The 115,343-nt window shown below is 65.3% G+C and carries 94 protein-coding genes, 1 tRNA gene and 2 pseudogenes (1 of these 97 running past the window's edge); 40 read left to right on the forward strand and 57 right to left on the reverse strand.

Annotated features, from left to right (window positions below; genetic code table 11):
• Positions 1-124, forward strand: a 124-nt coding sequence (locus HAV18_RS13995; RefSeq protein WP_143329487.1) for a transposase, incomplete at its 5' end; no start/stop codon positions are given.
• Between the two features lie 60 nt (positions 125-184).
• On the opposite strand, the gene secF is transcribed toward HAV18_RS13995, so the two are convergent.
• The 5 genes from secF to queA form a co-directional block, all read right to left on the reverse strand.
• Positions 185-1,135, reverse strand: coding sequence for a protein translocase subunit SecF (gene secF / locus HAV18_RS14000; protein ID WP_069247171.1), 951 nt, complete (start codon positions 1,133-1,135; stop codon positions 185-187).
• A gap of 16 nt (positions 1,136-1,151) precedes the next feature.
• Positions 1,152-3,173 carry a protein translocase subunit SecD gene (gene secD, locus HAV18_RS14005; RefSeq protein ID WP_166956808.1) on the reverse strand — a complete coding sequence of 674 codons (2,022 nt, stop codon included), beginning with the start codon at positions 3,171-3,173 and terminating at the stop codon, positions 1,152-1,154.
• A 106-nt stretch (positions 3,174-3,279) separates the two neighbouring features.
• Positions 3,280-3,603, reverse strand: a complete 324-nt coding sequence (yajC, locus tag HAV18_RS14010) for a preprotein translocase subunit YajC (protein ID WP_048250795.1) — start codon at positions 3,601-3,603, stop codon at positions 3,280-3,282.
• A gap of 233 nt (positions 3,604-3,836) precedes the next feature.
• Positions 3,837-5,033, reverse strand: a complete 1,197-nt coding sequence (gene tgt / locus HAV18_RS14015; RefSeq protein WP_166956810.1) for a tRNA guanosine(34) transglycosylase Tgt — start codon at positions 5,031-5,033, stop codon at positions 3,837-3,839.
• 151 nt (positions 5,034-5,184) lie between these two features.
• Complete coding sequence (gene queA, locus HAV18_RS14020) at positions 5,185-6,252, reverse strand: tRNA preQ1(34) S-adenosylmethionine ribosyltransferase-isomerase QueA (protein WP_166956812.1); 1,068 nt, start codon at positions 6,250-6,252, stop codon at positions 5,185-5,187.
• A 167-nt stretch (positions 6,253-6,419) separates the two neighbouring features.
• On the opposite strand from queA, the gene recG reads away from it, so the two are divergent.
• From recG to ubiA, 7 genes and pseudogenes are all read left to right on the forward strand, one after another.
• Entirely contained in the window at positions 6,420-8,756 is a 2,337-nt protein-coding gene (gene recG, locus HAV18_RS14025) for an ATP-dependent DNA helicase RecG (RefSeq protein WP_166956814.1), read from the forward strand.
• A 125-nt stretch (positions 8,757-8,881) separates the two neighbouring features.
• On the forward strand, positions 8,882-9,841 hold the full coding sequence (locus HAV18_RS14030) for a hydrogen peroxide-inducible genes activator (protein ID WP_166956816.1): 960 nt from the start codon (positions 8,882-8,884) through the stop codon (positions 9,839-9,841).
• Between the two features lie 394 nt (positions 9,842-10,235).
• On the forward strand, positions 10,236-10,364 hold the full coding sequence (locus HAV18_RS40170) for a hypothetical protein (RefSeq protein ID WP_279573914.1): 129 nt from the start codon (positions 10,236-10,238) through the stop codon (positions 10,362-10,364).
• A 120-nt stretch (positions 10,365-10,484) separates the two neighbouring features.
• Entirely contained in the window at positions 10,485-12,671 is a 2,187-nt protein-coding gene (gene katG, locus HAV18_RS14035) for a catalase/peroxidase HPI (protein WP_166956818.1), read from the forward strand.
• Between the two features lie 102 nt (positions 12,672-12,773).
• A complete protein-coding gene (locus HAV18_RS14040; RefSeq protein WP_164462530.1) occupies positions 12,774-12,926 on the forward strand; it encodes a hypothetical protein in 153 nt (50 codons plus the stop codon).
• A gap of 135 nt (positions 12,927-13,061) precedes the next feature.
• Positions 13,062-13,549 (forward strand): annotated as a pseudogene (locus HAV18_RS14045) (Dps family protein).
• 253 nt (positions 13,550-13,802) lie between these two features.
• A complete protein-coding gene (gene ubiA, locus HAV18_RS14050; protein ID WP_166956820.1) occupies positions 13,803-14,675 on the forward strand; it encodes a 4-hydroxybenzoate octaprenyltransferase in 873 nt (290 codons plus the stop codon).
• A 96-nt stretch (positions 14,676-14,771) separates the two neighbouring features.
• On the opposite strand, the gene proC is transcribed toward ubiA, so the two are convergent.
• From proC to HAV18_RS14080, 6 genes are all read right to left on the reverse strand, one after another.
• Positions 14,772-15,584, reverse strand: a complete 813-nt coding sequence (proC, locus tag HAV18_RS14055; RefSeq protein ID WP_166956822.1) for a pyrroline-5-carboxylate reductase — start codon at positions 15,582-15,584, stop codon at positions 14,772-14,774.
• 62 nt (positions 15,585-15,646) lie between these two features.
• The gene (locus HAV18_RS14060) at positions 15,647-16,345 is read right to left on the reverse strand and encodes a YggS family pyridoxal phosphate-dependent enzyme (RefSeq protein WP_166956824.1); all 699 of its coding nucleotides are present in this window, start codon (positions 16,343-16,345) and stop codon (positions 15,647-15,649) included.
• 131 nt (positions 16,346-16,476) lie between these two features.
• Positions 16,477-17,703 carry a glycolate oxidase subunit GlcF gene (glcF, locus tag HAV18_RS14065; protein ID WP_166956826.1) on the reverse strand — a complete coding sequence of 409 codons (1,227 nt, stop codon included), beginning with the start codon at positions 17,701-17,703 and terminating at the stop codon, positions 16,477-16,479.
• A 7-nt stretch (positions 17,704-17,710) separates the two neighbouring features.
• On the reverse strand, positions 17,711-18,799 hold the full coding sequence (glcE, locus tag HAV18_RS14070) for a glycolate oxidase subunit GlcE (protein WP_166956828.1): 1,089 nt from the start codon (positions 18,797-18,799) through the stop codon (positions 17,711-17,713).
• A gap of 185 nt (positions 18,800-18,984) precedes the next feature.
• The gene (locus HAV18_RS14075) at positions 18,985-20,478 is read right to left on the reverse strand and encodes an FAD-linked oxidase C-terminal domain-containing protein (protein WP_021163857.1); all 1,494 of its coding nucleotides are present in this window, start codon (positions 20,476-20,478) and stop codon (positions 18,985-18,987) included.
• Between the two features lie 41 nt (positions 20,479-20,519).
• On the reverse strand, positions 20,520-21,929 hold the full coding sequence (locus tag HAV18_RS14080; RefSeq protein ID WP_166956830.1) for an FAD-binding oxidoreductase: 1,410 nt from the start codon (positions 21,927-21,929) through the stop codon (positions 20,520-20,522).
• Between the two features lie 173 nt (positions 21,930-22,102).
• Between HAV18_RS14080 and HAV18_RS14085 the strand changes: the two genes are divergently transcribed.
• A complete protein-coding gene (locus HAV18_RS14085; protein WP_166956832.1) occupies positions 22,103-22,654 on the forward strand; it encodes a cob(I)yrinic acid a,c-diamide adenosyltransferase in 552 nt (183 codons plus the stop codon).
• Between the two features lie 94 nt (positions 22,655-22,748).
• Positions 22,749-23,957 (forward strand): NO-inducible flavohemoprotein, encoded by a 1,209-nt coding sequence (gene hmpA / locus HAV18_RS14090; protein WP_166956834.1) that lies wholly within the window; start codon positions 22,749-22,751, stop codon positions 23,955-23,957.
• A gap of 75 nt (positions 23,958-24,032) precedes the next feature.
• Here hmpA and HAV18_RS14095 read toward each other — a convergent pair.
• The 6 genes and pseudogenes from HAV18_RS14095 to HAV18_RS14120 form a co-directional block, all read right to left on the reverse strand.
• Positions 24,033-24,422 (reverse strand): annotated as a pseudogene (locus HAV18_RS14095) (type II toxin-antitoxin system VapC family toxin).
• A complete protein-coding gene (locus HAV18_RS14100) occupies positions 24,419-24,688 on the reverse strand; it encodes a type II toxin-antitoxin system Phd/YefM family antitoxin (RefSeq protein ID WP_166956836.1) in 270 nt (89 codons plus the stop codon). The pseudogene HAV18_RS14095 and the gene HAV18_RS14100 overlap by 4 nt, the downstream one beginning before the upstream one ends.
• Before the next feature lie 123 nt (positions 24,689-24,811).
• The gene (aroG, locus tag HAV18_RS14105) at positions 24,812-25,885 is read right to left on the reverse strand and encodes a 3-deoxy-7-phosphoheptulonate synthase AroG (protein ID WP_166956838.1); all 1,074 of its coding nucleotides are present in this window, start codon (positions 25,883-25,885) and stop codon (positions 24,812-24,814) included.
• Between the two features lie 397 nt (positions 25,886-26,282).
• Entirely contained in the window at positions 26,283-27,749 is a 1,467-nt protein-coding gene (gene tldD, locus HAV18_RS14110; protein ID WP_166956840.1) for a metalloprotease TldD, read from the reverse strand.
• Positions 27,750-27,834: 85 nt separating this feature from the next.
• A complete protein-coding gene (locus HAV18_RS14115; protein WP_166956842.1) occupies positions 27,835-28,662 on the reverse strand; it encodes a carbon-nitrogen hydrolase family protein in 828 nt (275 codons plus the stop codon).
• Between the two features lie 51 nt (positions 28,663-28,713).
• Positions 28,714-32,931: a YhdP family protein gene (locus tag HAV18_RS14120; protein ID WP_166956844.1), complete on the reverse strand. Its 4,218-nt coding sequence runs from the start codon at positions 32,929-32,931 to the stop codon at positions 28,714-28,716.
• 230 nt (positions 32,932-33,161) lie between these two features.
• On the opposite strand from HAV18_RS14120, the gene glnE reads away from it, so the two are divergent.
• A complete protein-coding gene (gene glnE, locus HAV18_RS14125; protein WP_166956846.1) occupies positions 33,162-35,963 on the forward strand; it encodes a bifunctional [glutamate--ammonia ligase]-adenylyl-L-tyrosine phosphorylase/[glutamate--ammonia-ligase] adenylyltransferase in 2,802 nt (933 codons plus the stop codon).
• Between the two features lie 158 nt (positions 35,964-36,121).
• Here glnE and recN read toward each other — a convergent pair whose 3' ends face one another.
• Positions 36,122-37,771: a DNA repair protein RecN gene (gene recN / locus HAV18_RS14130; protein ID WP_166956848.1), complete on the reverse strand. Its 1,650-nt coding sequence runs from the start codon at positions 37,769-37,771 to the stop codon at positions 36,122-36,124.
• A 19-nt stretch (positions 37,772-37,790) separates the two neighbouring features.
• On the reverse strand, positions 37,791-38,693 hold the full coding sequence (locus HAV18_RS14135) for an NAD kinase (RefSeq protein ID WP_166956850.1): 903 nt from the start codon (positions 38,691-38,693) through the stop codon (positions 37,791-37,793).
• A 131-nt stretch (positions 38,694-38,824) separates the two neighbouring features.
• On the opposite strand from HAV18_RS14135, the gene hrcA reads away from it, so the two are divergent.
• The 3 genes from hrcA (at position 38,825) to HAV18_RS14150 (ending at position 41,472) form a co-directional block, all read left to right on the forward strand.
• Positions 38,825-39,847: a heat-inducible transcriptional repressor HrcA gene (gene hrcA, locus HAV18_RS14140; protein WP_048242933.1), complete on the forward strand. Its 1,023-nt coding sequence runs from the start codon at positions 38,825-38,827 to the stop codon at positions 39,845-39,847.
• 147 nt (positions 39,848-39,994) lie between these two features.
• Positions 39,995-41,059: a ferrochelatase gene (hemH, locus tag HAV18_RS14145; protein ID WP_166956852.1), complete on the forward strand. Its 1,065-nt coding sequence runs from the start codon at positions 39,995-39,997 to the stop codon at positions 41,057-41,059.
• A gap of 5 nt (positions 41,060-41,064) precedes the next feature.
• Positions 41,065-41,472, forward strand: a complete 408-nt coding sequence (locus tag HAV18_RS14150) for an RNA-binding S4 domain-containing protein (RefSeq protein ID WP_021162216.1) — start codon at positions 41,065-41,067, stop codon at positions 41,470-41,472.
• On the opposite strand, the gene HAV18_RS14155 is transcribed toward HAV18_RS14150, so the two are convergent.
• Positions 41,444-41,605, reverse strand: coding sequence for a hypothetical protein (locus HAV18_RS14155; protein ID WP_006476841.1), 162 nt, complete (start codon positions 41,603-41,605; stop codon positions 41,444-41,446). The two genes, HAV18_RS14150 and HAV18_RS14155, sit on opposite strands and share 29 nt — an antisense overlap.
• Positions 41,606-41,963: 358 nt before the next feature.
• On the opposite strand from HAV18_RS14155, the gene grpE reads away from it, so the two are divergent.
• The 5 genes from grpE (at position 41,964) to HAV18_RS14180 (ending at position 48,399) form a co-directional block, all read left to right on the forward strand.
• Positions 41,964-42,509 carry a nucleotide exchange factor GrpE gene (grpE, locus tag HAV18_RS14160; protein ID WP_166956854.1) on the forward strand — a complete coding sequence of 182 codons (546 nt, stop codon included), beginning with the start codon at positions 41,964-41,966 and terminating at the stop codon, positions 42,507-42,509.
• A 10-nt stretch (positions 42,510-42,519) separates the two neighbouring features.
• Positions 42,520-42,948: a thioredoxin family protein gene (locus HAV18_RS14165; protein WP_166956856.1), complete on the forward strand. Its 429-nt coding sequence runs from the start codon at positions 42,520-42,522 to the stop codon at positions 42,946-42,948.
• A gap of 148 nt (positions 42,949-43,096) precedes the next feature.
• Entirely contained in the window at positions 43,097-45,049 is a 1,953-nt protein-coding gene (gene dnaK / locus HAV18_RS14170) for a molecular chaperone DnaK (protein ID WP_166956858.1), read from the forward strand.
• A 265-nt stretch (positions 45,050-45,314) separates the two neighbouring features.
• Positions 45,315-46,451 (forward strand): molecular chaperone DnaJ, encoded by a 1,137-nt coding sequence (dnaJ, locus tag HAV18_RS14175; RefSeq protein WP_166956860.1) that lies wholly within the window; start codon positions 45,315-45,317, stop codon positions 46,449-46,451.
• Positions 46,452-46,464: 13 nt separating this feature from the next.
• Positions 46,465-48,399, forward strand: coding sequence for a chorismate-binding protein (locus tag HAV18_RS14180; RefSeq protein WP_166956862.1), 1,935 nt, complete (start codon positions 46,465-46,467; stop codon positions 48,397-48,399).
• Positions 48,400-48,519: 120 nt separating this feature from the next.
• Here HAV18_RS14180 and panB read toward each other — a convergent pair whose 3' ends face one another.
• From panB to hda, 6 genes are read right to left on the reverse strand one after another with little or no spacing between them, the layout of a single operon-like run.
• Positions 48,520-49,335 carry a 3-methyl-2-oxobutanoate hydroxymethyltransferase gene (panB, locus tag HAV18_RS14185; RefSeq protein ID WP_166956864.1) on the reverse strand — a complete coding sequence of 272 codons (816 nt, stop codon included), beginning with the start codon at positions 49,333-49,335 and terminating at the stop codon, positions 48,520-48,522.
• Between the two features lie 45 nt (positions 49,336-49,380).
• On the reverse strand, positions 49,381-50,067 hold the full coding sequence (locus HAV18_RS14190; RefSeq protein ID WP_166956866.1) for a deoxynucleoside kinase: 687 nt from the start codon (positions 50,065-50,067) through the stop codon (positions 49,381-49,383).
• The gene (folK, locus tag HAV18_RS14195) at positions 50,064-50,606 is read right to left on the reverse strand and encodes a 2-amino-4-hydroxy-6-hydroxymethyldihydropteridine diphosphokinase (protein ID WP_166956868.1); all 543 of its coding nucleotides are present in this window, start codon (positions 50,604-50,606) and stop codon (positions 50,064-50,066) included. The genes HAV18_RS14190 and folK overlap by 4 nt, the downstream gene beginning before the upstream one ends.
• A gap of 35 nt (positions 50,607-50,641) precedes the next feature.
• Positions 50,642-52,177 (reverse strand): polynucleotide adenylyltransferase PcnB, encoded by a 1,536-nt coding sequence (gene pcnB / locus HAV18_RS14200; protein ID WP_166956870.1) that lies wholly within the window; start codon positions 52,175-52,177, stop codon positions 50,642-50,644.
• A 5-nt stretch (positions 52,178-52,182) separates the two neighbouring features.
• Complete coding sequence (locus HAV18_RS14205) at positions 52,183-52,860, reverse strand: HAD family phosphatase (protein ID WP_166956872.1); 678 nt, start codon at positions 52,858-52,860, stop codon at positions 52,183-52,185.
• An 11-nt stretch (positions 52,861-52,871) separates the two neighbouring features.
• Positions 52,872-53,606, reverse strand: coding sequence for a DnaA regulatory inactivator Hda (gene hda, locus HAV18_RS14210; protein ID WP_347814756.1), 735 nt, complete (start codon positions 53,604-53,606; stop codon positions 52,872-52,874).
• Positions 53,607-53,856: 250 nt separating this feature from the next.
• On the opposite strand from hda, the gene purM reads away from it, so the two are divergent.
• Together purM and HAV18_RS14220 are read left to right on the forward strand one after the other, a co-directional pair.
• The gene (gene purM, locus HAV18_RS14215; RefSeq protein WP_059235991.1) at positions 53,857-54,912 is read left to right on the forward strand and encodes a phosphoribosylformylglycinamidine cyclo-ligase; all 1,056 of its coding nucleotides are present in this window, start codon (positions 53,857-53,859) and stop codon (positions 54,910-54,912) included.
• A 110-nt stretch (positions 54,913-55,022) separates the two neighbouring features.
• Positions 55,023-55,418, forward strand: a complete 396-nt coding sequence (locus HAV18_RS14220; protein WP_166956882.1) for an SgcJ/EcaC family oxidoreductase — start codon at positions 55,023-55,025, stop codon at positions 55,416-55,418.
• 40 nt (positions 55,419-55,458) lie between these two features.
• On the opposite strand, the gene tet is transcribed toward HAV18_RS14220, so the two are convergent.
• Positions 55,459-56,652, reverse strand: coding sequence for a Tet(A)/Tet(B)/Tet(C) family tetracycline efflux MFS transporter (gene tet, locus HAV18_RS14225; protein WP_166956884.1), 1,194 nt, complete (start codon positions 56,650-56,652; stop codon positions 55,459-55,461).
• A 63-nt stretch (positions 56,653-56,715) separates the two neighbouring features.
• Between tet and tetR the strand changes: the two genes are divergently transcribed.
• Positions 56,716-57,348 (forward strand): tetracycline resistance transcriptional repressor TetR, encoded by a 633-nt coding sequence (gene tetR, locus HAV18_RS14230; RefSeq protein ID WP_166956886.1) that lies wholly within the window; start codon positions 56,716-56,718, stop codon positions 57,346-57,348.
• Positions 57,349-57,353: 5 nt separating this feature from the next.
• Here the strand turns inward: tetR and miaA are convergent, their stop codons facing one another.
• Positions 57,354-58,328: a tRNA (adenosine(37)-N6)-dimethylallyltransferase MiaA gene (miaA, locus tag HAV18_RS14235; RefSeq protein ID WP_166956888.1), complete on the reverse strand. Its 975-nt coding sequence runs from the start codon at positions 58,326-58,328 to the stop codon at positions 57,354-57,356.
• Positions 58,325-60,322, reverse strand: coding sequence for a DNA mismatch repair endonuclease MutL (gene mutL / locus HAV18_RS14240; RefSeq protein ID WP_166956890.1), 1,998 nt, complete (start codon positions 60,320-60,322; stop codon positions 58,325-58,327). The genes miaA and mutL overlap by 4 nt, the downstream gene beginning before the upstream one ends.
• Positions 60,323-60,505: 183 nt before the next feature.
• Here mutL and HAV18_RS14245 point away from each other — a divergent pair, with 183 nt between their 5' ends.
• The gene (locus tag HAV18_RS14245; protein WP_166956892.1) at positions 60,506-61,189 is read left to right on the forward strand and encodes a DedA family protein; all 684 of its coding nucleotides are present in this window, start codon (positions 60,506-60,508) and stop codon (positions 61,187-61,189) included.
• A 72-nt stretch (positions 61,190-61,261) separates the two neighbouring features.
• Here HAV18_RS14245 and HAV18_RS14250 read toward each other — a convergent pair whose 3' ends face one another.
• The 3 genes from HAV18_RS14250 to HAV18_RS14260 form a co-directional block, all read right to left on the reverse strand.
• Positions 61,262-62,074 carry a mechanosensitive ion channel family protein gene (locus HAV18_RS14250; RefSeq protein ID WP_166956894.1) on the reverse strand — a complete coding sequence of 271 codons (813 nt, stop codon included), beginning with the start codon at positions 62,072-62,074 and terminating at the stop codon, positions 61,262-61,264.
• Between the two features lie 458 nt (positions 62,075-62,532).
• Positions 62,533-64,560 (reverse strand): capsular biosynthesis protein, encoded by a 2,028-nt coding sequence (locus tag HAV18_RS14255; RefSeq protein WP_166956896.1) that lies wholly within the window; start codon positions 64,558-64,560, stop codon positions 62,533-62,535.
• A gap of 14 nt (positions 64,561-64,574) precedes the next feature.
• Entirely contained in the window at positions 64,575-65,678 is a 1,104-nt protein-coding gene (locus tag HAV18_RS14260; protein ID WP_208101976.1) for a glycosyltransferase family 1 protein, read from the reverse strand.
• Between the two features lie 454 nt (positions 65,679-66,132).
• Here HAV18_RS14260 and rfbC point away from each other — a divergent pair, with 454 nt between their 5' ends.
• On the forward strand, positions 66,133-66,675 hold the full coding sequence (gene rfbC / locus HAV18_RS14265; protein WP_166956900.1) for a dTDP-4-dehydrorhamnose 3,5-epimerase: 543 nt from the start codon (positions 66,133-66,135) through the stop codon (positions 66,673-66,675).
• 90 nt (positions 66,676-66,765) lie between these two features.
• On the opposite strand, the gene HAV18_RS14270 is transcribed toward rfbC, so the two are convergent.
• From HAV18_RS14270 to HAV18_RS14350, 17 genes are all read right to left on the reverse strand, one after another.
• On the reverse strand, positions 66,766-67,944 hold the full coding sequence (locus HAV18_RS14270; RefSeq protein ID WP_166956903.1) for an SGNH/GDSL hydrolase family protein: 1,179 nt from the start codon (positions 67,942-67,944) through the stop codon (positions 66,766-66,768).
• 137 nt (positions 67,945-68,081) lie between these two features.
• Positions 68,082-68,963, reverse strand: coding sequence for a glucose-1-phosphate thymidylyltransferase RfbA (gene rfbA, locus HAV18_RS14275; RefSeq protein WP_166956905.1), 882 nt, complete (start codon positions 68,961-68,963; stop codon positions 68,082-68,084).
• 21 nt (positions 68,964-68,984) lie between these two features.
• Entirely contained in the window at positions 68,985-69,872 is an 888-nt protein-coding gene (rfbD, locus tag HAV18_RS14280) for a dTDP-4-dehydrorhamnose reductase (protein WP_166956907.1), read from the reverse strand.
• Positions 69,857-70,933 carry a dTDP-glucose 4,6-dehydratase gene (rfbB, locus tag HAV18_RS14285; RefSeq protein ID WP_166956909.1) on the reverse strand — a complete coding sequence of 359 codons (1,077 nt, stop codon included), beginning with the start codon at positions 70,931-70,933 and terminating at the stop codon, positions 69,857-69,859. Before rfbB ends, rfbD begins: the two co-directional genes overlap by 16 nt.
• Before the next feature lie 192 nt (positions 70,934-71,125).
• On the reverse strand, positions 71,126-72,292 hold the full coding sequence (locus tag HAV18_RS14290; protein ID WP_166956911.1) for a polysaccharide biosynthesis/export family protein: 1,167 nt from the start codon (positions 72,290-72,292) through the stop codon (positions 71,126-71,128).
• Between the two features lie 372 nt (positions 72,293-72,664).
• Positions 72,665-74,290: a glycosyltransferase family 1 protein gene (locus HAV18_RS40270; protein WP_166956913.1), complete on the reverse strand. Its 1,626-nt coding sequence runs from the start codon at positions 74,288-74,290 to the stop codon at positions 72,665-72,667.
• Positions 74,226-76,520, reverse strand: a complete 2,295-nt coding sequence (locus HAV18_RS14300; protein WP_166956915.1) for a glycosyltransferase family 2 protein — start codon at positions 76,518-76,520, stop codon at positions 74,226-74,228. The genes HAV18_RS40270 and HAV18_RS14300 overlap by 65 nt, the downstream gene beginning before the upstream one ends.
• Before the next feature lie 221 nt (positions 76,521-76,741).
• Positions 76,742-77,848, reverse strand: coding sequence for a DegT/DnrJ/EryC1/StrS family aminotransferase (locus tag HAV18_RS14305; protein ID WP_166956917.1), 1,107 nt, complete (start codon positions 77,846-77,848; stop codon positions 76,742-76,744).
• Positions 77,845-78,285: an FdtA/QdtA family cupin domain-containing protein gene (locus HAV18_RS14310; RefSeq protein WP_059590831.1), complete on the reverse strand. Its 441-nt coding sequence runs from the start codon at positions 78,283-78,285 to the stop codon at positions 77,845-77,847. Before HAV18_RS14310 ends, HAV18_RS14305 begins: the two co-directional genes overlap by 4 nt.
• The gene (locus HAV18_RS14315) at positions 78,269-78,937 is read right to left on the reverse strand and encodes an HAD family hydrolase (RefSeq protein WP_166956919.1); all 669 of its coding nucleotides are present in this window, start codon (positions 78,935-78,937) and stop codon (positions 78,269-78,271) included. Before HAV18_RS14315 ends, HAV18_RS14310 begins: the two co-directional genes overlap by 17 nt.
• On the reverse strand, positions 78,934-79,953 hold the full coding sequence (locus HAV18_RS14320) for an ATP-grasp domain-containing protein (RefSeq protein ID WP_166956921.1): 1,020 nt from the start codon (positions 79,951-79,953) through the stop codon (positions 78,934-78,936). Before HAV18_RS14320 ends, HAV18_RS14315 begins: the two co-directional genes overlap by 4 nt.
• Positions 79,954-79,959: 6 nt before the next feature.
• Entirely contained in the window at positions 79,960-81,327 is a 1,368-nt protein-coding gene (locus HAV18_RS14325; protein WP_166956923.1) for a glycosyltransferase, read from the reverse strand.
• Positions 81,328-81,343: 16 nt separating this feature from the next.
• A complete protein-coding gene (locus HAV18_RS14330; protein WP_166956925.1) occupies positions 81,344-82,996 on the reverse strand; it encodes a glycosyltransferase in 1,653 nt (550 codons plus the stop codon).
• A gap of 108 nt (positions 82,997-83,104) precedes the next feature.
• Positions 83,105-84,823, reverse strand: coding sequence for a hypothetical protein (locus HAV18_RS14335; protein WP_166956927.1), 1,719 nt, complete (start codon positions 84,821-84,823; stop codon positions 83,105-83,107).
• A 142-nt stretch (positions 84,824-84,965) separates the two neighbouring features.
• Positions 84,966-85,619 (reverse strand): ABC transporter ATP-binding protein, encoded by a 654-nt coding sequence (locus HAV18_RS14340; protein WP_166956929.1) that lies wholly within the window; start codon positions 85,617-85,619, stop codon positions 84,966-84,968.
• A complete protein-coding gene (locus HAV18_RS14345; protein WP_208101958.1) occupies positions 85,616-86,425 on the reverse strand; it encodes an ABC transporter permease in 810 nt (269 codons plus the stop codon). Before HAV18_RS14345 ends, HAV18_RS14340 begins: the two co-directional genes overlap by 4 nt.
• Positions 86,418-87,512, reverse strand: coding sequence for a hypothetical protein (locus tag HAV18_RS14350; protein WP_243771648.1), 1,095 nt, complete (start codon positions 87,510-87,512; stop codon positions 86,418-86,420). The genes HAV18_RS14345 and HAV18_RS14350 overlap by 8 nt, the downstream gene beginning before the upstream one ends.
• A 487-nt stretch (positions 87,513-87,999) precedes the next feature.
• Here HAV18_RS14350 and HAV18_RS14355 point away from each other — a divergent pair, with 487 nt between their 5' ends.
• From HAV18_RS14355 to HAV18_RS14385, 7 genes are all read left to right on the forward strand, one after another.
• On the forward strand, positions 88,000-89,205 hold the full coding sequence (locus tag HAV18_RS14355; protein WP_166956933.1) for a capsule biosynthesis protein: 1,206 nt from the start codon (positions 88,000-88,002) through the stop codon (positions 89,203-89,205).
• A complete protein-coding gene (locus HAV18_RS14360; RefSeq protein WP_166956935.1) occupies positions 89,198-89,989 on the forward strand; it encodes an SDR family oxidoreductase in 792 nt (263 codons plus the stop codon). The genes HAV18_RS14355 and HAV18_RS14360 overlap by 8 nt, the downstream gene beginning before the upstream one ends.
• 17 nt (positions 89,990-90,006) lie before the next feature.
• Positions 90,007-91,518 (forward strand): LTA synthase family protein, encoded by a 1,512-nt coding sequence (locus tag HAV18_RS14365; RefSeq protein WP_166956937.1) that lies wholly within the window; start codon positions 90,007-90,009, stop codon positions 91,516-91,518.
• Positions 91,519-91,521: 3 nt separating this feature from the next.
• On the forward strand, positions 91,522-99,153 hold the full coding sequence (locus HAV18_RS14370) for a type I polyketide synthase (RefSeq protein WP_166956939.1): 7,632 nt from the start codon (positions 91,522-91,524) through the stop codon (positions 99,151-99,153).
• A complete protein-coding gene (locus HAV18_RS14375; RefSeq protein WP_166956941.1) occupies positions 99,150-100,067 on the forward strand; it encodes a UDP-3-O-acyl N-acetylglycosamine deacetylase in 918 nt (305 codons plus the stop codon). Before HAV18_RS14370 ends, HAV18_RS14375 begins: the two co-directional genes overlap by 4 nt.
• 64 nt (positions 100,068-100,131) lie before the next feature.
• The gene (locus HAV18_RS14380) at positions 100,132-101,460 is read left to right on the forward strand and encodes an aminotransferase class I/II-fold pyridoxal phosphate-dependent enzyme (RefSeq protein ID WP_166956943.1); all 1,329 of its coding nucleotides are present in this window, start codon (positions 100,132-100,134) and stop codon (positions 101,458-101,460) included.
• A complete protein-coding gene (locus HAV18_RS14385; RefSeq protein WP_166956945.1) occupies positions 101,457-102,131 on the forward strand; it encodes an N-acetyltransferase in 675 nt (224 codons plus the stop codon). The genes HAV18_RS14380 and HAV18_RS14385 overlap by 4 nt, the downstream gene beginning before the upstream one ends.
• 142 nt (positions 102,132-102,273) lie before the next feature.
• On the opposite strand, the gene cysC is transcribed toward HAV18_RS14385, so the two are convergent.
• The 3 genes from cysC to HAV18_RS14400 form a co-directional block, all read right to left on the reverse strand.
• On the reverse strand, positions 102,274-102,870 hold the full coding sequence (cysC, locus tag HAV18_RS14390; protein ID WP_166956948.1) for an adenylyl-sulfate kinase: 597 nt from the start codon (positions 102,868-102,870) through the stop codon (positions 102,274-102,276).
• A gap of 169 nt (positions 102,871-103,039) precedes the next feature.
• Complete coding sequence (locus tag HAV18_RS14395; protein ID WP_166957863.1) at positions 103,040-103,873, reverse strand: class II glutamine amidotransferase; 834 nt, start codon at positions 103,871-103,873, stop codon at positions 103,040-103,042.
• A gap of 239 nt (positions 103,874-104,112) precedes the next feature.
• Entirely contained in the window at positions 104,113-104,442 is a 330-nt protein-coding gene (locus HAV18_RS14400; protein ID WP_014897972.1) for a carboxymuconolactone decarboxylase family protein, read from the reverse strand.
• Positions 104,443-104,571: 129 nt separating this feature from the next.
• Here HAV18_RS14400 and HAV18_RS14405 point away from each other — a divergent pair, with 129 nt between their 5' ends.
• From HAV18_RS14405 to HAV18_RS14445, 9 genes are all read left to right on the forward strand, one after another.
• On the forward strand, positions 104,572-105,519 hold the full coding sequence (locus tag HAV18_RS14405) for an AraC family transcriptional regulator (RefSeq protein WP_166956950.1): 948 nt from the start codon (positions 104,572-104,574) through the stop codon (positions 105,517-105,519).
• A gap of 102 nt (positions 105,520-105,621) precedes the next feature.
• Positions 105,622-106,065 carry an inner membrane protein YiaA gene (yiaA, locus tag HAV18_RS14410; protein WP_011351064.1) on the forward strand — a complete coding sequence of 148 codons (444 nt, stop codon included), beginning with the start codon at positions 105,622-105,624 and terminating at the stop codon, positions 106,063-106,065.
• A 149-nt stretch (positions 106,066-106,214) separates the two neighbouring features.
• Positions 106,215-107,279 (forward strand): glycosyltransferase family 2 protein, encoded by a 1,065-nt coding sequence (locus tag HAV18_RS14415; protein ID WP_166956952.1) that lies wholly within the window; start codon positions 106,215-106,217, stop codon positions 107,277-107,279.
• 65 nt (positions 107,280-107,344) lie between these two features.
• Entirely contained in the window at positions 107,345-108,361 is a 1,017-nt protein-coding gene (locus HAV18_RS14420) for a hypothetical protein (protein WP_166956954.1), read from the forward strand.
• Entirely contained in the window at positions 108,358-109,107 is a 750-nt protein-coding gene (locus HAV18_RS14425; protein WP_166956956.1) for a hypothetical protein, read from the forward strand. The genes HAV18_RS14420 and HAV18_RS14425 overlap by 4 nt, the downstream gene beginning before the upstream one ends.
• Positions 109,104-110,261: a glycosyltransferase family 1 protein gene (locus tag HAV18_RS14430; protein WP_166956958.1), complete on the forward strand. Its 1,158-nt coding sequence runs from the start codon at positions 109,104-109,106 to the stop codon at positions 110,259-110,261. Before HAV18_RS14425 ends, HAV18_RS14430 begins: the two co-directional genes overlap by 4 nt.
• Positions 110,258-110,875, forward strand: coding sequence for a phosphatase PAP2 family protein (locus HAV18_RS14435; protein ID WP_166956960.1), 618 nt, complete (start codon positions 110,258-110,260; stop codon positions 110,873-110,875). The genes HAV18_RS14430 and HAV18_RS14435 overlap by 4 nt, the downstream gene beginning before the upstream one ends.
• Positions 110,872-111,819: a fatty acid desaturase family protein gene (locus HAV18_RS14440; RefSeq protein WP_166956962.1), complete on the forward strand. Its 948-nt coding sequence runs from the start codon at positions 110,872-110,874 to the stop codon at positions 111,817-111,819. Before HAV18_RS14435 ends, HAV18_RS14440 begins: the two co-directional genes overlap by 4 nt.
• A gap of 69 nt (positions 111,820-111,888) precedes the next feature.
• Positions 111,889-112,296, forward strand: coding sequence for a DUF3592 domain-containing protein (locus tag HAV18_RS14445; RefSeq protein WP_166956964.1), 408 nt, complete (start codon positions 111,889-111,891; stop codon positions 112,294-112,296).
• 101 nt (positions 112,297-112,397) lie between these two features.
• On the opposite strand, the gene HAV18_RS14450 is transcribed toward HAV18_RS14445, so the two are convergent.
• The 5 genes from HAV18_RS14450 to tolA form a co-directional block, all read right to left on the reverse strand.
• Positions 112,398-112,474, reverse strand: a tRNA-Lys gene (locus HAV18_RS14450).
• 108 nt (positions 112,475-112,582) lie between these two features.
• Positions 112,583-113,332 (reverse strand): tol-pal system protein YbgF, encoded by a 750-nt coding sequence (ybgF, locus tag HAV18_RS14455; protein WP_011351071.1) that lies wholly within the window; start codon positions 113,330-113,332, stop codon positions 112,583-112,585.
• A gap of 19 nt (positions 113,333-113,351) precedes the next feature.
• Positions 113,352-113,864, reverse strand: coding sequence for a peptidoglycan-associated lipoprotein Pal (gene pal, locus HAV18_RS14460; RefSeq protein ID WP_021157174.1), 513 nt, complete (start codon positions 113,862-113,864; stop codon positions 113,352-113,354).
• 17 nt (positions 113,865-113,881) lie between these two features.
• Complete coding sequence (gene tolB / locus HAV18_RS14465; protein ID WP_059685118.1) at positions 113,882-115,177, reverse strand: Tol-Pal system beta propeller repeat protein TolB; 1,296 nt, start codon at positions 115,175-115,177, stop codon at positions 113,882-113,884.
• A 111-nt stretch (positions 115,178-115,288) separates the two neighbouring features.
• A protein-coding gene (gene tolA, locus HAV18_RS14470) for a cell envelope integrity protein TolA (RefSeq protein WP_166956966.1) crosses the window boundary here: on the reverse strand, positions 115,289-115,343 show its 3' end. 1,001 nt of this gene lie beyond the right edge of the window; 55 of the gene's 1,056 nt are visible here — the last part of the coding sequence; its start codon lies beyond the right edge, outside the window — the gene reads right to left on this strand; its stop codon occupies positions 115,289-115,291.

The following is a 115,343-nucleotide window of genomic DNA, read 5'->3' on the forward strand; positions in this document are numbered from 1 at the left end:
TACCAGCGTCGTCGAAGGTATCAACAACACCATCAAGGTCATCAAGCGTCGAGCTTACGGGTACCGCGACGAGGAATACTTCTTCCTCAAGATCCGCGCCGCGTTCCCCGGTAATCCTCGATGAACCAAAAAAAAGCCGGCCCAACCGGGCCGGCTTTTCGTCTGTGCCGAAGCAGCGTGACGCTTAAACCTGCGCGCCTGCGTTGGGATCATCCGGATCGTGCGCGGACTTCTTTTCCTTGATCAGGTCTTCGCGCTTGATGCCGAGCCACATCGCGAGCGAACCCGCGACGAACACCGACGAGTAGATGCCGAACATGATGCCGACCGTCAGCGCGAGTGCGAAGTAGTGCAGCGTCGGGCCGCCGAAGAAGAACATCGACAGCACCATCATTTCGGTCGACGTGTGCGTGATGATCGTACGCGACATCGTGGTCGTGATCGCGTGGTTGATCACTTCCTGCACGCTCATCTTGCGTTCGCGGCGGAACGTTTCGCGGATCCGGTCGAAGATGACGACCGACTCGTTGACCGAGTAGCCGAGCACCGCGAGGATCGCCGCGAGCACCGCCAGCGAGAACTCCCACTGGAAGAACGCGAAGAAGCCGAGAATGATCACGACGTCGTGCAGGTTGGCGATGATGCCCGCCACTGCGTACTTCCACTCGAAGCGGAACGACAGGTAGATCACGATGCCGATCACGACGCACGCGAGCGCGAGCAGGCCGTCGGTCGCGAGCTCGCGGCCGACCTGCGGGCCGACGAATTCGACGCGTTGCAGCGTGACGTCCGGGCTCTGTGCCTTCAGCGCGCCCATCACCTGGTCGCTCTGCTGCGCGGACGTGAGGCCTTCCTTCAGCTGCAGGCGGATCAGCACGTTGCGCGACGTGCCGAAGTTCTGCACCTGCGCGTCGGCGTAACCGAGCTTGCCGAGCGTCGCGCGCACGGGTTCGAGTTCGGCGGCCTGCTGGTACTGCACCTCGATCACCGTACCACCGGTGAATTCGACGGACAGGTGCAGCCCGCGGTGGAACAGGAAGAACACGGCGGCGAGGAACGTGACCAGCGAGATCACGTTGAACACCAGCGCGTGCCGCATGAACGGAATGTCTTTACGGATGCGGAAAAATTCCATGGTCTTCTCCGGGGCCTTATTGGGTCGAGCCCGGTTTCTTCGGCGACACGCCTTGCTGCGCGCGGTTGCGCAGCTGCGGCTTGCCGGTGCGCGGCGCGTTGCCCTTCGCGGGCGCGGCGAGCTTCGCGGCACGCGCGGTGTCGGTGGAATCGTCCGCATCGGTGAACGATGCGGCGGCAGCGGCGCCTTCCGGCTTCCACACCTGGCCGATCGCGAGCGACTTCAGCTTCTTGCGACCGCCGTACCAGAGGTTGACGATCCCGCGCGAGAAGAACACCGCGGAGAACATCGACGTCAGGATACCGAGGCAGTGCACGATCGCGAACGCGCGAACCGGGCCCGAGCCGAACGCGAGCAGCGCGAGGCCGGCGATCAGCGTCGTGACGTTCGAGTCGAGAATCGTCGCCCATGCATGCGCGTAGCCGGCCTGGATCGCGGTCTGCGGCGGCTGGCCGGCGCGCAGTTCTTCACGCACGCGCTCGTTGATCAGCACGTTCGAGTCGATCGCCATACCGAGCGCGAGCGCGATAGCGGCGATACCGGGCAGCGTCAGCGTCGCCTGCATCAGCGACAGCACGGCGACGAGCAGCAGCAGGTTCACCGACAGGCCGATCACCGACACCACGCCGAACAGCATGTAGTACGCGATCATGAACACGGCGATCGCGCAGAAGCCCCAGATCACCGAGTGGACGCCCATCTTGATGTTGTCGGCGCCGAGGCTCGGGCCGATCGTGCGTTCCTCGATGATGTCCATCGGCGCGGCGAGCGAACCGGCGCGCAGCAGCAGCGCGAGGTCGGCTGCGGCCTGCGGCGTCGGCTGGCCCGTGATCTGGAAGCGGTCGCCGAGTTCCGACTGGATCGTCGCGACCGTCAGCACTTCGCCCTTGCCCTTCTCGAACAGCACCATCGCCATCGGCTTGCCGATGTTCTCGCGCGATACCGCGCGCACCGAGCGGCCGCCCGCCGAATCGAGGCGGATGTTGACCGACGGACGCTGGTGTTCGTCGAAGCCGGCCGATGCATCGATGATGCGGTCGCCGGTGAAGATCACGTCCTTCTTCAGCAGCACGGGCGCCTGGATGCCCTGCGTGAACAGCTCCTCGCCCGGCGGAACGGGGTCGTTCGGGTTCGGGTGCGTGTTGATCGGGTCGGCGAGGCGCGCCTCGAGCGTCGCGGTGCGGCCGATGATGTCCTTCGCCTTCGCGGTGTCCTGCACGCCCGGCAGCTCGACGACGATGCGGTCGCTGCCTTGCTGCTGGAGGATCGGCTCGGACACGCCGAGTTCGTTCACGCGGTTGTGGAGCGTCGTCAGGTTCTGCTTGAGCGCGGCGTCCTCGACGGACTTCTGCACGGCCGGCGTAAACGTGCCGACGACCTGGGTGCCGCCGCCGCCGGGCTGGGTCGCCCATTGCAGTTCGGTGATCGACAGCGCGAGCACCTTGCGGGCGTCTTCCGCCGTCTGCGCATCGCTGAAATTGACGACCACGGACTGGTCGACGCGGCTCACGCCGCCGTCGCGGATGTTCTTGTCGCGCAGCAGCGTGCGCGCGTCGGACGCGTCGGAATCGAGCTTCTTCGTGAGCGCGCCCGTCATGTCGACCTGGAGCAGGAAGTGGACGCCGCCACGCAGGTCGAGGCCGAGATACATCGGCAGCGCGTGCAGCGAGGTCAGCCAGCGCGGCGACGCGCTCTGCAGGTTCAGCGCGACGACGTACTGCGGATCGTTCGGGTCGGCATTCAGCGACTTCTGCAGCAGGTCCTTGACGCGCAGCTGCGTATCGGTGTCCTTCAGGCGCACGCGGATGTTCGCGTTGGTCGCCGTGTTCTCGAAGGTGACGTCGTCCGGCGTGATCTGCGCGGACGCGAGCGCCGATTCGACCTGGGTCAGCGTGGTCGAGTCGAGCTTGACCGTGGCCTTGCCGCTCGACACCTGCACCGCCGGCGCTTCGCCGAAGAAGTTGGGCAATGTGTACAGAAGGCCGATGGCGAGCGCCACGACCATCACGACATATTTCCAGAGTGGATAACGATTCATGAGGGAGCCGAACGGGTGGTTGGCGTGAAAGCGTCGCGTCCGGCGCCGCGGCGGCCCGCTCTCTCAGGCGGGCACGGCGCGGGGAGCCGGACGCTCGGTGAAGGGCTTACAGCGACTTGATCGTGCCCTTCGGCAGAATGGTCGTGACCGCAGCCTTCTGCACGGTGATTTCGGTGCCTTCGGCGATCTCGACGCCGATGTAGCCTTCGGTGACCTTCGTCACCTTGCCGACGAGGCCGCCGCTCGTGACGACTTCGTCGCCCTTGGCCATGGCCGAAAGCATGTTGCGGTGCTCCTTCTGACGCTTCATCTGCGGACGGATCATGATGAAGTAGAGCACGGCGAACATCAGAATGAGCGGCAGGAAGCTCATCAGGCTCGATTCGGCGCCACCGGCACCTTGCGCGAAGGCATTGGAAATGAACGGCACGTTGGTCTCTCCGTAGGGGAAGATCGAAAAATAAGCCGGTTATTCTACCACCGGCCCCATGTGCAAACGGCTTGGCAAATGCGCTTTCGGATCAAGCTGTTAAAGCGCGAACCGGTACCGTTGTGACTCGTTTGGAAAGGCAATTGTAATATTTGGCGGTCGGATTCGACAGTTGGGACGCGTTATTTAGTACACGTCCCATGTGACGGGCCGCGGCGCGGGCGGCCGGCCCGTCAGTCGACACCTCTCGCGCGATCCTCCGCGAAGCGCTGGCGGAACGCGTCGAACGTGTGCGTCTCGATCGCCTCGCGGATCTCGCTCATCAGCTGCAGGTAGTAGTGCAGGTTGTGGATCGTGTTGAGCTGCGCGCCGAGGATTTCGCCGACGCGGTGCAGGTGATGCAGGTAGCCGCGCGAGAAGTTCTGGCACGTGTAGCACGTGCAGCTCGCGTCGAGCGGCTTCAGCGAGTTCTTGTGCGTCGCGTTGCGGATCTTCACGTCGCCGAAGCGCGTGAACAGCCAGCCGTTGCGCGCATTGCGGGTCGGCATCACGCAGTCGAACATGTCGACGCCGTTCGCGACGCCCTCGACCAGGTCCTCCGGCGTGCCGACGCCCATCAGGTAGTGCGGCTTGTTGGCCGGCAGCTTCGGGCCCACGTGGCGCAGCACGCGCATCATGTCTTCCTTCGGCTCGCCGACCGACAGCCCGCCGATCGCGAGGCCGTGGAAGCCGAGTTCCGCGAGGCCGGCGAGCGATTCGTCGCGCAGGTCCTCGAACATCCCGCCCTGGACGATCCCGAACAGCGCGTTCGGGTTGCCGAGCCGGTTGAACTCGTCGAGCGAGCGCTTCGCCCAGCGCAGCGACATGCGCATCGAGTCGGCCGCTTCCTTGTGCGTGGTCGGCACGCCGTCGGTTGCGTACGGCGTGCATTCGTCGAACTGCATCACGACGTCGGAATTCAGCACCTTCTGGATCTGCATCGACACTTCCGGCGACAGGAACAGCTTGTCGCCGTTGATCGGCGACGCGAACGTGACGCCGTCCTCGGTGATCTTGCGCAGGTCGCCGAGCGAGAACACCTGGAAGCCGCCCGAGTCGGTCAGGATCGGCTTGTTCCAGCCCATGAAGGCGTGCAGCCCGCCGTGCGCGTCGATCGTGTCGAGGCCCGGGCGCAGCCACAGGTGGAACGTGTTGCCGAGGATGATCTGGGCCTTGATCTCGTGCAGCTCGCGCGGCTGGATCGCCTTCACGGTGCCGTACGTGCCGACCGGCATGAAGATCGGCGTTTCGACCACGCCGTGGTTGAGCTTCACGCGGCCGCGGCGCGCATGGCCGTCGGTCGTCAGCAGTTCGAATTCGAGCCCGTTGGCCGGGCGGTCCTGCACGGGGGCGTGCGTATCGTGCGTATCGTGGGATGAACCTTCGGTCATCGCGTTATTCTCCTCGCTACCGGAAAACAGTCCGGCGCATGTTGGAAACGCCGCCGGCAGTCCGGCGACGGGGAAAAAGGGGACGCGCCATCGTAGCGCGCGACGGACGAACGGCGGCCCCGTTGCATGCGGGCCGTCGCGCCTGCCGCGCTTACGCGCGCGGCGCCTCCGGCGTGTCGCGCCGCGTGAGCAGCATCGCGTCGCCGTAGCTGAAGAAGCGGTAGCGTTGCTCGATCGCGTGCCGGTACGCGGCGCGGATCGTCTCGACGCCCGCGAACGCGGACACGAGCATCAGCAGCGTGGACTTCGGCAGGTGGAAATTCGTGACGAGCCGGTCGACCACGCGGAAACGATAGCCGGGCGTGATGAAGATGTCGGTCTCGGCCTGCGTGGCCGCGAGCGGGCGGCCCGCTTCGTCGGCCGCGCGCGCGGCGGCTTCGAGCGCGCGCATCGACGTCGTGCCGACCGCGATCACGTTGCCGCCGCGCGCGCGGGTCGCGGCGATCTTGTCGACGAGCGACTGCGGCAGGTCGTACCACTCGCTGTGCATCTTGTGCTCGGCGATGTTGTCGACGCGCACCGGCTGGAACGTGCCGGCGCCGACGTGCAGCGTCAGCGTCGCGCGTTCGACACCCATCGCGTCGAGCCGGTCGAGCATCGGCTGGTCGAAGTGCAGCCCGGCCGTGGGCGCGGCGACCGCACCCGGATTGCTCGCGTAGACGGTCTGGTAGCGCGTCTCGTCGGTCGAATCGGGATCGTGCTCGATATAGGGCGGCAGCGGCAGGCGGCCGAACTGCTCGATCAGCTCGAGGCACGGCGCGGAGAAGTTCAGCGTGAAGAACGGCTCGACGCGCTCGCCGACGGTCACGTCGAACGCATCGGCGAGGCGCAGCTTCGTGCCGGCACCCGGCGACTTGCTCGCGCGGATCTGCGCGAGCGCCGTGTGCGTACCGGTCACGCGCTCGATCAGCACCTCGATCTTGCCGCCACTGGCCTTCTGGCCGAAGAACCGCGCCTTCAGCACCTTGGTATCGTTGAAGACGAGCAGGTCGCCGGCCGCGATGCACGACGGCAGCTCGGCGAAATGGCGGTCGACGAGGCGCGCGGGCTCGACGGTGCCGTCGACCTCGAGCAGGCGGCTCGCGGTGCGATCGGGCAGCGCGGTTTGTGCAATCAGCTCGGGCGGCAGATTGAAATCGAAATCGGAAAGCGTGAACATGCGGGCTGGTTCGAAGCGGCCGGCGGGCGTCGCCGGCAGGGCGGAAACGCGTAAATGGGGCGCGCGAGCCGCTATGATGACGGGATGCGCGGCCTGGCCGGCGTCGTTCGTTCGGACGACGTGAAAGCCGCTATTGTACTTGCCTTGCGAAGCACCCAGACGATCCGATGCCTGTGTCACCACGCCGTTCCCCCGCCGCCGTTGCCGATTCCGCCGATCCGTTCGACGCGGAGGATGCCGCGCCGCCCGTGCAAGACGCGGCGCCGCGCGCCGTGCCGCGCCGTGCCGGCCCGAAGCGCGGCGCCGACGGCAGGCTCGCGCAGCCGGCGGCCGCCGCGCCCGATGCCGATGGCGCCGCGGTGAGCGATGAAGCGGGCGATGAAGCGGGCGCGGCCGGTGCAGCCAGCGCGAAGCGCAAGAAGAAGCCTGCCGCCGACAAGCCGGTGAAGACCGTCGACAAGCTCGCGAAACTCGGCCTCACGCGCTCGATCGATCTCGTGCTGCATTTGCCGATGCGCTACGAGGACGAAACCACGCTCACGCCGATCGGCGAGCTGCTGCCGGGCGGCATCGCGCAGGCCGAAGGCGTCGTGTTCGACAACGAGGTCGCATTCCGGCCGCGCCGCCAGCTGGTCGTGAAGATCCAGGACGACGACGGCGAGCATCTCGTGCTGCGTTTCCTGAATTTCTACGGGTCGCAGGTCAAGCAGATGGCCGTCGGCCAGCGGCTGCGCGTGCGCGGCGACGTGCGCGGCGGCTTCTTCGGGATGGAGATGGTGCATCCGGCGGTGCGCGTCGTCGAAGCGGATGCGCCGCTGCCGCAGGTGCTCACGCCCGTCTATCCGAGCACGGCCGGCGTGTCGCAGGCGTACTTGCGCAAGGCGATCGAGAATGCGGTCGAGCGCACGCCGCTGCCCGAGCTGCTGCCGCCCGAGATCCAGCGTGATTACCTGAAGCCGCTCGACGTGCCGACGCTCGAGCAGGCGGTGCGCATCCTGCACCACCCGCGCGTCGATTCCGACGAAGCCGCGCTGATGGACGGCTCGCATCCGGCGTGGACACGCATCAAGTTCGAGGAACTGCTCGCGCAGCAGCTGTCACTCAAGCGCGCACACGAGGAGCGCCGCACGCGCGCGGCGCCCGCGATGCCGCGCCGCACCGCGAGCGATGCCGATGCGCTGACGACCCGGCTCTATGCCGCGCTGCCGTTCACGCTGACGGGCGCGCAGGCGCGCGTCGTCGACGAGATCGCGCGCGACCTCACGCTCGCGCACCCGATGCAGCGGCTGCTGCAGGGCGATGTCGGCAGCGGCAAGACGGTCGTCGCGGCGCTGGCCGCCACGCAGGCGATCGACGCCGGCTACCAGGCCGCGCTGATGGCGCCGACCGAAATCCTCGCGGAACAGCACGCGCGCAAGCTGCGCGCGTGGCTCGAGCCGCTCGGCGTCACGGTGGCGTGGCTCGCGGGCAGCCTGAAGGCGAAGGACAAGCGCGCGGCGATCGAGGCGGCCGCGCTCGGCACCGCGCAGCTCGTGATCGGCACGCACGCGATCATCCAGGACACGGTCGAATTCGCGCGGCTCGGCCTCGTGATCGTCGACGAGCAGCACCGCTTCGGCGTCGAGCAGCGTCTCGCGCTGCGCGCGAAGGCTGCGAACGCGGCCAACGGCGCGCGCGACTTCCAGCCGCACCAGTTGATGATGTCGGCCACGCCGATTCCGCGCACGCTCGCGATGACGTATTACGCGGATCTCGAGGTTTCGACGATCGACGAGCTGCCGCCGGGCCGCACGCCCGTGCTGACGCGCCTCGTCGGCGATGCTCGGCGCGAGGAGGTGATCGCTCGCGTGCGCGAGGCCGCGCTGACCGGGCGCCAGGTGTATTGGGTATGCCCGCTGATCGAGGAGAGCGAGACGCTGCAACTGCAGACGGCCGTCGAGACCTACGAGACGCTGGCCACCGCGCTGCCCGAGCTGAAGGTCGGGCTCGTGCACGGCCGGCTGTCGCCGGCCGACAAGGCCGCCGTGATGGAGGCGTTCACGCGCAACGACGTGCAGCTGCTCGTCGCGACGACCGTGATCGAAGTCGGCGTCGACGTGCCGAACGCGTCGCTGATGGTGATCGAGCACGCGGAGCGTTTCGGCCTCGCGCAGCTGCACCAGCTGCGCGGCCGCGTCGGGCGCGGCACCGCCGCGTCGGTGTGCGTGCTGCTGTACACGGGGCCACTGTCGCTGACCGGCCGCGAGCGGCTGAAGACGATGCGCGAGACGACCGACGGCTTCGAGATCGCGCGGCGCGACCTCGAGATCCGCGGCCCCGGCGAATTCCTCGGTGCACGCCAGTCGGGCGCGGCGATGCTGCGCTTTGCGAACCTCGAGACCGACGGCTGGCTGATCGACCCGGCCCGCGAAGCCGCGACGCGGCTGATTGCCGCGTATCCCGAGATCGTCACGCAGCATCTCGCGCGCTGGCTCGGTGCGCGGGAGCAGTACCTGAAGGCCTGATCCGCGGGTTGGGGCCGGATTTAAAACCGCCGTTCGACGCATTCCGATGCAGAGAAACTTGGCGAACCGGTGCCACAGGGTGTATAAATTAAACCTATCGCCTGTATATCTCTGATTGACCCACAATGACGCTGACTGAATTGAAATACATCGTCGCGGTCGCGCGCGAACGGCATTTCGGCCGCGCGGCCGAAGCATGCTTCGTGAGCCAGCCGACGCTGTCGGTGGCGATCAAGAAGCTCGAAGACGAGCTCAACGTGCAGATTTTCGAGCGCGGCGCGAGCGAAGTGAGCGTAACGCCGATTGGTGACCAGATCGTCACGCAGGCACAGCGCGTGCTCGAGCAGACCTTCGCGATCAAGGAGATCGCGAAGCAGGGCAAGGATCCGCTGGTCGGTCCGTTCCGCCTTGGCGTGATCTACACGATCGGGCCGTACTTGCTGCCGACGCTCGTCAAGCAGATGATCCAGCGTGTCCCGCAGATGCCGCTGATGCTGCAGGAAAATTACACGCTCAAGCTGCTCGAACTGCTGAAGCAGGGTGAGATCGACGCCGCGATCATGGCGCTGCCGTTTCCGGAAACCGGCCTGATGGTGCGCCCGCTGTACGACGAACCGTTCGTCGTCGCGCTGCCGGCCGGCCATCCGTGGGAGAAGCGCGAGGAAATCGACGCCGAGGACCTGAAGCAGGAAACCATGCTGTTACTCGGCAACGGCCACTGCTTCCGCGATCACGTGCTCGGCGTGTGCCCGGAGCTGATGCGCTTCTCGCAGACGGCCGACGGCATCCAGAAGACTTTCGAGGGCTCGTCGCTCGAAACCATTCGCCACATGGTCGCGAGCGGTGTCGGCATCACGGTGCTGCCACGGATGTCGGTCGCCGAAGTCGGCCCGCGCGCGAACGGCCCCGATGCCGAGCTGCTGTCGTACGTGCCGTTCAACGAGCCGGTGCCCGACCGCCGCGTGGTGCTCGTGTGGCGCAAGAGCTTCACGCGGATGCCCGCGATCGACGCGATCAGCGACGCGATTTCCGCGTGCATGCTGCCGGGCGTCGCGAAGCTCGACATGCCGGCGACGATGAACTGACAAGCATGCCGCATGCGCGTGTGACAGCACGATGAACGGGGTCTTGCGACCCCGTTTATTTTTCTCTATCGCATAGATTAAATTAATCAAATTCAAGTAATTGATAGGTGTATATAGAATCCTCTACATGGATCGGCGTCATGTCGACGGGCGATCCGCACGTTGAGTGCAAGCGCCAAGGGAGGATGTCATGATGCGATCGGTATTGCAGCACGCGCAGCGGAACATCCCGTCGCGCGACGCGGTCGTACATCGCGCCAGGGCGGCGGTTCGCAGCCTGCGCCCGATTGCGTTCGCGTACCTGGCGGATCGTGTGTATGGTGGCTGAATGCCGCCGCGCGCCGGTTCAGTGTTCCCGCGATTCACCCGCCGTCAAGCCATGAGGGAGCATCGCATGTCCGAAAGCTGGAATACCGCCCGCAGCGCCGGCACGACGCCTGCCGGCAGCCGGTTCCCCGAGCGTCCCGCCTGCGGCGCACCGCAGCGGGAGCGCGCGTTACAGGCCACGCACGACATCCCGTAGTACGACAGGAGGACCAACCTGTTCCGTTTCCCATCCCCGCAATGACACTCCACCCGCCGCGCCCGGCATGCCGCCGGAGCGAACCGGTGGAGTCATACGAGCAAGCCAAGGAGAAATCGCATGTCGAACGAAACGAAGTGCCCGTTCAACCATACCGCTGGTGGCGGCACGACGAACAAGGACTGGTGGCCGAATCAGCTCAACCTGAACATCCTCCACCGGCATTCGGCGCTGTCCGATCCGATGGACAAGGATTTCGACTACGCGGAAGCGTTCGGGAAGCTGGACCTCGCGGCGGTGAAGAAGGACCTGCACGCGCTGATGACGACGTCGCAGGACTGGTGGCCGGCCGACTTCGGCCATTACGGCGGCCTGTTCATCCGCATGGCCTGGCACAGCGCCGGCACGTACCGCACGGCCGACGGCCGCGGCGGCGCGGGCGGCGGGCAGCAGCGCTTCGCGCCGCTCAACAGCTGGCCGGACAACGTCAGCCTCGACAAGGCACGCCGGCTGCTGTGGCCGATCAAGCAGAAGTACGGCCGCAACATTTCGTGGGCCGACCTGCTGATCCTGACCGGCAACGTCGCGCTCGAATCGATGGGCTTCAAGACCTTCGGTTATGGCGGCGGCCGCGTCGATACGTGGGAACCGGACGACGTCTACTGGGGTTCGGAAAAGATCTGGCTGGAACTGAGCGGCGGCCCGAACAGCCGCTACTCGGGCAAGCGTGACCTCGAAAGCCCGCTCGCCGCGGTGCAGATGGGCCTCATCTACGTGAACCCGGAAGGCCCGGACGGCAACCCCGACCCGGTCGCCGCCGCGCATGACATCCGCGAGACGTTCGCGCGCATGGCGATGAACGACGAAGAGACGGTCGCGCTGATCGCGGGCGGCCACACGTTCGGCAAGACGCACGGCGCCGGTCCGGCCTCGAACGTCGGCGCCGAGCCGGAAGCCGCGGGCCTCGAAGAGCAGGGTCTCGGCTGGAAGAGCACGTTCGGCACGGGCAAGGGCAAGGATGCGATCACGAGCGGCCTCGAAGTCACGTGGACGTCGACGCCGACGCAGTGGAGCAACGACTTCTTCAAGCACCTGTTCAGCTACGAGTGGGAGCTCACGAAGAGCCCGGCCGGCGCGCACCAGTGGGTCGCGAAGGATGCCGGCGACGTGATCCCGGATGCGTTCGACGCGTCGAAGAAGCATCGCCCGACGATGCTGACGACCGACCTGTCGCTGCGCTTCGATCCGGCCTACGAGAAGATTTCGCGCCGCTTCTACGAGAACCCGGCCGAGTTCGCAGACGCGTTCGCGCGTGCATGGTTCAAGCTCACGCACCGCGACATGGGTCCGCGTGCCCGCTATCTGGGCCCGGACGTGCCGGCCGAGCATCTGCTGTGGCAGGACCCGATCCCGGCCGTCGACCACAAGCTGATCGACGACGCCGACGTCGCCGCGCTGAAGGCGAAGGTGCTCGCATCGGGCCTGTCGGTGTCGCAGCTCGTGTCGACCGCATGGGCGTCGGCTGCAACGTTCCGCGGCTCGGACAAGCGCGGTGGCGCGAACGGTGCGCGTATCCGCCTGGCGCCGCAGAAGGACTGGGAAGTGAACCGTCCGGCTGAACTCGCGAAGGTGCTCGCGACGCTCGAAGGCGTGCAGAAGGCGTTCAACGATGCGCAGACGGGCGGCAAGAAGGTGTCGCTCGCCGACCTGATCGTGCTGGCCGGTGCGGCCGGCGTCGAGCAGGCTGCGAAGAACGCGGGCGTCGCGGTGACGGTGCCGTTCGCACCGGGCCGTGCGGATGCATCGCAGGAAGAGACCGATATCGAAGCGATGGCCGTGCTCGAACCGGTCGCGGATGGCTTCCGCAACTTCCTGAAGCACGCGTACAAGACGCCGGCCGAGGCGCTGCTGGTCGACAAGGCGCAACTGCTGACGCTGAGCGCGCCCGAGATGACGGTGCTGGTCGGTGGCCTGCGCGTGCTCGGTGCGAATGCGGGCGACGCGAAGCACGGCGTGTTCACCGATCGTCCGGAAGCGCTGACGAACGACTTCTTCGTGAACCTGCTCGACATGGGCACGGAATGGAAGCCGGTGTCGGCCGCGAACGACGTGTTCGAAGGGCGCGATCGCGCGACGGGCAAGGTCAAGTGGACGGGCACGCGTGTCGACCTGATCTTCGGCTCGCATGCGCAACTGCGTGCGCTGGCCGAGGTGTACGGCAGCGGGGACGCGAAGGAGAAGTTCGCACGCGACTTCGTCGCGGCCTGGAACAAGGTGATGAACCTCGACCGCTTCGACCTCGCGTGAGCATCGCCGTGCAGTAGTGCGGCGACGCAGTAACGGGAAACGGCCGGTCGTCCGACCGGCCGTTTTTTTCAGATTCTGAGTTTTGTTGAAGGAGTGGTGATCATGACGCAAATGATGCAGAACATGCGCGCTGCACTGGCGCCGAAGGTGCGGGCGCCGGCCGAGATCGCGCGATACGTCGTCGGATCCGCGATCGTCATCGGCGGTGCGGCCGAACTGGTGTCGCAGGCGCTGCACGCGATCGCGGCCGCCTGAGCGCGGCGTTTCACGCGCCACGTTGCAGTGGCGAGCCATGCGTGCGGGTGGTGCGGTGTCGGTAGTACGGTATCAATAGGCAGGTAACCCGATTCGCTTTCGTTGCTCTGATTCATTGAATAAGGAGTCCGGAACATGGCCAGGAAGAATCACGCTACCCGGATCAACATCGGCATCAGCGACAAGGACCGCAAGAAGATCGCTGAAGGCCTGTCGCACCTGCTCGCCGACACGTTCACGCTGTACCTGAAGACCCACAATTTCCACTGGAACGTCACGGGCCCGATGTTCAACACGCTGCACCTGATGTTCGAGGTGCAGTACAACGAACTGTGGCTCGCGGTCGATTCGGTTGCCGAACGCATTCGTACGCTCGGCGTCGTCGCGCCGGGTACCTTCGGCGATTTCGCGAAACTGTCGTCGGTGCCGGAGCGAATGGCGTGCCGGCGGCCGAAGACATGATCCGCCAGCTCGTCGAAGGGCACGAGGCCGTCGTGCGTACCGCACGTGCGATCTTTCCGCTTGCCGATGCGGCGAGCGACGAGCCGACCGCTGATCTGCTGACGCAGCGCCTGCAAATTCATGAAAAAACCGCGTGGATGTTGCGGTCGCTGCTCGCGTAGGCATGCAACGCGCGACTGGCTGGCGGAAGCCCGCGCACACCGCTCCGGCCCTGATTGATCCGCACGCATCGGGCCGTGACGAGGCCGGTGCGCTGGCTCTGTCCCTTGATTGATGTGTGGTGCGGCTCGGCCAGGTGTGGCGGGCGCTGGCGGCACGCTGGCGTCAGGCAGCCGCCGGCCATGGGCCGCCCCGACATGACGCGAAGCACCGCTCGGCTCTAAAATGCCGGGGTTATCTTCCCGGTGCTTCGCCATGCTTGCCCGCTTTCCCCTGTATCTGCGGCTCGTCCGGATGGACAAGCCGATCGGCAGCCTGCTGCTGCTGTGGCCGACGCTCAACGCGCTGTGGATCGCGTCCGACGGCCATCCGCGCTGGCCGCTGCTCGTGATCTTCTCGCTCGGCACGCTGCTGATGCGCTCGGCCGGCTGCGCGATGAACGACTACGCCGACCGCGATTTCGACCGCCACGTGAAGCGCACGGCCGACCGGCCGCTGACGTCGGGCAAGATCCGTGCGTGGGAGGCCGTTGCGATCGCGGTCGGGCTCGCATTCATCTCGTTCCTGCTGATCCTGCCGCTCAACACGCTGACGAAGGAGCTGTCCGTCGTCGCGCTGTTCGTCGCGGGCTCGTATCCGTTCATGAAGCGGTTCTTCGCGATTCCGCAGGCGTATCTCGGCATCGCGTTCGGCTTCGGCATCCCGATGGCGTTCGCGGCCGTGCAGGACACGGTACCGACGATCGCGTGGGTGATGCTGGTCGCGAACATTTTCTGGTCGGTCGCGTACGACACCGAATACGCGATGGTCGATCGCGACGACGACATCAAGATCGGGATCCGCACGTCCGCGCTGACGTTCGGCCGCTTCGACGTCACGGCCGTGATGGCGTGCTATGCGGCGACGCTCGGCATCTACGTGTGGATCGGCGTGACGCTCGGCTTCGGCCTCGCGTACTGGGCCGGCTGGGCGGCGGCGGTCGGCTGCGCGCTGTATCACTACACGCTGATCAAGGGCCGCGAGCGGATGCCGTGCTTCGCCGCGTTCCGGCACAACAACTGGCTCGGCGGCGTGCTGTTCGCGGGGATCGCCGCGCATTACCTGCTGGCGGGGCTGGCGGGCAACTGAAGCGCCCGCGCGCCGGCGCGCGATGCCCAAAAAAAAGCGGCCTCGGCCGCTTTTTTGTTGCCGGTGCCGGAAGGGAAACCCGGGCGGTCGCGGCGCTTACGCGCGTCCGAGCTCGTCGCCCATTTCCTTCGCACGCGCTTCGGCTGCGAGCGCGCCGCGCACGATCGCATCCTTCACGCCTTGCGCGTCGAACGATGCGAGCGCGGCGGCCGTCGTGCCGCCTTTCGACGTCACGCGCTCGCGCAGCACGCTCGCCGGCTCGCCCGATTGCGCGGCGAGTTGCGCGGCGCCCGTGAACGTCGCGACCGCGAGCGCGCGGCCCTGTTCGTCGTTCATGCCGAGCTGGCGCGCGGCTTCCTGCAGTGCTTCGATGAAATAGAACACGTACGCGGGGCCGCTGCCCGAAATGGCCGTGACGGCATCGAGCTTCGACTCGTCGTCGAACCACACGATCTCGCCGACCGCGCCGAGCACGTTCGACGCGAGTTCGCGGCCCGCCGCATCGACACCCGGCAGCGCGGCGAGGCCCGTCACGCCCATGCCGACCAGCGCGGGCGTGTTCGGCATCGTGCGCACGATGCGTGCGTAATCGCCGAGCCAGCGCGCGAGATCGCTGCCGCGGATGCCGGCCGCGATGCTGATCACGAGCTGCGACTTCAGGTGCGGCGCGAGCGCCTGTGCGACGTCCTTCAGCACTTGCGGCTTCACCGCGAGCACGACCGCGTCGTAGTCGGCGAGCGTCGCGTCGACGGCCGCGCCGGTGCGGATGCCGAACTGCTGCGCGGCGCGCGCGCGCACCTCTTCGTTGACGTCGATGGCATACAGGCCGTCAGCGGCGACGCCGCGCTTGATCAGGCCGCCGATCAGGGCCGCGGCCATGTTGCCGCCGCCGATGAATGCGATTTTCATGGTGTCCGAATGAGCAAGTGAGTGAACGGGAAGTCGGAAAAGGGCGGAAAAGGGCGCGGCGTTCAGTGCGAGTAATCGCGCGCGCCGAAGATCGCGGTGCCGACGCGCACGATCGTCGCGCCTTCGAGCACGGCGGCGTCGAGATCGGCGGACATGCCCATCGACAGCGTGTCGAGCGGCAGGCCGTCGGCGCGCAACGCGTCGAACAGCGCACGCAGCGCGCGATGCGGCGTGCGTTGCGCTTCGGTGTCGCCGGCCGGTTCGGGAATCGCCATCAGGCCGCGTAGCCGCAGCGACGGCAGCGCGGCGACCGCGCGCGCGACCTCGGCCACATCGGCCGGCGCGACGCCGCTCTTCGACGCCTCGCCGCTGATGTTCACCTGCACGCACACGTTGAGCGGCGGCAGGTGCGCTGGGCGCTGTTCCGACAGGCGCTGCGCGATCTTCAGCCGGTCGACCGAATGGACCCAGTCGAAGCGTTCGGCGACGGGGCGTGTCTTGTTCGATTGCAGCGGCCCGATGAAATGCCATTCGAGGTCCGCGCGCAGGTCGGCGAGCGCGTCGATCTTGTCGACCGATTCCTGCACGTAGTTTTCGCCGAATGCACGCTGTCCGGCAGCATGCGCGGCGCGCACGTCGGCGGCGGGAAACGTCTTCGAGACGGCGAGCAGCGATACGGTGGCGGGATCGCGGCCGGCCGCGCGGGCGGCGTCGGCGATGCGGCGATGAACGGATTCGAGGCGGGCGGCGAGATCGGACATGACGGGCACGAAAGCAGGCACGGAAGCAGGCATGTAGAGGATGCGCCGCGGCACGCGACGCATCGATCCGCCCATTATACGGACGCCGGGCGCGAGGCCCGTGGCCCGCCCGTCATTCGCGCGAACAGGCCCTAGCCATACAGCAGATGCTCGACGAGCTGGATCCAGTGGGCCACCGGAATCTGCGTGCCGCTCTGCAGGTGCGCGATGCAGCCGACGTTGCCGGAGACGATCATCTGCGGTTCGAGCGCCTGCAGCTTCAGCAGCTTCTGCTTGCGCAACCGGTACGACAGCGACGGCTGCGTCAGCGAATAGGTGCCGGCCGAGCCGCAGCACAGATGGCTGTCGGCCGGCAGCCGCACGTCGATGCCGAGCGTCTCGAGCAGGCGTTCGACCTTGCCGCGCGACTGCTGGCCGTGCTGCAGCGTGCATGGCGGGTGGTACGCGACCGTATGGATCGCACGGCGCCGCGCAAGCGTCGCGAGCTCGGCCTCGAACGCAAGCAGCACGTCGGAGATGTCGCGCGTCAGCGACACGATGCGCTGCGCCTTTTCCGCGTAGGCCGGGTCGTCGCGCAGCAGGTGCGCGTATTCGAGCACCGTCGCGCCGCAGCCCGATGCGTTCATCACGATCGCCTCGACGCCCTGTTCGACATGGGGCCACCACGCGTCGATGTTGCGGCGCGCGTCGTCGAGCGCTTCGTCGTGATAGTTCAGGTGCAGGCGGATCGCGCCGCAGCAGCCCGCATCGGGTGCGACGACGGTCTCGATGCCGAGCGCGTCGAGCACGCGCGCGGTCGCGATGTTGATGTTCGGCAGCATCGACGGCTGCACGCAGCCGCCGAGCATCAGCATCTTGCGCGTATGCGTGAGGTGCGGCCATTCGAGCAGCCGCGTGCGCGGCGGCACCTTGTCGCGCAGCCGCTTCGGCAGCAGCGGACGCACGTGCTGGCCGAGCCGCATCACGGGCGAGAACAGCGCGGCGTTCGGCACGAGGCTCGCGAGCACGCGGCGCACGAGACGCTGCTGCACGGGGCGCTTCACCTGCGCCTCGACGTGCTTGCGGCCGATCTCGACGAGCCGGCCGTACTGGACGCCGGACGGGCAGGTCGTCTCGCAGCTGCGGCACGTGAGGCAGCGGTCGAGGTGCTGCTGCGTGCTGCGCGTGACGGGCGCGCCTTCGACCATTTGCTTGATCAGGTAGATGCGGCCGCGCGGGCCGTCGAGTTCGTCGCCGAGCAACTGGTAGGTCGGGCAGGTCGCGGTGCAGAACCCGCAATGCACGCACTTGCGCAAGATCGCGTCGGCCTCGTCGCCGTCGGGCGTATTGCGGATGAAATCGGCGAGGTTCGTTTGCATCGAGCCCTCAGAGATCAGGGTAGAGCCGGCCGCGGTTGAAGATGCGCGCGGGATCGAACGCGGCTTTCAACCCGCGGTGGATTTTCATCATCGGGGCGGGGAGCGGCGTGAACACGCCCGCGCTGCGGTCGTACGCGTCGCCCGCACGGAACAGCGTCGCGTGGCCGCCGGCCTGCTTGGCGCTCATCCGCACGGTCTGCGCATCGGCGTCGGTGATCCACCAGCGCTGCGCGCCGCCCCATTCCATCAACTGGGTGCCGGGCAGGTGCATCGGTTCGGTGATCGACGGCAGCGCGAGGCGCCACAGCGCATAGCCGGGCGGGATACCGTGGAAGAACGGGTCGGTATGCTCGCGCAGGCCGGCCCAGAAGCGCTCGGCCTCGACCGCGTCGACGACTTCGCCGCCGAGCAGCGTCTTCGCGGATTTCACGGCCGCTTCGGCGCCCGACAGGCGCAGCACGAGCGTGCCGTTGCGCCACGCGCTCGCGCTGACCGGCAGCGGATGGCCGCCCCATTCGTTGAGCTTGCGTACCGCGTCGGTCGCGGTCATCTCGAACTTCAGCGTGACTTCGGCCACCGGCATCGGCAGCACCTTGATCGACAGGTCGAGCATCAGCCCGAGCGTGCCGAGCGCGCCGGCCATCAGCCGCGACACGTCGTAGCCGGCGACGTTCTTCACGACCTGGCCGCCAAAGCGCAGCATTTCGCCGCGGCCGTTCATCAGCGTGACGCCGAGCATGAAATCGCGCGGTGCACCGCAGGTGGCGCGCCGCGGGCCCGCGAGGCCGGCGGCGACACAGCCGCCGACGGTGGCCGCGCGGCCGAAGTGCGGCGGCTCGAACGGCAGCATCTGGCCGCACTCGGCGAGGACGGTTTCAAGCTGCGCGAGCGGCGTGCCCGCGCGGACCGTGACGACGAGTTCGGCCGGGTCGTACGACACGACGCCCTGAAATGCGCGTGTGTCGAGAATTTCGCCCTCGAGCGCCTGGCCGTACCAGTCCTTGGTGCCGCCGCCGCGAATCCGCAGCGGGTGGCCGTCGGCACTGGCGGCGCGGATGCGCTCGGCCCATCCGGCGACGATGTCGTCCTCTTCCATGTTGTGTTGCTGCCTCGACTTGTTGTTCGGTCGATTGTACCGGGGTGGTGCGATTCCACATCGCGACTATCCCTAAGCCCAGTATTGCAGGCCGCATGCCTGCGCCGCCGCACGAACGGGCGCGCGGGCGCGTTCGTCCGCCGCGTGCCCGCTGCCGGCACGGGCCGCGGTACCGCGCGCAGCGCTCAGAAGCGCGGCAGGTCGGGGTGCGGCAGCAGCCCGCCGCGCACGTGCTGACGACCGTACTCGGCGCAGCGCGCGCGGGTCGGGATGCCCTTGTCCGGGTTCAGCAGCCCTGCCGGATCGAATGCGCGCTTGACCGCGAAGAATGCATCGCGCTCCTGCGGCGAGAACTGTACGCACATTGAATTGAGCTTCTCGATGCCGACGCCGTGCTCGCCCGTCACGCTGCCGCCGAATTCCACGCAGCATTCGAGGATTTCCGCGCCGAACTGCTCGGCGCGGTGCAGTTCGTCCGGATCGTTCGCGTTGTAGAGGATCAGCGGATGCATGTTGCCGTCGCCCGCGTGGAACACGTTGATGCAGCGCAGCCCGTAGCGTGTCTCGAGCTGCTCGATGCGCGCGAGCAGCGGGCCGATCGCGCGGCGCGGCACGGTGCCGTCCATGCAGTAGTAGTCGGCCGAAATGCGGCCGGCGGCCGGGAACGCATTCTTGCGGCCCGACCAGAAGCGCAGCCGCTCGTGTTCGTTGCGCGATACCTGGATGCGCGTCGCGCCATGCTCGCGCAGCACGGCCGTCATCCGCACGATCTCTTCCGCGACTTCTTCCGGCGTGCCGTCCGATTCGCACAGCAGGATCGCTTTCGCATCGAGGTCGTAGCCCGCGTGCGTGAACGCCTCGACGGCCTGCGTGGCCGGCTTGTCCATCATTTCGAGTCCGGCCGGGATGATGCCCGACGCGATGATCGCCGCGACGGCCTCGCCGCCCTTGACGACGTCGTCGAAGCTCGCCATCACGAGCTGGGCCGTTTGCGGCTTCGGGATCAGCTTCACCGTGACCTCGGTGACGATCGCGAACATCCCTTCGCTGCCGATCATCACGGCGAGCAGGTCGAGGCCCGGCATGTCGAGTGCGAGCGAGCCGAACTCGACGATTTCGCCGTCGATCGTCACCGCGCGCACGCGCATCACGTTGTGGACGGTCAGCCCGTATTTCAGGCAGTGGACGCCGCCGGAATTCTCCGCGACGTTGCCGCCGATCGTGCACGCGATCTGCGACGACGGATCGGGCGCGTAATACAGGCCGTACGGCGCGGCGGCCTCCGAGATCGCGAGGTTGCGCACGCCGGGCTGCACGGTCGCCGTGCGCGCGTACGGATCGACTTCCACGATGCGCGTGAAGCGGGCGAGCGACAGCACGACACCGAGCGCGATCGGCAACGCGCCGCCCGACAGGCTCGTGCCCGCGCCGCGCGGCACGATCGGCACCTCCATGCGGCGGCAGATCTGCACGATCCGCTGCACCTGCGATTCCGTTTCGGGCAGCGCGACCGCGAGCGGCAGGCGGCGGTACGCGGACAGGCCGTCGCATTCGTACGGCGCCGTGTCTTCGTCGCGGTACAGCAGGCAGTGCGTCGGCAGCACGGCCATCAGCGCCTGCACGACTTCACGCTGGCGCTGCGCGCGTGCCGCGCTCGACAGTTCGACGGGAGCGTTCATTGGGTCTCCTGCAGCAGGCGGCGCGGCATCGCGCCGCCGTCTCAGCACGTGAAAATCTTGCCCGGATTCATCAGGTTGCGCGGATCGAGCGCGAGCTTGATCGCCCGCATCGTGTCGATCGCGTTGTCGCCGTGCTCCTTCGGCAGGAAGCGCATCTTGTGCAGTCCGACGCCGTGCTCGCCCGTGCAGGTGCCGCCGAGGCGCAGCGCGCGCTCGACGATCCGGTCGTTGATGTGTTCGGCTTCGGCGATTTCCTCGGGCTTGTCGGGATCGATCAGGATCGCGACGTGGAAATTGCCGTCGCCGACGTGGCCGACGATCGGGCAGGGCAGCGACGATGCGCGCAGGTCGACTTCGGTTTCCTCGACGCACGCGGCGAGTTGCGAGATCGGCACGCAGACGTCGGTCGTCACCGCGCGGCAGCCGGGTTTGAGCTGCAGCATCGCGAAATACGCGTTGTGGCGTGCGGCCCAGAGGCGCGTGCGGTCTTCGGGGCGGGTCGCCCATTCGAAGCCCTGGCCGTTGTTCTGGCCGGCGAGCGCCTGCACGAGTTCGGCCTGTTCCTTCACGCCGGCCTCGGTGCCGTGGAATTCGAAGAACAGCGTCGGCGCTTCGGTGAGCGTCAGGTTCGAATGGCGGTTGATCGAGCGCACGGCGAGCGCATCGACGAATTCGACGCGCGCGATCGGCACGCCGATCTGGATCGTCTCGATCACGGTGCGCACCGCGTCGCCCATCGACGGGAACGTGCAGATCGCGGCCGATACGGCTTCGGGTAGCGGATGCAGGCGCAGCGTGATCTCGGTGATCACGCCGAGCGTGCCTTCGGAGCCGACGAACAGGCGCGTGAGGTCGTAGCCGGCCGACGACTTGCGGGCGCGCGAGCCGGTTTTCACCACGCGGCCGTCGGCGAGCACGGCGGTCAGGCCGAGCACGTTCTCGCGCATCGTGCCGTAGCGCACGGCGTTGGTGCCCGACGCGCGCGTGGCGGTCATCCCGCCGATGCTCGCGTCGGCGCCCGGGTCGATCGGGAAGAACAGGCCGGTGTCGCGCAGCGCTTCGTTGAGCGCCTTGCGCGTGATGCCCGGCTCGACCGTCACGGTCAGGTCCTCGGCGTTGATCGACAGCACGCGGTTCATTTCCGACAGGTCGAGCGATACACCGCCGCGCACCGCGAGCAGGTGGCCTTCGAGCGACGAGCCGGCGCCGTACGGGATCAGCGGGACGCTGTACAGCGAGCACAGCGACACGACCTCGCGCACGTCGTCCGCGCTGTGCGCGAACACGACGGCGTCGGGCAGTTGCGGGTCGAACGGCGATTCGTCGCGGCCGTGGTGCGCGCGGACGGCGTCGGCGGTCGACACGCGCTCGCCGAAGGCGGCGCGCAGCGCATCGAGCATGGCGGGTGGAAGCGGGCGGCGCGTGGCGGCCGGCGGGGCTGGGTGATTCACGAACGTCTCCTAGTCGATCCGGGTGAGCGCGTCCGCGCCGACCCGGCTCCCGTGCTGCAGGGTTTCGGCCCATTCTACGCTGTAACGCCCGCTGCGCCCGCCGCCGCGGGCTGCGATAATCGCGTTCGAACGCAACCGGGCCGCGTCGCGGCCGCGCACGAGAGGACATCCGCATGGGCAACCGCTTGAGCAAGATCGCCACGCGCACCGGCGACGACGGCACCACTGGCCTCGGCGACGGCCGGCGCATCGGCAAGGACGATACGCGGATTGCCGCGATCGGCGACGTCGACGAACTGAACTCGAACCTTGGCGTGCTGCTCGCCGAAACGCTGCCGGACGATATCCGCACGGCGCTCGTGACGATCCAGCATGACCTGTTCGATCTCGGCGGCGAATTGTGCATTCCCGGCCATACCGTGCTCGACGACACGCATCTCGCGCGTCTCGACCGCTGGCTCGCCGACTACAACGCGACGCTGCCGCCGCTGAAGGAATTCATCCTGCCGGCCGGCTCGCGCGCGGCGTCGCTCGCGCACGTGTGTCGAACCGTGTGCCGCCGTGCCGAGCGTTCGATCGTCGCGCTCGGGCGCACCGAAACGCTCAATGATGCGCCGCGACGCTACGTGAACCGGCTGTCGGACCTGCTGTTCGTGCTGGCGCGCGTGCTGAACCGCACCGACGGCGGATCGGACGTGCTTTGGGAACGCGGCCGTATCCGCTGACGCTTCGCCCCCTTTATCGCACTGCGACAATTTGCCCGAGGGCCATCGATTTTTTAAAGATGTATCGTATGTGCATGTTTAACGGAGAACGAACATGACCCACATCACCGCTGACCAGATGGCTCGCGTGAAGGCCACTGCCCCTGTCCTCGCCGTGCACGGCGCGACGATCACGAAGCACTTCTACCAGCGCATGTTCGCGCGCCATCCGGAACTGAAGAACCTGTTCAACCAGACGCACCAGAAGACCGGCAGCCAGCCGGAAACGCTCGCGAAGGCCGTTTATGCGTATGCGGCGAACATCGACAATCTCGGTGCGCTGGGCGGGGCGGTGTCGCACATCGCGCACAAGCACGCGAGTCTGAACATCCGCCCCGAGCATTACCCGATCGTCGGCGAGAACCTGCTCGCGTCGATCGTCGAAGTGCTCGGCGACGCGGTCGACGCCGACACGCTCGAGGCATGGCGCGTGGCGTACGGCCAGCTCGCGCAGATCCTGATCGGCGCCGAGGCCGACCTGTACGCGGGCGCCGCCTGGAGCGGGTTCCGTCCGTTCAAGGTCGCGCGCAAGGTGCGCGAGAGCGACGAGATCACGTCGTTTTACCTGACGCCCGCCGACGGCGGTGCTGCGCCGACCTTCGAGCCGGGCCAGTACGTCACGGTGAAGCGTTTCGTCGGCGATCTCGGTGTTGACCAGCCGCGCCAGTACAGCCTGTCCGATGCGCCGCACGGCAAGTGGCTGCGCATCTCGGTGAAGCGCGAAGCCGGCAAGCCGGAAGCCATTCCGGCCGGCAAGGTGTCGACGCTGATGCACGACGGCGTGGAAGAGGGCGCGATCGTCGAGGTGACTGCGCCGATGGGCGAATTCTCGCTGAAGCGTGGCGTCGGGACGCCGGTCGTGCTGATCTCCGGCGGCGTTGGCCTGACGCCGATGGTGTCGATGGCGTCGACGCTGGTCGAGGAAGGCAGCCCGCGTGAAGTGCGGTTCGTCCATGCATGCCGTTCGGGCGCGGTGCATGCGTTCCGCGACTGGCTGAACGACACGGTGCGCACGCATGCGAACGTCAAGCGGACGGTGCTGTACGAGCTGGTCGGCCCGAACGATCGCGTCGGCATCGACCACGACATGGAAGGGCGCCTCACGTCGGAACGCGTGCAGCACTACGCGCTGGTGCCGGACGCCGACTACTACGTTTGCGGTCCGATCGCGTTCATGAAGGCACAGCGCGATGCGCTGGTCGCGCTCGGCGTCGCGCCGGAACGCATCAACACCGAGATCTTCGGTTCGGGCGCGCTCGAGTGATGCCCGCACGCAAGACGTGCGATTCATGAAAGAGCCCGGCGCGAGCCGGGCTTTGGTTTTGTTTCGCACAGAGCGTCATGCGCGCAGCATCAGCGTGGCGTGGTAGCGCCATATTTTTGCATCGGCGCTGATGAGCGGCATGCCTTCATGGAGTGCCTGAGCGACCATCACGCGGTCGAACGGATCGGCATGATCCGGAAAATCCGGCAGTGCGGCGACGCCTTCGACGTGATCGCTGCTGATCGGCAACTCCGCAAAGCCTGCGAGTCGGAATGCCGAACGTGCATCGCGCGGATGGACCGGCAGATTGCCTTTGCGGTATTTGATCGTAATTTCCCAGATGGACGCGGCGCTGACGTACAGCGTGTTTTCGGGATGTTCGATCAACGCGGCCGCAGTCGCAGAAAGTTGAGGCGCGCCTTCGGCCGCTCATAGCGCGATGTGCGTGTCGAGCAGCAGCTTCACGGGGCGAGTCCCCGTTTCGAGCTGGCATCGAAGTCGGCGGCGATCGATTCATCGCCGGCATTGAATGCCTCGACGGTCGTCGGGATGTTCAACCCGGCAAGCAACTGACGGGCTGCACCGATCCGCTTCGGCGCGGCATAAGGAACGATCCGGGCGACCGGATGACCGTTACGGGCGATGACGACTTCGGATTCGCGCCCCAATTCAAGCGCTTCGACGAGGCTTGAGAGCCGCGACTTGGCATCATGCATGTTGACGGTCGGCATGGGCGTTCCCTTGGTTAGCTAGGTAACGTTAGCTAGTCCAGCAGAGCGGCGCGACGACCGCAGGCTGGCCGCATGGCCAACCCGTCGCCGGGCGGGGCCATGTGGCCAGCCGGTTCGCGTTCGTCAGTTGCCGCTGCCGCGCGTGACGCGGCGCGCCTTCACCGATTCCGCGAGGCCTTCGAGCACCTTCACGCTGTCGTCCCACGCGATGCACGCGTCGGTGATGCTCTGGCCGTAGGTCAGTTCGCAGCCTTCCTTCAGGTCCTGGCGCCCCTCGACGAGATGCGACTCGATCATCACGCCGACGATGCGCGCGTCGCCGGCCGCGATCTGGCGGCCGATGTCGGCGCAGACGGGGATCTGGTTCTCGTGCTTCTTCGAGCTGTTCGCGTGGCTCGCGTCGATCATCAGGCGTGCGGCGAGGCCGGCCTTGCCGATGTCCGCGCAGGCGGCGTTCACGCTGTCTGCGTCGTAGTTCGGCGCCTTGCCGCCGCGCAGGATCACGTGGCAGTCCTCGTTGCCGGCCGTCGACACGATCGCCGAATGGCCGCCCTTCGTCACCGACAGGAAATGGTGCGGCTGCGATGCGGCCTTGATCGCGTCGACCGCGATCTTCACGTTGCCGTCGGTGCCGTTCTTGAAGCCGACCGGGCACGACAGCCCCGACGCGAGCTCGCGGTGCACCTGCGATTCCGTCGTGCGCGCGCCGATCGCGCCCCACGAGATCAGGTCGGCGATGTATTGCGGGCTGATCATGTCGAGGTATTCGGTCGCGGCCGGCAGCCCCATCTCGTTGATCTGCAGCAGCAGCTCGCGCGCGGTGCGCAGCCCTTCGTTGATCTTGAAGCTGTTGTCGAGGTGCGGATCGTTGATGAGGCCCTTCCAGCCGACCGTCGTGCGCGGCTTCTCGAAGTACACGCGCATCACGATTTCCAGTTCGCCCTTGAAGCGCTCGCGCTCCTTCGCGAGCCGGCCCGCGTACTCGATCGCCGCCTTCGTGTCATGGATCGAGCACGGCCCGACGACGACGATCAGCCGGTCGTCCATCCCGTGCAGGATGCGGTGCATCGACTCGCGCGAGTTGTAGATCAGCTCGGACGCGGCTTCGGAGCACGCGAATTCACGGATCAGGTGGGCGGGCGGCGTCAGTTCCTTGAGTTCGCGAATGCGGACGTCGTCGGTGTTGTGCGGGGGCATGCTGTTTCTCCTAGAGTTCCGGGCGCCGTTCGATCAGTGGGCGTGCGGCAGATTCATCAATTCAAGCGATTCAGTGGTTTCGGTCGGGGCCGCGGGACCGCTGCGGCGGCAACCGGGTGGCGAAGGGCGAAAAAAAACCGCCGGGTTCGCCGGCGGTTTTTTCGGGAATTTCGGTTGCGCTTTACGCGCCATCAACCCTCTCGATCCGCCAGCGGTCTGAGATACCAAAAAAAGTAAAAATAAAACTTGGCGGACATGACGGAGATTCGGTTCGTCAAAAAAGTTGATTCGGAATTTATACCCCGTCGCCGGGCGGCTGGCAACCGGGAAACGTCGAAAATGCGGACATTCCGCGCGTTTTCTTCAAAATGCGCGAAATGTCTGCGTTGCGATGCGGTTATGCCGTACCGCCGACCGTCATCTTGTCGATCCGAAGGGTCGGCTGGCCGACGCCGACCGGCACGCTCTGGCCTTCCTTGCCGCACACGCCCACACCCGTGTCGAGCGACATGTCGTTGCCGATCATGCTCACGTATTTCAGCGATTCGGGACCGCTGCCGATCAGCGTTGCGCCCTTGACCGGGTAGGTGATCTTGCCGTTCTCGATCATGTACGCCTCGGATGCCGAGAACACGAACTTGCCGTTCGTGATGTCGACCTGGCCGCCGCCGAAGTTCACCGCGTACAGGCCGTTCTTCACCGACGCGATGATTTCCTGCGGATCCTTGTCGCCGTTCAGCATGTACGTGTTCGTCATGCGCGGCATCGGCAGCGCCGCATACGACTCGCGCCGCGCGTTGCCGGTGACCGGCATCTTCATCAGGCGTGCGTTCAGCGTGTCCTGGATGTAGCCCTTCAGGATGCCGTCCTCGATCAGCGTCGTGCACTGCGTCGGGTTGCCTTCGTCGTCGATGTTCAGCGAGCCGCGGCGGTTCGGCAGCGTGCCGTCGTCGACCACCGTCACGCCCTTCGCGGCGACCCGCTCACCGATCCGGCCCGCGAATGCCGACGAGCCCTTGCGGTTGAAATCGCCCTCGAGGCCGTGGCCGATCGCCTCGTGCAGCAGCACGCCCGGCCAGCCCGGCCCGAGCACGACCGTCATCGCGCCGGCCGGCGCGGGGCGTGCGTCGAGGTTCACGAGCGCCGCATGCACGGCGTCGTCGACGTAGCGCGACAGCACTTCGTCGGTGAAGTAGCCGTAGTCGAAGCGGCCGCCACCGCCGCCGGAGCCGATCTCGCGGCGGCCGTTCTGCTCGGCGATCACCGTGACCGATACGCGCACGAGCGGGCGGATGTCGGCCGCGAGCGCACCGTCGCTGCGCGCGACCAGCACGACGTCGTATTCGCCGGCGAGGCCCGCCATCACTTGCGTGACGCGCGGGTCGCGGCCGCGCGCCATCTGTTCGATGCGCTCGAGCAGCTTGACCTTGGCCGTCGCGTCGAGCGACGCGAGCGGATCGGACGGCAGGTACAGGTCGCGGCCCGAGATGCCCTTCAGCGTCGTAGCCGCCTTGATCTTCTGGCGGCCGCCGCCGGCCGCCGCGATCGCCTTGGTGGCCGCGGCCGCCTGCGCGATCGCTTCCGGGGACAGGTCGTCCGAGTACGCGAACGCGGTGCGGTCGCCCGCGACCGCACGCACGCCGACGCCCTGGTCGATGCTGAAGCTGCCCGATTTGACGATGCCTTCCTCGAGGCTCCACGCTTCGCTGCGGGTCGCCTGGAAGTACAGGTCCGCGTAGTCGACGCGATGCGTGAAGATGTCGGCGATCGTGCGCGTGAGCAGGCTTTCGTCGAGGCCGTACGGCGTGAGCAGGATGTCCTTCGCCAGCGCGAGGTTGCGGATGCCGGGTTCGATGATGTTCATGCGGATATCGGGGTTTCTCAAAAAGTTGTCGGGTGCTTCTGGGCAGATGGGTTGGCCGCGCGGCGTTTCAAGCGGCGCGGCGAATTCAGGTCAGCACGCGGTGCCGCCACGCGGGCAGGCTCTGGCGAACGTCGGCGATGCGCTGCGGATCGATCGCGCCGAGCACGACGCTTGCGCCCACGTCGCGAACCGCGACGATCTCGCCCCACGGGTCGATCAGCATGCTGTGGCCCCAGGTGCGCCGGCCGTTCTCGTGCTTGCCGCCTTGCGCGGCCGCGAGCACGTAGCACTGGTTTTCGACGGCCCGCGCGCGCAGCAGCATTTCCCAATGCGCGCGGCCCGTCGTATACGTAAACGCTGACGGTACGACGATCAGCGCGCAGTCGCCCATCCTGCGATACAGCTCCGGAAAGCGGAGATCGTAACAGACCGACAGGCCGACCCGCCCGAACGGCGCGTCGAACGCGACGACCGACTCGCCCGCGCGGATCGTGCGCGCCTCGTCGAACGACTCGTCGCCTTTCTCGAAGTTGAACAGGTGGATCTTGTCGTAGCGCGCGGCTTCGTTGCCGGACGGATCGAACACGAGCGTCGTGTTCAGCACGCGATCGGGCTCGGGCGCCTTCAGCGGCAGCGTGCCGCCGATCACCCAGATGCCGTGGCGGCGCGCGGCGTCCGCGAGGAAGCGCTGGATCGGGCCGTCCTGATACGGCTCGGCGAGCGCGAGCTTGTCGGTGTCGCGATGGCCCATGAAGCAGAAATACTCGGGCAGCAGCACGAGCTGTGCGCCTTCGCCGGCGGCTTCCGCGATCAGGCGGCGCGCTTCGGCGAGATTGCGTGTGACGTCCGGCGTGCTCACCATCTGCAGCGCGGCGACCCGGAAGGGTGTGGCGGAACGGGTGTGGTCGGTCATCGCGGGATCGGTTGCATCATAAATGGGGTGCGGCCCGGCGCCATGCGCGGCTCAATGATTCGGGTTCGCCGCATCGGCCGGACCGTGATTCATCTTACCCTGATCGCCCCGCACCCGCTCGATGTGCGGGTGCGCCCACGAGCCGGTGATCGTGTAGTCGAGCGCGAACGCGCGCGACAGCGTCTCCGATAGCGCGTAGTTCGCGGCCAGCACGCCGACGCCGAGCAGCGGGTTGATGATGGCCGCCCCGATCGCGGCTGCGCCGGCGCTGATTTTCGGCGCGACGTGCGCATGCAGGTCCTGCGTCTCGGTGCCGAGATCGACCGCGCCGCGCACGGTGACGTTCGCCGGCCCCGTCATCATCGAGAAGTCGTCGGTGCGGGCGATCCCGTTCGAGATCTGGCCGGTGCCCGTGATCTTGTCGAACGGCAGCCCCTTGCCGATCACGTCGCGGAAATTCAGCGTCAGGAAGCGCGCGAGGCTCTGCAGGCTCAGCACGCCGAGGAGCTTCGCCGCGCCCGGATCGACCTTCAGGATCTGGCCGTGTTCGAGGTCGAGCGCGATCTGGCCGCCGAGCGACGGGAAGTCGAGCGCGGTCGGGCCGCCGCGCCAGCCGACCTTGCCGGTGACCGTGCCGTGGCCGTCCGCGAGCGTGCGCGGCAGGCCGACACGGTCGAGCAGTGCGCCCGCGTTATCGATGTCGAGCTTGAAGTCGAACACGGTGCGGCGCGGCGCATCGTTTTCATCGGTGCCGCGGGCGAGCGCACGGCGCGACGTGCGCCAGTTGCCGGTCGCCGTCAGCTTCGCGGCCGGGTTCGACAGCTCCAGCTTGTCGAGCTGCCAGACCGGCGTGCCGGCTTCGTCGATATTGCGCGCGTTGACGACGAGGCGGCCGATGTCGTGGTTGCGTGCGACGACCTGGTCGACGATCAGGTCGATCGACGGCATCGGGCGGTCGGTCGGCGTCGGCAGGTTCATCGCGCGGCCGACGAGGTCGTGCTGCGCGCTGTCCGGAATCACGAGCTTCGCGAGGCGCGCGTTCAGCACGCCCGCACCATTGTGGCCGCCACCCGGCGCCCACGACAGGTAGCCCGACACCTGGTTCGACGCGATGTTCGCCTGCCAGAGCTCGTCGACGTGCGACGCGCCGACGATCACGTTTTCCCAGTTGCGCTTGAGCAGCTTCAGCGTGCCGAAATGGAACGCGAAGCGCTTCGGCGCGAAGCTCGCGACATCGACGCGCGGCGCGGCCTGCGGCTCCTGCGCGCGCGGCGTGTCGGGTTTCAGCGTATGGGCAAGCGCGAGCCACGCATCGGCGTCCAGTTCGTTGACGTCGACGGCTGCGCTCACGCCGTCCTGCGGCATGTCGGGCATCCGGTGGACGCCGATCGCGCCGCGCACCGCGCGCAGCGGCTGGCCGCGCGTGGCGTCGAGCAGGTAGGTCGCGGATACGGGGCCGAGCGTCAGGTCGGCGTGCTCGAGGCGCTTGCCGTCCGCCTGCGGCGCAGGCTGCAGCGTGAAGCTGAACGGCATCGGCGTGCCGGCCGCCTTCGCGAACGGTGCGGGGAAGTGCAGCGCGACACCGGTCAGGTCGGAATGCGCGCTGATATCGGGCAGGCGGCCCGGCGCGCCGCGCACGTCGACCTTGTACGGGGCGTCGCCGACCACGTGCTCGAGCAGCGCGGCCGCCGGGCCGTGCAGATTCAGGCCGCGCGCGGCGTCGAGCGCGAGCCGGCCGTCGACGTTCACCGTGTACGGGCCGTGCGACTGGAAGTTGCCGTTCGCGCGCACCGGGCCGCCGAGGAAGCGTCCCGACAGATCGTGCAGCGACGCGCCGGCCTCGGTGAACCGGACACTGCCGCGCAGCGCGGACAGCGGCGGCACGCCGCTGGTCGTCAGCGTGTTGCCGCCGAACGCGAGCGCGCCTTCGATGTGCGTGTGCGGATGCGCGACGTGCTGCGGAATCGTGATCTTGAGCGCGAGCGACGCCGGCCCCTGCGCATCGATCCGCTGGCCGATATGCCCGCTCATCGTGCCGAGCGAGCTGTTGTCCGCGTAGTCGATCAGGTCGGCCAGCGGGCCCTGCGCATGGCCGTCGATGATGAGCGGCGAGTGGGTCGGGTTGCCGAGATCGTCGATGCGGCCCGCGACCTTCGTCAGCGCGACGCGCTTGTAGTGTGCGCGATCGATGTCGAAGCGCAGCTTGTTCTGCGTGAGCTCGAACACGCCGTCGATTCCGTCGAGCGCCGGCCAGACGCTCGGCGTGCCGTTCGCGAGCTTGCGCGGCGGATACGGCGTCGGTTCGAAGCGGCCGCCGGTGAACGGCGCGACGATGTGGAACACGCCGGCGTCCGGCTCGTGTTCGAACGGGAATTTCTCGAGCGGGCCGTGGGCGACGATCGATGCGCCCTTGGTCACCTGGCCGTCCTGCAGCGCGTGGCCGAGATAGTCGCGCAGGTGTTCGGACATCCCGGTCGGCAGGTAGCGCGGAATGCGTGCCACCGACGCGCGGGCGAAATCGGCGCGCAGGTCGAGCGTGCCGCGGCCGTGGCCGGGGTTCGTGTACGAGCCGGACACCGCGATTTCGGCATCGGGGTTCGAGACGAGCAGGTCGGGCAGCGTCACGTCGACGCGCGCGTGCTTGTCGCCGGGCGCGGGCGTGATCGCCCATTTGACGTTGCCGCGCAGCCGGTCGAACGTCAGGCGCGGCTCGTCGAACTCGCCGGGCACCGTGACGGCCGCGTTGACCGTGTCGAAATGCGCGCTGCCGCCCGTCTCGCTCGCGTCGACGCGGCCCCACAGGTTCTCGACACCCGGCCATCCGGCCCGCGGGTGGCCGCGCGGCGAGAGCCCGGGCGGCGGCTCCTGCGCGGCGAAGCTGATGCCCTGCAGATCGGCGAGGAAACGGTAGCGGACGATCGGCGCGGCGCCCGTGCGCCGCTCCTCGTCGGCGAGTTCGGCCCGCGCAGGCTTCGCGCGTTCGACCTCGATGTGATAGTTCGACACCATCCCGCGCGGGTCGATCCTGATCAGCTCGTTGCGCAGGCGCGCCGGCAGCGGCAGCCCGCGAATGAACTCGCTGAGGATGCCGAGGTCGACGCGGTCGCCGACGATGCTCAACAGCTGCCCCTGGCTGGCGGTCGGTACACGGTAGCGGGCCGTCAGCGTCGACAGCGCGAGCGAGCGGGCGAGCGGTGTGCCGTCGGGTAGCGGCGGCTGGCCGAGCTCCGCGTTGAAGCGCGTCAGGTGCAGCGTGTAGTCGTGGCCGGCATCGAGCTGCATGTCCCAGCCGAAGCCGACCGTCGGCACGTCGAGCCGCGGCTGCGTCGGGCGCACGCGCAGCGCGACGTCCGCGCCCTGCAGGTCACCGCCCGCCGAATGCAGGTGGCCGTCGCTGAAGGTTGCCCAGATCGCGTTGTCGATCCGTCCCGCGTGGATCGTGAGCGGCATGTCGAGGTAGCGCCCCAGCGTCTGCAGGTCGACCGGGCCCGTCGACAGGTATGCGTCGCCCGTCCAGTTCGACGGCTTGCCGACCGGTGCGAGCGGCTTGTGCGTGAAGCGCGCGCGGAAATCGAGCGGGCCGAGCAGCAGCGTGCCGTTCGCGGGCGCCTGCAGAGCGGCCTTGTGCACGCGGCCGTCGTTGAGCACCGCGAGCCGGATGCCCGACAGCACGAGCTCCGGTGCGTCGTGCTGCGCGTCGTGCTGCGCGTCGCGCCAGCGCAGCGTGCCGCCGCGCAGCACGATCGCTTCCTGCTTCAGCAGCCACGTGCCGAACGTATCGTTGCCGCCGTGGGTGGTTGCCACGCCGACGCCCGCGATGCTCAGCGAGCCGTCGGCCGCGCGCGCGACGACGAGGTCGGGCTGGTCGACGACCAGGCTCGACAGCGCGGGCGACAGCCGCAGCAGCGACATCCACGACAGCGCGGCGGTCGCATGCGGCACCGACAGCGCGACCTTGCCGTCGCGGCCGCGGATCGTCAGGTTCGTGAGTTCGACGCCCGGCTGCATGCCGGACCAGTTCGGGGAAAGCTTGCCGATCGAAAGCTGCGCGTGGAGCTTGTCGGACACCGCGCGCTCGATGCGCGGGCGGAATTCGTCGATGCGGGGCAGCAGTACGTAGCGCAGCCCGAGGAACGCGCCGGACGCGACAAAGTAGGTGCCGATCCCGACTGCCAGCGTCACCCTGAACACGCGACGCAGGACCGGATGATCGTGCTTCGGAGGTCCCGCTTCGGGCGCAGCTACGGCGGATTCCTGACGGTCGGACATGCGGCGGACGGGCGGCGATATGGTAGTTTTGCAGACTGACGTTGAAATGTATCACACGGGTTCGTGCCGGCGGCCGTTGCGGCAGCGCGGCACGGGCTTTCCGGCGCGCGGTTTCGCGACGGACGCACGTGCGTCCCGCGATGCCGCGCCGAGTTCATGAGGCCGGTCGGCAGCGGGGCGCGCACGCGCCGGCCCGCGCCGGCCGGCCTTTCCGCCAGGCCCGCTTCTCGATGACCGACGCTTCCGCCCTGATCTGCACGTCCTATTCCCGTTACCTGGCCCGAGCGGCCGCCGCGCGACCCGCGCTCGCCGACCAGGTGGCCGCGTGGGCTGCCGCGCCGCTCGGTCGCGCGCAGCTCGACGCGCGCCTCACTGAACTGCTCGCGACGCCGGCCGGCACGGCCGCGCCGACCGAGGAGCAACTGAAGCGCGCGCTGCGGCAATTGCGGGCCGAGGCGTTCGGCGCGGTCGCGGAGCGCGACCTGCGCGGGCTGGCCGACGTCGCCGAGGTGACAGGCGCGATGACCGATCTTGCCGAAGTGGCCGTGCAGCGCTCGCTCGCGCTGCTGTCGGCCGAGCTCGAGGCACTGTACGGCGAGCCGCGCGGTGCCGACGGCCAGCGCGTCGTGCTCGGCGTGGTCGGGATGGGCAAGCTCGGCGGCCGCGAGTTGAACGTGTCGTCGGACATCGACCTGATCTTCGTCTACGAGGACGACGGCGAGACGACCGGCGGCACGCGCGCGCCGCTGTCCACGCAGGAATACTTCACGCGGCTCGGCCGGCGCCTGATCGGCGTGCTGTCCGAGGTCACGGCCGACGGCTACGTGTTTCGCGTCGACATGCGGCTGCGCCCGAACGGCGATTCGGGGCCGCTCGTCTGCAGCCTCGGGATGCTCGAGGAGTATTTCTACGTGCAGGGGCGCGAGTGGGAGCGCTATGCGTGGATCAAGGGGCGGCTCGTGTCGGAAGGCGACAGCGATGCGGCGCGACGGCTGGAGTCGCAGCTCGAGTCGATCGTCAAGCCGTTCGTGTATCGCCGCTATCTCGACTTCGGCGTGATCGGTGCGATCCGCTCGCTGCACCAGCAGATCCGGCAGGAAGCCGCGCGCCGCGCGTCGATGCGCCCCGACAAGGCCGACGACATCAAGCTCGGGCGCGGCGGGATTCGCGAGATCGAGTTCAGCGCGCAGGTATTCCAGCTGATCCGCGGCGGCCAGGATGCGGAATTCCGCGTGCGGCCGACGCTCGCGGTGCTGCGCCATGCGCAGGCGCGCGGGCTGATCGGCGAGGACGTGCGTGCACGCCTGTCCGATGCTTACAACTTCCTGCGCACGCTCGAGCACCGGCTGCAGTACCGCAACGACGCGCAGACGCACGCGATGCCGGTCGAACCGGATGAACGCGCGGCGCTGGCTGCGTCGCTCGGTTTTGCCGACTATGCGGTGCTGATGACGGTGCTGGACGGCCACCGGACCTTCGTCGAGGCGCAGTTCCACCAGATTTTCGCCGACAAGGTGAGCGGTGCCCCGTGTGCGGCCGGCGACGACACGGCAGCCGCGTGGATCTGGAGCGGCGCGCTGGCCGACGACGGCGAGGACGACGCGCTGGTCGCGCGTCTCGACGGCCTGGGCTTTGCCGATCCGGCCACCGTGCTCGCGCGGCTGCGCGCGATCTGGCAATCGTCGCGCTACACGGGGCTGCCGGAAAAGAGCCGGCAGCGCTTCGACAGCGTCGCGCAGCGGGCGCTCGACGCCGCGCCGAAGATCGATGCCGCGCGCCGCGACGACACGATCGTGCGCCTGTTCGACCTGCTCGAGACGGTCAGCCGGCGCGGCGTCTATCTCGCGCTGCTGACCGAATATCCGGCCGCGCTCGACCGCGTGCTGTCGGTGCTCGGCGCGACGCGCTGGGGCGGCGGCTACCTGATCCGTCACCCGCAGCTGCTCGACGAACTGCTCGACGACGAGGCGATCGCGAGCCCGTTCGACTGGCCCGCGTTCAAGGACGCGCTGCGCGCGCGCCTCGCGGCGGCCGACGGCCCCGAGCAGCAGATGGACCTGCTGCGCCATGCACAGCACGCGGAGGTGTTCCGGATCCTGCTGATCGACCTCGCCGGGCAACTGTCGGTCGAGCATGTGAGCGACCGGCTGTCCGAGCTGGCCGACGCGGTGCTCGACGTGACGATCGAGGTCGTCTGGTCGCAGCTTGCGAAGCGCCATCGCGACGTGCCGAAGTTCGCGGTGATCGCATACGGCAAGCTGGGCGGCAAGGAGCTCGGCTACGCGTCGGATCTCGACCTGATCTTCCTGTACGACGACCCCGACGAGCGCTCGGCGGACGTCTACACGACCTTCACGCGGCGGCTCATCACGTGGCTCACCACGGCGACCGGTGCCGGCGCGCTGTTCGACATCGATCTGCGACTGCGGCCGAACGGCGAGGCCGGGCTGCTCGTCACCGATCTCGATGCGTTCCGTCGCTACCAGCTGCGTGAGGGCGATGCCGCGAACACGGCGTGGGTGTGGGAGCACCAGGCGCTGACGCGTGCCCGCTACAGCGCGGGTGATGCGCAGATCGGCGAGGATTTCGAGGCGATCCGCCAGCAGGTGCTGACGACGCCGCGCGACGGCGGCGTGCTCGCGAAGGAGATCGTCGACATGCGTGGCAAGGTGTTTGCCGGCCATCCGAACCAGACCGAGCTGTTCGACCTGAAGCACGATCGCGGCGGGATGGTCGACATCGAGTTCATCGTCCAGTACTGGGTGCTGCTGCACGCGTCGAGCGACGCCGAGCTGATCCGCAACACGGGCAACATCGCGCTGCTGCGCGAGGTCGCGCGCTTCGGGCTAATGGGCGAGGACGAGGCCGAGCGCGTCGGCGCGGCATACCGGAAGTACCGGAAGCTGCAGCACAAGCTGCGGCTCGACGGGATGGAGAAGGCGCGGGTCGATCCGGCCGTGGTGGCCGACGAGCGGGCAGCCGTGACGGCGCTGTGGACGCGCGTGTTCGGGGCGGTTGAAGCGGACGTTTGAATCTGTCGTTTGAATCCGCTGTTCGGATCCGGCGTTCGAATCGGACATCCGATTCGACGGGGCAGGGCCGGCGGGCGCAAGCGACCGCTTCCTGCGAAAAAAGACCGGCGCACGCGCCGGTCTTTTTGCATTCGATAAACGGGTAACGGGCAGCCGCGTCAGGCCGCCAGCATTTCCTTCGCGTGCTTGCGCGTCGTGGCCGTGATCTCGAGCCCGCCGAGCATGCGCGCGACTTCCTCGATCCGGTTGGCGCGGTCGAGCGCGACGACCGTCGACACCGTGCCGCCGCGCTCGTCGGCGCCCTTCGCAACCTGGAAGTGGTGGTCGCCACGCGCGGCAACCTGCGGCAGGTGCGTCACGCACAGCACCTGGCGATCGCGCCCGAGCTGGTGCAGCAGGCGGCCGACCACTTCGGCGACGCCGCCGCCGATCCCCGTATCGACTTCGTCGAAGATCAGCGTTGGCGTCGGGCTGGCCGCGCTGGCGATCACCGCGAGCGCGAGGCTGATTCGCGCGAGCTCGCCGCCCGACGCAACCTTCGCGAGCGGCCGCAACGGCACGCCGGTGTGCCCGGCGACCCGGAATTCGACCTGCTCGAGCCCGTGCGGGCCGCCGTCGGCGAGCGGGACGAGCGCGACTTCGAAGCTTCCGCCCGCCATCGACAGTTCCTGCATGCCGGTCGTGACGGCCGTGCCGAGCGCCTTGGCGGCCTGCGTGCGCGCCTTGGACAGATGCCTGGCGTCGGCGAGATAGGTTTCCCGCGCCTTGGCCTGCGTCGCCTCGAGCGCGCCGAGATCGGCGGCCGCATCGAGCTCGGCGAGCTGCGCGCGGCGTGCCGCGTGTTCTTCGTGCAGCGTGTCGGGCGGCAAGCGGAACTTGCGGGCGGTCGAGTGCAGCGCATCGAGGCGCGTTTCGACCTGTGCGAGCCGTTCGGGGTCGAGATCGACGCGCTGCGCATAGTGCGACAGCGAGTAGACGGCTTCCTGCAGCTGGATCTCGGCCGGTTCGAGCGACGCGAGTGCGTCGCCGAGCGTGGTGTCGTAGTCGGCGAGGCTGCGCAGCTTCGACACGATCGCGCCGAGCTGCGCGAGCATCGCGTCATCGGCCTCGGACAACGCGTTGAGTGCGCCACGCACGCCTTCGATCAGGTTCGCCGAATGCGACAGGCGCTTGTGCTCGTTGCTGACTTCGTCCCATTCGCCGGGCTGCGGCGCGAGCTTGTCGAGCTCGGCGAGCTGCCAGGCGAGCTTTTCGCGTTCGAGCTGCAGCTCGCGCTCGTGCGCCTTCGCGGCCTCGATCGCCTGCGTCGCGTCGCGCCACACGCGCCACGCGCGCGCGACGTTCGCCGCATCGGCGACGAGCCCCGCGTGCGTGTCGAACAGCTCGCGCTGCGCGTCGGGCCGCATCAGCAGCTGGTGCGCGTGCTGGCCGTGGATGTCGACGAGCATTTCGCCGAGCTCACGCAGCTGCGCGAGTGTCGCGCTGGTGCCGTTGATGAACGCGCGCGACCGGCCGTTCGCATCGATCACGCGGCGCAGCATCACGGTGTCCTCGGTGTCGAACGCGTGTTCGTCGAGCCAGCGCGCGACACGGTCGTGCGGCGTGAATTCGGCGGTGATGTCGGCGCGGCCGCAGCCGGTGCGCACGACGCTCGCGTCGGAACGTTCGCCGAGGGCGAGGGCGAGGGCGTCGATCAGGATCGATTTCCCGGCGCCGGTTTCACCGGAAAAGACGGAAAAGCCGCTGTCGAATTCGAGATCGAGCGCGGCGACGATGACGAAGTCGCGGATCGAGAGGTGGCGGAGCATGGTGTCGGGCGGAGTGGCGTCAGGACGCCTTGTCGTCTTCGTTCGAGGCGTGTTCGTTCCAGTGCAGCTTCTTGCGCAGCGTCGAGAAATAGCTGTAGCCGACCGGGTGCAGGAACGGCACCGTGTGCTTCGAGCGGCGCACCTCGATCGTGTCGTTCAGCTCGAGAGCGGTGAACGACTGCATGTCGAAATTCACGTTGACGTCGCGCCCGCCGACGATCTGGATCGCGATTTTCGAATCGTCGGGCAGCACGATCGGCCGGTTCGACAGCGCGTGCGGCGCGATCGGCACGAGCACGATACCCTGCAGCTGCGGATGGAGGATCGGGCCGGCCGACGACAGCGCGTAGGCGGTCGAGCCGGTCGGCGTGGCGACGATCAGGCCGTCCGAACGCTGGTTGTACATGTACCGGCCGTCGACCGATGCGCGCAGCTCGACCATCCCGGAGAAGCCGCTGCGGTTCACGACGACGTCGTTGAACGCGAGCGCGTGGTAGATCGGTTCGCCGTCGCGCATGATCCGGGCCTCGAGCAGCGAGCGCTCCTCGCGCTCGAACTTGCCCGACAGGATCACCGGGACGAGCGCCTGCATGTCGGCCGCCGCGATATCGGTGATGAAGCCGAGCCGCCCGTGGTTGATCCCGATCAGCGGTGTCTTGTACGGCGCGAGCTGACGGCCGATGCCGAGCATCGTCCCGTCGCCGCCCAGCACGACCGCCACGTCGGCGCGTGCCCCGATTTCGGCCGGTGTCAGCGCCGGGTAGCCGGTGATGCCGATCTCGCGCGCGGTCTCGCCTTCGAAGACGACCTCGAAGCCCCGCTTGGCGATGCAGGCGGCCAGCGTGGCGAGCGGCTCGACGATGTTGGGCGTGTTGCTCCGGCCGACGAGCGCGACAGTGTTGAACTGATTACCGGTTTTCATGCCGGCATTACACCATAGCTCGTTGACGAAAAGAACCGGCTGTGCGCTGGCGGGGCCGGATCGGGCCGGCCCGCGCATCGGTGGCCGACGCCACTCGCCGCGGTCGCGCGGTTGCGCTAAAATTTTCCACCATGCTAGATCCTCGCGCACGAACCCTCCTGAAAACCCTGATCGAACGGTATATCGCCGACGGTCAGCCAGTCGGATCGCGCACGTTGTCCCGTTACTCCGGGCTCGAGCTGAGCCCGGCGACGATCCGCAACGTGATGTCCGACCTGGAGGAGCTCGGCCTCGTGTCGAGCCCGCACACGTCGGCCGGCCGCGTGCCGACGCCGCGCGGCTACCGGCTGTTCGTCGACACGATGCTGACGGTCGAGACGCCGATCGACGCCGAGGCCGTCGCGCGGCAGGTGCAGAACACGCTGCAGGCCGGCGAGCCGCAGCAGCGGGTCGTGGCGGCCGCGGCGAGCGTGCTGTCGAACCTGTCGCAGTTCGCGGGCGTCGTGCTGACGCCGCGCCGCAGCCACGTGTTCAAGCAGATCGAGTTCATGCGCCTGTCGGACAAGCGCATCCTGCTGATCATCGTCACGCCCGAGGGCGACGTGCAGAACCGGATGCTCGCGACGCCGCGCGATTACTCGCCGTCGCAACTGACCGAGGCGTCCAACTACATCAACGCGCATTTCGCCGGCCTGTCGTTCGACGAGGTGCGCCGCCGCCTGCGCGACGAGATCGACCAGTTGCGCGGCGACATGACCGCGCTGATGCATCTGGCGGTGACGGCCAGCACCGAGGTGCCCGACACCGAGGACACCGTGCTGATTTCCGGCGAGCGCAACCTGCTCGAGGTGGCGGATCTCTCGTCCGACATGGCCCGGCTGCGCAAGCTGTTCGACGTATTCGACCAAAAGACGGGCCTCCTGCAACTGCTCGACGTGTCGAGCCACGCCCAGGGCGTGCAGATCTTCATCGGCGGAGAATCGACGCTCGTGCCGATCGAGGAAATGAGCGTGGTTACCGCGCCTTACGAGGTGAACGGGCAGATTGTCGGCACGCTCGGCGTGATCGGCCCGACCCGCATGGCGTACAACCGCGTGATACCGATTGTCGACATCACCGCGCGCCTGCTGTCGCTCACGCTGAGCCAGCAGTAGCCCGCAATCGCCAGCCCGATCCCGCCCCGTCATCGTGCCGCGGCACCGCGTGAGCCGACAGTCGGCCGAACGGCTAGCCGACCGGCGCGAGGCGGCCCGCTATAATTGAGAGCCGTCCGGTCCCGTGCCCCGAGCACGTTCTTGCCCATGCGTTTCGATCTTGAGCCGCCTTCGGCCACCGCGGCCGCCCATCGCATCGGCGTGCTGCTGATCAATCTCGGCACGCCCGACGCGCCCACGCCGCGCGCCGTGCGGCGCTATTTGGCCGAATTCCTGTCGGATCCGCGGGTCGTCGAGATTCCACAGGCCGTCTGGCAGGTGCTGCTGCGCACGCTGATCCTGCCGCTGCGCGGCCGTGCGTCCGCGAAGAAATATGCGGCCGTCTGGATGCCCGAGGGCTCGCCGCTGCGCGTGCACACCGAGCGCCAGACCGACAGCGTGCGGTACCTGCTCGCGTCGAACGGTTATCAGGTGCAGGTCGACTATGCGATGCGCTACGGCAGTCCGAACATTGCGCACGCGCTCGCGCAGTTCAAGCGCGCCGGCGTCGAGCGCGTGCTGCTGATGCCGATGTATCCGCAATACTCGGCGTCGACCACGGCCACCGCATTCGACGCTGCATTCGACGCGCTCGCGCGCATGCGCAACCAGCCGGAAGTGCGCACGGTGCGGCACTACGCCGACCATCCGGCCTATATCCACGCGCTGGCCGAGCAGGTGCGCCAGTATTGGGCGCAGCACGGCCGGCCGGACTTCGCGGCCGGCGACAAGCTGGTGCTGAGCTTTCACGGCGTGCCGAAGCGCACGCTCGACCTCGGCGATCCCTATCACGACCAGTGCCAGCAGACGGGCGCGCTGCTGATGGCCGCGCTCGGGCTGTCGACGACCGAGTGTCGCGTCACGTTCCAGTCGCGTTTCGGCAAGGCCGAATGGCTGCAGCCTTATACCGCGCCGACGCTGCGCGAGTTCGGCGAGGCCGGCGTGCGGCGGGCCGACGTGTTCTGTCCCGGTTTCACGGCCGACTGCCTGGAGACGATCGAGGAGATCGGCATGGAAGTGCGCGACGAGTTCCTCGCCGGTGGCGGCAAGGCATTCCACCGCATTCCGTGCCTGAACGGCGCACCGGCGTGGATCGGCGCGCTCGGCGAGATCGTGGCCGAGAATCTGCAGGGCTGGCCGGTCAGGGCCGCGCAGCCCGAAACGGTGAGTTAAGTGCGATGAATTACAAGATTTCGACCGAACCGGGCGCGAAGCTGCGCATCGACAAATGGCTGTGGGCGGCCCGGTTCTTCAAGACGCGCTCGCTCGCGACCGATGCGGTCGACAAAGGGCACGTGAAGATCGGCGGCGCGGCGGTCAAGCCGGCGAAGGAAGTGCGCGTTGGCGACGAGGTCGAGATTGCGATCGACGGCATCGTCTGGCACATTGCCGTGCTCGGCGTGTGCGACGTGCGCGGGCCAGCGAGCGTTGCGCAGACGCTTTACGAGGAAACGGAAGCGGGGCGGGCCGCACGGCTCGCCGAACTGGAGCGGCGCCGCACGTATCGCGAGCCGGCGGCCGAATTGCACGGCCGGCCGACGAAACGCGACCGGCGCATCATCGACAGATTTTCTGGTGGGAGCTGAACATCTGGTCGAACGTCGCCCGCGCGCTTCCGTATTCGGTCGTGCGGTCGGTGACGGCTCCCGACAGGCAGATGGTGGTGGTGCCGGCGATGAGTACCAGCGCGACCACCGAAATCGCAAAGGTCAGTTTCACGGTACTCCCCTCGAGAAGACGGGTGAAGACGGCGACAGGTGGTGGTTGTAAGGCGTCGGTCAGCTAAGGGTAAACACGCTTTTCCGACGCTTGAGTGGAGTGTAGTGCAGCGGGACTGTGCCAAGCTAGTACTTGCCAGGTAAGCGTTGTTACAGCCCGTTTCGCCCGCTCTGGCCGACTATGCGTGCGATGCACCGGGGCGACGCGCGGTTGTTTCGCCGCATTGGAGAATGCCGGCGAATAACCCTCTTGAAATCGTAGTTTTCACCCTTATTTGCACCAGCAATGTGCGGTACCGCCGGGTATACGGTCCGGCGGTTGCCGATTTGGCTTCAACCTCTAATCGACTTTCAGCGACATGGAAAACACGCAAGAGAACCCGGCTACCCAATCGGCCGAAGATATCGGCAGCGAGAAGCAGGCGGCGCAAGGCGCTGCTCCCGCCGCCGAAGCAGCCGACGCGGCGCTCGCGGAGGCTCAAGCCAAGGTCGCCGAGCTGCAGGAAAGCTACCTGCGAGCGAAGGCCGAGACCGAGAACGTCCGCCGTCGCGCGCAGGACGACGTCTCGAAGGCGCACAAGTTCGCGATCGAAGGCTTCGCGGAACACCTGCTGCCTGTGCTGGACAGCCTGGAAGCCGCTGTCAGCGACACGTCCGGCGACATCGCGAAGGTGCGCGAAGGCGTCGAACTGACGCTGCGCCAGCTGACGAGCGCACTCGAAAAGGGCCGCGTCGTCGCGCTGAACCCGGTTGGCGAGAAGTTCGATCCGCACCAGCACCAGGCGATTTCGATGGTGCCGGCCGAGCAGGAGCCGAACACCGTCGTCACCGTGCTGCAGAAGGGCTATACGATCGCCGACCGCGTGCTGCGTCCGGCGCTCGTCACCGTCGCGCAGCCGAAGTAAGGCGATCAGGATGGTGCCCGTCGGCATCGATCCGGCCGCGTTTGACGCGTTCGACATGCAGGCGCTGGACGCCGGCACGTTCGACGCGGCGATCGACGGCGCGGGGGATGCGCTCGCGGTGGTGTTCTTCTGGGGCGTCGACTGCTTCAACTGCGAGATCGCGAAGAAGGCGATGCTCGCCCAGCCGGACGCGATTCGCGCGCTGGATCTGAAGTGGTTCCATTGCAACGTTTACGAACACGCCGAGCTGGGGCGCCGCTTCGGCCTTCATGGCGTGCCGACGTGGCTCTTTTTCCACCGCGGCAAGCGTCTCGGCCGGGCGACCGGCTGGCATGGCCTCGTGCAGTTCGGGGCGGCCGTGTCGGCGGCGCGCGCGAAGATCGCGGCGGCGGCCGGTCGTGCGCCGGCGGTGGGCGATCCGCTAGCCGGCGGCGATTGAAAAAATTTAATATCCGCATCGCTCGTCGGGTCTTGAAAACGGACCGGACGGACGCATTTCGGGAACAGAGTTGAATTCTGGCGCGCGAAACTGCCCCAAAACGTGGGGTTTTGCGCAGCAAACAAGCATTTCTGGAGATTAGGAAAAAATGGGAAAGATCATCGGTATTGACCTCGGCACCACGAACTCGTGCGTCGCCATCATGGAAGGCAACCAGGTCAAGGTCATCGAGAACTCGGAAGGCACGCGCACCACGCCGTCGATCATCGCCTACATGGACGATAACGAAGTGCTGGTCGGCGCGCCGGCCAAGCGTCAGTCGGTGACCAACCCGAAGAACACGCTGTTCGCAGTGAAGCGCCTGATCGGCCGCCGCTTCGAAGAGAAGGAAGTCCAGAAGGACATCGGCCTGATGCCGTACAGCATCGTCAAGGCCGACAACGGCGACGCATGGGTCGAAGCGCATGGCGAAAAGCTCGCACCGCCGCAGGTTTCGGCGGAAGTGCTGCGCAAGATGAAGAAGACGGCCGAAGACTACCTCGGCGAGCCGGTCACGGAAGCCGTGATCACGGTGCCGGCGTACTTCAACGACAGCCAGCGTCAGGCGACCAAGGACGCCGGCCGCATCGCGGGCCTCGAAGTCAAGCGGATCATCAACGAGCCGACCGCAGCCGCGCTCGCGTTCGGCCTCGACAAGGTCGAGAAGGGCGACCGCAAGATCGCCGTGTATGACCTCGGCGGCGGCACGTTCGACGTGTCGATCATCGAAATCGCGGACGTCGACGGCGAAATGCAGTTCGAAGTGCTGTCGACCAACGGCGACACGTTCCTCGGCGGCGAGGACTTCGACCAGCGCATCATCGATTACATCATCGGCGAGTTCAAGAAGGAGCAGGGCGTCGACCTGTCGAAGGACGTGCTCGCGCTGCAGCGCCTGAAGGAAGCCGCTGAAAAGGCGAAGATCGAGCTGTCGTCGAGCCAGCAGACCGAAATCAACCTGCCGTACATCACGGCGGACGCGTCGGGCCCGAAGCACTTGAACCTGAAGATCACCCGCGCGAAGCTGGAAGCGCTGGTGGAAGACCTCGTTGAGCGCACGATCGAACCGTGCCGCATCGCGATCAAGGATGCAGGCGTCAAGGTGTCGGACATCGACGACGTGATCCTGGTCGGCGGCCAGACGCGCATGCCGAAGGTGCTGGAGAAGGTGAAGGAGTTCTTCGGCAAGGATCCGCGTCGTGACGTGAACCCGGACGAAGCCGTCGCAGTCGGCGCGGCGATCCAGGGCCAGGTCCTGTCGGGCGACCGCAAGGACGTGCTGCTGCTCGACGTGACCCCGCTGTCGCTCGGTATCGAGACGCTCGGCGGCGTGATGACGAAGATGATCAGCAAGAACACGACGATCCCGACGAAGCACGCGCAGGTGTACTCGACGGCCGACGACAACCAGGGCGCCGTGACGATCAAGGTGTTCCAGGGCGAACGCGAAATGGCAGCCGGCAACAAGCTGCTCGGCGAGTTCAACCTGGAAGGCATCCCGCCCGCACCGCGTGGCGTGCCGCAGATCGAAGTGAGCTTCGACATCGACGCGAACGGCATCCTGCACGTCGGCGCGAAGGACAAGGCGACCGGCAAGGAAAACAGGATCACGATCAAGGCCAACTCGGGTCTGTCCGAGGCTGAAATCGACCAGATGATCAAGGACGCGGAAGCGAACGCAGCGGAAGACCACAAGCTGCGCGAGCTGGCCGATTCGCGCAACCAGGGCGACGCGCTGGTCCACAGCACGAAGAAGGCGCTCACCGAGTACGGCGACAAGCTGGACGCGGGCGAGAAGGAAGCGATCGAAGCGTCGCTGAAGTCGCTCGAGGAAGTGTTGAAGGACACGTCGGCCGACAAGGCTGCGATCGACGCGAAGGTCGAGGAACTCGGCAAGGTGTCGCAGAAGCTCGGCGAAAAGATGTACGCCGACATGCAGGCCCAGCAGGCAGGTGCAGCCGGCGCGGCCGGTGCAGCTGAAGGCGCGGCCCACGCAGGCGGCGCACAGCAGGCTGCCGACGACGTCGTCGACGCCGAGTTCAAGGAAGTGAAGAAGGACTAAGTCGGGTTGCAATGGCACCGCACGCCGCGCGTGGAAACGCGCGCGGCGCGACTGACCAGCGGCTGAAAAGCGGTCTGTCTTTCCTTCCGGATGGCCGGATCGACTCCACGCCTGGCGGGCTTCGCGGCCCTCCGGGCACATTTGTTTTTTGGCGGGTGCTGCGCGAGCCGTCCGCGGACGGCGCAGCGCCAGACGAGTCGAGAGACTTTACTGCAGGCGAAAGGAGCCGCCGCGTGCGCGATGCGTGGCGGCACAGTGAATCGATATGGCGAAACGGGATTACTACGAGGTTCTGGGCGTCGCGAAGAATGCGGGCGACGACGAAATCAAGAAGGCATATCGCAAGCTTGCGATGAAGTATCACCCTGACCGCAATCCGGACAGCAAGGATGCGGAAGAGCATTTCAAGGAGGTGAAGGAAGCCTATGAAATGCTGTCGGATGGCCAGAAGCGGGCAGCGTACGACCAGTACGGCCACGCGGGCGTCGATCCGAACATGGGCGGTGCGGGTGCACAGGGCTTCGGCGGCTTTGCGGATGCGTTCGGCGACATCTTCGGCGACATCTTCGGCCAGGCCGCGGGCGGCGCCGCGCGCGGTGGCCGCGGCGGCCCGCAGGTGTATCGCGGTGCCGACCTGCGCTACAGCATGGAAATCACGCTCGAGCAGGCCGCGCACGGCTACGACACGCAGATCCGCGTGCCGAGCTGGGTGTCGTGCGAGGTCTGCCACGGGTCGGGTGCGAAGCCCGGCACGAAGCCGGAAACCTGTCCGACCTGTCATGGCCAGGGCACGGTGCGCATGTCGCAGGGCTTCTTCAGCATCCAGCAGACCTGCCCGAAGTGCCACGGCACGGGCACCTACATCCCGGAGCCGTGCGTGCATTGCCACGGGTCGGGCAAGGTGAAGGAAACCAAGACGCTCGAAGTGAAGATCCCGGCCGGGATCGACGACGGGATGCGGATCCGCTCGGCCGGCAACGGCGAGCCGGGCATCAACGGCGGGCCGCCGGGCGACCTGTACGTCGAGATCCACATCAAGCCGCACTCGGTGTTCGAGCGCGACGGCGACGATCTCCACTGCCAGATGCCGATCCCGTTCACGACCGCCGCGCTCGGCGGCGAGATCGAGGTGCCGACGCTGGCCGGCCGTGCATCGTTCCCGGTGCCGGAAGGCACGCAGTCGGGCAAGACGTTCCGCCTGCGCGGCAAGGGCATCAAGGGGCTGCGTTCGAGCATTGCGGGCGATCTGTACGTCCACGTGCAGGTCGAGACGCCCGTGAAGCTGACCGACAACCAGCGCGACCTGCTCAAGCAGTTCGAGAAATCGCTGGCCGAGGGCGGCGCGCGTCACAGCCCGCAGAGCAAGAGCTGGTTCGATCGTGTGAAGAGCTTCTTCGAGTAACTCGAGTAACAGCATGACTGAAGGCAACGAGAGCGCGTCGTTCGCGCTCTTGGACGATTGCGACTCGACCGCGTCCGCGCGGTCGAGTCGTTTGTATTCGGGATTCGTGCGCGAACGCGTGTGCACGGATCCGGCGCGGCTCGACGAAATCGATGCAGCGGTCGTACAGGATCTGCGCGACGGGCTGCATGCGGTCGTCGTCGGCGATTACGAATTCGGACGCAACCTGCAACGAGCGCAGCCCGGCCATGCCCCGCTGCGCTTTTTGCTGTATGCGCGCTGCGAGCGCCTGTCGCGCGACGAAGTCGACGCGTGGCTCGCGCAGCAGGACGGCGGCGGCACGCCGTCGATCGCGGGCGTCGCGCATGTCGAGAAGAGCGTGTCGCGCGACGCGTTCGACGCGGCGATCGCCGCGGTGCACGACGCGCTGTGTGCGGGCGATTCATACCAGGTCAACTACACATACCGCCTGAACTTCGACGTGTTCGGTACGCCGCTCGCGCTGTACCGGCGGCTGCGTGCGCGCCAGCCCGTGCGTTACGGCGCGCTGGTCGCGTTGCCCGACGATACGTGGGTCGCGTCGTGTTCGCCCGAGCTGTTCGTCGAGAAGCACGGCGACGTGCTGCGCGCGCGGCCGATGAAGGGCACGGCGCCACGTTCGGCCGATCCTCGCGACGATGCGGCGGCGGCTGCGTTCCTCGCGAACGATCCGAAGAACCGTGCGGAAAACGTGATGATCGTCGACCTGCTGCGCAACGACGTATCGCGGATCGCGCGCACCGGGACGGTCCGCGTGCCGGCGCTGTTCTCCGTCGAGCCATATGCGTCGGTGTGGCAGATGACGTCGACGGTCGAGGCCGGCTGGCGCCAAGGGACGACGTTCGCGCAGATGCTGCGTGCGCTGTTTCCGTGCGGATCGATCACGGGCGCGCCCAAGCACAAGACGATGCAGTTGATCGATGCGATCGAGTCGACGTCGCGCGGACTCTATACGGGCGCGATCGGCTGGCTTGACGCTGCGAAGCAAGGTGCCGATTCCGACGCGCCGGGTGATCGCCTGGCCGGTTGCGGCGACTTCTGCCTGTCGGTCGCGATCCGCACGTTGACGCTCGATGCTACGGGCGAAGGTGCTGACCGCGAAGGTGCGACCGGTGCCGGCGCCGAGGCACGCGATCCGGCGACGCCAATCGCCGGCCGGCGCCGCGGCACGATGGGTGTCGGCGCGGGCATCGTGCTCGACAGCGTCGCGGCCGACGAATATGCGGAGTGCGAATTGAAAGCGCGATTCCTGACGGACGCCGATCCCGGCTTCCAGCTGTTCGAAACGACCGCCGCCACACGTGCGGACGGCATCCGGCATCTCGATCGGCATCTCGTGCGGCTGCAGCGTAGCGCGGACGCGCTCGGCTTCCGCGTCGACGTCGATGCATTACGTCGCGAGATCGACGCGCGCTGCGCGGCGCTCGACGGCGACGGTGCTTACCGGATGAAGCTCGCGCTCGCGAAGGACGGCACGATCGAGATCGTCGCAGCGCCGCTCAAGCCGCTGCCGGCGGGGCCGGTAGGCGTGCTGCTGGCGTCCGCGCACGGCTTTGCGCCGACCCGTGCGAGCGATGCGCTGCTGCTGCACAAGACGACACGTCGCGCGGAATATGATCGCGCGTGGCAGGCGGCGGAGGCGCTTGGGAGTTTCGACATGCTGTTCATCAACGAGCGCGGCGAGGTGACGGAGGGCGGGCGCTCGAACCTGTTCGTGAAGCTCGACGGCCAGTGGGTGACGCCGCCGCTCGCGTCTGGCGTGCTGCCGGGCGTGATGCGCGGCGTGATGCTCGATGATCGCGCGTTCGGCGCGACGGAGCGGGTCGTGACACGCGACGATCTCGCGCGCGCGGAGGCGCTGCTGCTGACCAACGCGCTGCGCGGTGCGCTCGACGCGGTATTGAAGTAACCGGCAGATCATCAACCACTGCCGGCAACGTATGAAAGAAAAAGCGCGACGCCCTGCAAAGGGCGCCGCGCTTTTTTCATCGAGGCACCGGCGAACGCATCGCCGGCCCCGTCACTGGCGTCAGAACGAATGCTCGGGGCCGGGGAACGAACCGTCCTTTACCGCGCCCACATACGCTTCGACGGCCGTCTGGATGTTCGGCTGCCCCTGCATGAAATCCTTGACGAAGCGCGGCCGTTTGCCGGGGAACACGCCGAGCATGTCGTGCAGCACGAGCACCTGTCCCGAGCAGTCGACGCCCGCGCCGATGCCGATCGTCGGGATCTTCAGCATGTGCGTGACTTCGGAGGCAACGAGCGTCGGCACCGCTTCGAGCACGACGAGCTGCGCGCCCGCATCCTCGACCGCGCGCGCGTCGCGCAGCAACTGCGCGGCCCCGGCCTCGGTCTTGCCTTGCACCTTGAAACCACCGAACGCGTGCACCGATTGCGGCGTGAGGCCCACATGCGCGCACACGGGCACCGCGCGCTCGACGAGGAACCGGATCGTCTCGGCGAGCCATTCGCCGCCTTCGAGCTTGACCATCTGCGCACCGGCGCGCATCAGCTTGACGGCACTCGCGAATGCTTCGGCCGGCGTACCGTACGTGCCGAACGGCAGATCGGCGACGACCAGCGCGCGCGGCTGCGCGCGGGCGACACAGGCGGTGTGATACGCGATGTCGTCGAGCGATACGGGCAGCGTGGTCGTGTGGCCCTGCAGCACGTTGCCGAGCGAATCGCCGATCAGCAGCACGTCGACGCCCGAACGGTCGAGCAGCGCGGCAAAGCTCGCGTCGTAGCAGGTGAGCATCGCGATCTTCTCGCCGGCGTCGCGCATTGCCTGCAGCTTGGGCACCGTGACGGCAGGCCGGCTCGATTCCTGGAGATAGGTCATGGGAAATCCGGTTCGAATGGGTGAGGAACGACAGGCGAGGACGCTTTAGCGCGTCGTCTCGCCCTTGACGAAGAATTCCTTGCGGCCGCGCATCGTCTCGATGCGCTCGATCAGCAGGGCGAGATCTTCGGGGGAATCCTGCGGATTCAGGTGTTCCGCGGCGACCGTCAGCACCGGCGTGCGGTCGTAGTGGTAGAAGAATTCGTTGTACGCGTCGACGAGCGAGCGCAGGTACGCATCGCTGATCTGCAGCTCCATCGGCAGTCCGCGCTTCTGGATGCGCGAGAACAGCACTTCGGGGCTCGCCTGCAGGTAGACGACGAGATCGGGTGACGGCGCCTGCGGCACGTCCACGTGTGTCGCGACCGAGCGGTAGAGCTGCCATTCGTCTTCCGGCAGGTTCAGCCGCGCGAAGATGTCGTTCTTCTGCGGCATGAAATCGGCGATGACCGGGCGGCCCGTTTCGAGCGCACCGATCAGCTCGCGTGCCTGCTGCGCGCGCTGCAGCGCGAACGACAGCTGCACGGGCAGCGCGTAGCGCGCCGTATCGCGATAGAAGCGTTCGAGGAACGGGTTGTCCTGCGGGCGCTCGAGCAGCGTCTGCATCGACCAGCGCTCGGCGAGCAGGCGCGCGAGCGTCGTCTTGCCGACGCCGATCGGGCCTTCGATCACGAGATAGCGGTGCGGGGCGCGCAGGTCGGGCGCAGTGACGGTGAGGGGAGTCGGGGTCATCGGCAGCGGTTCTTGTCGGCGTCTTCGCTGGCAGCGAGCGCCTTCTGCATCAGGCACTGGCAGGTCTGCACCTTCTCGACACGCTGGTTGGCGACGGCGGCGAGGAAGGCATCGGCACGGCCGCGTGCGGGAATGTCGAGTGCCGGGTCGATCTCGACGAGCGGCACGAGTGCGAACGCACGGTCGGTGAGGCGCGGGTGCGGGACGATCAGGTCGGGTTCGTCGATCGAGTCGGCGCCGAACAGCAGGATGTCGAGATCGAGCGTGCGCGGCGCGTTGCGATACGGGCGCTCACGGCCGAAGTGATGTTCGATCTTCTGGCAGAGGGCGAGCAGCTCACGGGCCGACAGCGTCGTGTCGAGCTTGACGACGCAGTTGTAGTAGTCGTCGCCGCCCGCTTCGAAGGGCGCCGTGCGATACAGGCTCGATTTGCCGAGGATCGAGATGGTGCGCTGCTGCGCGAGGCACACCACCGCGTCCTTCAGGGTCTGGCGCGCATCGCCGAGATTCGCCCCCAGTCCGATATATGCAACCGTCATGGCATCACTTCCTACGTCGTTCGCCGGCGAGCGCGTCAGTCGTCGGACCCGCCCGAGGTATCCGGTGCCTGCTCGGCGGCACCTTCACCCGGATTGCGGTTTCGCGCACCGCCGCGGCGGCGCCGCTTGCGGGGCGATTTTTCCTTCGAGCCGCCCTGCGTGAGCAATGCCTCGCGAGCGGCCGCGTCGCCTTCGATGAAATCCGTCCACCACTGTCCGACTTCCGTATCGAGCTCGCCGGATTCGCAGCGTAACAGGAGGAAATCATACCCCGCTCTAAACCTTTGGTGTTCCAGCAGCCGCATCGCGCTGCGGCCCGAGCGTTTCTCGAGGCGCAGCTGCAGGCCCCAGATCTCGCGCATGTCGGCCGAATAGCGCTTGTGGATCGCGAGTTTCTCGGTCTGCATGTCGAGCACGTCGTCCATCGCGCGATGGAGCGCCGGCACCGGGATTTCGCCCTCGGCCGTGTATTGCTCGAAGCGCTGGCGCATGTCGTGCCACAGCAGCGTCGCGAACAGGAAGCCCGGCGACACCGGCTTGCCGGCGCGCACGCGCGCGTCGGTGTTGTTCAGCGCCAGCGTGATGAACTTCTCGCCCTGCGGCTGTTCGAGCACGACGTCGAGCAGCGGCAGCAGCCCGTGGTGCAGGCCTTCCTTGCGCAACCGCGTCAGACACGCGAGTGCATGGCCCGACAGCAGCAGCTTCAGCATTTCGTCGAACAGGCGCGCGGCCGGCACGTTGTTGATCAGGTCGGCGAGCGCGTTGATCGGTTCGCGCGTGTGCGGCTCGATCTCGAAGCCGAGCTTCGCCGCGAAGCGCACGACGCGCAGCATCCGCACCGGATCCTCGCGGAAGCGCGTGGCCGGATCGCCGATCATCCGCAACAGGCGGGCGCGCATGTCGGCCATCCCGTCGTGGTAGTCGAGCACCGTCTGCGTCGACGGGTCGTAGTACATCGCGTTGATCGTGAAGTCGCGGCGTGCGGCGTCTTCGTGCTGCTCGCCCCACACGTTGTCGCGCAGCACACGGCCGCTCGCGTCGACCGCGTGGGTGCGGCGATCGAGTTCGTCGCGCTTCAGGCGCTTCGGCGGCTCGGCAGCGGCCGCCTCGGGCGGCGCATCGACCAGCGCGCGGAACGTCGACACTTCGATCAGTTCCTGGCCGAACTGCACGTGGACGATCTGGAAGCGACGGCCGATCAGGCGCGCGCGGCGGAACAGGCGCTGCACCTCGGTCGGTGTCGCATCGGTCGCGACGTCGAAGTCCTTCGGCGCGATGCCGAGCAGCAGGTCGCGTACCGCACCGCCGACGATGAAGGCACGGAAGCCCGCCTGCTGCAGCGTGTCGGTCACGCGCACGGCATTCTTCGAGATCAGCGCCGGGTTGATGCCGTGCACGCTGGCCGGCACAACGGTCGGCTCATGGTTGCTGCGTGGTTTCTTCGCGCTGCCGCGGGCGCCCTTCGGGGCACGCGGGGTAGCAGGGGCCGCTTCGTCGGCCGGGGCCGCTGCGGGAGATGTTTGCTCGGTTTCGTCCTGGCCGAGCAGCTTGCGGATGAATTTTTTGATCACGACGTTCAGGAGAGCTCGAGGATGCGCCAGCCGCGGTTGCTTGCATGCGCACGCAGCGTGTCGTCAGGGTTGGTCGCGATCGGGTCGGTGACTTTCTCGAGCAACGGGATGTCGTTGTGCGAGTCGCTGTAGAAGTAGGTGTGCGTGAAGTCGCTCCATTGCTTGCCGAGCGACGCGAGCCACGCTTCGGTCCGCACGATCTTGCCTTCGCGATAGCTCGGCGTGCCGGTCGGCCGGCCCGTGTACGGCGAATCGGGATGCCCGTCGGTCGTTTCGACCTCGCAGGCGATCAGCGTGTCGACGCCGAACGCGGTTGCGATCGGGCGCGTGATGAATTCGTTGGTCGCCGTCACGACGCAGCACAGGTCGCCCGCATCGAGGTGCTTGCGCACGAGCTCGAGCGCGGCGGGCGTCATTGCGGGCCGGATCACCTCGTGCATGTACTGCTCGTGCCATTGCGCGAGCTGTGCGCGCGAATACTTCGCGAGCGGCGTGAGCATCGCCGTGAGGTACGCGTGGATGTCGAGCTTGCCGGCCTTGTAGTCGGCGAAGAACTGATCGTTCTGACGCGAGAAGCTTTCCGCGTCGACGATGCCGAGCTTCACCATGAAGCGGCCCCATTCGTGGTCGCTATCGGTCGTGATCAGCGTGTGATCGAGGTCAAAGAGTGCCAGATTAGTCATGGAAGCGCATTTTACTCGAAGCGGTTCGGGCCGGTGCCCGGAGGTGTGATGTCGTCGCCGGGACGCGCCAGCATGCGGCGCAGCAACGGCAGCGTGACGGCGCGTTTTTGCTCGAGCGAGAAGCGGTCGAGCGCGTCGAGCAGCGCCATCAGGCTCGGCATGTCGCGGCGGAAATGGGTCAGCAGGTAGGCGGCGATGTCGTCGGTGAGCGCGATCCCGCGCTCCTTCGCCGCGAGCTTGAGCACGGCGATCTTGCCGGCATCGGACGGCGGCGACAGGTGGAACACGAGCCCCCAGCCGAGGCGCGTGCGGAGATCCTCGCGCACGTCGAGTGCGAGCGGCGCCGCGGGGCCCGCCGCGACGAATGCGCTCGACGGGTGCGCGCGCACTTCGTTGAACAGGTTGAACAGCGCGACCTGCTGCGGGTCGCTCATCCGGTCGCAGTCGTCGATCGCGTAGATGCCGATGCGCGGGTCGAACGTGAACGCGCCGAGCGGGCTTTGCGGTGTGAGATAGCGCGCATAGCCGTACGACGCATCGCTCACGAGCGCCTGCAGCAGGTGGGTGCGGCCGCTGCCGGGCTCGCCCCAGATGTAGAACGACCGGTCCGGCACGGGGCCCGCCGCGAGCGCGAGGTCGAGCTTCTGCAGGCGCGAGATGAGCTCGTCGTTCTCCTCGTTCATGATGAAGTTGTCGAACGTGGCGGGCGGCGGCGTGCCGAGATCGAGCGTCAGTTGACGGGACACAACAGTCACAATGCGGGTCGGTTGAAAATACGCGCGCCGTACGCCGGGCACGCGCCGGGAGCTGCGCCTTCGTGGGCTTCACGCGCGACCGCACGCACGGCGCCACGCCGGTTTCGGCGCGGTTCGCTCGGCGATGAAAACGGGGACGTGTTGACCAAGATGCAATCCCTGACGATTCGGTGCTGGGAATTCCGGCCAACGGGCCGGCTTCGGGTAAAATCGCATTTTACCGACCTTCTCGCATTCCCCCATGAATCCTCCGAAATCCGCTCCTGACGCTCAGGGTCTGTCCTATCGCGACGCAGGCGTCGACATCGACGCGGGCGACGCGCTCATCGACAAGATCAAGCCTTTTGCGAAGAAAACCCTGCGCGACGGCGTGCTCGGCGGCATCGGCGGGTTCGGCGCGCTGTTCGAAGTGCCGAAGAAGTACAACGAGCCCGTGCTCGTGTCGGGCACCGACGGCGTAGGCACCAAGCTCAAGCTGGCGTTTCATCTGAACAAACACGACACGGTCGGCCAGGATCTCGTCGCGATGAGCGTGAACGACATCCTCGTGCAGGGCGCCGAGCCGCTGTTCTTCCTCGACTACTTCGCGTGCGGCAAGCTCGACGTCGATACCGCCGCAACGGTCGTCAAGGGCATCGCGCAGGGTTGCGAACTGTCGGGCTGCGCGCTGATCGGCGGTGAAACGGCCGAAATGCCGGGCATGTACCCGGACGGCGAATACGACCTGGCCGGCTTCGCGGTCGGCGCGGTCGAGAAGAGCAAGATCATCGACGGCAGCACGATCGCCGAAGGCGACGTGGTGCTGGGCCTCGCATCGAGCGGCATCCACTCGAACGGCTTCTCGCTCGTGCGCAAGATCATCGAGCGCGCGAACCCCGACCTTTCCGCCGATTTCCATGGCCGCTCGCTCGCCGACGCGCTGATGGCACCCACGCGCATCTACGTGAAGCCGCTGCTCGCGCTGATGCAGAAGCTGTCGGTGAAGGGCATGGCGCACATCACGGGCGGCGGTCTCGTCGAGAACATCCCGCGCGTGCTGCGCGAAGGCCTCACCGCCGAGCTCGACCAGAACGCGTGGCCGCTGCCGCCGCTGTTCAAGTGGCTGCAGGAGCACGGCGGCGTCGCCGATGCGGAAATGCACCGCGTGTTCAACTGCGGCATCGGCATGGCCGTGATCGTTTCGGCGGCCGATGCCGACGCAGCGATCGCCGACCTGACCGCCGCCGGCGAACAGGTGTGGAAGATCGGCACCGTGCGTGCGACCCGCGAAGGCGAGGCGCAGACCGTCGTGGTCTGACGCACTGCCGCAGCAGATGCAGCAAGGAAAGCCGCCCGGAGTCGATCCGGGCGGCTTTTTTTCGGGCGCCGCGTGGCGTACGGACGCGCGCCGATGAAGGAGGGACGACGATGACCGAAGACGAACATGCGATCCGCACGCTCGTGGACAACTGGTTCGTGTCGAGCCGCCGCGGCGACCTGGCGACCGTGCTCGACCTGATCGCCGACGACGCGATCTTCATGGTGGCGGGCAAGCCTCCGTTCGACAAGGCGGCGTTTGCGGCCGCGTCGCGTGACGCGAATGCCGGGGGCGGGCCCGCGCCGACGATCGACGGCCGCTACCGGATCGACGAACTGCGCGTGTTGGGCGACTGGGCGTACATGCGCAATTTCCTCGAAATCGAAGCGACGCCGCCGGGCGGCGACACGATCCGTCGTTCGGGCCATACGCTGACGATCTTCCGCAAGGCCGACGGCCGCTGGCAGCTCGTGCGCGACGCGAATCTCGTGACGCTCGCGCACTGAGCGCGGTGGCGCGGGCGCCGTCGCCCCCGCCCGCAGATGCTCATGCGGACTGCCGCGGCGCGCTAGCCGGGCGCACGCCGGCCAGCAACGGTGGCACGAGCAGGTAGAGCAGGGCCGCCACGGCCCAGACGAGCCCCGGCCACGTCGCGCGTGTCGCCGCATAGGTCGTGGTGACGACCAGTGGCCCCGCGACGCCGATCAGGCTCGCCACGCTCGCGAGCGCGCCTTGCAGTTCACCCTGGCGCGCATCGTCGACCTGCCGCGCGAGCATCGCCTGCAGTGCCGGCAGTGTCATGCCGCCCGCCGCGAACAGCGGCAGCAGCGCGAACGGCACCCACGCGGCGGTCGCGAACGCAATCGCCGCGAGCCCGAGCGCATCGCCCGCGAGGCCCAGTGCGAGCGCGCGGCGCTCGCCGAGCCGCGCGATCAGCGGCCCGATCGCGAATGCCTGCGCGAGTGCGTGACACGCGCCGTAGCCCGCCAGCGACAGCCCCGCGATCGGTGTCGACCACCCGAAATGTTCCTGGCCATACAGGATCCACAGCGTGGCGGGTGCCTGCGACACCAGCGCCACGATCACGTAAATACCGATCAGCGGCACGAGCGCCGGTGAGCCGCTCAGTCGGCGCAGGCTGGCGAACGGGTTGAGCGCGCCGGCCGTCTGGCCTTCGCGGGCCGAACGCGGCCGCGACTCCGGCAGTGCGCGCCAGACGAGCACGAGATTGAGCGCGTTGAGCACGGCGGCCGCAACGAACGGCGCGCGCACATGCAGCGCGCCGAGCAGGCCGCCGATCAACGGGCCCGCGATGAAGCCGATGCCCATCATCGCGCCGAGCTGGCCGAAGCGTCGTGCGCGGTCGGGTTCGGCCGTGACGTCGGTGACGTATGCAGTCGCGACCGCGACGTTCGCGCCGGTGATGCCCGCGATCAGCCGCCCGACGTAGAGCCAGGCGAGCGTCGGCGCGAGTGCCATCAGCGGGTAGTCGAGCGCGGCGCCCGCGAGCGACACGAGCAGTACGGGCCGGCGGCCGAAGCGGTCGCTCAGCGCGCCGAGCAGCGGTGCGCACAGGAACTGCGCGAACGCGTACAGCGCGAGCAGTATCCCGTAGTGGGTGTCGGTGCTGTTCGCGCTGGCGAGCGAGCGCAGGAGCCCGGGCAGGATCGGCATCACGATCCCGACGCCGATCGCGTCGAGCAGGACCGTGGCCAGGATGGCAATCAGGGACGGATTCAAGAGGGTAACTCTATCGGTGATAGAGTGGTGATTATTCCACAGCTTTCCCTATCGGTGATAGAGATGAAGGACACAGGGGCGCGGCTGACGCGCGACACGGTACTGCGCGCGGCGCTCGAACTGCTCGATGAAGTCGGCATCGACGGGTTGTCGACGCGGCGGCTTGCCGAGCGGCTCGGCGTGCAGTCGCCGACGCTTTACTGGCATTTCCGGAACAAGGCCGAACTGCTCGACGCGATGGCCGAGGCGATCATGCTCGAGCGCCACGATGCGTCGCTGCCGCGGCCGGGTGAGGCGTGGGATGCGTGGCTTTTCGACAACGCGCGCAGTTTCCGTCGCGCACTGCTGGCCTATCGCGACGGCGCGCGCCTGCATGCCGGTACTCGGCCGCGCGCGCTGCATTTCAGTTCGATCGAGCGCAAGGTCGCGTTGCTCGGCGACGCGGGTTTCGCGCCGGACGAGGCGGTCGACGTGATGTATGCACTTGGCCGCTTCGTGGTGGGTTGGGTGCTGGAGGAGCAGGCGGAACCGGACGGCGAGGCCGATGCGCCGCTGCCGGACGCGGCCGAGTATCCGCTGCTCGTGAAGGGCTGGGCCGCGCTGCGCGCGCGCGGCGGCGACGAAGCGTTCGAGCGCGGCGTCGCATTGATCGTCGACGGCGCCCGCGCGCACCTGGCAGCGCGCGAGCGCAGCTGACGCGGTCAGGCCGGCGTGCTGCCGTCGAGCACGCGTTCCAGCGCATCGAGTGCGCGGGCCGTGGCGTCCGGCGCAATGCAGTCGACGACGATCCGCTCCGGCATCGCGCGCAGCCAGGTGATCTGGCGCTTGCAGAGCTGGCGCGTCGCGAAGATGCCCTTGTCGCGCATCGTCCGGTAGTCGGTGTCGCCGTCGAGGAATTCCCAAGCCTGCCGGTAGCCGACGCAGCGCATCGACGGCAGGTCGGGATGGAGGTCCTCGCGACGGCGCAGCCGCTCGACTTCGTCGATGAAGCCCGCGTCGAGCATCGCATCGAAGCGCTGCGCGATCCGTGCGTGCAGTACCGCGCGATCGGACGGTTCGAGCGCGACCGGCACGAAGCGGTAAGCGGCGGCGGCATCGTCACTGCGTCGCGGGGCGGCGAGCAGCACCGACATCGGCTGCCCGCTCAGCATGAACACCTCGAGCGCCCGCTGGATCCGTTGCGAATCGTTCGGCGCGAGCCGCGCGGCCGTAACGGGATCGACTTGCGCGAGTCGCGCGTGCAGCGCGGGCCAGCCATCGCGCGCGGCTTCGGCATCGAGCGTCGCACGCACGTCCGGATCGGCGCCGGGCAGGTCGTTGAGCCCCTGCGTCAGTGCCTTGTAGTACAGCATCGTGCCGCCCGCGAGCAGCGGCGTGCAGCCGCGCGCGGCGATCTCGCCGACCAGGCGCAGCGTGTCGGCGCGGAAACTCGCGGCCGAATACGCGTCGGCCGGATCGATGATGTCGATCAGGTGATGCGGCACGCTCGCGCGTTCTTCGCGCGACGGCTTCGCGGTGCCGATATCCATGTCGCGGTAGACGAGCGCGGAATCGACGCTGACGATCTCGATCGGGCGGCGCGCGGCGAGCGCCAGCGCCGCGGCCGTCTTGCCCGATGCGGTGGGGCCGAGCAGGCAGGCGATCGTCGTCGGGGTGGTGTGCGGTGCCGCGCTCATTGGCCGCGCATGAAGAGGCGGTCGAGATCGTTCAGCGTGAGCTGATACCACGTCGGCCGGCCGTGATTGCATTGGTCCGCGCGCTCGGTGGCCTCCATCTGCCGCAGCAGTGCGTTCATCTCGTCGAGCGTCAGGCGCCGGTTCGCGCGCACCGCATGGTGGCAGGCGAGCGTACCGAGCAGTTCGTGTTGACGCTCGGTGAGCACACGCGAGCCGCCGAACGCGTGAAGGTCGGCAAGCACCGCGCGCGCGAGCGACTGCAGGTCGGCATCCTTCAGCAGCGCCGGTACCGCGCGGATCGCGAGCGTCGTCGGCGACAGCACCGCCAGGTCGAAACCGAGCGATTCGAGCGTGTCGCGTTCCTCCTCGACCGTGCCGATCTCGATCGGCGTGGCCGTCATCGATACCGGCAGCAGGAGCGCCTGCACGGCGACCGAGCGGTCGGCGAGCGCGTTCTTGAACTGTTCGTACAGGATCCGTTCGTGTGCCGCGTGCATGTCGACGATCACGAGTCCGTGCGCGTTCTGCGCGAGCACGTAGATGCCGTGGATCTGGCCCAGCGCGAAGCCGAGCGGCTGCTCGTCGTGTGCGGTCGCGGCGATCGGCGATACGGTGAAGCCGGGCGGCGGCGCGACCGGCGTGTAGGCCGAATCGCGAGCGATGGTGGTCGCGCCGTCCGGCGTGCCGGCGCCGCTATCCTTGCGGCCGAACATCGCGTCGTAGAGCGCGAGCGGTTGCGCGACGGGCAGCGTGCCCTGCGTCATCCGCGCCTGGCGCATCCAGGTGTTGCCCGTCGACGAGGACGACGGCGACGAGAAGCCGCCGCCGATGCCACCCATGCCGCCGGTCGCGTGGCCCTGGCTTTGCCCGAGCGGCGTGTCCGGGAACGACGACGGCCCGCGCGGCGCCGGTTCGATATGCGCGGCATGGCCGCCCGCCGTGGTTTCCGGAGAGGCACCCGCATGGCGCGCGAGCGAGCGCTGGACCGCATGGAACACGTACTGGTGGATCGAGCGCGAATCGCGGAAGCGCACCTCGATCTTCGACGGGTGCACGTTCACGTCGACGGCTTCGGGCGGCAGGTCGAGGAACAGCACGTACGACGGGTAGCGGTCGCCGTGCAGCACGTCCTCGTAGGCCGCGCGCACCGCGTGCGTCAGCAGCTTGTCGCGCACGAAGCGGCCGTTGACGAAGAAATACTGCTGGTCGGCGCGCCCGCGGCTTGCGGTCGGCAGCCCGGCGCAGCCGTAGACGGCCAGCGGGCCGGCCTGTTCGTCGAGCGGCAGGTGCGCGGTCGCGAAGCTGTCGCCGAGGATCTTCGCGACGCGCTGCGCAGGCTCGGTCGCATTCCAGTGCTCGACCGCCTTGCCGTTGTGCAGCACCGAGATCGCGACGTCCGGCCGTGCGAGCGCCGCGCGGCGGATCATTTCCAGGCAGTGGCCGAACTCGGTCTGCTCGCTCTTCAGGAACTTGCGCCGCGCGGGCGTGTTGAAGTACAGCTCGCGGACCTCGATCGTCGTGCCGGTCGCACCGGCGGCGGGCGACAGCACGCCCGTCTGCGCGTCGATCTTCATCGCGTGCGCGGCATCGGCCGTGCGGCTCGTGATCGACATCTCGGCGACCGAGGCGATCGACGCGAGCGCTTCGCCGCGGAACCCGAGCGTTGCGACCGCCTCGAGCTCCTCGAGCGAGCGGATCTTGCTGGTGGCGTGGCGCATCAGCGCGAGCGCCAGCTCGTCGGGCGGAATCCCGCAGCCGTCGTCGGTGATCGAGATGCGCTTGACGCCGCCTTCTTCCAGCACGATGCGCAGCGTTTTGGCGCCCGCGTCCATCGCGTTCTCGAGCAGCTCCTTGACGACCGACGCCGGGCGTTCGACGACCTCGCCGGCGGCGATCTGGCTGATCAGCTGGTCGGGCAGGGGCTGGATCGCGCGCAGCGGGCGCGGAGCAGGGGCGGGCGTGTCGCCCGCGGCCGTTTCGGTGATATCGGACATGGCCGAATTATAGCGAGGCGGCGAATGCGTGCCGGGGCGGCCAAGCGTTACGTTTTTTCACGGAGCCTTAAGGTAGTTTCGGTATCATGACTCCGTTCCGCGCGCCGCCTTGGCTGGCGGGCGCCTCCGCCATGTCTGGCCTGTTTCGGCCGTTCCGGCCCTATCGCCTTCGAGGAATCGCATTTGGATACGCTGCTTCATTTCGTCAACCTTGTCCTGCATATCGACGCTTTCCTCGGCGATTTCATCCGGCAGTACGGCGCGTGGGTCTATCTCGTGCTGTTCCTGATCGTGTTCTGCGAGACGGGGCTCGTCGTGTTCCCGTTCCTGCCCGGCGATTCGCTGCTGTTCATCGGCGGCGCGTTCGCGGCGACGGGTGAAATGAACGTCGGCGTGCTGATCGTGCTGCTGCTCGTCGCGGCGATCTCCGGCAACACCGTGAACTACCTGATCGGCCGCTGGGTCGGCCCGAAGGTGTTCAATACGCATATCCCGGTGCTCGAGCGCTTCCTCGATCGCGCGGCGCTGCAGAAGACCCACTCGTTCTACGACAAGCACGGCGGCAAGACGATCGTGCTCGCACGCTTCATCCCGGTCGTGCGGACGTTCGCGCCGTTCGTCGCGGGTGCGTCGTCGATGAGCGTCGGGCGCTTTCAGCTCTTCAACGTGATCGGTGCGCTGGTGTGGGTGCTGCTGCTCGTGCTGCTCGGGTATTTCTTCGGCAATATTCCGTTCATCCGCCAGTATCTGAACGTGATCGTGCTGGTCGGGATCGGTGCGGCGATCGTGCCGGTCGCGCTCGGCGCGGTGTGGAAGCTGGTGCGCGGGAAGCAGTCGGATAACGCGCAGAAGACGGGCGGGCGTTGAGCCGGGGGCTTTGTCTTCAGTCAATAAAAAAGCGTGGCGGGTGCCACGCTTTTTTTTCGTCCGGTGCTGCCGTTACGCGTTGCGATGCGAGATCGGGGTTTCGGGCGTCGGGTATTGCGCGTCGCGGAACGTCTCGAGGATCACGCGGTTGGTGTCACAGTACACCTGCCAGTAATTTTCCGGTGCCGTCGACGGGCGCACGAACAGCAGCGGGCCTTCCGGCGTGAACTGCAGCACGCCGACGTCCGGCGCCGGGCTGGTCAGCACGTTCGGGATCTGCTGGAGCGACGTCTTCAGGCGGTTGATCGCGTCGACCGCATCGACGCCGTTCGCGATCTTCGCGGTCAGGTCGACGCGACGATACGACGTTGCGCTGTAGTTGGCGATGTTGTCCGAGAAGATCTTGTTGTTGCCGACGATCGTCACGATGTTGTCGGGCGTGACGATCGTCGTGCCGAACAGGCCGAGTTCCTTGACCGTGCCCGTGACGCCGCCCGCGTTGATCACGTCGCCGATCTTGAACGGGCGCAGCACCTGCATGAATACGCCGGCGGCGAAATGCGCGAGCAAGCCGCCCCAGGCCGTGCCGATCGCGAGGCCGAGGCCGGCGAGCAGGGCGGCGAACGAGGTGGTCTGCACGCCGAAGATCTGCAGGATCGCGAGGATCAGCAGGATCGTCAGCAGCACGCCGACGACGGAGGTCAGGTAGTCGGTGAGCGTCGGGTCGACCTTGCCGCTGCGGCGGACGACCTTGCCGAGCAGGCGCGTGGCGATGCGGATCGCCCAGCGGCCGACGAACCACAAGACGATCGCGGCGAGAAGGTTGAGGCCGAAGTCGAGGCCGCGGGTCATCAGGAATTGCTGGGCTGTGGCGAGATCGATCATGCGTTCTCCGAGGGAGGGGGAAAGGGGCGCGGCCGGCGAGCCACGGTTAGTCCGCTTTTTTATAGCTGACCGAAGCGGAAGGAGCAACTGTCCTGTAGTCAGGTATTCGCAACGCGACATTCCCGAGATCGTACTTTGTCAGACCGGGCGCGCGGCGCTACAGTGCGATGCTCACTTCGAGGTGCCGTCATACACGGTCGCCTGCTCCTGCGGAAATGAGTCCGTGCATTGCGTGCAGTATCACCACGACCGAGTGTTCACGCGAGACATACGAAATAACCGAGGGCTTTTGCCTCTTTGCGAAACGATTGCTGGGTTCTGGGGAGGGTTTTGCCAGCCGTCGCTCGTCTCGCCGAGACTGTGAAGATGTCATCGGCCGCGCCGGTGAAGGAATCTCGTGGATCCGATACGGCATCGATGTATCGCGATTGCGAAGCGACGGCTGGACGGTCTTCGCCCTACATGCGCTGCAAACGCTGTCGGCAGCGCCAGTGGAAATGAGCCAGTGCATTGCGGGTCCAGCGAATCGCCTTGAGTAACGGGCGTATGCGGTTGCCTCGAACCTGTTCCAGCGGGCGGCCCGCTGCCCTGGCGATCTGTCCGCAAATGGCCTCTGGAGTCGTGAAGCGGCGCAGGCGCCAATCCCAATACAGCGGATAGCGCAACAGCGCGCCGGCCGTCAGCATGTCAAGAGACAAGGTGCGCTCGCGCCACGGCACCGGCGCGAGCGCGTCATGCGTGAGTCCCCAGCCGGCGTAGAACGGCAGACCGTAAGTAAATACCGCCTTGCCACGCAAGAGTGCGTCGAAGCCGGACAGGGACGACAACGTATGGACTTCGTCGGCGCGTTCGATCAGCGAAATCAGATCGGCATCGGCGTCGACAATGTCGGCGAATCGTGCTGCATCGATGAGGCCGTTCCGATTGCCCGACAGGACATCGGGATGCGGCTTGTATACGATGAAGGCGTCGGGCCGAAGCCGCCGAACTTCCTGCAGCAGCATCTCGGCCGTGTTGATTGCCCGGGTACCGAGGCGGATGGACGCGTCGTCGGCCACTTGACCCGGCACGAGGACGACTTGCTTGTTGCTCGGAACCGGCCATGCCGGTGCACGGCGGCCAAGGTTGTACTTCGTGAGGCCGAGTTCCGCGATGAGGGAGCGCAACGCGGCTGCGCGTGTTAGTTCGGCCGCATCAAACGTCGTCTTGTTCAGTATTGCGGTTAGATCGTTCGGACGACTTGCATCGAAATACAGGCCTTGATGATCGATTACCTGACTGCACGGCGCAATCATGTCGGACCCGAGACCGATCGAATGGAGAAAGCCGTCCTCGATCCTGACGACTCGAACACCGGATGGAACCTCTGTTGCGTCACGCCCTCCCCATACGACGGCCTGTTCGTCCGATCGCAGTAGTCGGGGCTGATCGGTCCAGCGCAATGTGCCGCCGCCTGCTGTTACATACGGGGTGGCAAATGGCCGCTTCCACCATTGGAAACGTACGGCGGCAACGCATTTGAGCCACGCATAGCGCGAGGCCACGGATCGTTGCAGTTCCACGCTTTCGAGTACTGACGCCAGCGTCCCGGGTTGATGCGTTGCGGGATCCAGATACCGGACGTGGCGAAGGAACACTGACTCAAAAAATGCGGCAAGTGTCGGGCGGGCCGTTCGTTCCGGAAATTCGAGCGCATCGTGCGTGAGGCCCCATCCAGCGTAGTACGGCTTGCCGAACACATGCGTAGGTACATCGGCCAACAGCCCGCCGACGCCTTCCGACGCGCCGACGACATACAGACGACTGGCTGCACTTAGTATCTGTCTAAGTGAATACGGCTCGTGAAGCCGGCGAATGTCGCCGGGCAGCTCCATATCGGACGAAAGCCAGGCGCCGCTACCGGGGTCGCTGGAGCGCGCGAGCCAGAACTCGGCGTCGGGATGGGCCGACCTCGCATTTTGCAGCATGGTGCGAAATTCGCGACGTCGAGCACGTACAGACGAGCCGGGATTGGTTGCGGAATACGATCGTTCGTCGACGAGGACGATACGTGAACGAGGTGGGCGAGATTCGAAGATCTGTTGCGCGACCGTCATTCGATTCGCCGGGTGCAATGCATCGGTTTCGAGTACGCGTTGCATCAGCGACAGGATGTCGGGCGTATGGCAATCGGATTTCGCGGTGAGCATGTCGTTCATGCTCTCGATCAGCGACCGCATTGCATCGTGCGCCGTGAGTGGAACGGCAAACCATGAGAGTTGTGGAATGCCCCAGTCTCGACAGGATGCAATCGGGCCCGGCCATGCCGCCATGGTTTCCGGCCAGAATGTGTGAGTCAGACGTTGCACCGGCCGCCCGGCCCCTTTGCGGTCGACCCACAGATAGGGTGACTTGCCGAGCAACCAGCTCAGCGTGCGTTGTCCTGGAATGATTTCATGCAGCTTCAAGGTCCAGGGGTGTTCGGATTCTCGAGGTGAATCGCTCATCGTGGCGCGGACATTCAACCCAGTTCTTCCAGAAAGCGGGCGACCCGGGCGAAATGTTCGGTCCAGGTGGGCGCGCGAAACTGCGAGATTCGAACCAGCTGGTTATCACGATCGGGGCTTGACGCCTGTGAATAGGCGCGAATTCGGGCCATCCAGCCTGGGCCATCGAGCGGGTCCAGGTAGTCGGGAACGTCACCCGCCACCTCCCGGAATACACCGAGGTCGCTGGCGATGACGGGAACCTGCATCGTCAGCGCTTCGACGAGCGGCATACCGTAACCTTCCACGAACGAGGGAAACAAAAGGGCGCGCGCGTGTTGCAGCCACACCTGCAAATCGCGATCGGAGCAATTGGGTTGTTCCACCACAGCGCCCTTCAGGTTCTCGCACCGCTCGAGCATGTCGACGACGTTCTCGCATTCCCAGCCGCGCCGACCGATGACGACGAGCTTTGGCGCATTGTTGCCGGACTCCTCGACGATTCGACGCCACACGTGCAACATGAACCAATGATTCTTGCGCGGTTCTATGGTGCCAAGCATGACGAAATAAGGCGTATCGATCGGGGCGCGAGAATCCGTCACCGGTCGATCGATTCCGGGAGCCAGCCGGGCGACAACGGTGGGCGGTAGCGTCATGCCGGCGCGATGCGCCTCCTCGGTAAGGGAATCCAGTGTGAAGCCGGAATTGGCTATGACACCAGACGCATGCTCGAGTACGGTATGGATGCGTCGTCGATGCGTTTCACGGACCCCTTCTCGACAGTATTCGGCATGAGTCAGGGGAATCAGGTCATGCACCATGAAGACGGTGCGGACACCGAGTCTGCGCATTGCCTGCGGGTATCGCGCGAACTCCATTCCCGAGTGACTGGTGTGCAACAGGATGCTTCCCGGAAGCGGTGTTTTTCTCCACGCAGTCAGGAGCGCCTTGGCAGCGAGCATCCGCATCGCGGCGGCTCTACTGAAATCTTGCTCCAGTAAGGTCTGGAACACGACGGCAGAATCGCTTTCCGACAACACGGCGTGAAAACCCTGTTCGCTCAGTACGGCACGCGCTCGTGGCGCGTAGCGGCGAATGTATTCGAGGCCGACGCGGTCCACTCCGGTAGGGAGCATGCGTTTGCAGAGGCGGGTCTGCAAACGCGTCACGTCTAATAATATTCTTTGCACAGGTCAGCCCGATGATCGGGAATATTCGCTTGGAGCCCGTGTCGGGGCGGCCTCATATTCTAACCGTTGCATGTGATAATCGAAGCCGCGGATTCGCCGGTGCTGTGAAATTTTGAATGTGCGGACGTCGTGGAACAGGATGCATTCTCGTCGGCTGTTATCTTTGGGCGAGGGGCGAGGGGCGAGGGGCGAGGGGCGAGGGGCTGCCTCCACGACCGTCTTCGGATGGGAGCAACGATTCTTGCAAAGGCTTCGTTGCTGCACCAAGCGACGGGGCAAGGCCGATTGGACGACATCGAAGCACGGCCCGAGCGTACAGCGGTGCCGCGTCAGGGCGGTGGAATATACATCCGGCGATTGGCCGCGATGCTGATCTTTGAATTTGAGCTGGGGAGAACGAGTGAATATCGTTGAGACGAATATTCCGGACTTGAAGATTATCGAACCAAGAGTTTTCGGTGACGAGCGTGGTTTTTTCTTTGAGAGCTTCAATCAAAATAAATTTGTCGAGGCAATTGGTCGCGATGCGGCATTCGTGCAAGACAACCATTCCAAATCGGCGAAGAATGTGTTGCGCGGCCTTCACTACCAGATACAACATACTCAGGCAAAGCTCGTTCGTGTGGTTTCCGGTGAGGTATTCGACGTCGCAGTCGATTTGCGGCGTTCATCGCCTACGTTCGGTCAATGGGTGGGGGTGACGCTCTCTGCCGAAAATAATCGGCAGCTTTGGATTCCGGAGGGGTTTGCCCACGGATTCGTGGTGACCTCCAGCTCGGCGGAATTCTTGTACAAAACGACGGACTACTGGTATCCCGAGTACGAAAAGACGATTCTTTGGAATGATCCGCAACTGAATATCGACTGGCCGCTGGGCGACACTCCCGTCGTTTCCACCAAGGATCAGCAAGGCGTTCCGTTCGCAACGGCCGATCTGTTCTGAAGGCCGGTCATGCCCCGGTCTTCCGGGGCAAAGGAGTGGCGACGAACGATTGTGTGCTGCGCCACTCCGCTTTTTTTGCGCGGCGTGCAGTTATTGAGCGGCTTCCAGAACCAGAACGCCGGTAAGATCGAGCCTGTTTTCAAGGCGTGATTCGCGAGATGCGTCATGGAATCCGTCGAACGTGAAAATCTGCCCGGACGGAGGCGTCAACCTGGTTTGTAGCGCAATGGTTCCCGTTCCGGGTATTGCGGTCAGCCGACTGGGATTGTTCTCCATCAGAAGCGGGATGCTCGAGTAGATGAATTTTCCGTCGGGAATGTCTTGATATCGGGTCGAGAGTGAGACACGTTGCGCATCGTGCTCCAGTTCGGCGTACCAATGAGCGTTGGTCGATGCGAGTGACACTGCGATCGGAATACCGGAAACGGGGATGGCGAGCCGTTCATCGGTCATCAGAGTCAGACAATCCGCTTTTACATGCCGATTCTCGATACGGCCGAGCTTGCTTTCAGTACCGGTTTGCGCCGCAATTTCTTTCGCGGAAGCAAAGCGGGGCTTCAGGCGCGCTTGCGTGCCGGGGAGAGAAATGGGGCGAGCCAGTTCACCGAGCCTCGGGCCCCGTTGCCATAGTGCATTGACGCGCTCGGCCAACAACGTGCCGATCATTGCGACCGTACAGCCGCGGTGGTAGTGCGCCTCGTCCGAGTAGACGAACGACGGAATCGGCCAGCCGAACGTATCGAAGAACCACGAGCGAGTGTCGACGAACGAAATCCCGCGATCCCGGTACCATGCAATTTCGGCATCGTAGATCTGGTTGTGAATGTCAGTCCTGTAGAACGGCTGGGCGGACAGGATGAGCGGCACGATGGTCGCGTTCGGGAAACGCTCCGCAGCGGCGTTGAAGAAAATCTCCAGGAACAGACGTTTCAGTTCCGCTCCGTCGGGGCGGTGATTGAGGTGCCCCGTATCGTTCAGCGAATATTCGAGGACGACGACATCGGGTACCTCGGTAATTTCCTGAAGGCGGCCGATGGAAGTGAGCGACGTGGTGCCGCCTACAGAAATGTTGTCGAGCGTTACCTCGTTGCCCGAAATGGCAGAAAGGTGGCTGGCGAACCTGCCGATGTATCCGTTGGCGATGACTGAATTGGATCCGCCAATGATGGCTACGCGCATATTGCCTCGAAGAGTGAGCCGGTCGTTATCAGCGATCGAGGCCTCGGCCGCACGATCGCCATTGTGTGCAATCTGCCGGATTCCACTCATGCTGCAACGATCGGCACCCGGCGACAATGTTGGTATCTTAGCCGGATCGGCTTCCGTGCAATCGAAAGAAAAACGCGACGTATACCCCGGGTGGCACAATTGTGGTGCATGGCCACCGGGGTTGCAGCGGATCCCGGCTAGCGGATTTGCTCTTTCAGAATATTTTTAAGGTACTGGCCGTAGCCGTTCTTGCTGAGCGGTGCAGCAAGGCGGAGCAATTGCTCGGAATCGATGTAGCCCAAGCGATAGGCAATTTCTTCGATGCAGGCCACTTTCAATCCTTGGCGATGCTCCATCGTGGCGATGAAGTGGCTGGCCTCGAGCATCGAATCGTGGGTGCCGGTATCGAGCCACGCGTAGCCGCGTCCCATCGTCTTGACGTCAAGCAGGCCTTCGCGCAGGTAGGTTGCATTGACATCGGTAATCTCGAGTTCGCCGCGATCCGACGGTTTGATCGATTTGGCAATGTCGACGACCATACTGTCGTAGAAATAGAGACCGGTAACCGCGTAGTGCGATTTCGGTTGAGCGGGTTTTTCCTCGATGCTGATCGCACGGCCGTCCTGATCGAATTCGACTACCCCATATCGTTCAGGGTCGTTGACGCGATAGGCAAACACGCTGGCGCCTGTTTCCTTGCGCGCGGCCTCGTGCAGGAGCGACACAAATTCATGGCCGTGGAAAATATTGTCGCCGAGCACGAGTGCGGAGCGATCTCCCGCGAGGAACGATTCGGCAAGGATGAACGCTTGAGCCAGTCCGTCGGGGCTCGGTTGAACCGTGTATTGAAGGTTGAGGCCCCACTGATGACCATCACCGAGCAACTGTTCGAAGCGCGGCGTATCCTGAGGCGTCGAGATGATCAGAATGTCGCGGATGCCTGCCAACATCAACGTGCTGAGCGGGTAGTAGATCATCGGCTTGTCGTAGATCGGCAGCAATTGCTTGCTCACCGCCTGCGTTGCAGGGTACAGACGGGTTCCCGAACCACCCGCGAGGATAATGCCCTTTCGTTTCATGATGTTGGTCTTCTCTCGATTTCAATGTTGTAGTTGGGCGAATACATGATCGATGCCGTACTGCCAGGGTTGCATGTGCAGATCGAATGTATTGGCGAGCTTGCTGCAATTCAGCTGTGAATTCGCGGGGCGTGTCGCGGCTGTCGGATATGCACTGGTGGGGACGGCCTGAATGGCGTCTTGCTTCAGTTTCAATGCGATGCCGGATTCTTCGGCGAGGTGAACGACACGACGCGCGTAGTCATGCCACGTCGTTTCGCCTGCGGCGGCCAGGTGATACGTGCCCCAGTCGCTGAACGACGGGGAAAGCACGCGGGCGAGCACGTGGGCGGTCACGTCGGCGATGAAGGCGGCCGTGGTCGGCGCACCGACTTGATCGGCGACGACGTTGAGCTGCTCACGCTCTTGTGCCAGCCTCAGAATCGTCTTGAGAAAATTCTTCCCGTGTGCGCCGACAACCCAGCTTGTACGCAAAATCAAATGACGGCTGCATGCTGCGCGAACTGCAGCTTCACCTGCCAGCTTGCTCTGCCCGTAGACCGACAAAGGATGCGTGGGGTCGTCTTCGAGATACGGTTCGGCTTTCGTGCCGTCGAATACGTAATCCGTCGAGTAGTGAATGAACGGGACGTTCCTGCTTGCCGCCCATGAGGCCATGACGCCGGGAGCATCGGCGTTGATCGCATGTGCCAACGCGGCCTGGCTTTCCGCGAGGTCCACTGCCGTATAGGCGGCCGGATTGACAATGACATCCGGTTGCAATACGGTGAGCCGCTCCGCAAGCGTGCCGATGTCGGAAAGATCCAGGTCTTTGCGTTTCGGCACAAGCAGTTCGCCGAGCGGTGCCAATGCACGTTCGAGTTCGAAGCCGATCTGGCCGCTGGAGCCCGTGATCAGGATGCGCTGCATGCATCGGCTCCATATTGCAGGTCGATCCAGTCGCGATAGCTGCCGGACGTGACGTTCTGTACCCACTCCTGGTTGTCGAGGTACCAGCGCACCGTTTTCCGGATGCCGCCTTCGAACGTCTCTTCGGGTTTCCAGTTCAGCTCCCGCTCCAGCTTGCGAGCATCGATTGCGTATCGGCGATCATGCCCGGGGCGATCCTGAACGAAACTGATCTGGTTTGCGTACGACTGCTTGTCGCTGCGAGGCTGAAGCTCGTCAAGAATCGAGCAGATCGTTCGAACGACTTCGAGATTCGTGCATTCGTTCCAGCCGCCCACGTTATAGGTTTCGCCGACGCTCCCTTGTTGCAGAACACGTCGAATGGCCGAGCAATGATCCTTCACGTAGAGCCAGTCCCGGACTTGCTGGCCGTCGCCGTAGATCGGCAGGGGCTTGCCTGCCAGCGCGTTCAGAATGACGAGCGGAATGAGCTTTTCCGGGAAATGGTAAGGCCCGTAGTTGTTGGAACAGTTGGTGGTCAGTACCGGCATGCCGTAAGTGTGGTGCCACGCGCGGACGAGATGATCCGACGCAGCTTTGCTTGCGGAATAGGGGCTGTTGGGCTCGTAGCGCTTGGTTTCCGCGAAGGCCGGATCGTTGGGGCCGAGCGTGCCGTAGACTTCGTCGGTCGACACGTGAAGAAAGCGGAAAGCCTCACGCTCCTCGTCCGGAAGCTCGCTCCAGTAGCCTCGCACGGATTCGAGCAGGTTGAAGGTGCCGACCACGTTGGTTTGAATGAAATCGCCAGGGCCGGAAATGGACCGGTCAACATGGGATTCAGCGGCGAAATTGATGACCGCGCGCGGGCGATGCTGTTTCAGAAGATCGGCGACCAGCTCTCGGTCACCGATGTCGCCGCGGACGAACGTGTGTCGAGGGTTGTCGGCAAGTGACGCAAGCGTGTCGAGATTGCCTGCATAGGTCAGTTTGTCCAGGTTGATGACGGGCTCGTCGGAGCTGGCAATCCAGTCCAGAACGAAGTTTGCGCCAATGAAACCCGCACCGCCGGTGATTAGCAACATAATGGTATCGACAATAAATATGAGTAAATTGGGCAGTGTGCTTCGACGAAATTGGGTATTCGATACCCATATGCGCTTTCGTAAATCGGAAAGGCGTCGGGGCGCATACTCGATTTCCGCTCTGCCGCGGCGAAGCACATTGAAGGATTTGCCGCACGAATCGAATCGTGCGGCGGGATATTTACGTGTGGATTACCGGAAAGTCGTAACTGTTGTCATGACGGGGTAAGCCACGGAGAAGATCACATTGAGGAATTTTTGCAGTTCCGCAATTGGCGCATTTGATACGTAGACCACATCCTTGTTGTCCATCATGAAGCTTTGCGCAACGAAGAAACTGTTGGGATCCTTCAAGTTGATTCGATAAACGACCGGAACCAGGCCGTTCGGTGCCGTTTTGACTGGTTGAAGCGGCCATTGGAGCGCATTTGCCTTCTCGAACCGGAAGATGAAGACGCCCTGTGCGTCGGAGCGCGAGTCGTTCAGGCCGCCCATGCGACCGAGCGCCTGGGCCAGCGTAATGCCCTGCGCTTCGAAGTTGATTTCCTCGTTTTTGCCGGTCGCACCGAGCGCCGTGAAGCTATTCGGCTGATACAGCGCCGTAACGACGTCGCCGGGCTGAAGTGGAACGTTCTGGCGCGGATCCCGGATGATCGTTTCCAGCGGCAGCGACTGCACGGTTTTGCCGCGTGTAACCTGCAGCGTCATTTTTTCGATCGGCTGCCGCACGCCGCCCGCGCTGGCGAGTGCGTCGAGGATGCGCTCGCCGCTAGGCGTCAGCGGCATGCGTTTGCTGGAATTGACGTCGCCGACGATCGTGACGTAGGAGGTCGTGTTCTGCACCAGCCTGACCAGCGTCTGGGGCTGATTGGCCTTGCCCTTCAGTCTCTCGGTGATCGCCACTCCGAGTTCCTCGGGCGTGCGTCCGGCGGCCTTGACCGGCCCGACGAACGGGATACGCACATTGCCGTAGCTGTCGATCGTCTGATCCGGCAGCACCGTTACGCGCGCATTGGAGGTGGTGTTGGGCCGCCCGTCCGTCGAAGACGTGCCAAACAGCAAAGCAGGCGGGGCCTCCCAAATCGACACCTCGATGACGTCGCCGGCGCCCAATTGCTGTGAGGTCGTCGCGCGTTCGCCGAGCGTTTTCGAGAAGTCGCCGGCCATTTGCAGGGAGAGCAGGCGCCGGGCTACGTCGTCGTTGACGTCGACCACCTGAATGCCGATCGAGCTCGGATTGGCGGGTGCCTGCGTGACGGCCGACGCGCTCGGTCCGGACGTCGGGATTGTCGAGCAGGCCGTGAGGGCCATTCCGCACAGTAGCGGCAGAGTATAGGTCAGGGAGTGTATGCGACGCATGTTACGAGTGTCTTAAATTTTGGGCTGATCGTTTGAGATCGCTGCTTCTGGGTAGACCAGCAGCGGTCACGGAAAAAGGGCGGCGATGTATTTCGGTTTCGAGGGTTGTATCCAGTCGACCTGCGTCGGACGAGGCGCGAGGACCGGGTACATGCCGGACGGCCCGGGCCGGCTGCAAAGCGCCCGCGTTCGGCGGGGGGGCGGCCGGTTTTGCGTCGCATGCGAATTGCGACATCTAGCAGGATGAGCCATTCAATATGCCCGGTTTGGTTCGAAAAACATCAGTGCTTGCCGGAAATTCAACAGGCACCATTTTAAACAATACCGTACTCGAAAATGCGCATTGATCCGGTGCGGTCGGAGCGACTGGATCTATCGCGCGATTCCGGCCGTCCCGGCTGATACCGCACCGAGAAAGCGTTCCCACTGAGGCAGGATGTTCTTTGGCTGATACCGGGTTGCCATTTCGTGTCCCAATGCTTTCAATTCGGAACGTCGCATTTCAGCGCCATCGTCATAGGCAACGCGACCAATCGCATCCGCCAGGCTGCGTGTGCAGTGTGGATCAAAGTACTCGGTTGCGTCGCCGTAGACTTCACGGTGGACCGCGATGTCGGATGACACCACGATCCCGCCGCTGGCCATGGATTCCAGGCCGGAATAGTCAAAGCCCTCCGCGAGGCTCGGGCAGACGGTCGCGACGGCGTGCCGATACAACGTACACAAATCTGCAGCGGGAACCCCGGACAGGACGAACAAGGCTCCGGTATCGATCCACGCGCGCATTTCCTGGGTCAGCACCTCGCTACCCCAGCCAGCGCTTCCGACGAAAACGAGCTTGATCGATGGATCGCGATCCGTCATGAGCGTCGACCATGCTGCCAATAGCCGAGCGTGATTCTTGCGGGGCTCGATCGTGGAAACCATCAGTAGATACTTGAACGGTTGCCGATCCAGCGCGTTGGCGTAAAAGCGCTCCCTCGACTCGGTCGTGGAAAAGGTAGGATTCAGCGGGCCGACCGGGGTGATGTGAAGCCTTACGATCTGCTTGACCCGATCGGCAGGCGCGGTGGTTTCGCGGAAATCGGTCGAGATCATGTTGTGAATCGTGACTGAGCGATCGCGCAGCTCGGGAAGCAACGCGATCAGGCCCTGTCGTGTCGTTTCGGATACACACGCAAAATACGCACCGGATTTTGCATTGCTGATCAACGCATGCATGTGCGTGGCTTGATGGCGGACCTTGTTGGCGATCGTGTCGGGCATCATGATCGGAAAGGCGTCGTGATAGCGCACGACGAACGCAACATCACCGGGGATTCTGCCGGGGTACGGAGTCTGTGCAATGAAGACGCCGGCTCGATCCAGCGCGAGGCGCGGATAGATTGCTTCACGCCCGAATTTCAAGGTTAGAAGTCCTGCACTCTGCAACACGTTCCAGGGAACCGTGCAGACGCGTAGATCGCGCGCAGTGACGATCTTGAAATCGTCTGCCGGCAGGGTCTTCTCGAACAGGCGGCGCCAGACGAATTCCTCGAAGCCGTGAGGCGTGAAGCGAGTGAGTCGCACGTGAGCACGCGCGGGACGCAACAGCGCGGACAGCGCCAGCGCGTATGCGGTTCGGCGAGAGCGGACATAGGTGCGAACCGTCGCCCAAATGCCTTTGGCGCGCGGTTTGTCCATCGATACGACAACCCGAGTGCGTTCACGCACGGCGGCAAGCGTCATGTCCGGTTCGCGAGCCGAGTCGTCATCAGCGCCAGGCGCAAGAAACGCGAGTGAGGCCTGAAGCAGGCCTTCGACCTCGATCGACGGGCACTCGCACAAGCCTCGAAACAGCAATCTCGTTTCCTGCGGAATGCCGGCATGGCCATCGAGGGCGGGCCGCATTTCCAGAAGGACGCTAAAAGTTCGGTTGTTTGTCATGACGGGATCAGGTTTCTTCTCTGTTCGAGTAGCCAACCGGATCGGCAGACGGTCGATCTTCGAATATCGCACGCGGATGTTCCGATGCGGAGCGGGCCATCCTGGTAGCGCCCAGACCTGCTCTCGGCGGCCATGCGATCTGGCACTGGGCTCGATCCAGCGTCAGATTCCGGCTATAGGCCGGATCATCCGCCATGAAGTCTGCCCAATGTTGCCGCATGTACGCAACCTCGCCGTCGGAGCGCCGTTTTTTTTCCGGCGTATCGTCTTCACCGCGGGTTGCCGATTCGTGATGATAGAGTTCAGCGAACGGTGTCCAGATGATTCGATATCCTGCGCTCTTGATGCGTAAGCAAAAGTCGATGTCGTTGAAAGCAACAGGCAGGGACGCTTCGTTGAGGCCGCCGATTTCGACATAAAGCGATTTTCTGACGACGAGGCAGGCAGCCGTGACGGCAGAAAGGGATTGAACGACTGCAGCTCGGGCCTGATAGCCCGGATCGTGCCTTCGCAGCCCCCGGTGGAGATGATCCGCGGCGCCGCTGAGACCGAGAATGACACCGGCGTGCTGCACGGTGTCGTCCGAATACAGGAGTTTTGCGCCGACTGCGCCGACTTCGGGGCGCGTTGCCTGCCCCAGCATTTCTTCCAGCCAGTCCGGGCTGATGACCTCGATGTCGTTGTTGACGAGAGCAATATAGTCACCGCGCGCCCGCGCGCAAGCGCGGTTGTTGAGCGCGGAATAGTTGAACGGCCGGTCGTCGCGAACTATCTCGATGCGTTCATGCGTTGACAGCATGGCGAGGTAATCCAGCGTCTCGCGCTCGTCGGAGCCGTTGTCGACCACTATGATCTCGTAGTTCGAGTAGGTCGTTCGGTGCAGGATCGATTCGATGCATTGGCGCAGGAGCGAGAGCCCGTTCCTGGTGGGAATAATGATGCTTACCATCGGGCCCGGCTCGGGTAGCCGGTAACGGACCCTGTAGCCGTGAGTCGTCATGCTCGCATCCGCTGCGATTCCGGTCCGCTGCAGATGGTGCGCGAGTGCCAGGTATCCAGCGTGCTTGTCAGCATCGGTGGCCGTATCGAACTGATCCTGGGCGCCGGCGCGAACGTGGTAGAGGATTCTCGGAATATGCACGATGCCATTCGGTCGTGCTGTTCCGATGCACCGCAGCGCCAGATCGTAATTCGAAGCGAAACCCGGGCGCGGATCCCAGCCGCCCACGGCTTCGAACAGGCGAGAATGGGAGGCGCTCAAATGGGAGATCGTGCCGCGAGCCAGGAACAGATCTTCGTTCCAGTCGCATTTGAAGTGCGGTTCCTTGCGTGATCCGTCTTCATCAATGCGATCCTCGTCGGAATAGATCAGCTCCGCGTACGGCACTGCATCGACGGTCTCGCAAATGGCAAACAGCGCGTGCTGGGGCAGCAGATCGTGCTGGCCAAGAATTGCGATCCACGATCCGGATCGAATCAGGGCGTGGGTCAGCTCGTCTCGGCGAGTCGCGTGATTGGCGATCGGCAGAATTTTCACGCGGCTGTCGCTCAGTGCGTGATGTTCCAGCAAGCGCAGAATCTCTGGATCAACCATGTCGGGAGCGACGATATGAAGCTCCCAGTATGGGTAGATCTGCGCCTTCACATGCTGAATGGTTGCGTTCAGCCAGGCGGCATTCGGCCTGGACAGCGCCATCGCCAGTGCGACGGTGGGGCGATCACGGAATGAACCGATGTGACGGCTCATCCGGGTAAGTGCATCGCTGTTCGGCGTGTCGAAACACTCGACCCAGTCCGAATAATCGACGAGTGCATCCGGGTTTTCGAAGAGCTGGCAGTAGTCGCGCCACATATCTCGCTCAGGCCCGGCGCTCGCTTGCCGAGTCGATGACGCGCCGGATGTTTCGAGTTTGTACATCGGATGCAGCGCGCTCAGCTTTCGATGCATGCGCGAGCGTGCGAATCGGCCTGTCACGCGAGCCAACCTGAATTGCGTGACCTCGTCACTCGGGTGCGCAGATTCCATCTGCAAACTGACGCTTCCGGGCGAAGACAGGCGAATGAGCCGTTTGCTGACGTGTCTCGTGCTCGTCGTTACCGAGAACGATTCGATTTCGCCACTTTCCAGGACGGCGACGACACGAACCGTGACGCTGGGGGCGGCGGCACTGGCCCGGAGCTCCAGCATGTACCACCCCGCCTTCACGCGAGCACGTACCGCATAGGATTTGCACGGCCGCGAGTTCTTCGGCTGATCGGTGTCGTCCGGAAGACGCCGCAAGTGCGACATGTTCCAGCTCAAGCGAAAGAACTCCAGATCGATCATAAATGGCAAAGTGATGCGCTACGTCATGACGGAAGGCAGATTGCCGAATCGATGACAGGCTCGTATTTCGGGTCCTGCATGCACATGACGGGGACGATGTGTCCCCGTCATGATGCGACAGACGCGGAGCGATCTCGCGAAGGGAGCGGAAGATCGAATCGCGTCCTGTAATGCCGGTTGCGTCGATGAAACGTCGGTTACGCCAGTTTCTGCAGCGCGTCGCAGACGTGATCGACTTCGGCGTCGCTCAGGTATTCACCCATCGGCAAGCTCAGAACGGATTGACTGAGGCGGTGCGCGACGGGCGTTGCCTGGCTGTAGTGCTGCATGTCCGCGTAGCAGGTTTGCTCGGTAGGAATCGTCGGGTAATGGATGCCGACGCCTACCCCGGCCTCCGTCAGTTGGCGCTGAACGGTGTCGCGATCCCGGCACACGATGACGTAGTTGTGCCAAACCGATTGCAGCCCGAAGTCGAGCAACCGGAAGACCGGAGCGGACTCGTCGACGTTGCCGATGGCCTGATCGTAGCGAGCGGCGATAGCGCGTCGCTTTTCGATGATGCGATCCAGATCCTTGATCTTCAGGGACAGGAAAGCGGCCTGGATCGGATCGAGGCGGCTGTTGAAGCCGATGGAATCGTGACGATACTTGACCGAGCTGCCGTAGTTGCCAAGCTCGCGCACGCGCTGTGCGAGTGCGCTGGAGTTGGTTACCACGCATCCGGCATCCCCGACTGCACCGAGGTTCTTGGAAGGGTAGAAGCTGAAGGTCGCAATGTCACCGAACGTTCCTACCTTGCGGTCGAAACGGATATCGCCGTGAGCCTGTGCTGCATCCTCGATGACGTACAGGCCGTGTCGCTTGGCGATCTCGTTGATGCGCTCCATGTCGGCGGTCGCACCATACAGATGGACGACGATGATCGCCTTGGTACGCGGCGTAATCGCAGCTTCGATCAGGTCCGGATCGAGGTTGGCCGTTCGAGGCTCGACATCGACAGGGACATTGATCGCGCCGACGTGCGTCACGGCAAGCCATGTCGCAACGAACGTCTGCGCCGGAACGATGACTTCGTCACCCGACGCGATGCCGAGTGCCTTCAGTGCCAGCGTGATGGCGTCGAGCCCGTTGCCGACTCCGACGCAATGCTCGGTGCCGCAATATTCAGCGAATTCCCGTTCGAATTGGCTGACGAGTCCACCGCCGATGAACGTGCCGTCGTCGAAAAGCTTCGATGCGGCGCCGAGAAAATCCGCCTTGTAAGGCGCATTCAGGCGACCCAGATCCAAAAAAGGTACATTCACAGCACGTTCTCCCGCGGCGATTTTACAGTTTTGAGATATTGATGAAAGTCGTCATAGTTCCTCAGATAGTCCGACTCGCTATATTGCTCACTTGCGAGCACGGCACATACGGCGCCGGACGTGAAACTGTCGACGACGCGCCAGATGTGAGGGCAGACGTAGAATGGCTTGTTCGGTTGATTGATCAAGACCGTCCGCTTGTTCGTGCCGTCGTCGAGGTGCAGCTCGTAACAGCCGGCGAACGCGAAAAACACTTGATGCAGATTCTTGTGCGCGTGCCCCGCGCGTTCGACGCCGAACGGCACGTCGTACAGAAAGTAGAATCGCTTGACGTCGAACGGCAGCGCGCCTCCATTTTCAATGAACGACAGGTTCCCGCGGCGATCCGAGAACTGCGGAAGGTCGATGAATCGACACATGTCAACTGAGTAGGTCATGTTTGATGGCGTCGGCGACGTGTTGAAAATTGCCGTAGATGACCGGCGGTGCATTTTCAAGATCTCGAAAATGCGTCTCAAAAAAAGAATTGCTGCGTTGCCCGGTAGAAAGCAGGTAAAAAGGCAGCGCTGCCGCTACGGATGCCGACCAGTCACTCTCGGTGTCGCCGACGTAGCAGCAGGCGCCGTGATGTACGAGGCGCTGTGCTTTTGAATTGCCGACCCCGCCCAGCGGCGAGACCGTTTCCCAGATCGGAAAGAACTTCAGTAGATCCAGCGACACGAGTTGACGTTCGAGCAGCGCGGCGTTGCGGCGCGCGGACAGCAGCATCAGATCAGCCGATGTTGCCAGACCGCGTAGCGCGTCGGCAACGTCCGGCAGCAGTCTGTCGTGCTCGCTGGCCTGTTCGCTCTCGACGATGTCGATCCAGGTCGCCGCGATCTTGCTCGCCGGCACTTCATCCACACCCGTCACCGTCAGTGCCTTGAGCGTGGAAGATCCGTTGCGTTTCAGGTTCCAGAACGTGTCGAAGGCGTCGTAAGCGACGTGATGCAGCTTCGACGCTTCGTCGAGCGCATACAACTGCTTCTCTTTGCACGAAACGAGCGTGCCGTCGAAATCGAGGGCTACTAGCGGGCGATGTGGCTTCATGACGAGAAGGTCACAATTTCTTCGTAATGGCGGCAGACGATCGCTTCACCGCCCTGTGCCAGCCGGCGCAGGCATGCGCTTTTGAATTCGGACGCTTCCTGGAGATCCAGGAGCGCGGCGAAATGCCACTGAAGCAGCGGAAATCCTGCTGCGACGGAAAGCGCCGTACCACCACCGCAACGGGGATTGATGTCGATGATCTTCAGGTCACCGCTTTCGATGTCGCCGATTACCTGGAAACAAAACAGGCCCTGGAGTTCGAACACATCCGCAATGCGGCGCGCGAGCGCGTCGGTGTTCGGGTGCACGAAGACGCGCGCCTTCGTGCATACGCCAGCCTTGGTTTCGAGACGTTCGCGTGCGACGGAAATCAGGTCGGAGCCGACACGAAGAACATCGATCGTGTATTCGTCGCCGGTGCACGGCTGTTGATACACGATGGAATCGGTCAAGTCCGCCTGACGATCCAGCTCGTCGAAGTTCGTCACCCGGCGGACGCCGACGCTTCCTACGCCTGATCGCGGCTTGCGAATCAATGCATGGTAGTGCTCGATATCGCTCGACTGCAGCTTCGATCCCGGAATCGTATCGGGAACGGGGAGGCCCGCCTCGCGACAGATTTCGAAATTCAGCAGCTTGTCGTTTGAATTTCGCACGCTGTCGGCCGACAGGGCGGGCAGCCGCACGCGCGCCGGAAATCGGGCTCGATGTGCGGTGACGGCAAGAATTTCAGCATCGTGGATCGGATAGATCGCATCAACGCCTTCCTTTTCGCAGATTGCCACCAACGCCGAGACGAAGGCATCGGTATCGCTCGCGAGCGGTACCTGATAGTGCGTGGTGTTCCAGCGAGCGGGGGCCGCAATCATGTGGCGCTCGTTGCTGTCCGTCGTCACGACCCTGACGCCGGGAATTTGCGACAGGCTCTTGATGACATTGACTGCCGTGGCGGTACCCGCGGCAGTGACAAGGACGCACTTCTGAATATTGGTAGGCATATCGACTTTTGCGTTCACAACGCTTCACCCAATCATCGGACGTGCTTGATAGAACGACCGATGCTTCTCTTCCATGAACTTGAACAATTTGTCCATCAGGCCATGATCCAGGTGCTGATCGGCTGCAATGCCGAATCCGCACGGATGATCGCCGGTCTTTTCCGTGTCGAATACCACGACTCGATGTTCGTGAGTCGCGGACAGGAATGAATCATAGGACTTCAATTGTTCAACCTGAGTTTCCGAGCACGCATACAGGTAGGGCAAATCGACGGACGAGAAGTCGATATGCGCGCCGTCCTGGAAGCAGCCCTCTTCGATCAGTGCCGTGACGAGAGGCGACATTGAGTCATGAGCCGGGACGAGATACGGGACGCCGCTGTTGTCTTGCAGCAGATGGGCCGAACTGACCTTTCTCAATGCAAGTGCCTTGCGTAGCAGGCCGAGCGCCCGTACGGTCTTGATCCGCATTGCGTTGACTTCTTGCAAACGCTCCGTTTCCCACATGCTGATACGCTCGAGGACCGCAGCGTGCAGTAGTGCGATGCCGGAACAGTAAGCCGTGACCGTTGTCAGGCTGTGGTCGAGCGCGCGAACGAACTCGATACGCCGGTCCGAATCGTTGTTCAGGCCTGCATAGAAGTGCTCGAAACGACCGCTCATCAGTACCCGCATCAGCGTCATGAGCAATTCGTACTCGCTCTGCAGCCGCATCTGCGAGCCCGAGCTCAGATTGTTGTTGTGCAATCGATACGAGCAAGTGATCTGCTTGGTGAACACAAAACGGCCGTGCAACAGCAAATTGAGCCATAGCTCGTAATCCTGCAGCCGCTCGTTCGACGCGCCCCAGTACGAGATGTCGAAGAAATCGCGGCGGAACATGGACGCGGGTGCGCAGAGGAAATTCCCTGCCGTCAGTTTTGCGAGCAGCGTCTCATAGCCATCTTCGTCGATGCGGCCGTGATTGAACACGGTGGCGACCATCGGCTTGCTTTGCGCATCGATATAGGTGACGCCGGCGAAGGCGGCGCTCGCGTCCGGATTGTTGTCCAGCGCGGCGCAAAGCTCCGACAGGTGATCAGGCGACCAGACGTCATCCTGGCCGATTTGCGCAATATAGCGTCCACGTGCGAGCCGCGATGCGTCAACGAGTGCGGCGCATACCCCCAGATTGACCGGCTTGCGCAAACGCCGAACGGAGAGGGTGTGGCTGCTCATCCAGGACGTCAATAGATCCCAGCTTCCATCGGTCGATCCGTCGTCGACAACGATCAGTTCGAAATCGGTCAGGTTCTGCGATGCAATGGACTCCAGCATTTCCTGCAGGTAGGCCTGTCCGTTATAGACCGGCAAGAGGATGCTGACTGTCGGATTGGAACTTTTCTTGTTCATTTGTAGCGTGCTTCCATCAAACGACCAGCAGATGTGATGCCGAGCGGCTCTTGTTCATTTTCGGTGCTCGCTTGGAGCTCAGGACGCCGATGTTCTGCGCCGTCAGCTTGGCGAAATCAGCTGGACTGAGTCTGTCGTCGATCGTTTCCAGCACCGGAACGTTGTTCAGGTGTCGCGAGACGCTGTCGTAGATCCGACTGTCGCGAGGAAGCTTTTGTCTCGGCACGACGAGACATTTTCCGGTGATGAAGTCGTCCAGGTAAGCCAGAGGGACGTTGGACAACGCATCAAGTAGCGGATGGTCTCCCCGACCCATCTGATGTTCCGAAATGACGGTCATGCGGTGCGTATAGACGTCGAAGCGCGAGCAAATCAGCTTTGCCAGTTGCTTCCGGTCTTGCGCGGACGCAGTGGGATACCGGTATCGAACGAGATAGCGTGCTTCGTCGTCGAGCTCGATGTTCACCAGCGGATCCAGGTCGCGGTAGAGGCTCTTGGCGATCTCTATCCGTTCACCGTCAGCAAGCGGCTTCTGGCCCAGACTCTTGGCAGTACTGTCATCATGAACCCGCCAGCCATAGCTGGGATAGGGCATGTATTTGCTTGAAATCTGTTGCGATCCGAAATGCCGGATGTAACCGAGCGCCAACCAGATGTCGAAGCAACTGCGATACTTTTTGACGGCATCCGGTTCCTTCTCGATCAGTGCCTTGCAAATCGACGTGCGGAACAGCGTGATGTGATGCATGTAGAAGTAATGCATCGAACTCAGCGGATCGAATGTCGGCTTGGCAAAATGGACATTGACCTCCTGCCCGAATCGGACTTCGTCGGTATAGATGAGGTCGTGACGCTCCCCGACCGCGTTCAGGTGCGCGACGATCGGCGCAAGGTCCACCTCGTCGTCATGGTCGAGAATGGCGACGTACGGCGTGGTGGCGGCGTTGATGCCGCTGGTGTAGGACGCAAAGATCCCCTTGTTGACGTCGTGCCTGACATACCTGATGTTCGGAAAGCACGATTGCATCCTGTCGATGAACGACTCGACGTGAGGGACGGCCGGGGAGTCGTTGACGACGACCCATTCGATCGAATCACGTACGGCCCAGAGTGACGTCGCCAACCGTTCCAGGTAATAGACCGACGTCTTGTAGATCGGCGTGATCACGGAAAAGAGCGGGGTATCTGCATGTGCCGTCGCACGCACGACGGGCAGGTGATGTTCGCCAAGGGCGTGAGGCAGCCTGGTCAGCGACGCATGCAGGCTCGAGACTTGCTCGTTGGTCGACGCCGCGACGCGCGCGAGCGCATGCAGCGAATTCTCCAGATCATTTAGCTTCCGGTCCTGATCTTTGCGATGACGCGTCCACGGCGCCGTGAAGCTGAAAATTCGCTTGAGCCTGGTCGCACGGATGGCGCGGTCCAGTCCGCTCATGTCGACCGAGCGTGCGCGGGCTTCCTTTGAGTTTCTCAGCTGCCCGAGAATATGAAGCTTTCCGATGCCGTTGCGGATACGGCGCAGATAATATGCTTGGCCCTCCTGATCGGCTTCCCTGCCCAATACTGTTCGATATGCAGCAAGGACGAATGCTTCGTCATCCAGACCGAGCAACTCGTCCAATGTAGCCGGAGGAACGTTGTGCGAATAAGGGGGGGAACTGACAGTCATTGGTAAACCTACCTCAATTTTTCTTGCGATGTATTTTGCTTCGGTGGTGTGACAGGGAATCTTGGCGCTCTCCCGCCGCCTGTCATTCAGTCAATTCATCGTGCCTTGCTATCTCGCAGGGCTGATCCAGCGTCCAATTCGTCGTAAGGGCGAAGTGAATTTCCATGAGGCACTCGCCTTGAGCCGCTCCAGCTCGTCGCGGGTTGCTTGCAGGTCCTGTTCGAGCATGTGTACCCGAGCGTCGGTTGCGCTCGACAGCGCCTTGTATTCCGTTGCTTCGGCCTGATGCTGCCGATCGCGAGTCTGCAGTTCGCGTCGCGCCTCTTCAACATCCGTCTGAAGCGCTTTCACGTCATCGCGAAACTGCGCTTCGCGCGCGACGCGCCTGTCATCGGCGCCACGCAGCGCTGCTTGCGACTCGTCCAACTGGTCGGTGAGCGTCTGGGTCTTCAGCAGGACCGCAGCCAGGGCGGCTTCCGATTTTTCCTGAAGACAGGTCAATTGCAGGCGATGTCCGTCGCGTTGTTCCTTGAGCGCTTCTTGCCACTGAATTTCTCGACGTGCGTCAGCCTCGACGGAGATGTGCTTCTCGACGACCAGGCTACTGAGATTTTGCTGTGCGGTTTCGATCGCTGCGATCAGTGATTCTCGCTCACGGGAAGATTCCGCTTCAAGCGTCCGTACCAACTGATTGTGGGTGGTTTCGCGAACCAGCGCTTCCTGGTTCCATGCCAATTCGCTTGCGACATGCTCGGCAGTGGCGCGGTTCATGGCGGCTTCGCTCAATTGGAGCGCCTGCGACAATTCGCCGATTCGGAGCGTTGCAGTATGCGCATCCGCACTCGACTGCCGTTCCAGCTCCGGAATTTTGTCCTCGAGTATACGGCACAGATCCCGTTGGCGAACGAGTTCCCCGCCATGCTGCATCGCAGTCTGGTAATAGAGGTCGACCTGGGTCGAAAGCGCGTCAATCAACCGGAGGGTGGGTTGCATGCCCATGAGGGCATTGCTCCACTCGACGCATCGCTGCCGCAGTTCGGGATCGTCGAGATCGTGCTCCTGGAGTGCGCATGCCCTGAGTGACATGTATGCATCCCGAACCATGGTCGGACACATGGGTTCGTGATCGAAGTCCGCGCTCGAGAAAACCGTGTGCCGTAGCGAAAGGTCCAGAAACTCGGTTTCGTAAGCTGCCAAACGTCGGGGGTCGATCGTCAGGCCGAAGCGAGTTGCGCACAAATCAATATAGGGCTGAGGAGTTTCCAGAAAGGTGTCGTAATCTACGATGCATCTGGATGTGCCGTCGGTCTGAATGAGTCCTGGCAAGACGTGCTGAAGCCACAGGAGGTAACTTTTCCCGGGGATGAATCCGTTGCGCTCCTTGAGTGAACGAGCGACGCTGACCGGATTGCGCAGGGTGATCAAATAATGCGTCTCGACTTGGCAATGCGCGAAGACCTGCTGCCAGAAGGGAAGTAATTTGGATACCCGCGGATCCTTGAATCCGAATACATCCGCATCGTGGATTTTTTTTTGCAGCAGATCGACTGCTTGTCCGAAAAAGCCCTTGTGACGCAATGTTTCAAAATCGATTTCGTCGAGCGACGTCAGATGATGCCAATCATTTCCCAAGGCATCGAGCATGGCGATGTTGAGCGCATTGAGGTCACCGTCTTCGAAGAACCCTTTTGCGTTGTTTCCTTCAATACCGGGAAGTAATGCGTCACCTAGCTGCACGCCCAGTACGGGGAGCATATTGGTGATCGCACTTGAGCCGCTGCGATGCATCGCAAGAACGACGATCAGTTTCTGACGGTAAGTTGCCACTCAAATACCTTTGCGCTCACGCGCGTCGCTCTATTCTGTTGATAATCGACCAGTTGAATTGGATGGCCGATCGAGTTCCGGCCCGATTTTCCGGAATATCTTTACATCAGACTATTCGCCTGCGCCGCATGGCGATACGGACTCAAGCGGTGCTGGCCTGATAAAAATCGTACGCTTGGCCTACGTCCGCGAAATTATGAAGTTTTCCCTGCACCAGCACGGCTGCGCGGTCACAGTGCTGGCGAACATAGGCGACATCGTGGCTGACGATAATGAGTGCTCGATCCCGTCGTTTTTCGAAAAGCTCGTGATGGCATTTCGCGTGAAATCGACTGTCGCCAACCGCGATAATCTCGTCAATCAGGAAGCAATCGAATTCGATCGCCATCGAAATTGCGAACGCCAACCGTGCCCGCATGCCGGAAGAATACGTCTTTACCGGTTCCCGAAGGTAGCTGCCCAGCTCTGAAAACTCTTGCACGAACGGCTCCGCGCGCTTCGCATCCGCACCGTACACCCGGCATACGAAGCGCAGGTTGTCCATTCCGGTCAGGCTGCCCTGGAAGGCGCCGCCGAAGGCGAGTGGCCAGGAGACGCTCATGTCGCGCGAAATACGCCCGGCGGTCGGAGGTTCTGCGCCGCTGATCATCCGGATCAAGGTCGATTTCCCGGCACCGTTCCGTCCGAGAATGCCGACACGTTCGCCTTTATTCACGGTCAACGAAATATCATCGAGTACCGTACGCCGGCCAGTCCGGGTGTGATAAGCCTTGCTCAGGTTTTTGAGAGAGATCATTCCGGCTCCACGTGCTTGCTGGCCTCCCGGACAAGGCACAGACCGATGAGTAGAAGAACCAGGTCGAAGGTCACCATGTAACCGATGTCGTAATGTGCCTTGACGAGAGGGCCAAAATAGCCGGACCGGATCATTTCCACGCCGTGCACCATTGGCAGAAGCAAAATGAATTTCTGCGCATACTGGGGCATCCAATCCACCATGAATACCGCGCCCGACAGCGGAAACAGCAGGTAGGCGATCGTGTGCCAGACCCGCTCGACGGTTTCGCTGCGCTCGCTCAGCGCGCCAAGTGTGAACCCGAGGCCGCAAGCAAGCGTTGCAATATGAATCCATCCGCCGAGGATCAGAGCGATGTTGTGCGGTGGCGCCATCATGCCGATCCCGATGAAGAGCACGCTCAGTACGAAAAACGACATTGTTGCGCCGGATATCTCGAGCACCAGGCGTGCCATCAGAAGATCAATCACCCTGACATTGCGATGGTAGAGCAGGCTCTGATTCGGCTGAATGGCAAGCGAGCACCGGCCTGCGCAATTGCGCCATAGCAGCACAGTCGAATAGCCGGTGACGGCAAATGCCGTGATCGGCAGTGTCGAGCCGTGAGTCGCCTTGGAGACGGTCCATAGGGCCGTGACGCCAAGCGTGAACATCATCGGTTCGCACATGATCCACAGGAAGCCCACATTGTGGCGGCCATAGCGCGTGATGATTTCACGCATCAGCAGCGCGCCGACGACGCGGATCTGAATGCGCAACGACCGAAAGAAGGGCGTGTCGTGATGCACGGCGTGCCGATTAGTCATAGTGCTCTCGGACGCCGGCCAGCAACAGGCTCAAGATGCCCCAGACGATCATGCTCAACGCGAAAGTCTCGAAAATCGATTTCAGGCGTCGCGGTTCGATTGCGATGTCCGGGGTGTTGGGCTCGACAAGACGCTCGAGATAGAGCTGCTTGCGCTGCAATTCTGCACGCGCATTTTCCATACCGGTCATCGCAGAAGCCAACTGCTTGTCAGCAAACTGCGATTCCAGTTGCAGGCGCGCGTATTGCGCGGCCTTGTCCGACAGGGAGCCGGATCGGCCGGCGACACCGCCGGTGGCTGCCTCGATTTGACGCTGAAGAGTGGAAATGTTCGTTTTCAGCGTTGCGACCTGCGGGTTTGCCGGCGCGGTGGACTGCAACTGGATCAGTTGGCTCTGTGCTGTCAGCAACTGCGATTGCAGGCTGCTGACTTGCTGCAGTTCCAGTGCGGATTGCTTGTCGGGATCAAAAACCGTGTGCGTGTTCCGGTATGCGGCCAGCGCTGCGGCTGCATCCTTCGCCTTTGTGGTTGCCTGGTCGACCTGCTTCTGCGCGAACTGGACGGTATCGTTCGCGGCACGATCATTCATGCGATTGACGAGGCGCTCGCTCAGTTCGAGCAGCGATTCGTTGATCTTTTCGGCGTCCTGCGCGGAGTAGGCGCGGATCTGCAGGGTCGTGATGGCGGATGCAGAGTCGAAGTCAACCGAGACAACATGCTTGCGGTAGTATTTCAGCAGTGCTTCAAAGCTGTTGTCGAACGACTTCGAGAACCGGCTGACGAAGTCGCCGTGGTCGCCGTATGCGTTGGCAATATAGTCCGCCTTGTTCAACTCCCTTAGCGCATCACGGGACTGGATATAGTCGACTACCGCGTAGGTGTCGTCCTGCGCGCGCGAGAAGCCGGAGCCTTGCAGCAACGCGCCCACGACGCTCGTTTGCATCTGCCGCTGTGGGCTGCGTACAACGAAGCGCGATTCCGAGACGTAAACGTCGGATGCGACAAGACCGAAGTAGGCGATCGCGATCGTGGTCGGGACGATCACGGTGAACGCGAAGAGGCGGTTGATTCCCTTGATGCGTTCCATCAGGGGCTTCTTGCCGTTGTTGGGTGGTACGGTCGTTTCGTTGCTAGATGTGGTTTCCAACGCAATTCCCAGACTAAATATTTTTCCCATCCCGTAGCAACGGGCTTGCGAATTCCGACGAGCGGGGGCAGGGAAGCGCGACGACCGATGCGGCGGTGCATCCCATCTCGGCCGGCAAACGTCGGAGGCGTTGCCTGCCGCATCTGGCATGCGCCGTCCACGACAGCTTTCGCGTGAGCGCGGCGGCGCACGCAGTAGGTTTTTAAAACGAGCCGCCGATTATAGCTACGTGGAGTGACTCGCGCTATCGCTCGCTGTGAGAGCGCGCATGTTGCGAGATCGCTGATGTTTATATTTTCACAAAGGTACTGTATTCTTCGCCGGTTCTGGAGCACCAGTCTGCTTATTAAAACTACTGCTTAAAACTGCTGCTGGCCTGGCCGTGGGGGGGTCCTTCGGCTGGTTCGCGCGGCCTTGATGCTTTCACATGCAACGCTCCTTTCTTGTCCTGCAGGGTACGGCTTCCCCTTTTTTTGGCAGGCTGGCTGCCGCGCTTCGTGAGCGCGGGCACTGGGTTCGTAGGGTCAATTTTTGTGGCGGGGATCTGATTTACTCGGGCTCGAAGGGAAGCTGGAACTACTCGCACCCGGTTGAGCATTTGGTGGAGTGGTATGGCGACATTGTAAAGTCGGGTAATTTTACTGATATCGTCATGTTTGGCGATTGTAGGGAAATTCATCGCCCCGTCCATCCAATTGCCGAGGCGAGCGGCCTCCGGGTCCATGTGTTCGAGGAGGGATACGTTCGTCCTCATTGGCTGACGCTCGAGTGCGGCGGCGTGAATGGCCGGTCGTCGCTGCCGAAGGACCCGGCTGTTTACTACGCGGCGCGCGGGGCGACACCCGCCGCCGGGGTTGGCCGCCCAACGGGGTATAACCTGTATGAGCGCACATTTCATGACATCCGCTACCGTGCAGCCAATGCGCTCCTCAGCGCCCGGTTCCCGCACTATCGGAGTCACCGGCCGAAGAATGGCCTGTTCGAATACGCGGGGCTGACTTCGCGGGCGCTGCTGCAGCGGCTTCACCAGGGCGAAGCCGAGCGCGTGACCGCCGAACTTCTGGCGAAAGGCCGGGATTTTTATGTTTTCCCGTTGCAATTGAATTCGGACGCACAAATTATCGTCCATTCCCCATTTGACGGGATCCGTGGCGCAATCGACCGTGTAATGCAATCGTTTGCGGCATACTCTCAACCGGATTCATTGCTGGTAATTAAGAATCACCCTCTGGATACGGGATTGATCGAATACCGGCGTTATTCCGAAAGGCTGGCTCACGAGTTGCGCGTGGCCGACAGGGTTCGCTTTATCGACGCCGGGCATTTGCCGACGCTTCTCGATCATGCCAGGGGCGTGGTCGTGGTGAACAGCACCGTGGGCTTGTCGGCGCTACATCATCGGCGGCCGCTGATCGCGCTAGGCGACGCCATCTATGCAATTCCCGGGTTGACCTGGCAGGGAACGCTGGACGAATTCTGGGGGCAAGGGAGCGAGCCGGACATGGATCTTTATCAGGCCTTCCTGGATTACATCATGCATTACACGCAGATCAACGGCGATTTCTACACGCGTACCGGCATTGAGATGGCGGTGCAGGGATCGGTCGACCGCCTGGATCGCGCGAATGCGTAGTCACGGGCCGGCCCACGTCGTCGTTACCGGGGCCAGTGCCGGCCTCGGTCAAGCCATTGCATTTGCCTACGCGCAGCCCGGGGCCGTGCTCGGTCTCATCGGTCGTGATCGCGAGCGGATCGATGCGACCGCTGAGGTCTGCCGTGCGCGCGGTGCCACGGTTGAAACCGGCGTCATAGACGTGCGTGAAGCGACGGCGGTGGCGGCCTGGCTCGACGATTTCGACGCCCGTCATCCAATCGACCTGTTAATCGCGAATGCCGGTGTCGCCAGTACGATCGCATCAGCCTCGGATTGGGAGGGGTTGGAGCGCACCGCGCACGTGATCGATACCAACCTTTACGGCATGCTCAACACGGTCTTGCCGGTCATTGAACGCATGGGCTCACGCGGGCGTGGTCGCGTTGCAATGGTCAGTTCGCTCGCCGCGTTGCGCGGCATGGCGATCTCGCCTGCCTATTGCGCAAGCAAATCTGCCATCAAGGCCTATGGAGACTCGGTGCGGCCGCTGCTGGCCCGCCGCGGGGTGGGTGTTACGGTGATCCTTCCCGGCTTCGTGAAGACGGCGATGAGCGACGTGTTCCCCGGCGACAAGCCTTTCCTGTGGAGTGCCGAGCGTGCGGCGGCCTATATTCGCCGCCGGCTCGACGCGGGGCGCAGCGAGATCGCATTCCCGGGCTTGCTCGCGCTCGGCATGCGCCTGCTGTCGTTTTTGCCCGCTGCGCTGGCCGATGCGATTCTCGGCCGCTTGTCCTATTTGCCGTCGAAGGGCCGGGCCAATTGAGCGGGGGCCATACGTGGGTGCCTGCAGTCACCGGTGCATTGTCGTTCGCGTTCGATGCGATCGCCATTCCCCGCGCGCCGTTGCGGCGACCGTTGCTGTCGTCTGCACTTCACATTCTTTCTGTACTCTTTTTATTTGACCTGCTGATCGCCATCACGTCACGGTCGCTATTTTCGGCCTGCGCGGCGCTCGCGCTCGTCGGTCTTGTCGCTGCAGTCAGCAATGCCAAGTACGAGTCGTTGCGCGAGCCGTTCGTATTTACCGATCTCAGTCTCTTCAGCCAGTTGTTTTCGCATCCCCGTCTCTACCTGCCGTTCTTGAGCGTGGGCAAAGTCGCCGCGATCGGAGTAGGCATCGTACTTGTGATCACAGGCTTCGTCGTCGAGCGGCCCGTATCGTCAGGTTCTCCCGCAATGACCTGGCTTGCGGTGGTATTGCCGTTCGCGCTTGCCGTATCCGTCTCCGCACGCCTGCCGCTCACGCTTGATCCGAACGTCGACCAACGGCGCCACGGTTTCTTTGCCGTGTTTGTCGCCTATCTGCTCAATGGCCTGCGTCCTGCGACATTTCGGCGGTTCCGTGAAGTTGTGGCGGCCGGACCGTTCACCATTGGCGAGCCGCGGCGGCGTCCTGACGTGATCGTGATCCAGAGTGAGTCGTTCTTCGACGCGCGCCGGCTTGGCGACACGATTGAGCCCGGCCTCTTCAGGCGCTTCGACGAGGCGCGTAGCGAGGCCGTCTGGCATGGCGAGATGACCGTTCCTGCCTGGGGCGCGAATACCATGCGCACGGAATTTGCCGTGCTGACCGGCACGGAATCTTTTGCGCTTGGCTATGCGCGCTTTTATCCGTATGCCTTTGTAAGACGTCGAGTCGCGTCACTCGCATCCTGGCTGGGATGTGGCGGTTACGATACAACTGCAATACATCCCTATTACGCGGATTTCTTCGGACGCAACCGGGTATTTCCGTTGCTCGGCTTTGCACAATTCCTCGATATCGGGCATTTCGCCTCCGCATCGCGTGCCGGCCCGTACGTGGCGGATGCAGCTGTTTCCGAGGCAATCGTTTCGAAGCTAGGCGCGGCGGACCGTGACCGCCCGCAGTTCATCTTCGCGATGACAATGGAGAACCACGGCCCGCTGCACCTCGAGCAGGTTTTACCCGGCGAATCGTCTTCAAGGCATACTCTCGGCGAAGACGCGTCCTGGCGCGACCTGACAGCTTACTTGCGGCATATCGAAAATGCGGACGCAATGATTGGGCGCTTGCTCGATCATTTGCGCGCCAGCGATCGTGAAACGGTTGTTTGTTTCTACGGCGACCACGTTCCCGCTTTGCCCCATGTGTTCCAGAAGCTGGGCGTTTCTCCGCAGCAAAGCGACTACTTCATTTGGCGAAATTACGGCACAGTTGCTCCCGAATGCCGGCATTTGGCCGCCGAAGGGCTGGGGGAGGCGCTGCTGCGTGTGGTACAAGACGACGGAAATCGTACGGAACAGCCGTGCGCATCCGAGAAAGCGACATAAGAGATGAACAGTAAGATTGCAATAATTGGGGTGGCTTGTCGGTTTCCCGGGAGCGCTAACAATCTTGGCGACTTCTGGCAGCTGCTGCGCGACGAACGCGACGCAGTGACCGAAATCCCGGCCGACCGTTTCGGCACCGATTTCTACCAGCACCCGTCCAAGCGCGAACCGGGCAAGAGCTACACGTTCTCGGCCGGCGTGCTCGACAACGTCGCCGGCTTCGATGCCGCGTTCTTCGGTATTTCCCCGCGCGAAGCGGCCCAGATGGACCCCCAGCAGCGCCTGTTGCTCGAACTCGCATGGGAAGCGTTCGAGGACGCGGGCGTGCGCCCGGCCGACATGCGCGGCAGCAACTGCGGTGTCTTCGTCGGTGCCGCCAGCATGGATTACGGCAACCGCAACATGGACGATCTGAACGTGATCGATCCGTATTCGGCGACCGGCAACACACTGAGTATCGCGTCGAACCGCGTCTCCTACCTGTTCGACCTGCGCGGCCCGAGCATGTCCGTCGACACGGCCTGCTCGTCGTCTCTCGTCGCGCTTCACCAGGCCGTCAAGGCACTGCAGTCCGGCGAAGCCGACGTGGCGCTCGCGGGCGGCGTCAACCTGCTGCTGCACCCGTTCGGTTTCGTCAGCTTCTCCAAGGCGTCGATGTTGTCGCCGCGCGGCCGTTGCCGCGCGTTCGATGCGACCGGCGACGGTTATGTCCGCTCGGAAGGCGGCGCGTTCGTGCTGCTCAAGCCGCTCGATCGCGCGCTCGCCGACGGCGACACGATCCATGCGGTGATCGCCGGCTCCGGCGTGAACTCGGTCGGCCACTCACCGGGCGGCATCAGCGTGCCTGGCGCGGCCGCACAGGCATCGCTGCTGCGCAGCGTCTATGCGCGCGCGGGCATCGATCCGCAGTCCCTGGCGTATCTCGAGGCGCACGGCACCGGCACGGCGGTCGGCGATCCGATCGAGGCGCGTGCGCTGATCGACGTCGTGTCGGGCGAGCGCCCGGCAGATCGTCCGCTGCTCATCGGTTCGGTAAAAACCAACATCGGCCACCTCGAAACGGCATCCGGCATGGCCGGGCTGCTGAAGGCCGTGCTGTGCCTGAAGCATCGCGCTGTGCCGCGCTCGCTGCATTTCGTCACGCCCAATCCGGGCATCGATTTCGACGGCGGGCGCCTGCGCGTCGTCGATCGCTACATGCCGCTCGACACAGGCGGCGCGCCGCTGTCAGTCGGCGTCAACTCGTTCGGCTTCGGTGGCACGAATGCACACGTCATATTGACCGAGGCGCCGGCTGCAAACGAGGCGTCCCCGGCCGCGCCTGAGCCTGTTCACGCGCAGCTGTCTCCGCTCGTCCTGAGCGCGCGCAGCGCGAACGCGCTTGGCGCGCTCGCAGGTCGATATCTTGCGGCGCTCGACAATGGCGGCGACTGGCAGGCGCTTGCCGCCGCGGGCGCCCGTCGTCGCCAATGGCTCGAACATCGCGCAATCGTCGCGCCGGCCGACGTGGCCGAAGGCCGTGCGGCACTTGCAGCGCTGGCCCAGGCGGCGCCGGAAGGGCTGCCCGCATGCGTGGCGACCGGGCAGGCGCCGGCCGACGCGGTGCGCACCGCGCTCGTCTTCTCGGGCAACGGCTGCCAGTGGGTCGGGATGGGCAACGAGCTCTATGCCGAGAACGCCGTCTTCCGTGCCGCGCTCGACGAAGTCGACGCACTGTGGTGCGCCGACGGCAGTTCGTCGCTGGTCGACGTGATGCGCGGCGGCCCGAGCGCGGAATGGCTGGCCGGCGCGGGTGCCGAATGGCTCGCCGCGACGGAGAACGCGCAGCCTCTGCTGTTCGCGATCCAGGTCGGCATGATCCGCGTGATCGATGCACGCGGGATGCGTTACGACGCAGCGATCGGCCATAGCGTCGGCGAAATTGCCGCGGCGTGGGTGACAGGCGCGCTGTCGCTCGCCGACGCGGTGCGCGTGATCAAGATCCGCAGCCGTGCGCAGGCGATGACGCGCGGCAGCGGCCGGATGGCGGCCGTCGGCATCGGCGACGCGGCGGCACGCGAACTGATCGCACGCCACGGGCTGGCGCGCCGTGTCGAGATCGCCGGCATCAACAGCCCCGATGCAGTGACGCTCGCGGGCGAGCTGCAGGGGTTGCAGGCACTGGAAGCGGCGCTGCGCGGCAGCGGCAAGTTCTTCCAGATGCTGGATCTCGACTACGCGTTCCACAGCAGCCACATGGACCGCATCGAGCCGGTCGTGCTGGCCGAACTGGCGAGCCTGCGGCCGCAGCCGGGCAATGGCACGTTCGTGTCGACCGTGACCGGCGGCGCACTTGCCGGCACCGAGCTCGACGCACGCTACTGGTGGCGCAATATTCGCGAGCCCGTGCGCTTCGGCGACGGCATCGCGCACTTGATCGAGCAGGGCGTTCGGCTGTTCATCGAGGTGTCGCCGCATTCGATTCTGCGCACGTACGTGAAACAGGCACTCGCGGCCGCCGGCGCAACCGGAGTGGCGCTGCCGACGCTCAAGCGCGATCACGGCAGCGCGGCGATGCTGCAGCAGGCGATTCTCGCGTCGATCGCGCATGGTGCGAGCGTCGATCCCGACCGCTTCGCGCCGGGCGAATCGCGTGCTGCATTGCCGTCCTATCCGTGGCAGCGCGACCGCTTCTGGCTGACGCCGACCGTCGAAGGCTACGGCCTCGTCAATCGCCGCCGCGAGCATCCGCTGCTCGGCTATCGCCTGCATGAGCACGCATTCGCGTGGGAAAACCAGCTCGATCCGGCGAAGCTGCCGATGCTGGCCGATCACGTCGTCGACGGCGGCGTGGCGTTCCCGGGCGCGGGTTACGTGGAAATGGCCCTCGCCGCGGCACGCACCTTCTTCGAAACGCCGGATGCGGCGCTCGAAAACGTCGAGATTCGCACGCCGGTCGTATTCCAGCCGCAGCAGGCGAAACTGTTCCGGCTCGTGATCGAGCCGCGCACCGCGACCTTCACGATCGAGACGCGCGACCGGATGTCCGACAGCGCATGGTCGCTGAACGTGACGGGGCGGATGCTGGAAAGCGGCAATGCGCTCGGCGATACGAGCGTCGTGCCGTCCGACGCGCTTGAGCGCCTGCTCGCGCTGCCCGCAGCCGACGGCGACACGCTGTACGCAAACACGGCGGCCATCGGCCTCGGCTACGGGCCGGCGTTCCGCTGGGTCCGCACCGTGCGGGTCGCCGCGGGCGACGGCGCGGCGCTGGCGGACGTCGCCGCGCCGGCCGCATGCGGTGATGCGCGGGCATTGTCCGCCTATCTGCTGCATCCGGCGCTGATGGACAGCGGCTTTCACCCGCTGTTCGCATTGCTGGCGGCGCACGCGCGCGAAGGCGAGCATCCGGCTTACGTGCCGGTGCAGATCGGCCGGGTCGACTATCTGCGCGGCGACACGGTCGAGCGGGTGCTCGTGAAGATCGACCGGCACAGCCCGCATTCGATCGTCGCGCATTTCGAATTCCTCGACGCGCGGGGCGCGATCGTCGCGCGGCTCGGCGCTTGCCGGTTCCGGCGCGTCGATCTCGTCGGCCGTCGGCAGAACCTGCCCGCGCGCTTCGTCTACCGCCTTGAAGAAGTGCCGCTGCCGGGCGACGTCGACGCAGCCGGTTTGCCGGCCCCCGACGCGCTGCTCGCACAGGCCGTCGCGCGGCTCGATGCGACCGGGCACGACGGCCGCCGGACGCAGCATCTGACCGAAATCCTGCCGCTGCTCGACGTGCTGGCGAGCCTCTACGCGCTGCGTGCGTTCGATGCGCTCGGCGCATTCGCCGGCACGTGGCAGCCGGCGGCCGGGCGTGCGGCGCTGGCCGCGCGTCTTGCCGACATGCTGGTCGAGGATGGTCTCGCTCATCGCGATGGCGCGCTGCTCGTGCGCGACGACGCGGCGTGTGCGGCGCTTCCGCCACTCGACGAGCTGTGGCGTGGGCTGCTGGCCGAATCGCCGGGGCACGTGGCCGAACTGACGCTGCTCGCGCATTGCGGCGCGGCGTTGCCCGCCGTGCTGGGCGGCGCGAAGGATGGCGCACGCTTGCTGTCTCCGACCGGGCACAGCCTGGTTGAACAGCTCCTTGCCGCATCGCCGACGTGGCAGCACGTGCACGCGTTGCTGACCGCAAGCGTCGAGCAGGCGGTCGACGGATGGCAACCGGCGCGCCGATTGCGCGTGCTCGAACTGGGCGCGACGGACGGCGACGTGCTGCAGACGCTCGGCATGCATCTCGCGGCCGCGCGCTGCGATCACGCGATCGCGGCGACGGCCGGCCAGCTGGCCGGATTCGACACGGATGCGGAAGCGGCGGTGCGCACGGTTGCACTGCAGTCGGGCGAGCGGCTGTCGCTGGCGGCCGACGAAGCCGGGCCTTACGACCTGATCGTCGCGAACCGCGCGTTGAGCGGCCGTCACGATGTGGCCGACGCGCTGAACGCGATGCGGTCATGGCTGGCGCCGGGCGGATTGCTGCTGCTGGCCGAGTCGCGCGGCGGCCGCTTCTCCGACATCGTGTTCGGCGCGCAGGCTTCGTCGACGGAAGCCGACGCGCCCGTGCCGCTGGCGCCGGCGGATCTCGATGCGGCACTCGAACGCGCGGGCTACGTCGACGTCGTGCGGCATGTCGAGCAATCGCTCGATCTGGACGGTACGCCGACGTTCGTCATCGCGCGCAACCCCGCGAGCGCCGTTGCTGCGCAACGCAGCGACGAACCGAGCGATCTCGATACGCTGGCGCGCAGCGAGCAATGGCTCGTGATGCACGCACCGGATGCCGCCGGCAGTTTCGGCGGGCGGCTGGCCGATGCGCTGGCGCGCGCGGGCTATCCGGCCGATATCGTCGACATCACGCATGCGGCCGACGCGATCGCGTCGTTGCCGGCCGGGCAGCCGGCGCATGTCGTGTTCTGCGCGCCGGAAGCACCGCTCGCCGAATCGGCGACGGGGGATGGCCTGATGGCCGCGCAGCGTTACGGCGCGATCGCGCTGGCGGCACTCGTCCGCACGCTCGGCGCGCAGCCGAACGCGGCCACACGATTGACCGTCGTCACGCGCGGCGGCGCGCCGTTCGCCGGGACCGCGAACGCGCATCCGGAACAGGCAACGCTGTGGGGCCTCGGTCGCGTGCTGGCGAACGAGCATCCCGAACTTGCGTGCCGCCTGATCGACATCGATCGCGCAGCGGACGGGATTCCAGATGCGCTGATTCGCGAGTTGACCGGCTCGGCGGTCGAGGAAGAAGTCGTCCTTGGGGCGCACGGGCGGTTGGTGCCGCGCATGCTGACAGCCGCACAGGCCGCGGTCCGCAGCGATGGCGCGATTGCGCGTGCGGCCGTGCTCGCGTTCGATGCGCCTGGCTCGTTGCGCAATCTCGAATGGTTCGCGTTGCCGGAAAGCACGCTGGGCGCGGACGAGGTGGAGATCGAGCCGGTTGCAACCGGCCTCAATTTCCGCGACGTGATGTATGCGATGGGGCTCTTGTCCGATGAAGCGGTCGAGACCGGCTTCGCGGGCGCGACGATCGGCATGGAGTTGTCCGGCCGCGTCGTCCGGGTGGGCGGCGCCGTGACGGAATTCGCGCCGGGCGATGCGATTCTCGGCTTCGCGCCGGCCTCGTTCGCGACGCGCGTCAGGACGCGTGCGCAAGCGATCGCGCTGAAGCCCGAACGCCTGTCGTTCGAGGAAGCGGCGACCGTGCCGACCACGTTCTTCACCGCGTATTACGCGCTCGTCGAACTCGCGCGGCTGCGTCGCGGCGAGCGTGTGCTCGTGCACGGCGGCGCGGGCGGCGTCGGGATCGCCGCGATCCAGCTCGCGCGCCATTTCGGCGCGGAAGTGTTCGCGACGGCCGGCAGCGACGAGAAGCGCGAGTTCGTGCGCCTGCTCGGCGCCGACCACGTGCTCGATTCGCGCAGCCTTGCGTTCGCGGACGAAATTCGCGCACTGACGGGCGGGCAGGGCATCGACATCGTGCTGAACTCGCTGGCCGGCGAAGCCATGGTGCGCAGCATCGACACGCTGCGTCCGTTCGGTCGTTTCCTCGAACTCGGCAAGCGCGATTTCTACGAAAACAGCCATATCGGGCTGCGGCCGTTCCGCAACAACATCAGCTATTTCGGCATCGACGCCGACCAACTGATGGGTGCGTTGCCGGATCTGACCGAACGGCTGTTCGGCGAAGTGATGACGCTGTTCGCCGCAGGCGTGCTGCACCCGCTGCCGTATCGCGCGTTTCCCGCCGAACGGGCCGAGGATGCGTTCCGCTACATGCAGCAGGCGCGCCAGATCGGCAAGGTACTCGTGACCTATCCGTCCGGCACGCCGACCCCGACGCGCGGCGTCACGCGCGCGGGTTCGCTCGCGCTCGATCCGCATGGCACGTACCTGGTGGTCGGCGGCACGGGCGGGCTCGGGTTCGCGAGCGCGCGCTGGATGGTCGAGCGCGGCGCCCGCCGGCTGACGCTGGCGAGCCGCTCCGGCGAGCTTGCCGGTGCGGCACGCGAGGAGGTCGAGCGCTGGCGCGCGACGCTCGGCGTCACGGTCGATGTCGTCTCGTGCGATGTGACCGATGCGGCGGCGGTCGATGCGATGATTGCCGCGATCGCGCGGCGCGACAGCCCGCTCAAGGGTGTGCTGCATTCCGCGATGTCGATCGACGACGGCCTCGTGCGCAATCTCGACGATGCGCGCATGGCCGCGGTGCTCGCACCGAAGGTGGCCGGCGCATGGAACCTGCATCGTGCGACACGCGCGCTGCCGCTCGACCTGTTCGTCGTCTATTCGTCGGCGACGACCTATCTCGGCAATCCGGGGCAGTCGAATTACGTCGCGGCCAACAGTTTCCTCGAGGCACTCGTCGAACATCGCCGCGCGGCCGGGTTGCCCGGCACGTTCATGGCGTGGGGCCCGCTCGAGGACGTCGGTTTCCTCGCGCGCCACGCGGATACGCGTGAGGCGCTGCAGTCGCGGATCGGCGGGGCATCGATCACGTCCGGCGAGGCGATGGTCGCGCTCGAGCGCGCGCTGGTTGCGGGCGCGGCAGGCGAAGCCGTGGTCCGGCTCGACTGGCATGCCGTGGCACGCGGGATGCCTGCTGCGAAGGCACGCCGGTATTCGCTGCTGCAATCGCATGCGAAAGGCGGCGATGCGCGCGACGGCGGCACGCAACTGAGGGAAGAAGTGCTGGCATTGGCGCGCGACGAAGCGATCGCGCTGGTTGCCCGGACGCTGCAGGCGCAGATCGCGCGGATCCTGCACATGACGCCGGATCGCATCGCGCTCGACAAGTCGGTGCTCGACATGGGCATGGATTCGCTGATGGGGATGGAACTCGGCCTTGCGGTCGAGGAAGCGTTCGAGGTCAAGCTGTCGGTGATGGCGATCGCCGAGGGCGCGTCCGTGACGACGCTGGCCGGACGCATTGTCGATTCGATCGGCGCGTCGGCCGAGGCCGGCTCCGATACCGCGACCGATGCCGCGCAGGAAGCCGTCGCGGCGCTTGCCGCGAAGCACGCGATCGAAGGCGAAGCGCGTGCGATGCTCGATACGCGGCCGGCGTCCGTGGTGGGCCAGGCGTCGCCGACGCTGGAGGTCGCGCGATGAGCGCGCCGTCCGGCTGGGCGACGAGTCAGGGCACGCTGGCAGGACCGCTTGCGATCGACGGTCACGGGCTGCACACGGGGCGCCGGGTGCGCGTGCGGATCCTGCCCGCGCGTCCGGAGGACGGCGTGACGGGTATCGTGTTCCGTCGCGTCGCGCAGGGGCGCACGCTCGCGACGCTGCCGGTCGGTCCCGCGTTGCGCCGCGCCCAGCCGCTGTGCACGATGCTGCGCAATGCCGACGGCGTCGGCGTACGTACGATCGAGCATCTGCTCGCTTCGCTGATCGCATGCGAGATCGATCATGCGATCGTCGAGATCGACGCCGAGGAAGTGCCGATTCTCGACGGCAGTGCCGCGCCGTGGGTGGACGCCATCCGCGCGTGCGGCCGCGTCGCGCTCGATGCGCCGAAACGCTTCATCCGCGTGCTGCGGCCTGTCGTCGTCGCGGACGGCGAGGGCGACCAGCGGCGCGAAATGCGGATCGAGCCGGCGTCGCGTTACGAACTGAGCGTGCGCAACGACCTGCGCGGCTTCGGCGACATGCACTGGGACGGCGCGCTGACGCCGGCCGCATTCGCTACCGAAATTGCGCCGTCGCGCTCGTACGGGCGCGTGAAGTGGGCTGTACCGGCGATCGTCGCCGGCTACCTGCGCGGGGTACCGATCCTGCGCGGCGCGCGGCCGTCGTGCACCGCGTCCATCGTCGGCAGCCGCGTGCTGGGCGGGATGCGCATGCCGGAGGAATTTGTCCGGCACCGCGTGCTCGACCTGGTCGGCGATCTCGCGCTGGCCGGCGCGCCGCTGCTGGCGCGCGTGAGCGCGTTGCGGCCGAGCCACGAGATGAATTTCCGGCTGGTCGATGCGCTGCTGGCCGCGCCCGACGCGTGGCAGTGGGCCGAGTTTTCCGACGCGTAACACCACGCCTTTTTATCTCGCGCGGCGTAACATAGCGGCTTTTCGAGATACAGCGAAGGAAGCAATGGCACTGGGAGAGCATCTTCGCCAGCAACTGGCGGCGAAAGCGCTGAAACGGCAACTGGAGCGCGCGACTGATGCTGCCGCAGCACCGGGCGTGCCTGGCACGCCGGCAGCGCAGACCGCATCGGCGCGCAGCCGCTTCGAATCGATGCCGCAGTATCAGCAGGTTCGGATCATGCGCGAGATGGGCGAGAAGCTGCGCGTCGACTCGCCGTTTTTCCGTGTGCACGACGGCGTCGCCGGTGCGACGACGCAGATCGGCGGGCGCGAATACCTGAACTTCGCGAACTACAACTACCTCGGCCTGGCAGGCGATCCGGACGTGTCCGCGCGCGCGAAAGCCGCGATCGACCGGTACGGCACGTCGGCATCGGCGAGCCGGATGGTCGCGGGCGAACGCCCGGTGCAGCGCGATCTCGAACGCGCGCTGGCCACGTTCTACGAAACCGACGACTGCGTCGCGTTCGTGAGCGGCCATGCGACCAACGTGACCGTGATCGGCGCGCTGTTCGGCCCGGGCGACCTGATCGTCCACGATGCGCTCGCGCACAACAGCATCGTGCAGGGCGCGCAGCTGAGCGGCGCGAAGCGGCTGAGTTTCGCGCACAACGACTGGCAGGCGCTCGACGAGCTGCTGTCGCGCGTGCGTCGCGAATACCGGCACGTGCTGATCGCGATCGAAGGGCTGTACAGCATGGACGGCGATTTCCCCGACCTGCAGCGCTTCGTCGACGTGAAGACCCGCCATGGTGCATTCCTGCTGGTCGACGAGGCCCATTCGCTCGGCGTGCTCGGTGCGACCGGCAAAGGCATCCGCGAGCATTGCGGTGTCGCGCCCGACCAGGTCGACATGTGGATGGGCACGATGAGCAAGACGCTGGCCGGCTGCGGCGGCTTCATCGCCGGTTGCCAGCCGCTGGTCGACATGCTGCGCCATCTGGCGCCGGGCTTCCTGTACAGCGTCGGGCTGGCGCCGACGCTCGCCGAAGCGTCGCTGGCCGCGCTCGAGCGCCTGCAGGCCGAGCCGGCGCGCGTCGCGCAATTGCAGGCGCGCGGGCGGCAGTTCCTGAACGAAGCGCGTGCTGCCGGGCTGAATACGGGCACGAGTGCGGGTTATGCGGTCGTGCCGGTGATTACCGGGAGTTCGCTGAAGGCCGCGCAGTGGGCGAATGCGATGTTCGACGAAGGGATCAACGTGCAGCCGATCTTCTATCCGGCCGTCGAGGAAAAGGCTGCGCGCCTGCGCTTCTTCATCTGCTCGACGCACGAGCCGGAGCAGATCAGCCGGACGGTCGCCGTGTTGTCCCGACTCGCTGGGCGCAGCGCATGACGCTGACCGGTGCGTTCGCGCAAGCGGTTCCGCGTGCCGGCGAGCATGTGCGGTTTCGTGCGGCCGATGCGGGCGACGCGGCGGCGTGCGCGCCGCTTGTGTTTGCGTCGGGCGTGGCCGAATTCGGGTTCTTTCTCGGCGAAAGCGACGCGCGCTGCATCGCCTTCCTGCAGCAGGCGTTCCGGTCGCGTCATGGGCGCTTCTCGTGGCGCCGGCATCGTGTCGCGGTCGCCGACGACGGTGCGGTGCTCGCCGTGATGGCGATTCACGACGGGCAGCAGACGCTGTTCGACGACGTGCATGTCGTGTGGGCACTGGCGCGCTTCTTCGGCGTACGCCACACGATCGGCCAGTTGTTGCGCGGGCTGATCCTCGAAACGGAAATTCCGGCGCCGAAGCGTTCGCAGATTCTCGTCGCGCATTGCGCAACCGACGAGCGGCAGCGCGGCACGGGCATCTTCAGCGCACTGTTCCGTGACGCACTGGACACCGGCGCATTGCCCGCCGACGGCAGCCGCGACGTCGTCCTCGACGTGCTGACCCGCAATGTGCGGGCCCGCGCGCTGTACGAACGGCTCGGGTTCACCGCACTGCCGCGGCCGCGCGCCCGTTCGCGCCGGCTGCCCGCCGAACTCGATTCGATCCGGATGCGTTTTTCGCGCCGCGCCTGATGGCGCGTATGGCAGCCTGCTGCGCTACTTCCGCCGCGGGCTGAACGGCCGCTGCTGCGCGTCGGCGCATCGCGTGAACGCGTTTGCCGTTCGCGCGAGTGGCGTACCGACGCGCGCGGGATGACGTTCGATCACGACGACGTCAACCGTCCAGCGGCAGTTTCCGGATGATCGCGTCCACACACTCCAAGGGACTCGTCTCGGCCGTCCTGACGTGAACGTCAGGGGACTGCGGTCGCTCATAGACGGAATCGATGCCGGTAAATTGGCGAATCTTGCCTTGTCTCGCCAGCGCGTAGAGTCCCTTCGGATCGCGTGCCTCGGCCACTTCCAGGGCAGCGTCGACAAAGACCTCGATAAACGTCCCGGCCGTGAAGCGCGCGCGTGCCTTGGTGCGCGCCTCCTGAAAGGGCGAGATCAGCGCAGCGATGACGACGAAACCGGCATCCACCAGCAGCCTGGCCACCTCGGCGGTTCGCCGGATATTTTCATGGCGATCGGCATCGCTGAATCCGAGATCCCGGTTCAGCCCTTCGCGCAGGCGGTCGGCATCCAGCAGATAGGTGCGCAGTCCGCGGGCATCGAGTTGTTCCTGCAGCAGAGTCGCCAGCGTCGACTTGCCTGCGCCGGAGATACCGGTCAGCCACACCACGAAGGCTCGATCCTGTTTTGCGCCAGGGCGTGCGGATTGACAATCCGTCGACGTGGCGGGTGGCAAATTCTTGAAATTTTCAGGCATGTCCAATATGAGGTGCGACGATCGTGCAGTTGTTTTGTTTGAGTTTCGTTTACTCCTGCGGCGAATTGTAACGCGCTAGAAAGTATGTAATCCCATCCTCTTTTAACGAATTATTTCGTCCGCATACGTTTGGCACCACCATCGCGATGCGGTCAACGGTGTCGATGCGCTACTTCCGCCGCGGGCTGAACGGCCGCTGCTGCACATCGGCACCCTGCGCGACGATCGCCATGCTCTCCGGCACTTCCTCCCACGCGCCCCGCAGGTCGACGAGCGGCTCGGACACGACCATGAACGCGTCGTCGCCGGCTTCGGCGATGCGCGGGTTGTGCGGATACAACTCGTGCAGGTGCTTGAACGACGTGCTGTGGAACAGCGAACGCGATTGCCGTTCGCTCGAATAACGTACCGCGATGATCCGTTCGCCGTCGGTCGCGCAGATCGTCATGTTGAGCGGTTCGGCCACGCGATGCCGCGCGGCGGTTTCCTCGACCACGCCGACCATCCGCTCGAGCGCGGGCAGCGGCGTCTGCTCGAGGCCGTAAGTCAGTGCGAGGCGGAACATCAGTTCGGAGTCGGTCGAGCCTTCGAGCGTCGGGAACAGCGCGGGATCGACCTTCATCGTCAGGTCGCGGCGCAGCTTGTGGAAGTCGCGGATCAGCCCGTTGTGCGCGAACAGCCAGCGGCCGTGGCGGAACGGGTGGCAGTTGGTTTCCTGAACGGGTGTGTCGGTGGCCGCGCGGATATGCGCGATGAACATCCGCGAGCGGATCGCGCGCGCGGCTTCGCGCAGGTTGCGGTCGTTCCACGCGGGATGCACGGAGCGGTAGCGGAACGGGAGTTCGTCGGGGCGCCCGTACCAGCCGATGCCGAAACCGTCGCCGTTGGTGGTGGTCGCCCCCAGCTCCGAATGCAGGCTCTGGTCGATCAGCGAATGCTTCGCGCGGAACAGTACGGTTTCGAGATGAAGCGGATTACCCGTATAGGCGAGCCAGCGGCACATGGAGCGCTCCTTCACGATGGATCGTTTGCGCATGGTAGCCGACTTCGCGGCGCATCCGTGCCCGTGTGCGCTCGGCCGGCCATTCGGGCAGGTACGCTGGCCAATCTTCATACCTCGCTTGGCCCGGATGCGCGATGCGCAACCGGGCGGACATACAGCCATGCAGCCATGCAGCCACGCGGCCACGCGGCCACGCGGCCGGGCGCCGCCACGCGAAGGCAGCGCCGCGGCCGCCAGGTTCAGTCGCCGAGCGCGTCCATCACGCGCGCCGAATAGACGAGCGCCGCACCCGCGTTCAGTGCAACCGCGACGCCGAGCGCTTCCGCCACTTCCTCCTTTGTCGCGCCATGCTTGGCGGCTTCCGCGGTGTGTACGGCGATACAACCGTCGCAGCGCGTCGTGACCGCGACCGCAAGTGCGATCAGCTCGCGCGTCTTTGCGTCGAGATGGCCTGTCTTGGCGCCGGCGCCGGACAGTGCCTTGTAGCCGGCCAGCGTATCGGGCGACAGCTTGGCGATCTCGCCGATGCGCGTCGAGAGTTCCTTCCGGTATTCGTTCCAGTTCAGCATGATGCGTCCTTTCGAGAAGAGGTGAGGAGGGCGGCGGGCGCCGCGATCTCGGGCGATACAGGGCTATTCTGATCGTTCGCGCTGAGGGTTTCGATACGCTAGAGTGTCAATTTTTAGCGCAATCGTCTCATGGATGCCCTGAGTCAACTGCTGTCGCTGGGCCGCAGCCATGTCGAGCTCGACGTGCGCTGCCTGCTCGACGGGCCGTTCGCGATGCCGCACGATCCGCTGCCGCGCGGTGAGGCGGCGTTTCACCTGGTGCTGGCCGGAACGTGCCGGCTGCGTACCGCGGACGGGCGCTCGCTGCAGCTCGCCGACGGCGATTTCGTGCTGCTGCCCGCGGGCGGCGCGCACGACCTGCTCGACGCTGGGGCCGGCCGGTCGGGGCCGGTTGCGGTGCTGCGCGAACAGGGCGCCGGCGGCGGCGCGGTGCTACCGGTCAAGTCGAATCTCGATCCGGCCGAACCGGGCAGCGCGAGCGTGGACCTGCTGTGCGGACGGTTCGTCTATGCGCGCGGCGCGGGCGAACTGCTGATGCGCACGCTGCCGCCCGTGCTGCATGTCGGGTTGCGCGAGGCATCGGGGTTCGCGCCGCTGCAACTGCTGACGAGCGTGCTGCGTACCGAGGCGTCGAATGGGCAGCCGGGCGCCGGCGCGATCGTGAACGCGCTCGGCCAGGCGCTGCTCGCGTATGCGTTGCGCGCATACGGTCGGGGTGCGCGCGTGCCGTCAGGCTGGCTTGCGCTGGCTGCGGATGCGCGGCTCGGCCCGTCGGTGCAGGCCGTCCTGCAGGCGCCGGAGAAACCGTGGACGGTCGAGGCGCTCGGCGACGCATCCGCGATGTCGCGTGCGACGTACGCCCGGCATTTCCGCGAGCGGGCCGGAATGAGTGTCGGCGCGTTCGTCGCGCAGATCCGGATGATGCATGCGTGCGCGCTGCTGCAGGACACGCAACGCGGGCAGGCGGAGATCGGGCAGGCGGTCGGTTACCAGTCCGAGGCCGCTTTCGGCAAGGCGTTTCGCGCGGTGCTCGGTACGACGCCGGGGCGCTGGCGACGGGCGCAGCGCGAATTGTAAGACTGCAAGCAAGCCGTCTTGCCGCGTGCCAAAGCTGCTACCATGCGCGAAACGCAGTTCAACGAAAACGATTTCGCACAAGAAGAAAGAGAGGGCAAAGCAATGAACCAGACCACTATCCAGCAGCCGTCGTTCGCGTTCGTGGCCGCGTCGTGGGCCGCGCTGCTCGCCGGTTTCGCGGCCTTCCTGATCGGGCTCTGGAACGCCGGCATGCAGCTCAACGAGAAGGGCTACTACTTCACCGTGCTGGTGTTCGGCCTCTATGCGGCGATCTCGCTGCAGAAGAGCGTGCGCGACCGCGCGGAAGGCATTCCCGTCACCGGCATCTACTACGGCCTCAGCTGGATCGCGCTGCTGCTGTCGATCGCGCTGCTGGTCGTCGGACTTTTCAACGCGACGCTGCAACTGAGCGAGAAGGGCTTCTACGCGATGTCGTTCGTGCTCGCGCTGTTCGGTGCGGTGGCCGTGCAGAAGAACACGCGTGACCTGCAGAACGCGAAGCCGCGCTATACCGACGCTGAATCGGCGCCGTCCGTCCAGGAGTGACGGCACGCGACGCGGGCGCCTTCCGGGCCGCCCGTTTCGCGACGACGGGCGCGGGCGACCCGTGCATTCATCGACGCGCCGATGCGCCGCGGGCTTGCCGCCCGTTCGTTTCATCCATGCCGTCGCGCATGAGGATGGAGACATTCAGGATGCCAGACCTTACAGAAACCTCACCGCGCACGCGCACGGCGGCGCATGCCGTGGCGGCGAAGGCCGCGCTCGTGCTGGAGACGAACAACCTGCGCGGCGGCGCCGGCCTCGCTCAGGCCGTCGATAGCCTGAAGCGCCTCGTATCGGCGCTGTCGAAGCAGACCGTGCCGCCCGCAGCACTCGCGCAATGGATCATCACGCACGACGGCCTGCCGGCCGATGCGTGTGCGGAGATCGCCGCGCTGGCCGGCCGCCCGATCGACTTCGTCGAGATCGGTGCGAGCACCGGCTACTACGATGCGAAGAACGACGGGTTCGATCGCGTCGACGCGGCCCGCTGCGACATCGTCGTGTTCGGCGATGCCGATTGCCGGCCGGCCGACGACTGGCTCGAGCACCTGCTCGCACCGTTCGCGCGCGAAGCCGGCGATACGCCCGTCGCGGTGGCGGGGCGCACCAGCTATGCGCCGAACGTGCTCGGCATCGCGCTGACGTCGATTGATTTCATGTATTTCCCGAGCCCGCTGCGCGACGGCGCGACGCGCAATTTCTACGCGAACAACGTCGCGTTCCGGCGCGACGTGTTCGCGCAATTTCGCTACGAGCCGCTCGACGGCGTCTATCGCGCGCACTGCCAGGTGATGGGGCTGCGAATGCAGGCGGCCGGTGTGGCCGTCGAATTCGCGCCGGCCGCGCACACCGAACATCGGCTGCCGGACACGCATCGCGAATCGCTGAAGCTGCGCTGGATGCGCGGCGAGGACAGCGTCGGGCTGACGCCGTATCTCGTAAACGCCTACCTGCCGCGCGGATGGCAGTGGCTCGGACGCAGCGGCCCGCTCGGCCCGTTCTGCGTGATGGCCATGCGGCTCGGCTACAGCCTGCGCGCGCTCAATCGCCAGCAGTTGCCGCAGCTTGGCGCGGTCCGCTATCTCGCGGCCGTCGGCGTCACGATCGCGGCGTCCGCCGTCGATACGCTCGGTGCGCTCGCGCGCGGTTTCGGTCTTGCCGGACGCGCATCGGCCCGGCGCGATCTCGACGCGCTGTCCTATCACCGTCATTGAACCGGCGCCGTGCATCGCGCGCGGCCACGACACGCCGACATCCTGCATCCATCCCGACAACGACCATGCCCTCTCTCGCCACCCGTGTTGCCTGCCTCGCCCTGTTTGCCGCCAGCGCCGGCGCCCATGCCACGCCGGTCGATCACGCGGGGCGCGGGATCTACCACTTCGCGTCGCAAAGCGGCTGTCCGTTCGCGAACGCGGCCGCCGCGGACTGCAATCGCGTCGCGCTGGATGCGCCCGACGTTCACGCGAGTATCGATACCGATGCGCACGCGATCGTCTTCTCGAGCGATGCGACGCGCCGCACGAAGGATGTGCTCTGCGACGTGCTGCTGCAGGGCACGGGCGTCGACGGCGAGGGCCAGCGCGTGCCGTTGAGCGTGCACGTGCTGCTGCGTCGCGACGGCGCGAAATGGGACCGTGACGTGTATGTCCATGCGCCCGTGCACGGCACGTTCACCGAGGTCCGGATCGATCCGTATCGCGTGCGCGTGAAGGAGGGCGATGGCGAGCGCGACGTGCTCACGCCGGACGAAACGCTGGCGCTGTTCGCGCATCCGTCGCTGGCGTCGCGGCTCGCACGGCATCTCGTGAAGGTGAGCGCGACCGATCCGAAGCAGCCGTCCGCGGACGACATCACGATCGCGCTCGGTGTCGGCGGCCTGACGAAGTCGGTCGCGCGTGCGAGCTTCACGTCGAGCGCACCGCACGATGCGGACGTCGATCGTGCACTGGCGTCGGGCACGTGGTCGATCCGTTTCGATGCGTTGAGCAATCACATTCCGGTGTGGGTCGCGCAGCGCGAGTTGTTCCTGTTCGGCCTCGACGGCAGCGTGCTGCTGAAAGACGTGCGCGAGCGCGGTTTCCGGAAAAACGACCGGATCGAATTCGGCGCGCGCGACGGCAGCGGCTATCTGCGCGTGAACGGCCGCGAGGAGGCGTTTGCGGGTGCGACCGCGTCCGCGCATGCGTTCATGCAGGAAAGCTTCATCGGCCTGATCCTCGGATGGCGTCGCGATCCGGCCGCCGCTGCGGTATCCGCGACGAAATCCGCGTCAGCACGAGGCGTGCCGGCATGACTGCGGCAGGCGAGCTTCCGGCGCCACCGCTGGCAGCGCACGATGCACGCTTCGACTGTCTCGAAGCGCCTGTGCCGCGCGGTGCGGCGCGGGTGCGCGCGTACCTCGTCGATCGCATCAAGCGGGCGGCGATCCGGCAGCTTCATCGCAGCACGCATGGCGAGCGCTGGGTGCTGCGCATGTACTTGATCGGCGAGGAAGCGACCGAGTGCGCGTTGCACGAGGACTGGACCGGGCAGCCGCCGGACTGGCTCGCGCCGCGGATCGAGCAGCATCTCGCGGACGAGCGTCGCCACGCGGCCGCGTTTGCCGATGCGCTGCGCGCACGCGGCGTCGCGCCGTCCGCCGCGCCGCACGAGCCCGACTGGCTGAGCCGGCGCAAGATCATGCGATGGCGCCGGCTCGCGCAGCGCCATGCGCCGCATTTCGCGCAAGGGGTGCTCGTGCCGGCCTATGCGACGGGTCTGTGCGCGGAACAGATGGCGATGCGCGTGCTCGCGCGCCACTGCGCGACGATCGGCGCTGCGCATCCGCTGTATCCGTTGCTCTCGCGCGTGCTCTCGGACGAGACGCGGCACGTCCGGCTCTGCGCGGACACGCTGCGCCGTCTCGTCGCGCCGTCCGAGGCCGCGCCGCTCGCCGCGTTGCTGGACGAGATCCGAGCGATCGAAGCCGGTTTCGGCGTGACGGGCGCGCTGGCGATGGTCGCGGTCGGCTGGCTCCAGTCGCTTCGTCCACGCGCATGATGCCGCGGATCGTCTATCTCGCGACGGCCGACGCGCGCGGCCACCTGATGCGGGCGCAACTGCTCGTGCATGCGTTGCGTGCGGCCGGCGCGCAGGTCGACGTGTTGACGACGTCCGATGCGGGGCAGGCATTCCTGGCTGCGTTCGACATCGACGCGGCCGTGCTGTCCCGCCACTACGCGGTGCAGTTCGACGAACGGCAGAACATGCTGCGCGATGCGACCGATCGCAATGTCGCGCACTACGTGTTCCGGCCGACGCGCATGCTGCGCGACATCGCGCGGCTGCGTGCGATCGGCCGCGATGCCGATCTCGTGATCAACGACTCGTTTCATCCGGCGCTGCTGTTCATGGGCGCGGTGCCGGGCTGGCGGCGCCGCGTTGTCCACGTGTACGGCGGCAGCCTGCGCCGTGCGTTGACCGCGAATTTCGATGCGCGGTTGCCGCGCGTGCTGGCGCGTGCTTTCGCACGGATCGTCGACTGGCAGATCGATTCGGCGCGGTGCTGCATCGAACACGATTTTGCATACGATGTCGCCGATGAAGTCCGGCGATCGCGTACGCATTGCCGGCTGCCGACGCCGGTGCCGATCGTCGCCGAACGGCCGGCTTCGGAACCGGCTGCCGCAGCCGTCTATCTGAATCCGCATTTCCGCGATATCGCGCTCGCCGATGCGTTGTCGGCCGGCATGCGCGACGCGGGGCTCGCCGCACACCGTGTGGGCGAGGGCTATGCCGGGCACGACGGCTGGACCGGCGTCGACGCCGACTGGGTGACTCGCGCCGCCCATGCGCCGCTGATCGTGTCGGCGCCCGGCATGGCCGCGCTGTCGATCGCGCGTGTGTATCGCCGCCCGATCCTGCTCGTGCAGTCGGATCAGCCCGAGCAGGCGAGCAACGCCGCGCGCGCGGCAAGGCTGCAACTCGTGCACCGCGTCGTCACGTGGCGCGGCGATGCGGCTGCGTTTCGGCGGGAAGTCGGGCAGGCCGCAGCCGAGCTGATGCGCAATCCCGGCACGCAGGCAGGGACGATCGCCGGCCGCAAGCAAGCGCGTGCGCGCGTCGATGCATGGACGTCGCGCCTCCTCGCGCTGCGTCCGCATGCGCAGGTGGCCGATGCGGATACGCGATGCGAGGCGCCGGCGCCACGATGAATTCGCTGTCGTTCCGTGACGATCGCCGGCCCGAGATCCGGCAGATGCTCGCCGCGACGTTCGGCATGGTGGCCGGCCTCGCGATCTTTTTTCTGCTGGAGCGCGGCGTCACGCCGCGCTACGTGTTTGCCACCGCGATTGATGCGTGGATTCCGTTCATCGCGTGGTCGTGGTTCGTCTATGTCGGCTTCTTTCCGTTCGTGATTGCGCTTGCCGCGTATGCACGGCCGCCCGCGTTCGCCGCGTTCAAGGAAGCCGTGCTGATCGCGTTCGTGCTCGGTGTCGTGTGCTTCCTGCTGTTTCCGGAAGCCGTGCCGCGGCCCGACGTCGCGGAGATCGGCAATGCGTTCGTGCGCCACCGTCTCGCGCGCATGTGGCAGCTCGATCTCGCGGCCAACGGCTTTCCGAGCCTGCATGTCGCGGTGACGTGTCTTGCCTGCCGGATGCTGGCGGACCGGCGGCGGCTCGTGACCGTGGCGGTCGGCCTGCTGATCTGCACGTCGACGCTGACGCTCAAGCAGCATACGGTTGCCGATGTGCTGGGCGGCGTGGCGCTCGCGACGGTCAGTGCGCTGTGGGTCGAGCGGCGTTCGCTGCGCAGGAGGCTCGCGTGACGGATGACCGTGTTCACCCTGACGGGCCGAATGCCGAGCTTGAGCGGTTCGTGCCCGATCCCGCGTTGTTTCGCGTGGATGCGTCGCGCGTCGGTGCGGCGCTGGCAGGCGACTGGTTGATGATCGCCGCTGCGTTCGCCGTTGCGATCGCGTTTGCGCATCCGCTCGTGTACGCGTTGGCCGCGATCGTGATCGCGCGCAGCCAGCTTGCGCTCGCGGTCATGATGCACGAAGGCGCGCACGGATTGCTGGCGCGGAACCGGCGCGTCAACGACGTGCTGGGCCAGCTGTTCGCGGCCGGCCCGCTGTGGCTGTCGCTGCGAACGTATCGTGCAGGCCATCTGAAGCATCATCGCGCACCGATGCAGTCGGACGATCCCGTCGCGCTGCTGTTCGGCGTGCACGACTATCCGGTGACGCGCGGGCGGCTGATCGGCCGTCTGCTCGCGTACGCGTGCGGGATCGGCTACGTGACGAGTGTCGTGAAGCTCGCGCGCGGAGAGTTTGCGCATGCGTTGCCGAAGGTCGGGAAGTCGCGCGCGTATGCCGCATGGGAAGTCGCGTCGATGCTGGCCGCCAACGGTGTGCTGTTCGGCGCGCTCGCATGGGCCGGACATCCGCTGCTGTACGTCACGTTGTGGATCGTGCCGTCCGTCACGCTGCTACCGCTCGCCGGACAGGTGCGCGCGATCTTCGAACACGCGGGGCTGCCGGCAGGTGCCGACCAGAGCCGCAACGCGCGCACGATCGTCAGGCGTTCGTGGCAGACGTTCCTGTTCGGCCCGCACGCGATTCATTTTCATATCGAGCATCACCTGTTCACGCGGATGCCGTTTCATAACCTGCCGGTCGTGCATCGGCAGCTCGCGCAGCGGCAGTTGCTGCCGGACGGCAACCTGTACGCGGGATATGGTGGCGTGCTGCGCGACGTCAGTGTGCGCTGACGCGCGGGCGGAGCATTGCCTGCCCCGTCCGGTGCGGGAGTCGTGAACGGATCGACACCGGAAAACATGATGGCCGAGAAGACTCCGAGGTTCAATTACGTGGCGCTGGCGTTCGGCGCGATCCTGGCGGTGTGGAGTGCGGCAACGATCGACGAACGGCTCGCTTTTATCGGATCGTCCGTTGCCGTGCAGGGAACGGTCGTCCGGTTGACCCACGGCGCGCATCACCCGCTGATCGAGTTCGCGACGAAAAGCGGCGAGCGCGTATCGTTTCCGGGGAGCTTCGTGACGGTGGAGGTCGGTGACACGGTGCCGGTTCGCTATGACCCGGCCAGGCCGCTAGCCAGCGCAACAGTCGACACGTTCACGAACATGTGGCTCGATTCGATCATCCCGATCGCTTTCACGATTGCGTTTCTTTACGCGGGCTTGACAGGGGAGTCGCTTCTGTCGAAGTCAGGGGGAGGGCGTGGCTGAGCGTATGGCGGGCATCATCGGGATGCCGGGCATCGACGCGGACGCGACAGACGCAAAAAAGCCTCCGCTCGGGAGGCTTTAATTGCACTATCAAAGATAGTTGGTAGGGTGGGAGGGACTCGAACCCTCGACTCTCTGATTAAAAGTCAGATACTCTAACCAACTGAGTTACCACCCCACGTTCTTGAAACCTGTTGGTTCGTTGCTTCAACAACTTCTGCAGCGACCCAAAGAGCAAAAGATTATAGCGACGGCTTGTTAGGCTGTCAACAACCCGCCGCGATAATTATTTGATCGTTTCAAGCTTGCCCTGCGCCGTCTGCGCAGCATTCGAACCGGCGTACTGCGAAACGACCTGCTCGAACGTCTTCTTCGCGGCCGCCTTCTGGCCTTGCTCGAGCTGGTTCGTGCCGATTGCCACGAGGGCGTCGGCGGCGCGCGGGTGCTGCGGGAACTTGCTGACAATCCCTTGCCACGTTGCAGTCGAACCTCGGTAGTCGCGCAGCGCGTATTGCGCATTGCCGTACCAGTACTGCGCGGTCGGCTGGTAGGGGCTCTGCGGATACTTCGCGATGAACGCGCGGAACGAAGCCGCCGCCGCCTTGAAGTTGCCGTTGCGGAACTGCTGCTGCGCCGCGCTGAGCGCATCCGTTTCACCCGGCTGCACGGTGCCTTCCACGCCGTCGATCGTCGCCTGCTGCGGCTCGAACTTCTTGAGCCGCGTGTCGAGATCCTGGTAGTACTCCTTCTGCTGCCGTTCGAGCGTCGTCAGCCGGTTCGTCAGATCCTCGTTCTCGCCGCGCAGCGTCGCGACCTGCTGGTTCAGCTGGTCGAGACGGCCGGATTGATCGAGGATCGTACGCTGGGCGGCCGACAACTGGCTGGCCAGGTTGTCGGTCTTGCTGCGCAGGTCGAGCACGGCGCGGCGCGCTTCGTTGTCGTCGAACACGCCGGCGTGCGCCGGCGCGGCCGACCACGCCGCGCCCGCGACGCAGAATGCTGCGGCAACGCGCAGCAGGGATACACGGTGCGTCATACGGCGATTCTTCCGTTACTTACTGTTGGTAGACGAGGTCGGCGCGACGGTTCTGCGCCCACGATGCTTCGTCGTGACCCGTCGCCTGCGGCTTTTCCTTGCCGAGGCTCACGGCTTCCATTTGCGAATCGTTCACGCCGAGCAGTGCCATCGCACGGCGGACGGCTTCCGCACGCTTCTGGCCCAGCGCGAGGTTGTACTCGCTCGTGCCGCGTTCGTCGGTGTTGCCTTGGATCAGCACGTGGCGCTGCGGGTGGCTCTTCAGGTACTGGGCGTGTTGCTGCATCAGCGACTGGTAGTCGTCCTTCACCGAATAGCTGTCGAAGTCGAAGTAGATGCTGCGCTTCGCGAGCGGGCTGTTCGGGTCGTTCAGCGGATCGACGTTCACTTGCGCGACGTTGTCGGCGCTCGGCTGCGTGCTGACGGCACCCGCGTTGTTGGCCTTGTCGTCGAGCTTCACGCCCGACTTGCACGCTGCGAGCGCGCTGATCATCATCACGGCCAGGGCCAGACGAGCTTTATTCGACATCATGGTTACTCTCCTTGTGGTCATTGCATGAAGGGCCCCCACGACGGCTCACGTACGGAGCCGCCCTGGACGGACAGGATTTGCGGCGGCGCGCTGCCGTCGGAGGGCACTGCTGCCAGAACATTGCGACCACCCGACTGGGTAGCGTACAGAAGGTACTGGCCGTTTGCCGCGAAGCTCGGCGATTCGTCGCGATTCGTATTCGTGATGGCGTTCGCCGCGCCCGATTGCAGATCCTGAACGTACAGCTTGAAGCCCCCACCCGTGCGGGAGATGTAAGCGAGCAGCTTGCCGTCCGGGCTGATACGCGGGCTCGTGTTGTAGCTGCCGGTGAAGGTCACGCGCTGCGCGGCACCGGCGCTTTCGCCCTGTGCGGGCATCCGGTAGATCTGCGGCGCACCGCCGCGATCGCTCGTGAAGTAGATCCAGCGGCCATCCGGCGAGTAGAACGGCTCGGTGTCGATCGAGCTGCTCTGCGTGAGGCGGCGCAGGCCGCCACCCGTCGAGTTGACCGTATAGATTTGCGTATTGCCCGTCAGCGACAGCGCGACGGCCAGCGTGTTGCTGTCCGGCGACCATGCCGGTGCGCTGTTGTTGCCCTTCTGGTCGGAGACGATGTAGCGGCGGCCGGTCGGCAGGTCGTGGATGTAGACGATCGGCTTCTTGCGCTCGAACGAGACGTACGCGACCTTCGTGCCGCTCGGCGACCACGACGGCGAGATGATCGGCTCGGTGCTCGACAGCGCGATGCGCGCGTTCTGGCCGTCCGAATCCGAGATCTGCAACTGGTAGCGGTTACCGGTCTTGATCACGTACGACAGGCGCGTGGCGAACACGCCGCGCACGCCGAGCAGCTTCTGGTAGATGTAGTCGGCGATCTTGTGGCCGGCCGTGCGCAGCGTGGTGTCGGTGGCCGTCAGCGACAGGCCGCCGAGGCTTTGCTGCTTCACGGTGTCGTACAGAATGAAGTTGACCTTGTACTGGCCGTTCGCCTCGCGGTTCACGCTGCCGGCGACGAACGCATTGGCGCCCTTGGCCTTCCATGCGCCGAGATCGACCGATGCGGTCTCCGGCACGGGCGTGCTGCCTGCGTCGATGTTGGTGAATTTGCCGCTGCGGGCGAGGTCGGCGCGGACGATCGACGTGACCTGCTGCGGCAGGTTCGCCTCGTTCGCGAAATTCGCGGTGGCGATGGGGAACTGGGTCGACCCGACACCGGTGATCAGCACGTTGACCTGAGCGTTAGCGGCGCTGCCCGCCGTGATCAGACACGAGGCCACGAGTGCCCTGAAACCTAGCTTTGTCATCAAACTCATGCTTCTTGCTTCCCGTATGACTTGGATCGCTGCGCAACCGCAGAGAGACAGTAAAAATACCCGATTCGTTCCCGTCTGATCGCGACGCACGGAGTGTAAGCGTATTTCCTTTCACTCCGCCGCCTTGAAGGTAATCGTAATGTCCGACGGGGTACGACCGTTAGAA

Source organism: Burkholderia sp. D-99 (assembly GCF_011605345.1).
GTDB lineage: Bacteria > Pseudomonadota > Gammaproteobacteria > Burkholderiales > Burkholderiaceae > Burkholderia.

What these genes read in the sequence shown, in the direction of transcription:
- secF (WP_069247171.1), bottom strand. Translation starts at nt 1,135, where the DNA reads ATGGAATTTTTCCGCATCCGTAAAGACATTCCGTTCATGCGGCACGCG.
- secD (WP_166956808.1), bottom strand. Translation starts at nt 3,173, where the DNA reads ATGAATCGTTATCCACTCTGGAAATATGTCGTGATGGTCGTGGCGCTC.
- tgt (WP_166956810.1), bottom strand. Translation starts at nt 5,033, where the DNA reads ATGACCGAAGGTTCATCCCACGATACGCACGATACGCACGCCCCCGTG.
- queA (WP_166956812.1), bottom strand. Translation starts at nt 6,252, where the DNA reads ATGTTCACGCTTTCCGATTTCGATTTCAATCTGCCGCCCGAGCTGATT.
- recG (WP_166956814.1), top strand. Translation starts at nt 6,420, where the DNA reads ATGCCTGTGTCACCACGCCGTTCCCCCGCCGCCGTTGCCGATTCCGCC.
- HAV18_RS14030 (WP_166956816.1), top strand. Translation starts at nt 8,882, where the DNA reads ATGACGCTGACTGAATTGAAATACATCGTCGCGGTCGCGCGCGAACGG.
- HAV18_RS40170 (WP_279573914.1), top strand. Translation starts at nt 10,236, where the DNA reads ATGTCCGAAAGCTGGAATACCGCCCGCAGCGCCGGCACGACGCCTGCC.
- katG (WP_166956818.1), top strand. Translation starts at nt 10,485, where the DNA reads ATGTCGAACGAAACGAAGTGCCCGTTCAACCATACCGCTGGTGGCGGC.
- HAV18_RS14040 (WP_164462530.1), top strand. Translation starts at nt 12,774, where the DNA reads ATGACGCAAATGATGCAGAACATGCGCGCTGCACTGGCGCCGAAGGTG.
- ubiA (WP_166956820.1), top strand. Translation starts at nt 13,803, where the DNA reads ATGCTTGCCCGCTTTCCCCTGTATCTGCGGCTCGTCCGGATGGACAAG.
- proC (WP_166956822.1), bottom strand. Translation starts at nt 15,584, where the DNA reads ATGAAAATCGCATTCATCGGCGGCGGCAACATGGCCGCGGCCCTGATC.
- HAV18_RS14060 (WP_166956824.1), bottom strand. Translation starts at nt 16,345, where the DNA reads ATGTCCGATCTCGCCGCCCGCCTCGAATCCGTTCATCGCCGCATCGCC.
- glcF (WP_166956826.1), bottom strand. Translation starts at nt 17,703, where the DNA reads ATGCAAACGAACCTCGCCGATTTCATCCGCAATACGCCCGACGGCGAC.
- glcE (WP_166956828.1), bottom strand. Translation starts at nt 18,799, where the DNA reads ATGGAAGAGGACGACATCGTCGCCGGATGGGCCGAGCGCATCCGCGCC.
- HAV18_RS14075 (WP_021163857.1), bottom strand. Translation starts at nt 20,478, where the DNA reads ATGAACGCTCCCGTCGAACTGTCGAGCGCGGCACGCGCGCAGCGCCAG.
- HAV18_RS14085 (WP_166956832.1), top strand. Translation starts at nt 22,103, where the DNA reads ATGGGCAACCGCTTGAGCAAGATCGCCACGCGCACCGGCGACGACGGC.
- hmpA (WP_166956834.1), top strand. Translation starts at nt 22,749, where the DNA reads ATGACCCACATCACCGCTGACCAGATGGCTCGCGTGAAGGCCACTGCC.
- HAV18_RS14100 (WP_166956836.1), bottom strand. Translation starts at nt 24,688, where the DNA reads ATGCCGACCGTCAACATGCATGATGCCAAGTCGCGGCTCTCAAGCCTC.
- aroG (WP_166956838.1), bottom strand. Translation starts at nt 25,885, where the DNA reads ATGCCCCCGCACAACACCGACGACGTCCGCATTCGCGAACTCAAGGAA.
- tldD (WP_166956840.1), bottom strand. Translation starts at nt 27,749, where the DNA reads ATGAACATCATCGAACCCGGCATCCGCAACCTCGCGCTGGCGAAGGAC.
- HAV18_RS14115 (WP_166956842.1), bottom strand. Translation starts at nt 28,662, where the DNA reads ATGACCGACCACACCCGTTCCGCCACACCCTTCCGGGTCGCCGCGCTG.
- HAV18_RS14120 (WP_166956844.1), bottom strand. Translation starts at nt 32,931, where the DNA reads ATGTCCGACCGTCAGGAATCCGCCGTAGCTGCGCCCGAAGCGGGACCT.
- glnE (WP_166956846.1), top strand. Translation starts at nt 33,162, where the DNA reads ATGACCGACGCTTCCGCCCTGATCTGCACGTCCTATTCCCGTTACCTG.
- recN (WP_166956848.1), bottom strand. Translation starts at nt 37,771, where the DNA reads ATGCTCCGCCACCTCTCGATCCGCGACTTCGTCATCGTCGCCGCGCTC.
- HAV18_RS14135 (WP_166956850.1), bottom strand. Translation starts at nt 38,693, where the DNA reads ATGAAAACCGGTAATCAGTTCAACACTGTCGCGCTCGTCGGCCGGAGC.
- hrcA (WP_048242933.1), top strand. Translation starts at nt 38,825, where the DNA reads ATGCTAGATCCTCGCGCACGAACCCTCCTGAAAACCCTGATCGAACGG.
- hemH (WP_166956852.1), top strand. Translation starts at nt 39,995, where the DNA reads ATGCGTTTCGATCTTGAGCCGCCTTCGGCCACCGCGGCCGCCCATCGC.
- HAV18_RS14150 (WP_021162216.1), top strand. Translation starts at nt 41,065, where the DNA reads ATGAATTACAAGATTTCGACCGAACCGGGCGCGAAGCTGCGCATCGAC.
- grpE (WP_166956854.1), top strand. Translation starts at nt 41,964, where the DNA reads ATGGAAAACACGCAAGAGAACCCGGCTACCCAATCGGCCGAAGATATC.
- HAV18_RS14165 (WP_166956856.1), top strand. Translation starts at nt 42,520, where the DNA reads ATGGTGCCCGTCGGCATCGATCCGGCCGCGTTTGACGCGTTCGACATG.
- dnaK (WP_166956858.1), top strand. Translation starts at nt 43,097, where the DNA reads ATGGGAAAGATCATCGGTATTGACCTCGGCACCACGAACTCGTGCGTC.
- dnaJ (WP_166956860.1), top strand. Translation starts at nt 45,315, where the DNA reads ATGGCGAAACGGGATTACTACGAGGTTCTGGGCGTCGCGAAGAATGCG.
- HAV18_RS14180 (WP_166956862.1), top strand. Translation starts at nt 46,465, where the DNA reads ATGACTGAAGGCAACGAGAGCGCGTCGTTCGCGCTCTTGGACGATTGC.
- panB (WP_166956864.1), bottom strand. Translation starts at nt 49,335, where the DNA reads ATGACCTATCTCCAGGAATCGAGCCGGCCTGCCGTCACGGTGCCCAAG.
- HAV18_RS14190 (WP_166956866.1), bottom strand. Translation starts at nt 50,067, where the DNA reads ATGACCCCGACTCCCCTCACCGTCACTGCGCCCGACCTGCGCGCCCCG.
- folK (WP_166956868.1), bottom strand. Translation starts at nt 50,606, where the DNA reads ATGACGGTTGCATATATCGGACTGGGGGCGAATCTCGGCGATGCGCGC.
- HAV18_RS14205 (WP_166956872.1), bottom strand. Translation starts at nt 52,860, where the DNA reads ATGACTAATCTGGCACTCTTTGACCTCGATCACACGCTGATCACGACC.
- purM (WP_059235991.1), top strand. Translation starts at nt 53,857, where the DNA reads ATGAATCCTCCGAAATCCGCTCCTGACGCTCAGGGTCTGTCCTATCGC.
- HAV18_RS14220 (WP_166956882.1), top strand. Translation starts at nt 55,023, where the DNA reads ATGACCGAAGACGAACATGCGATCCGCACGCTCGTGGACAACTGGTTC.
- tetR (WP_166956886.1), top strand. Translation starts at nt 56,716, where the DNA reads ATGAAGGACACAGGGGCGCGGCTGACGCGCGACACGGTACTGCGCGCG.
- miaA (WP_166956888.1), bottom strand. Translation starts at nt 58,328, where the DNA reads ATGAGCGCGGCACCGCACACCACCCCGACGACGATCGCCTGCCTGCTC.
- mutL (WP_166956890.1), bottom strand. Translation starts at nt 60,322, where the DNA reads ATGTCCGATATCACCGAAACGGCCGCGGGCGACACGCCCGCCCCTGCT.
- HAV18_RS14250 (WP_166956894.1), bottom strand. Translation starts at nt 62,074, where the DNA reads ATGATCGATCTCGCCACAGCCCAGCAATTCCTGATGACCCGCGGCCTC.
- HAV18_RS14255 (WP_166956896.1), bottom strand. Translation starts at nt 64,560, where the DNA reads ATGAGCGATTCACCTCGAGAATCCGAACACCCCTGGACCTTGAAGCTG.
- HAV18_RS14260 (WP_208101976.1), bottom strand. Translation starts at nt 65,678, where the DNA reads ATGCTCCCTACCGGAGTGGACCGCGTCGGCCTCGAATACATTCGCCGC.
- HAV18_RS14270 (WP_166956903.1), bottom strand. Translation starts at nt 67,944, where the DNA reads ATGAGTGGAATCCGGCAGATTGCACACAATGGCGATCGTGCGGCCGAG.
- rfbA (WP_166956905.1), bottom strand. Translation starts at nt 68,963, where the DNA reads ATGAAACGAAAGGGCATTATCCTCGCGGGTGGTTCGGGAACCCGTCTG.
- rfbD (WP_166956907.1), bottom strand. Translation starts at nt 69,872, where the DNA reads ATGCAGCGCATCCTGATCACGGGCTCCAGCGGCCAGATCGGCTTCGAA.
- rfbB (WP_166956909.1), bottom strand. Translation starts at nt 70,933, where the DNA reads ATGTTGCTAATCACCGGCGGTGCGGGTTTCATTGGCGCAAACTTCGTT.
- HAV18_RS14290 (WP_166956911.1), bottom strand. Translation starts at nt 72,292, where the DNA reads ATGCGTCGCATACACTCCCTGACCTATACTCTGCCGCTACTGTGCGGA.
- HAV18_RS14310 (WP_059590831.1), bottom strand. Translation starts at nt 78,285, where the DNA reads ATGACCTACTCAGTTGACATGTGTCGATTCATCGACCTTCCGCAGTTC.
- HAV18_RS14315 (WP_166956919.1), bottom strand. Translation starts at nt 78,937, where the DNA reads ATGAAGCCACATCGCCCGCTAGTAGCCCTCGATTTCGACGGCACGCTC.
- HAV18_RS14325 (WP_166956923.1), bottom strand. Translation starts at nt 81,327, where the DNA reads ATGAACAAGAAAAGTTCCAATCCGACAGTCAGCATCCTCTTGCCGGTC.
- HAV18_RS14330 (WP_166956925.1), bottom strand. Translation starts at nt 82,996, where the DNA reads ATGACTGTCAGTTCCCCCCCTTATTCGCACAACGTTCCTCCGGCTACA.
- HAV18_RS14340 (WP_166956929.1), bottom strand. Translation starts at nt 85,619, where the DNA reads ATGATCTCTCTCAAAAACCTGAGCAAGGCTTATCACACCCGGACTGGC.
- HAV18_RS14345 (WP_208101958.1), bottom strand. Translation starts at nt 86,425, where the DNA reads ATGACTAATCGGCACGCCGTGCATCACGACACGCCCTTCTTTCGGTCG.
- HAV18_RS14350 (WP_243771648.1), bottom strand. Translation starts at nt 87,512, where the DNA reads ATGGAACGCATCAAGGGAATCAACCGCCTCTTCGCGTTCACCGTGATC.
- HAV18_RS14355 (WP_166956933.1), top strand. Translation starts at nt 88,000, where the DNA reads ATGCAACGCTCCTTTCTTGTCCTGCAGGGTACGGCTTCCCCTTTTTTT.
- HAV18_RS14360 (WP_166956935.1), top strand. Translation starts at nt 89,198, where the DNA reads ATGCGTAGTCACGGGCCGGCCCACGTCGTCGTTACCGGGGCCAGTGCC.
- HAV18_RS14370 (WP_166956939.1), top strand. Translation starts at nt 91,522, where the DNA reads ATGAACAGTAAGATTGCAATAATTGGGGTGGCTTGTCGGTTTCCCGGG.
- HAV18_RS14375 (WP_166956941.1), top strand. Translation starts at nt 99,150, where the DNA reads ATGAGCGCGCCGTCCGGCTGGGCGACGAGTCAGGGCACGCTGGCAGGA.
- HAV18_RS14380 (WP_166956943.1), top strand. Translation starts at nt 100,132, where the DNA reads ATGGCACTGGGAGAGCATCTTCGCCAGCAACTGGCGGCGAAAGCGCTG.
- HAV18_RS14385 (WP_166956945.1), top strand. Translation starts at nt 101,457, where the DNA reads ATGACGCTGACCGGTGCGTTCGCGCAAGCGGTTCCGCGTGCCGGCGAG.
- cysC (WP_166956948.1), bottom strand. Translation starts at nt 102,870, where the DNA reads ATGCCTGAAAATTTCAAGAATTTGCCACCCGCCACGTCGACGGATTGT.
- HAV18_RS14395 (WP_166957863.1), bottom strand. Translation starts at nt 103,873, where the DNA reads ATGTGCCGCTGGCTCGCCTATACGGGTAATCCGCTTCATCTCGAAACC.
- HAV18_RS14400 (WP_014897972.1), bottom strand. Translation starts at nt 104,442, where the DNA reads ATGCTGAACTGGAACGAATACCGGAAGGAACTCTCGACGCGCATCGGC.
- HAV18_RS14405 (WP_166956950.1), top strand. Translation starts at nt 104,572, where the DNA reads ATGGATGCCCTGAGTCAACTGCTGTCGCTGGGCCGCAGCCATGTCGAG.
- yiaA (WP_011351064.1), top strand. Translation starts at nt 105,622, where the DNA reads ATGAACCAGACCACTATCCAGCAGCCGTCGTTCGCGTTCGTGGCCGCG.
- HAV18_RS14415 (WP_166956952.1), top strand. Translation starts at nt 106,215, where the DNA reads ATGCCAGACCTTACAGAAACCTCACCGCGCACGCGCACGGCGGCGCAT.
- HAV18_RS14420 (WP_166956954.1), top strand. Translation starts at nt 107,345, where the DNA reads ATGCCCTCTCTCGCCACCCGTGTTGCCTGCCTCGCCCTGTTTGCCGCC.
- HAV18_RS14425 (WP_166956956.1), top strand. Translation starts at nt 108,358, where the DNA reads ATGACTGCGGCAGGCGAGCTTCCGGCGCCACCGCTGGCAGCGCACGAT.
- HAV18_RS14430 (WP_166956958.1), top strand. Translation starts at nt 109,104, where the DNA reads ATGATGCCGCGGATCGTCTATCTCGCGACGGCCGACGCGCGCGGCCAC.
- HAV18_RS14435 (WP_166956960.1), top strand. Translation starts at nt 110,258, where the DNA reads ATGAATTCGCTGTCGTTCCGTGACGATCGCCGGCCCGAGATCCGGCAG.
- HAV18_RS14445 (WP_166956964.1), top strand. Translation starts at nt 111,889, where the DNA reads ATGGCCGAGAAGACTCCGAGGTTCAATTACGTGGCGCTGGCGTTCGGC.
- ybgF (WP_011351071.1), bottom strand. Translation starts at nt 113,332, where the DNA reads ATGACGCACCGTGTATCCCTGCTGCGCGTTGCCGCAGCATTCTGCGTC.
- pal (WP_021157174.1), bottom strand. Translation starts at nt 113,864, where the DNA reads ATGATGTCGAATAAAGCTCGTCTGGCCCTGGCCGTGATGATGATCAGC.
- tolB (WP_059685118.1), bottom strand. Translation starts at nt 115,177, where the DNA reads ATGAGTTTGATGACAAAGCTAGGTTTCAGGGCACTCGTGGCCTCGTGT.